Source organism: Paenibacillus pabuli NBRC 13638, from assembly GCF_001514495.1.
Lineage (GTDB): Bacteria > Bacillota > Bacilli > Paenibacillales > Paenibacillaceae > Paenibacillus > Paenibacillus pabuli.
Genome location: NZ_BCNM01000001.1, coordinates 461371 through 576713, shown reverse-complemented (window position 1 = coordinate 576713; position 115343 = coordinate 461371). Strand labels below are relative to the sequence as shown.

At 46.3% G+C, this 115343-nt stretch carries 92 protein-coding genes and 1 riboswitch (2 of these 93 only partly in view); of the genes, 27 read left to right on the top strand and 65 right to left on the bottom strand.

All coding sequences use genetic code 11. The features are described from left to right. The 6 genes from PPA03S_RS02065 to PPA03S_RS02040 all read right to left on the bottom strand — a co-directional run. Positions 1-631, bottom strand: the 5' portion of a protein-coding gene (locus PPA03S_RS02065) for a Yip1 family protein (RefSeq protein ID WP_062319296.1). Its footprint begins 5 nt before the window's first position; only the first 631 of its 636 coding nucleotides appear in the window; the start codon lies at positions 629-631; its stop codon lies off the left edge, out of view. After that, complete coding sequence (locus PPA03S_RS02060) at positions 615-2078, bottom strand: NHL repeat-containing protein (protein ID WP_062319295.1); 1464 nt, start codon at positions 2076-2078, stop codon at positions 615-617. The genes PPA03S_RS02065 and PPA03S_RS02060 overlap by 17 nt, the downstream gene beginning before the upstream one ends. A 15-nt stretch (positions 2079-2093) precedes the next feature. Beyond that, positions 2094-2969 (bottom strand): carbohydrate ABC transporter permease, encoded by an 876-nt coding sequence (locus tag PPA03S_RS02055; protein WP_062319293.1) that lies wholly within the window; start codon positions 2967-2969, stop codon positions 2094-2096. A 2-nt stretch (positions 2970-2971) separates the two neighbouring features. Next, positions 2972-3889, bottom strand: a complete 918-nt coding sequence (locus PPA03S_RS02050) for a carbohydrate ABC transporter permease (RefSeq protein WP_245683499.1) — start codon at positions 3887-3889, stop codon at positions 2972-2974. 58 nt (positions 3890-3947) lie between these two features. Beyond that, positions 3948-6845, bottom strand: coding sequence for an extracellular solute-binding protein (locus PPA03S_RS02045; RefSeq protein WP_062319289.1), 2898 nt, complete (start codon positions 6843-6845; stop codon positions 3948-3950). Between the two features lie 114 nt (positions 6846-6959). After that, a complete protein-coding gene (locus PPA03S_RS02040; protein ID WP_062319287.1) occupies positions 6960-8321 on the bottom strand; it encodes an extracellular solute-binding protein in 1362 nt (453 codons plus the stop codon). Positions 8322-8615: 294 nt separating this feature from the next. Between PPA03S_RS02040 and PPA03S_RS02035 the strand changes: the two genes are divergently transcribed. Beyond that, the gene (locus PPA03S_RS02035; protein ID WP_062319286.1) at positions 8616-9383 is read left to right on the top strand and encodes a response regulator transcription factor; all 768 of its coding nucleotides are present in this window, start codon (positions 8616-8618) and stop codon (positions 9381-9383) included. A 90-nt stretch (positions 9384-9473) separates the two neighbouring features. On the opposite strand, the gene PPA03S_RS02030 is transcribed toward PPA03S_RS02035, so the two are convergent. The 5 genes from PPA03S_RS02030 to PPA03S_RS02010 form a co-directional block, all read right to left on the bottom strand. Beyond that, positions 9474-11102 (bottom strand): helix-turn-helix domain-containing protein, encoded by a 1629-nt coding sequence (locus PPA03S_RS02030; RefSeq protein WP_062319284.1) that lies wholly within the window; start codon positions 11100-11102, stop codon positions 9474-9476. Continuing rightward, positions 11087-12844 carry a sensor histidine kinase gene (locus tag PPA03S_RS02025; protein ID WP_062319282.1) on the bottom strand — a complete coding sequence of 586 codons (1758 nt, stop codon included), beginning with the start codon at positions 12842-12844 and terminating at the stop codon, positions 11087-11089. The genes PPA03S_RS02030 and PPA03S_RS02025 overlap by 16 nt, the downstream gene beginning before the upstream one ends. 57 nt (positions 12845-12901) lie before the next feature. Continuing rightward, the gene (locus PPA03S_RS02020; protein ID WP_082703959.1) at positions 12902-14590 is read right to left on the bottom strand and encodes an extracellular solute-binding protein; all 1689 of its coding nucleotides are present in this window, start codon (positions 14588-14590) and stop codon (positions 12902-12904) included. Between the two features lie 141 nt (positions 14591-14731). Next, the gene (locus PPA03S_RS02015) at positions 14732-16282 is read right to left on the bottom strand and encodes a glycoside hydrolase family 43 protein (protein ID WP_062319280.1); all 1551 of its coding nucleotides are present in this window, start codon (positions 16280-16282) and stop codon (positions 14732-14734) included. 19 nt (positions 16283-16301) lie between these two features. Next, the gene (locus PPA03S_RS02010; RefSeq protein WP_217998908.1) at positions 16302-18131 is read right to left on the bottom strand and encodes a family 43 glycosylhydrolase; all 1830 of its coding nucleotides are present in this window, start codon (positions 18129-18131) and stop codon (positions 16302-16304) included. A gap of 176 nt (positions 18132-18307) precedes the next feature. On the opposite strand from PPA03S_RS02010, the gene PPA03S_RS02005 reads away from it, so the two are divergent. After that, complete coding sequence (locus tag PPA03S_RS02005) at positions 18308-19081, top strand: helix-turn-helix transcriptional regulator (RefSeq protein WP_062319278.1); 774 nt, start codon at positions 18308-18310, stop codon at positions 19079-19081. 83 nt (positions 19082-19164) lie between these two features. Here PPA03S_RS02005 and PPA03S_RS02000 read toward each other — a convergent pair whose 3' ends face one another. Next, the gene (locus tag PPA03S_RS02000; RefSeq protein WP_062319276.1) at positions 19165-20682 is read right to left on the bottom strand and encodes a glycoside hydrolase family 43 protein; all 1518 of its coding nucleotides are present in this window, start codon (positions 20680-20682) and stop codon (positions 19165-19167) included. A 197-nt stretch (positions 20683-20879) separates the two neighbouring features. On the opposite strand from PPA03S_RS02000, the gene PPA03S_RS01995 reads away from it, so the two are divergent. Both PPA03S_RS01995 and PPA03S_RS01990 read left to right on the top strand, forming a co-directional pair. Further along, positions 20880-21824 carry an AraC family transcriptional regulator gene (locus PPA03S_RS01995; RefSeq protein ID WP_082703958.1) on the top strand — a complete coding sequence of 315 codons (945 nt, stop codon included), beginning with the start codon at positions 20880-20882 and terminating at the stop codon, positions 21822-21824. Between the two features lie 215 nt (positions 21825-22039). Next, positions 22040-22519, top strand: a complete 480-nt coding sequence (locus tag PPA03S_RS01990; RefSeq protein ID WP_062319274.1) for an immunoglobulin domain-containing protein — start codon at positions 22040-22042, stop codon at positions 22517-22519. A gap of 195 nt (positions 22520-22714) precedes the next feature. Here PPA03S_RS01990 and cydC read toward each other — a convergent pair whose 3' ends face one another. From cydC to PPA03S_RS32700, 10 genes are all read right to left on the bottom strand, one after another. Then, positions 22715-24472 carry a thiol reductant ABC exporter subunit CydC gene (gene cydC / locus PPA03S_RS01985; protein WP_062319272.1) on the bottom strand — a complete coding sequence of 586 codons (1758 nt, stop codon included), beginning with the start codon at positions 24470-24472 and terminating at the stop codon, positions 22715-22717. Continuing rightward, a complete protein-coding gene (gene cydD, locus PPA03S_RS01980; RefSeq protein ID WP_062319270.1) occupies positions 24469-26307 on the bottom strand; it encodes a thiol reductant ABC exporter subunit CydD in 1839 nt (612 codons plus the stop codon). Before cydD ends, cydC begins: the two co-directional genes overlap by 4 nt. Before the next feature lie 66 nt (positions 26308-26373). Further along, positions 26374-27387 (bottom strand): cytochrome d ubiquinol oxidase subunit II, encoded by a 1014-nt coding sequence (locus PPA03S_RS01975; protein WP_062319268.1) that lies wholly within the window; start codon positions 27385-27387, stop codon positions 26374-26376. Then, the gene (locus tag PPA03S_RS01970) at positions 27384-28748 is read right to left on the bottom strand and encodes a cytochrome ubiquinol oxidase subunit I (RefSeq protein ID WP_062319266.1); all 1365 of its coding nucleotides are present in this window, start codon (positions 28746-28748) and stop codon (positions 27384-27386) included. The genes PPA03S_RS01975 and PPA03S_RS01970 overlap by 4 nt, the downstream gene beginning before the upstream one ends. A gap of 646 nt (positions 28749-29394) precedes the next feature. Continuing rightward, positions 29395-29919 carry a redoxin domain-containing protein gene (locus PPA03S_RS01965; RefSeq protein WP_245683486.1) on the bottom strand — a complete coding sequence of 175 codons (525 nt, stop codon included), beginning with the start codon at positions 29917-29919 and terminating at the stop codon, positions 29395-29397. 32 nt (positions 29920-29951) lie between these two features. Beyond that, positions 29952-30665 carry a heme ABC exporter ATP-binding protein CcmA gene (gene ccmA, locus PPA03S_RS01960; RefSeq protein WP_062319262.1) on the bottom strand — a complete coding sequence of 238 codons (714 nt, stop codon included), beginning with the start codon at positions 30663-30665 and terminating at the stop codon, positions 29952-29954. Then, a complete protein-coding gene (locus tag PPA03S_RS01955; RefSeq protein WP_062319260.1) occupies positions 30658-31479 on the bottom strand; it encodes an ABC transporter permease in 822 nt (273 codons plus the stop codon). The genes ccmA and PPA03S_RS01955 overlap by 8 nt, the downstream gene beginning before the upstream one ends. A gap of 25 nt (positions 31480-31504) precedes the next feature. Then, positions 31505-32080: a nitrous oxide reductase accessory protein NosL gene (locus PPA03S_RS01950; RefSeq protein WP_062319258.1), complete on the bottom strand. Its 576-nt coding sequence runs from the start codon at positions 32078-32080 to the stop codon at positions 31505-31507. Continuing rightward, a complete protein-coding gene (locus PPA03S_RS01945) occupies positions 32077-33393 on the bottom strand; it encodes a right-handed parallel beta-helix repeat-containing protein (RefSeq protein ID WP_062319256.1) in 1317 nt (438 codons plus the stop codon). The genes PPA03S_RS01950 and PPA03S_RS01945 overlap by 4 nt, the downstream gene beginning before the upstream one ends. A gap of 67 nt (positions 33394-33460) precedes the next feature. Next, complete coding sequence (locus PPA03S_RS32700; RefSeq protein ID WP_157283901.1) at positions 33461-33604, bottom strand: hypothetical protein; 144 nt, start codon at positions 33602-33604, stop codon at positions 33461-33463. Positions 33605-33993: 389 nt separating this feature from the next. On the opposite strand from PPA03S_RS32700, the gene nrdI reads away from it, so the two are divergent. The 3 genes from nrdI to nrdF are packed head-to-tail and all read left to right on the top strand — an operon-like array spanning position 33994 to position 37429. Beyond that, positions 33994-34353 (top strand): class Ib ribonucleoside-diphosphate reductase assembly flavoprotein NrdI, encoded by a 360-nt coding sequence (gene nrdI / locus PPA03S_RS01940; protein WP_062319254.1) that lies wholly within the window; start codon positions 33994-33996, stop codon positions 34351-34353. Next, the gene (nrdE, locus tag PPA03S_RS01935; protein WP_062319252.1) at positions 34340-36424 is read left to right on the top strand and encodes a class 1b ribonucleoside-diphosphate reductase subunit alpha; all 2085 of its coding nucleotides are present in this window, start codon (positions 34340-34342) and stop codon (positions 36422-36424) included. The genes nrdI and nrdE overlap by 14 nt, the downstream gene beginning before the upstream one ends. A gap of 42 nt (positions 36425-36466) precedes the next feature. After that, positions 36467-37429 (top strand): class 1b ribonucleoside-diphosphate reductase subunit beta, encoded by a 963-nt coding sequence (gene nrdF / locus PPA03S_RS01930; protein WP_062319250.1) that lies wholly within the window; start codon positions 36467-36469, stop codon positions 37427-37429. A 31-nt stretch (positions 37430-37460) separates the two neighbouring features. Here nrdF and PPA03S_RS01925 read toward each other — a convergent pair whose 3' ends face one another. Continuing rightward, on the bottom strand, positions 37461-38861 hold the full coding sequence (locus PPA03S_RS01925) for a phospholipase D-like domain-containing protein (RefSeq protein ID WP_062319248.1): 1401 nt from the start codon (positions 38859-38861) through the stop codon (positions 37461-37463). A gap of 123 nt (positions 38862-38984) precedes the next feature. On the opposite strand from PPA03S_RS01925, the gene PPA03S_RS01920 reads away from it, so the two are divergent. After that, positions 38985-39869: an aminoglycoside phosphotransferase family protein gene (locus tag PPA03S_RS01920; RefSeq protein WP_062319246.1), complete on the top strand. Its 885-nt coding sequence runs from the start codon at positions 38985-38987 to the stop codon at positions 39867-39869. A 96-nt stretch (positions 39870-39965) separates the two neighbouring features. Here PPA03S_RS01920 and helD read toward each other — a convergent pair whose 3' ends face one another. Continuing rightward, positions 39966-42389, bottom strand: a complete 2424-nt coding sequence (helD, locus tag PPA03S_RS01915; RefSeq protein WP_062319896.1) for an RNA polymerase recycling motor HelD — start codon at positions 42387-42389, stop codon at positions 39966-39968. Positions 42390-42797: 408 nt separating this feature from the next. Here helD and PPA03S_RS01910 point away from each other — a divergent pair, with 408 nt between their 5' ends. Beyond that, the gene (locus tag PPA03S_RS01910) at positions 42798-43643 is read left to right on the top strand and encodes an AraC family transcriptional regulator (protein ID WP_062319244.1); all 846 of its coding nucleotides are present in this window, start codon (positions 42798-42800) and stop codon (positions 43641-43643) included. Between the two features lie 139 nt (positions 43644-43782). Here the strand turns inward: PPA03S_RS01910 and PPA03S_RS01905 are convergent, their stop codons facing one another. Both PPA03S_RS01905 and PPA03S_RS01900 read right to left on the bottom strand, forming a co-directional pair. Continuing rightward, complete coding sequence (locus tag PPA03S_RS01905; protein ID WP_062319242.1) at positions 43783-45117, bottom strand: sensor histidine kinase; 1335 nt, start codon at positions 45115-45117, stop codon at positions 43783-43785. A 1-nt stretch (position 45118) separates the two neighbouring features. Further along, positions 45119-45805, bottom strand: coding sequence for a response regulator transcription factor (locus PPA03S_RS01900; RefSeq protein WP_062319240.1), 687 nt, complete (start codon positions 45803-45805; stop codon positions 45119-45121). A 199-nt stretch (positions 45806-46004) separates the two neighbouring features. On the opposite strand from PPA03S_RS01900, the gene PPA03S_RS01895 reads away from it, so the two are divergent. The 3 genes from PPA03S_RS01895 to PPA03S_RS01885 are packed head-to-tail and all read left to right on the top strand — an operon-like array spanning position 46005 to position 47969. Next, a complete protein-coding gene (locus tag PPA03S_RS01895) occupies positions 46005-46226 on the top strand; it encodes an SHOCT domain-containing protein (protein ID WP_062319238.1) in 222 nt (73 codons plus the stop codon). Between the two features lie 19 nt (positions 46227-46245). Beyond that, positions 46246-47289, top strand: coding sequence for a DJ-1/PfpI family protein (locus PPA03S_RS01890; RefSeq protein WP_062319236.1), 1044 nt, complete (start codon positions 46246-46248; stop codon positions 47287-47289). 50 nt (positions 47290-47339) lie between these two features. Continuing rightward, on the top strand, positions 47340-47969 hold the full coding sequence (locus PPA03S_RS01885; protein ID WP_062319894.1) for a DUF2306 domain-containing protein: 630 nt from the start codon (positions 47340-47342) through the stop codon (positions 47967-47969). A 25-nt stretch (positions 47970-47994) separates the two neighbouring features. On the opposite strand, the gene PPA03S_RS01880 is transcribed toward PPA03S_RS01885, so the two are convergent. The 3 genes from PPA03S_RS01880 to PPA03S_RS01870 all read right to left on the bottom strand — a co-directional run bounded on the left by PPA03S_RS01880 (position 47995) and on the right by PPA03S_RS01870 (position 51372). Beyond that, complete coding sequence (locus tag PPA03S_RS01880) at positions 47995-48987, bottom strand: aldo/keto reductase (RefSeq protein WP_062319234.1); 993 nt, start codon at positions 48985-48987, stop codon at positions 47995-47997. Then, positions 48975-49892 carry an AraC family transcriptional regulator gene (locus PPA03S_RS01875; RefSeq protein ID WP_062319232.1) on the bottom strand — a complete coding sequence of 306 codons (918 nt, stop codon included), beginning with the start codon at positions 49890-49892 and terminating at the stop codon, positions 48975-48977. Before PPA03S_RS01875 ends, PPA03S_RS01880 begins: the two co-directional genes overlap by 13 nt. A 94-nt stretch (positions 49893-49986) precedes the next feature. Continuing rightward, the gene (locus PPA03S_RS01870; protein WP_062319230.1) at positions 49987-51372 is read right to left on the bottom strand and encodes an MFS transporter; all 1386 of its coding nucleotides are present in this window, start codon (positions 51370-51372) and stop codon (positions 49987-49989) included. 108 nt (positions 51373-51480) lie between these two features. On the opposite strand from PPA03S_RS01870, the gene PPA03S_RS01865 reads away from it, so the two are divergent. Further along, positions 51481-52365 (top strand): LysR family transcriptional regulator, encoded by an 885-nt coding sequence (locus PPA03S_RS01865; RefSeq protein WP_062319892.1) that lies wholly within the window; start codon positions 51481-51483, stop codon positions 52363-52365. A 150-nt stretch (positions 52366-52515) separates the two neighbouring features. On the opposite strand, the gene PPA03S_RS01860 is transcribed toward PPA03S_RS01865, so the two are convergent. Further along, complete coding sequence (locus PPA03S_RS01860) at positions 52516-53505, bottom strand: Gfo/Idh/MocA family protein (protein WP_062319228.1); 990 nt, start codon at positions 53503-53505, stop codon at positions 52516-52518. A 288-nt stretch (positions 53506-53793) separates the two neighbouring features. Between PPA03S_RS01860 and PPA03S_RS01855 the strand changes: the two genes are divergently transcribed. Next, positions 53794-54645, top strand: coding sequence for a MurR/RpiR family transcriptional regulator (locus tag PPA03S_RS01855; protein WP_062319226.1), 852 nt, complete (start codon positions 53794-53796; stop codon positions 54643-54645). Between the two features lie 145 nt (positions 54646-54790). On the opposite strand, the gene PPA03S_RS01850 is transcribed toward PPA03S_RS01855, so the two are convergent. The 3 genes from PPA03S_RS01850 to PPA03S_RS01840 form a co-directional block, all read right to left on the bottom strand. After that, positions 54791-55801 carry an ABC transporter substrate-binding protein gene (locus PPA03S_RS01850; RefSeq protein ID WP_062319224.1) on the bottom strand — a complete coding sequence of 337 codons (1011 nt, stop codon included), beginning with the start codon at positions 55799-55801 and terminating at the stop codon, positions 54791-54793. A gap of 217 nt (positions 55802-56018) precedes the next feature. Next, positions 56019-60104, bottom strand: coding sequence for an S-layer homology domain-containing protein (locus PPA03S_RS01845; RefSeq protein WP_062319222.1), 4086 nt, complete (start codon positions 60102-60104; stop codon positions 56019-56021). A 265-nt stretch (positions 60105-60369) separates the two neighbouring features. Continuing rightward, positions 60370-60999, bottom strand: a complete 630-nt coding sequence (locus tag PPA03S_RS01840) for a DUF8426 domain-containing protein (protein ID WP_062319220.1) — start codon at positions 60997-60999, stop codon at positions 60370-60372. 239 nt (positions 61000-61238) lie between these two features. Here PPA03S_RS01840 and PPA03S_RS01835 point away from each other — a divergent pair, with 239 nt between their 5' ends. Together PPA03S_RS01835 and PPA03S_RS01830 are read left to right on the top strand one after the other, a co-directional pair. Then, entirely contained in the window at positions 61239-61613 is a 375-nt protein-coding gene (locus tag PPA03S_RS01835; protein ID WP_062319218.1) for a BlaI/MecI/CopY family transcriptional regulator, read from the top strand. Positions 61614-61622: 9 nt separating this feature from the next. Then, positions 61623-63113 carry a M56 family metallopeptidase gene (locus PPA03S_RS01830; RefSeq protein ID WP_062319216.1) on the top strand — a complete coding sequence of 497 codons (1491 nt, stop codon included), beginning with the start codon at positions 61623-61625 and terminating at the stop codon, positions 63111-63113. A gap of 217 nt (positions 63114-63330) precedes the next feature. Here the strand turns inward: PPA03S_RS01830 and PPA03S_RS01825 are convergent, their stop codons facing one another. From PPA03S_RS01825 to PPA03S_RS01810, 4 genes are all read right to left on the bottom strand, one after another. After that, positions 63331-65379 (bottom strand): glycoside hydrolase family 16 protein, encoded by a 2049-nt coding sequence (locus PPA03S_RS01825; RefSeq protein WP_062319214.1) that lies wholly within the window; start codon positions 65377-65379, stop codon positions 63331-63333. A 207-nt stretch (positions 65380-65586) separates the two neighbouring features. Further along, complete coding sequence (locus PPA03S_RS01820; RefSeq protein ID WP_062319213.1) at positions 65587-67149, bottom strand: response regulator; 1563 nt, start codon at positions 67147-67149, stop codon at positions 65587-65589. A 3-nt stretch (positions 67150-67152) separates the two neighbouring features. After that, a complete protein-coding gene (locus PPA03S_RS01815; protein ID WP_062319211.1) occupies positions 67153-68988 on the bottom strand; it encodes a sensor histidine kinase in 1836 nt (611 codons plus the stop codon). Between the two features lie 74 nt (positions 68989-69062). Then, the gene (locus tag PPA03S_RS01810; RefSeq protein WP_062319209.1) at positions 69063-70724 is read right to left on the bottom strand and encodes an extracellular solute-binding protein; all 1662 of its coding nucleotides are present in this window, start codon (positions 70722-70724) and stop codon (positions 69063-69065) included. A gap of 184 nt (positions 70725-70908) precedes the next feature. Here PPA03S_RS01810 and PPA03S_RS01805 point away from each other — a divergent pair, with 184 nt between their 5' ends. Next, a complete protein-coding gene (locus PPA03S_RS01805; protein ID WP_062319207.1) occupies positions 70909-71277 on the top strand; it encodes a hypothetical protein in 369 nt (122 codons plus the stop codon). Between the two features lie 156 nt (positions 71278-71433). On the opposite strand, the gene PPA03S_RS01800 is transcribed toward PPA03S_RS01805, so the two are convergent. The 9 genes from PPA03S_RS01800 to fba form a co-directional block, all read right to left on the bottom strand. Then, complete coding sequence (locus PPA03S_RS01800; RefSeq protein WP_062319205.1) at positions 71434-72981, bottom strand: right-handed parallel beta-helix repeat-containing protein; 1548 nt, start codon at positions 72979-72981, stop codon at positions 71434-71436. Positions 72982-73037: 56 nt separating this feature from the next. Then, entirely contained in the window at positions 73038-73988 is a 951-nt protein-coding gene (locus PPA03S_RS01795) for a carbohydrate kinase family protein (protein WP_062319203.1), read from the bottom strand. Further along, positions 73985-75286: an alpha-galactosidase gene (melA, locus tag PPA03S_RS01790; RefSeq protein ID WP_062319201.1), complete on the bottom strand. Its 1302-nt coding sequence runs from the start codon at positions 75284-75286 to the stop codon at positions 73985-73987. The genes PPA03S_RS01795 and melA overlap by 4 nt, the downstream gene beginning before the upstream one ends. 18 nt (positions 75287-75304) lie before the next feature. Beyond that, positions 75305-76129 carry a carbohydrate ABC transporter permease gene (locus PPA03S_RS01785; protein ID WP_062319199.1) on the bottom strand — a complete coding sequence of 275 codons (825 nt, stop codon included), beginning with the start codon at positions 76127-76129 and terminating at the stop codon, positions 75305-75307. Between the two features lie 22 nt (positions 76130-76151). Next, positions 76152-77087 carry a carbohydrate ABC transporter permease gene (locus tag PPA03S_RS01780; protein WP_062319197.1) on the bottom strand — a complete coding sequence of 312 codons (936 nt, stop codon included), beginning with the start codon at positions 77085-77087 and terminating at the stop codon, positions 76152-76154. A gap of 15 nt (positions 77088-77102) precedes the next feature. Continuing rightward, a complete protein-coding gene (locus PPA03S_RS01775) occupies positions 77103-78395 on the bottom strand; it encodes an ABC transporter substrate-binding protein (protein ID WP_062319195.1) in 1293 nt (430 codons plus the stop codon). A 70-nt stretch (positions 78396-78465) separates the two neighbouring features. Beyond that, positions 78466-79266, bottom strand: coding sequence for a DeoR/GlpR family DNA-binding transcription regulator (locus PPA03S_RS01770; protein ID WP_062319193.1), 801 nt, complete (start codon positions 79264-79266; stop codon positions 78466-78468). Between the two features lie 184 nt (positions 79267-79450). Further along, entirely contained in the window at positions 79451-80413 is a 963-nt protein-coding gene (pfkB, locus tag PPA03S_RS01765; protein ID WP_062319191.1) for a 1-phosphofructokinase, read from the bottom strand. Beyond that, positions 80377-81243 (bottom strand): class II fructose-1,6-bisphosphate aldolase, encoded by an 867-nt coding sequence (fba, locus tag PPA03S_RS01760; RefSeq protein ID WP_062319189.1) that lies wholly within the window; start codon positions 81241-81243, stop codon positions 80377-80379. Before fba ends, pfkB begins: the two co-directional genes overlap by 37 nt. A gap of 323 nt (positions 81244-81566) precedes the next feature. Here fba and PPA03S_RS01755 point away from each other — a divergent pair, with 323 nt between their 5' ends. After that, positions 81567-82610 carry an SIS domain-containing protein gene (locus PPA03S_RS01755; RefSeq protein WP_062319187.1) on the top strand — a complete coding sequence of 348 codons (1044 nt, stop codon included), beginning with the start codon at positions 81567-81569 and terminating at the stop codon, positions 82608-82610. A 392-nt stretch (positions 82611-83002) separates the two neighbouring features. On the opposite strand, the gene PPA03S_RS01750 is transcribed toward PPA03S_RS01755, so the two are convergent. Further along, positions 83003-83458, bottom strand: coding sequence for a VOC family protein (locus tag PPA03S_RS01750; protein ID WP_062319185.1), 456 nt, complete (start codon positions 83456-83458; stop codon positions 83003-83005). A gap of 58 nt (positions 83459-83516) precedes the next feature. Continuing rightward, entirely contained in the window at positions 83517-84389 is an 873-nt protein-coding gene (locus tag PPA03S_RS01745) for a LysR family transcriptional regulator (RefSeq protein ID WP_062319890.1), read from the bottom strand. 111 nt (positions 84390-84500) lie between these two features. Here PPA03S_RS01745 and dapA point away from each other — a divergent pair, with 111 nt between their 5' ends. Next, on the top strand, positions 84501-85397 hold the full coding sequence (gene dapA / locus PPA03S_RS01740; RefSeq protein ID WP_062319183.1) for a 4-hydroxy-tetrahydrodipicolinate synthase: 897 nt from the start codon (positions 84501-84503) through the stop codon (positions 85395-85397). 157 nt (positions 85398-85554) lie between these two features. Here dapA and PPA03S_RS01735 read toward each other — a convergent pair whose 3' ends face one another. Then, on the bottom strand, positions 85555-86469 hold the full coding sequence (locus PPA03S_RS01735) for an arginase family protein (RefSeq protein ID WP_062319181.1): 915 nt from the start codon (positions 86467-86469) through the stop codon (positions 85555-85557). 104 nt (positions 86470-86573) lie between these two features. Here PPA03S_RS01735 and PPA03S_RS01730 point away from each other — a divergent pair, with 104 nt between their 5' ends. After that, positions 86574-86936, top strand: a complete 363-nt coding sequence (locus PPA03S_RS01730; protein WP_062319179.1) for a winged helix-turn-helix transcriptional regulator — start codon at positions 86574-86576, stop codon at positions 86934-86936. Beyond that, positions 86929-87312, top strand: a complete 384-nt coding sequence (locus tag PPA03S_RS01725) for a winged helix-turn-helix transcriptional regulator (protein WP_062319177.1) — start codon at positions 86929-86931, stop codon at positions 87310-87312. The genes PPA03S_RS01730 and PPA03S_RS01725 overlap by 8 nt, the downstream gene beginning before the upstream one ends. Positions 87313-87391: 79 nt before the next feature. Here the strand turns inward: PPA03S_RS01725 and PPA03S_RS01720 are convergent, their stop codons facing one another. The 4 genes from PPA03S_RS01720 to PPA03S_RS01705 form a co-directional block, all read right to left on the bottom strand. Next, the gene (locus PPA03S_RS01720) at positions 87392-88819 is read right to left on the bottom strand and encodes a hypothetical protein (RefSeq protein WP_062319175.1); all 1428 of its coding nucleotides are present in this window, start codon (positions 88817-88819) and stop codon (positions 87392-87394) included. A gap of 354 nt (positions 88820-89173) precedes the next feature. Continuing rightward, a complete protein-coding gene (locus PPA03S_RS01715) occupies positions 89174-90013 on the bottom strand; it encodes a formylglycine-generating enzyme family protein (protein ID WP_062319173.1) in 840 nt (279 codons plus the stop codon). 167 nt (positions 90014-90180) lie between these two features. Further along, entirely contained in the window at positions 90181-90816 is a 636-nt protein-coding gene (gene xynA / locus PPA03S_RS01710; protein ID WP_062319171.1) for an endo-1,4-beta-xylanase XynA, read from the bottom strand. A 278-nt stretch (positions 90817-91094) separates the two neighbouring features. Further along, entirely contained in the window at positions 91095-92012 is a 918-nt protein-coding gene (locus PPA03S_RS01705; RefSeq protein ID WP_062319169.1) for a hypothetical protein, read from the bottom strand. A gap of 236 nt (positions 92013-92248) precedes the next feature. Here PPA03S_RS01705 and PPA03S_RS01700 point away from each other — a divergent pair, with 236 nt between their 5' ends. The 3 genes from PPA03S_RS01700 (at position 92249) to PPA03S_RS01690 (ending at position 95349) form a co-directional block, all read left to right on the top strand. Continuing rightward, the gene (locus PPA03S_RS01700; RefSeq protein WP_062319167.1) at positions 92249-92911 is read left to right on the top strand and encodes an MBL fold metallo-hydrolase; all 663 of its coding nucleotides are present in this window, start codon (positions 92249-92251) and stop codon (positions 92909-92911) included. 250 nt (positions 92912-93161) lie between these two features. Then, positions 93162-94067, top strand: a complete 906-nt coding sequence (locus PPA03S_RS01695) for an ArsR/SmtB family transcription factor (RefSeq protein WP_062319165.1) — start codon at positions 93162-93164, stop codon at positions 94065-94067. A gap of 40 nt (positions 94068-94107) precedes the next feature. Then, positions 94108-95349: an MFS transporter gene (locus PPA03S_RS01690; RefSeq protein ID WP_062319163.1), complete on the top strand. Its 1242-nt coding sequence runs from the start codon at positions 94108-94110 to the stop codon at positions 95347-95349. A 152-nt stretch (positions 95350-95501) separates the two neighbouring features. Here the strand turns inward: PPA03S_RS01690 and PPA03S_RS01685 are convergent, their stop codons facing one another. The 3 genes from PPA03S_RS01685 to PPA03S_RS01675 are packed head-to-tail and all read right to left on the bottom strand — an operon-like array spanning position 95502 to position 97083. Further along, positions 95502-95987: a nitroreductase family protein gene (locus PPA03S_RS01685; RefSeq protein WP_062319161.1), complete on the bottom strand. Its 486-nt coding sequence runs from the start codon at positions 95985-95987 to the stop codon at positions 95502-95504. A gap of 17 nt (positions 95988-96004) precedes the next feature. Continuing rightward, positions 96005-96589: a nitroreductase family protein gene (locus PPA03S_RS01680; RefSeq protein ID WP_068963910.1), complete on the bottom strand. Its 585-nt coding sequence runs from the start codon at positions 96587-96589 to the stop codon at positions 96005-96007. 11 nt (positions 96590-96600) lie between these two features. Further along, positions 96601-97083: a MarR family transcriptional regulator gene (locus tag PPA03S_RS01675; RefSeq protein ID WP_062319157.1), complete on the bottom strand. Its 483-nt coding sequence runs from the start codon at positions 97081-97083 to the stop codon at positions 96601-96603. 226 nt (positions 97084-97309) lie between these two features. After that, positions 97310-97390: riboswitch (ZMP/ZTP riboswitch) on the top strand. A gap of 51 nt (positions 97391-97441) precedes the next feature. On the opposite strand from PPA03S_RS01675, the gene PPA03S_RS01670 reads away from it, so the two are divergent. The 3 genes from PPA03S_RS01670 to PPA03S_RS01660 all read left to right on the top strand — a co-directional run bounded on the left by PPA03S_RS01670 (position 97442) and on the right by PPA03S_RS01660 (position 100116). After that, a complete protein-coding gene (locus tag PPA03S_RS01670) occupies positions 97442-98293 on the top strand; it encodes a bifunctional 5,10-methylenetetrahydrofolate dehydrogenase/5,10-methenyltetrahydrofolate cyclohydrolase (protein WP_062319156.1) in 852 nt (283 codons plus the stop codon). A gap of 166 nt (positions 98294-98459) precedes the next feature. After that, entirely contained in the window at positions 98460-99224 is a 765-nt protein-coding gene (locus tag PPA03S_RS01665; protein WP_062319154.1) for a DUF817 domain-containing protein, read from the top strand. 79 nt (positions 99225-99303) lie between these two features. Further along, the gene (locus PPA03S_RS01660; protein WP_062319151.1) at positions 99304-100116 is read left to right on the top strand and encodes an undecaprenyl-diphosphate phosphatase; all 813 of its coding nucleotides are present in this window, start codon (positions 99304-99306) and stop codon (positions 100114-100116) included. A 121-nt stretch (positions 100117-100237) separates the two neighbouring features. Here PPA03S_RS01660 and PPA03S_RS01655 read toward each other — a convergent pair whose 3' ends face one another. The 9 genes from PPA03S_RS01655 to PPA03S_RS01615 form a co-directional block, all read right to left on the bottom strand. Then, on the bottom strand, positions 100238-102730 hold the full coding sequence (locus PPA03S_RS01655; protein ID WP_062319149.1) for a glycosyl hydrolase family 95 catalytic domain-containing protein: 2493 nt from the start codon (positions 102728-102730) through the stop codon (positions 100238-100240). 80 nt (positions 102731-102810) lie between these two features. Next, entirely contained in the window at positions 102811-103956 is a 1146-nt protein-coding gene (locus tag PPA03S_RS01650; protein ID WP_062319147.1) for a glycoside hydrolase family 88/105 protein, read from the bottom strand. A 127-nt stretch (positions 103957-104083) separates the two neighbouring features. Next, positions 104084-106141, bottom strand: a complete 2058-nt coding sequence (locus PPA03S_RS01645; protein WP_062319146.1) for a hypothetical protein — start codon at positions 106139-106141, stop codon at positions 104084-104086. 53 nt (positions 106142-106194) lie between these two features. Next, a complete protein-coding gene (locus tag PPA03S_RS01640; RefSeq protein ID WP_062319144.1) occupies positions 106195-108489 on the bottom strand; it encodes a helix-turn-helix domain-containing protein in 2295 nt (764 codons plus the stop codon). A gap of 87 nt (positions 108490-108576) precedes the next feature. Further along, positions 108577-110808, bottom strand: a complete 2232-nt coding sequence (locus PPA03S_RS01635; protein ID WP_062319143.1) for a glycoside hydrolase family 88/105 protein — start codon at positions 110806-110808, stop codon at positions 108577-108579. 1 nt (position 110809) lies between these two features. Next, positions 110810-112138 (bottom strand): Gfo/Idh/MocA family protein, encoded by a 1329-nt coding sequence (locus tag PPA03S_RS01630; RefSeq protein ID WP_062319140.1) that lies wholly within the window; start codon positions 112136-112138, stop codon positions 110810-110812. Next, positions 112135-113673 (bottom strand): extracellular solute-binding protein, encoded by a 1539-nt coding sequence (locus PPA03S_RS01625; RefSeq protein WP_062319139.1) that lies wholly within the window; start codon positions 113671-113673, stop codon positions 112135-112137. Before PPA03S_RS01625 ends, PPA03S_RS01630 begins: the two co-directional genes overlap by 4 nt. 23 nt (positions 113674-113696) lie before the next feature. Next, entirely contained in the window at positions 113697-114566 is an 870-nt protein-coding gene (locus PPA03S_RS01620; protein ID WP_062319888.1) for a carbohydrate ABC transporter permease, read from the bottom strand. A 2-nt stretch (positions 114567-114568) separates the two neighbouring features. Continuing rightward, positions 114569-115343 carry the 3' portion of an ABC transporter permease gene (locus PPA03S_RS01615; RefSeq protein WP_062319886.1) on the bottom strand. It continues 161 nt past the right edge of the window, so only the last 775 of its 936 coding nucleotides appear in the window; its start codon lies beyond the right edge, outside the window — the gene reads right to left on this strand; its stop codon occupies positions 114569-114571.

Below are 115343 nucleotides of genomic sequence, written 5' to 3'. Positions count from 1 at the left end.
CCCGGAGTACAAGTTCCTGATAGATGGTGGCTGCAAAGGACACAATCTGCTGCACCAGACTGAAGAACAGCAGGCAGAGAAAGGCCATGAATGCCATGGCAACCAGCGTCAATAGCATGGTCACCACCGTTTTGGCGGGTGAGTATTGATGCACCGTCATATTGCCGACAAATAACAGGTATACCGTCCAGGCCGTAGCAGCCATGTTAAAGAAATAATAAAAGGCGGTTTCCTGACTGGATATGATCAGACTGAGCCAAATCCATGGAAACTGTATCAAAATCAGCGGAACCAATGCGAAACAGGTGGACATGAAGATTTCAGAAAATTTGCCTTCTCCGTCCATAAGTGTAGTCAACGACCAGTTTGCTGTGCACCAGAACAGCACCGGGACAATGACGTACACCATTTCCATCAGACTGTTCAGTCGTTTCGGATTGTTGAAATTCACCAGGAAACCGCTGTATTGGGACTGGAGAATCGTTGTCACCATGAGTACAGCAAGAATGATCCATGCGATCATCAGCGTTGTTCTCTGATTTCGTTCATATTTCAGCTCCCAATATCCGTCAAATGGATGGAAAATGAGATGGAGCGGATATTGAATCAGCTGTTTACTTGATGCTTGCATGTGTGCTCCCCCTTCTCTGCCTGCGGACTAGGAACGTGATCACTAGCACGATAACGACCAATAACAGTCCGGACATGATCCATGAAAAATGCTCGCGGAGCAGTTCTTTTCGATACAGGAGAAACGCTTTGGAGTACCCTTCTCTTTCCATGCTTCGCTTAAAGTATTGCGTGGATTCCGCATACTCCTTCTGTCGCAACAGCGCTTTTCCGATACCTGCGTAGGCATATTCAAGATTGGCATTCATATCTGCGGCTTTGGCAAAGTTCGCGGCAGAACCCTCTTCGTCTCCATTGAAATAACTGCGTACAGCTTCATGAAGCGTACGTCCGTATTCAGTGGTTTGGAATACGGTGATTTCCCCGAGCGCTTTGTCCAGTACAAGCATACGATCTCCTACACGCTCCAGAGAAACAGGGGTGTTGAATTGTCCCAGCCGATTTCCGATACCTCCGAACATGTGAAGCAAATATCCGTCCCCGTTATAGGTGAAGATCCGTCCCATATTGGCATCCAGCACGGAATACATATCGCTGTCTCCAACGTCGACATCAATGAGCCGTGAAGGCCCCTTTTCATTGCTGTACAGCAAATCACCCTGAGGTGGATAATATCCTTCTCTTCTCAAAATATCCAAGCCCTGTGCATTCAGTTTCTTGATCGGTAATCCGGTCTTGTCTCCACTGGTTGCATAGATGAATCCCTCTCCGTCCATGTCCATATTGGTGAATTCGGTTGGTGTGAACATGACCATCTGGCTGCGCTGCTGACGTGTTGCAAACTGTTTCCACAAGTACTCCACCGGGTCAACCTGGACTCTGTTGGCTCCAATGAAGGAAGCAAAAGTTCCATCGGAATTGAACTCCATAAAGCCATCGAAGACGCCTTCAGCCATGACATAGATTCGTTCGCCTTTATCCATAACCACCCGCAGTGGTTTGAACTGAAAGTCTGGCTTCAGCAGCTCCGATTGTGGCTGTTCCACAATTTTGATCAGTTGACCTTGCTTATCCAGATGCACTACCCGCTGGTTACCCGTATCCGCTATGAGCAGCTGCCCGTTGTCCGATACGTATAATCCCTGTGGAAGTTTGAACTTGTCTTTCGTTCCATCATGATCAAAAGAATCGATAACCCTTGTCATTTTCATCTCTTGATTCAGCTCGACAATACGGCTGTTGCCTGAATCCAGCACATACACCCGCTGATCAGCAGTAACGTGCATATCGTTCGGTTCTTTGAATGGTCCAATGTCCAGTTCCTTGCCCGTAATCATTCCCGTCGCCTCATATGCGGCAGGAGAACGAACCGCATCTCCCCAGTAGGAATAATTGTACGCATTCGTCTGACCGTCGGCGAAAGCCGTTGACGCTGCGCTTCCCAAGCCCAGGAGGCAGGCAAGGCCCAGGGTGAGCCATCCGCATTTTTTCCACACGCTGTTCAATATGTTGCTGCCCCCCTTCTACTCTTTCATACCGGAAGTTGCCATTGTCTGCATGACACTGCTCTGGGAGATGATAAACAGGGTGATCGGTACGATCATGAGCAGCAGTGCTACCGCAGCACCGACACCTGCCCGGGCGATACCACCCTGAGTAATCTGACTGAGCGCATAATGCAGCGTTTTCAGGTTTTCACTGTAAATGAAGCTTCCGCCGTCTGTTCCCCATAATGCTGGAAACTGTAAAATCATAAGCGTGAGCCAAGCGGGCTTCACGTTAGGCATGACGATGCTCCAGAATATACGGTATTCGTTCGCCCCGTCGATTTTGGCTGCCTCCAGCAGCGCATCCGGAATCTGCTCCATGAATTGCTTCATCAGGAACAGACCTAGAGAGAATGCGAGAGAAGGCACAATGATGGACGCATGGGTGTTGATCCATCCAAGCCAGGACATCACCATGTAGTTTGGAATTGCCGTTACATGTGGTGAGAACATCAGCGACAGGATCACGATCGTAAACAGTACATTTGAACCGGGAAATCGGTATTTCGCCAACGGATAAGCCGCTGCGGAAGCGAGAAGGATATGACCTGCCGTTCCCAGCAGCGTAATCAATAGTGTATTGGCAATGTATCTGGATAAAGGAACCCAGGAGTTGCCCATCAGATTGATCAGATCCGCAAAATTTTCCATCGTCGGATTGTTCACCCAGAATCGCGGCGGAAAAATAAACAGCTCATCCAGAGGTTTGAAGGCATTGTTGACCGTATAAATCAGTGGCAATACCATAAATGAGCCGAACAGACCCAGCAGTACAAACAACATCAGACTGACGGTAAATGACCGGTTGAGTCTTCTCGGCATGCCGAAAACGGCACGTACCTTGCTGGTCATTGTCATTCACCTATCTTTCTAAGCATTTTTTGTGTCAGCACGTTCGTTCCCAGCATGAGGGCGAACAAAACGGTCGCTATCGCCGACGCATAGCCCATCTCGAACCGAATGGTTCCAAAGTCCATCAAATGGGTAACGACGGTATGTGCTGCATAGTTAACGCTTGGGAAACCAGCCAATGCGATGGAGATTTCGGCCACGGCAAATGAGGCTGTAATCTGCATGACGGCACCAAACATCAGCTGTGGTCTCATCGAAGGCAGCGTAATATACCAAAGCTCCTGCCACCGATTTTTGATACCGTCCACCGTTCCCGCTTCCACCAGGGACCGATCGATCGTCTGAAGCCCGGCAATAAAGGCAAGGAAGCTCGTGCCGAGACTGAGCCACAGCTGTACAATAATGACAATGGCCAGCACATATTTCTCATTCGACAGCCATTGAACCGGTTCGAGGATAACGCCGAGACGCATCAGGAAACCGTTCATGTATCCGTAGCTGTCTCCCGAGAACACGATTAGCCAGATGAAAAAAACGTTCCCCGAAATGGAAGGGGCATAAAATACAAGTGTCATAATTGCACGGATTTTGGGTGACAGCTCATTGATAATCCAGGCAAACAAAAAACAGGCAATATAGCTAACAGGTCCTGTAATCACGGCAAACAACAGCGTATTTTTAAGCGCAATCAAAAAAACATCATCGTTCAGGAACAGCCGTGAATAATTTTGCCAGCCGACAAATCGGGGCAGCTCCAGCATATTGAAGTGAAAAAAGCTGAGCCCCAGCGAGATGCCCACCGGAATGACAGTAAACATGAAAAAGATCAGCATAAACGGTGCCATCAGCACATAATAGTGCCTGCTTCGGTATAAATCCCTTTTCAAAAGGGACCACCAGCTGCTCTGCCTTGTAGTGATGGCAGGAGCAGTGGATGACTTGGTGGTTTCTGCGTGCAACCGTTACCCTCCCTTCTCTCTACTTCAGATTGAATTCCTTTCGCTTGAGCTCGATTTCATCATCAATGTACAGGACATAATCAGCCAAGGCTTCACGTGGATTCTCATTGGCATTGACTACTTTACGGAATGCGTTGTCCAGATGTCGGCCCGTAAAGTATCCGCCGGGAACCTGAGGAATGCCCTCTACCCACTCCCACTGTTTCTTGAGGTTTTGATAATCCTTAACTGGCCATGGCAGCTGTTCCAGCGCTTCAATATTGGCGGTCGGATAACGCGCCGCTGCTCCCATCAGCCCTTCCATCTCTCTGCCATATTCGATCTGAGTCTGCTTGTCGGTCCACCACTTCATAAACATCCAGGCAGCTTCCCTGTTCTTGGCGTTCTCCAGCATCATGACCGCGCTTGTGGCACTTGCCACCTCATGCCGTATACTCCCGTCCTCCAGCTGCGTGCCAGGAACGATCGTGAAATCCCAAAGGTTGCGAATTTCCGGTGCCATAACCGTCAGCATGTTGTAGGTGGTGTAATCCGCAATGCCAATCGGCATCTCCCCGGTACGGAAACGGTTTGGAAAATCAGCTTTGAGAGGGAACTTATAATTGGTATAAAATTGCGTCCAACGCTTGAATGCGTCCATGGAAATCTCCGAATTCAGCGCACTTTCCTTCTGATTTTCCGAATAAAATTCGCCATCGTTCTGATAGAGCAGCATGGCAAAGGTAGCGTTGGGTACCATGTTGGCATTATTCGTCGTATCCTCAATGGGCAGGTAGAACTCCATGTTGTGCTTTTGCAGCACCGAAATGGCATTATACACATCCTGCCACGTCTTTGGCGGCTCCAGGCCGAGCTCCTTCAGAATATCCTTTCGATAAAACAACATTGGAAAATGCTGCTGCTCAGGAAGTGCATACACCCCGTTGTTGAATTGGTATGGCGTCAGCCCGCTTGCGCGAAATCGGCTCGCAACCTGTTCAAAATCCGGGAATTTACTCAGATCTGCCGCTGCATTCCGCATGGCGTAATTCACCGGAATATCTTCGCCCATTTGCATGGCAACGTCCGGTCCTTCCCCGGCAAGCGTGGCAGGCAGCAAAATATTAGGCGGAACGAGGCGCAATTGAACGGATATATCGGTTTCCGGTGTAAAGGAATCATCAATCAGACCTTTCAGAACCTGTGCCTGATCGCGTCCTGTTGTAATCCATACCGTAATGGAATCCTTATTCTGTTCAACATTTCCGATGCTGTCATAATCCTCCGTATACGAAGCGACGTAAGCGCCCATTTCATGTTTCATCTGCTGCAGCACCGTCGCCTCTGCCTTCGGCATCTCCTGATCCGGTGAGGATACCAGGACGTAATCCAGTGAGATCGGCTGTTCACGGACGGATAGAATCCACGTGCCTAACCCGCCCACATTGATCTTAAAGGTGTCCAGACGCTTGGGCACAGTTTCCGGTCTTGCCGCCATGTCCTCTAACTGAATCACCATGGCATGGAGAATGGCTACCTTGTCGCTCTGTTCACCTGTCGCCTTCTCCAGGTAGTCAGCAACCGATCGAAGAATGTCTGCCTGCCGCGTGAATATCTCAACCATCTCTGGAATGCGTGTTTCCAGCTGATAATCCCTCATGGGGTCCGGTTTGTTGGAGGTAATCATCAGAATTTTGCGATACATCTCGTTCAACTCCAGCACGCTTGATTCCACTGTACGCAGCAGTGGAGCGATATCCCCCAGCGTAACGGTCATACGCAAGCGGTGAGTTCCTTTCTCCAAATGAAAAAGGTAAGGCTCACTCTCACTTGTGCCCAGCACCTGTGTCTGCCAATCCGGGCTGTAGTTGAATCGAATACGCTTCATTTCTTCAAAAGGAATTTTGCCGTCGATCGTCAGACTACGTGTGGCATAGACGCCGCGTAGCTGATCCTGCTTTACTTTGAGCCCAATTTGGTACAGGCCGTCCTCCGGTACATCCACATCCCATTCGATCCATTCACCAGGAAGCTTCCAGTTGATGCCCCCAATGGCGTTAACACGGATTTTGGATACATCATACGGTTCCAGAGACGGGCTTGAGCGATCGGAGATCGGGGCAAGGGTTGGGGAGGATTTACTCACTGCCTGCTCCCCCTGTACCTTGATCATGACAGGATCAGCCGGCTTCAGACCCGCTGCTTCATAAGTAGCCTGAAGCTCAGTGTAGGCTGGAATGCTCTCTTCCTGGTACAGCTCGATATAATCGATCGCCATGCTTTCGCGCAGCGAAGTCAGCGACAGTGTCTGTGTTCCCTTTTCAAAATAAAATTGGTATGGCTCTTCGAAGTAACCCGCACTGTCTTTAAAAGAGGCCAGCTGCCAGGCTGGTTGCTCCACCTGCCGTGGCCGAAGGTCGTTCCCGCGATCATCCCTACGAATACTTTCATCGCGATTCCCCCATACCCTGTCAAATAACAGTACATCGGCTCCTCTGAACGGAACCTCTCCATTCAGCTCCAACTGCCGCTCAATCCCTGAGCTTTTGCCTGCAGCAGGATAATAATGTATGCGCATCTGGTATAACCCGCTGGCTGGAACAGGAACCTCCCAGCTGATGGTCCCGGATTCCGGTGTGATGACGGCTTTCCCGTCCAAAGCGGCATACGCATTGACGATCTCAAACTCCCCGTTCACAGCCTGGGTGAATGACTCTCCCTCAATCCGTATGGTCTGCTCTGGCTTGTCTGCGTCAGCATGAACAGAGAGGTAATGCTCATAGCTGCGAGAGTCTTCTGTACCGGATACCGCTTCGAAATCCTCGCGCGCCTGAACGATGCCGGGACCACGATCCCTTGTAAGGTAAATGCTCCATAATGAGAGGATCATCACCATGGCTAGCAGCAGGATCAGTGCCTTTTTCTTTCGTGACCGCATGTTCGAATACGTCCCCCTTCCTTCTGCCGTGGAGTATGATGGTTATGCACTGAATGGCCTCTCGGGACCTAAGCCTAGGCCCGTTTTCGTCCCGAGAGAACAGACGAAGTACGCTTATTTATAGACCTCATCAATGGAAGCTTGGAAAGGTGCCTTGTATTTTTCAATGACCGTTGATACGGACACCCCTTCAAGCAGTTCACCGTTGAAATCCCAGAATGGCAGAGACGGGAACGTATTGTGATCCAGCACCAGCATACCCTCGGCAACGGTTTTGGCATTTTCGATATCGGCTTCATCCGTCAGATGAGTCTCCAAGGTGGATTGACTTGGGTAGTCGTAGATGGAGTCAATTTCGTTGATTTTTTCCCAGATATACATCAGCTGTTCCGGATGCTCTACTGCCTTCGGAATCGTCAGCGCCTGATAACGCGATTCTCCGGAGTGGTACGCTGTAGCACTTGGTCCTTTTGGAAAAGGAACAAAACCGATGTCGTAGTCCTTCATATCTGTTCGAATACCTTCAATCTCGTACATGGCTCCCGAATACATGAGCGTATTGCCCTGACGGAAGAAGGTTGACGGTTCCGTCCAGTCTCCGCCCTCCGTAGGTCTTCCTATCTTCTCTGTCGCCAATTTGGAAACAAAGCTTAGCGCTTCTTTTGTTTTTGGGTCTTCCAGATTTTGTTTGTCACCCTTGGTCAGAGAGGCCTCGTTGGAGTACAGGACCGGCTCAAGCAGCCCCGTTTGGGCCAAACCCCACGTATCGAGTTTTCCATCGTTGTTGCGGTCCTTGTTCGCCTTTTTGGCGACTTCAGTGAATGTATCCCAGTTCCATTGATCTTCATCCACGTATTCCTGTAACGGCTTCATGCCAAGCTCCTGCATAAGCGTACGATTGTAAAAGATGCCACTTATAAATGAAGATTGGTCTTCGGTGAATCCATAACCTCTTCCTTCATACTGCATGTATTCATTCGTTGTTTTTTGGTTGAATACCTGATCATTCTTGGTGTATTCATCAATGGGCCATAACAGGTCCTGCTTGGTCAGTGCCGGGATGGCATAGTCTTTACCCAAGCGCACAATGTCGCCCAACGGTTCACCTGCCATTAGGGAAGCCACTACCTTCTCCTGGTACTCACCAAAATCAATCGAAATGTATTCGATGTCAAAGTTATGCTTCTTTTTCAGCGCTTCCAGATTCTCGATTCGCTGAATGTTGTCCGGGTTGCTATCTGTCATTTTCATATCCCACCAGGCAACCACCTTGATGGTTCTTCCTCCCATGTCAAAATCCATCTCTGGGGTAGATTTCTCATTCTTTGGTTCGGTTTGTGTTTCGTTCGTAGCTTGCTCCTCCTGTGGTGCCTTTGTTTCTGGTTCTGTCTGGGCGCTGGAGCCGTTACTGCAAGCACTCATCAACAGCATGACTGCTAAAATCAGACTCATCAGCATGAACATGTTTTTTCTCATTGTTGTCCCCCCTGAATGTGGTGTTATCGTTTTCCATCAAAGTGTAGCTTTTAAATGAAAACGCAAACAACATGTGAGATTACAGGTATTTACCCTGTCAAACTATAGGTTTTGGCAATTCGAATACAGATTAGAGCATTTACATATTTAATTGGTAAACAAATGCTCCCTCTGCAAATAAATGCACATTGTATGCGCTTTCTTTTATTCCCATAATGAAATTAAGACATTGGTCATTCAGGTATCAAGGTGATAGGGGTCGGTCTATATCAATTGAAAGCGAGGGATTGCTTCATGCATAACATCCTGCTTGTGGATTTCAGCAGCTCTGTGTTCGGGGAAATGCAACAGCTGCTGCGCCGCAGCAAGTCAGAATATGCCATTGGAAAACGAGTTGCTTCTGCCCAATGTGCGTTAGCGGCATTGTCTGAGCAGCCGTTCACTGTAGTGCTCATAAGTACCGGAGGATGTGCTGCTGCAGGGTTGTGGGTATGTCACCATATTCGAAAGATTAGCCAGATTCCCATCCTGATTATGGGAGGCCATGATCATTTTCAGCTTGTCCGCAAAGCACTAGCCTATCAGGTAAGTGATTATCTACCCGGCCGGTTCAATGCCTCTGCCCTCCTCAATAGTCTCAACAGGCTCCGCTTCAGACTTGAGCCGGAGCAACCCAAGCGCAATCTGTCCTCATTAAGATCACTCATTCAACTGGAGGGTAAACAGGTGCATTCCGCTCAGGTGATCAAGATCATCAAAGCTTACGTCCTCGATCATCTGAGTGGAGATATCACATTGAAGAAGATTTCCGATATGGTTCATTTTAACTGTGCATACCTTGGGCAAAAATTCAAATTGGAAGAGAACATGTCCTTCAATGATTACCTGCTTCAGCAACGAATGGAAAAAGCCAAATTGCTGCTTAAATCCACCGATATGCGGATATATGAAATTGCAGCCGAGGTCGGATATATGGATACAGACTGGTTTTATAAAAAGTTCAGGGCATATGCAGGCGTGAGTCCCAACGCCTATCGTAAACAAAAAGCGTTCACCGCTTAATTTAGAAGATGATCCCCGAGCCGGCCGTTAAACCAAAAGAGAAGTAAGGCCACAGGAGATTCAAGCCCGTGACCTTACTTCTCTTCCTAATTAACGAACCATTAAAGATTCCCTGAATTCCTGGGGAGTCATTCCTGTCACCTTTTTGAAGAAACGGGTGAAGGAATGAGCTGCCTCATAGCCCACCTGAAGCGCAACCTCACGAACCATGAAATCGGCATTTCGAAGCAGATCCTTCGCCTTCCGTATACGCAGCTCGTCAATAAATTCGGAGAGGTTAATTCCCATTTCCTGTTTGAAGAAACGGGAAAGATACGATGGATTAAAATGATAAAGCTCCGCCAGTCTGACAAGGGAAAGGTCTTCTTCCAGATGCTCCGTGATGTAAGTACACAGGGAATGAATTACGGCATTTGCCCGATCCTGTTCATTCGAGCTTTTGAAGCGTACCAGTTGGTCGGCTGCCTGATACAGAACCTGCACGGCATCCTTCATACACGTATACTCGTTAAGATGCAGCAATCTGCGCTGATCGGGTATATCCTGATGCAGACCCCAACGATTGATAGTGGAATACAGATGAAGCGCCAGATTATAGTAGGTTTCCATGGCCCTCTCCAAGGTCACATCCTGCTGCATCAGTTCACTGGCCAATTCTTCAAACACTTCGTAAAATTGCTGGATTCGCCCCGTTTCCAAATACCCTGACATCAGATCGATTCGGTTACTGACCCGTGTAAGCTCCTTTAGGCCCTGATTCGGCAGAACCGTATCATAATCCCGAAGCACCATGGAAATGCCATCACCAATCTTCATCCAATGAAGCTGTCTCAACCTCTCGTATTGTCGGGGAATTCCGGACCAGTAACAACTGTTCCCAGCCAATGCAAATGCCACGGATATGCCAAGTGAAGTCATGCATGCTTCCTGCACCAATTCCAACGTACCCTCAAGATATCGGACAAGGGAACTGCCTGGCTCTGTTTCCATCTGCTTGGGCTGAATAAGCCATACCATATCTCCATAATGGTCCGGCACGCTCACGTGAAGCGTCTGCTCATCCATCAGGGAGGAAACGATCAATTGTGCCGAAGCCTGAATCTTAGCGCGCTCCGTATGGGCATATTTATCCTTGGAATGAATCCGGCCAAGCACAACATATACGGGGGAAGAAGCATGCACTCCAAGCTCCCAGCGTTCCAATTGTTTCTGAATCTCAACAGTAGAGCGCTCATACGCATGACTGCTCTGAAGCAGACTCCGTAGATACTCTTCCTGCTGAAGCAGATCCAGCTGACAAGTGATTTCGTATGACTTCTCCAGCAGCTCATGCATGTGGTGACTTTTCCGAATCTCTTCCATTACTTCCTTCACTACAGATAACACCTTGTCATAACCTTCTGTTTTGAGCAAATAACGGACATTAGGCATCTGAAAAGCCCTGTAAGCATAGTTAAAGTCACTATAACCTGTTAGAAAAATAACGCGGCAGTGCGACCAGTAGGCCTGAACCTTTTCAGTCAGCTCAAGACCGTTCATACCCGGCATGCGAATATCGGTCAAAACGATATCAATTCTGGAGCGTTCCAGCCAGGCTAAGGCCTCACTCGCTGAATAAGCCTTGCACACATCAAGTCGGTCAGGCATATATCTTGCAAAGGTTTCATAGAGAGCATCCGTAATAATGTCCTCATCATCCACAATCAAAAGTCGATACATCCGTCTTCCCTTCCTTCCAAATGAATTCGGATTATGACCTTTAATCCCGACAGCTCACTTCTTGTCAAAACCAGACCGCTTTCTTCCCCGTATGTAAGCACGAGGCGTCGATGAATGTTTATTAAACCGGTCATTTCATCCGAGTCGCTTTTTTCCAGTATACGTCGTTGAAGCGCCTCAATATGGTGATCCTCCAATTCATGTCCATTGTCCTCCACACTAATCTCCGCGATCTGTTCCTTGATGCCAAACCGCACTCGAAGCATGCCCGGATCGGTCATTTTCTCCAGACTGTGCTCATAAGCATTCTCAATAATTGGTTGTAAGATCAATCGAGGAACACGAATACGCTCCATCGTCATTGGCACATCCCCGAAATCTGCCTGTATACGTCTGGAGAAACGCAGCTTCTGGATTTCCGTGTATATCCGTGAATGGGCTGCCTCTTCTTCAAGCCTTACCTGATCCGTCTCATTCCGGGTAATAAACCTGAAATATTCGCCAAGCATGCTGGTGAATTGCTCAATTCGCTCCGTATCCCCAGTTCTTGCAAGTGAGTTGAGAATAAAGAAACTGTTATATAAAAAGTGGGGATTAATCTGGGACTGAAGCTGCTTCAATTCGGCGCGCTGTGTCATCATCGTTTGTTTGAAGTTGCGATCGATCAGCAACTGAAGCTTTTCAAGCATCTGATTAAACCGGGTATACAGGAAGCCAAACTCATCCTTACGCTTATGCACGATAGGAATATCCAGCATCCCTGTCTCCATTTTTTTGAACCTCTTGACAAGCAAAAGCAGAGGAATGTGGATGAGCTTGTAACTGGAATATAGGAAGGCTGAAATAGCAATAAATGATGTAATGGCAAACAACCATGCCCAATGATAGAACTTGCTGAGCGGCCTTTTCACACTTTCTTCCGGCAAATACGTTGCTACAGACAAGCCCAGCGGCTCCATACGGCTCTGACTGACATAATAGCGTATGCCATCCACCATTACCTGAAATGCACCATAGTCCCTCTTAGCTATATGGTCGCGATATTCAGAAAGGATAAAGTCACGTTGCGAAAGGTCTGTAATGATAAGGCCCGTCTTTTCCTCTATCAGGAAAGAACCGCTGTCAGGGTACAGATTAAGCTGGGTCAGTGCATTTTGGAATTGTTCCGTATCCAGCTCGACCTGGACCGCGAACAGCGGAGCCTCTCCCTTTTTCCCGGTTTGCTTTACGGCACTTAGGTTCATGCCACCCTGCTTTATCGTAAAGCGGACTCCTTTTCCCTGCTCGCCTGAGCTGAAGTACTTATAAGAATCGCTGTTGTAATCGTCGATTCCGTGGGTGGCGGAGACGCTTTTGCCAATCGTGCGAATATGCACATGGACATTTTTGATATAGACACTGCTATTTTTAAATGTAGCCAGCCTTTCGGCCAGATAGTTCAGTGTCTCTCGACGATCTACCTGATCCATCATGTTCCATAGAACGGCGAGCCTGTTCAGCTTTCTGTCTTCCACAATGTCAAACTGCTGCAACTCCATCCATTCAATCTCCCGATTCAGTTCTTCCAGATAACGGGCAAGCCGTCTTTCCGTTGATGACGATATTTCCTGGCTGGCATTGTCATAACTCCAGTTGTACAGATACGTCCCCAACAGGATTAGCGGAAGAACAAAGATCAGATAGGTCACAACCAGTCGTGCGAAGATGCTGCTGCGCCATGATTGGGCCGGGAATTTAATCAACTCATCCCCTCCAGAGTGTGATTGCCTTCTTGCAAGAACGCACCCTTGAGGAAGGATTTAACGTTCCAATGCTGTTTTTGTATCTTGGGTATCGAGCCACGCATTAACCTCCGCTGTGATCTGATCTCCGCCCAGTCTTTTCCAATTAATCACAAACTGATCGAACTCTTCTATGGGTCTGCCCAAAATGATATTCAGATAGGCTTCAAGTTGAAGATTATTCAGTATCATCTGTCGGTCAATCATTGTATCTGTAATTCCTCCCGTGAATTGATCGTATAACAGCTGTCCGTTTCTTTCGTAGCCATCCGCTATGCTGAACGCTCCGGAAGCCCCATAGGTTTGATCCCATCCCCAACCACTCTCTACGTCTTCATGGATGTAAGCTTGAATTCTTTTTTGAATAGCCAATGCTTCATCTTGGAGGACCGAAAGATCCCCTGTGCGATTCGCTTCCTTAATTTGGCGATAGGCGTCAAGGTTTTTGGTTCCTGGAAAAGGGGTGACTGGCGAGAGCATCCATACGGCCTTGGAATCGTCATTGTAGTAGGTTTCGTACTCTGCCTCCTCGCCCCAATTGGTCTCCAAATGCAAATTCATGAGCTTCAAAATGACTTCTGGGTGGGCATAGTCTTTTCGGACAGCGAAATACTGCCAGGTATTGGTGCGAAGCGGCACTTTCGCCAAACTTCCGGATTCTGCTGCGATAGGAAAAGCCTGCCACTCGGCCTCTGGATCGACCTCCCGGCTCGACTGGATCATAAAAGGAGTCCACTGTTCACCATACAACATGCCAATTGTTCCGTTCTGGATCAGGCGTGCTTCATTCGTTCCTTTTTTGTAGCTGAAATCGGGGTCCAGCTGGCCATCTAGGTACAGGTTTTGCAGCACTTGCAGCGCCTTTCGGACTTCGGGTTGTATGCCTCCGTGTACGAGTCTCCCATTCCCATCCTTGATCCATATATTCGGATATGCACCATATCCGGCCATCAGGCCGGCAGCCCCCATGACTGGGTCCCACAAGTGATTCGTTAGGGCAAGTCCGTACGTATCCTGTAAACCGTTACCGTCAGGGTCTCTTACTGTAAACGCTTTAGAAATTTCAAGCACATCTTCCATGGTTTCAGGGGGACGAAGCTGCAGACGTTCAAGCCAGTCTGTTCTAATCCACAAGTACTGGGCAGTTTCGATGGAGGATGCGGTTTCAGGTATAGCCATCAACTTGCCATCAATGGTTGCCGCATCAAACGGACCGCTTCCTTCTGCCTCCAATATACTCTTCGCAAGTGGAGAGGCATAAGTTTGATAGACCTCGGACAGATCCTGGATCAGTCCTGCATTGCTCAGTTGTCTCAACTGGTACGGATTGACCCTGACAATGTCAGGAATACGTCCGGCAGCTAGAGAGACCCCCAGCTTCTGACCGTACACGTCTCCTTTGGCGATCCAGTCATATCGGAGCTGTATACCCAGCTCCTCCTCATATAGCCTGGTCCAGCGATTGTCCAGCAAAGTCTCTCCAGGCAGCCGGCTGATCATTTGTTCCAGGTCGTCTCCTGTTTCTCTGACAAAAGATACCTGTACCGGAGAGCTGTATTTTCTGAAATTCGGCTCATGATCCGCAGCCTGCACGTTCATATCTATAAAGTTTTGTTCCGAATATCCACGTGTATGTCCTGTTGGTATGCATGCACTGAGCAGTAGAATCACAGCCAATTTTGTTTTGGTTAATACAGTGATGCGCATATGATGCACCCCTATTCGGCTGATAAATGTTGTTTTCCTGATATTGGGACTTGTTCTCATTGTACATGAAATAGCCTGACTTAAGCAGAAAGAAGCAATATATTGTTAAAAAAGCCGCCAGCTCGGCGACTTCAATTCTATTCATTCCAGCTCATCCGGCAGCCTCACCTGATATTCAAAATTTGAAAAATCAGCCATTCCTCCAGTCATTACTGTGGAATATAAAAATAATCCGATCCGGCATCCCATAAAATGATCCAGCTTATAAATCATCTTGTGAGTGATACCAAGCGGCTTCCACGCCGCTCCATCCAGGTAGAAGAATGTGCATTCGTCCTGATTGTCCACGAAATTCCCAATGGCCTTGAGCTTAACTTCTGTTTCCCCTATGGGGATTCTTGCATATTCGGTGGCTGGCTCCGCATCAACCAGATTACCGAAGATGGTTGAATCTTCACTGCTTCTTGCTTGCATGACCAGATACAGACGACCTTCGCTCCTTGTAAGTGCAATCAAACCATATGTGCCAATCAAAAAACATAGTCCTGCATAATCACCGTCCTTCAGCCCGCTTCCATCCAGTGTGACAACGGCTTCACATACGGGTCCCATTGCGCGCTGCGTCAGCGTATTAACCGCAAAGGTCAGGTTGGGACGAATATGTCCGGATTGAATTCGATAAACGCCCGGTTTGTCGGTAACGGACCAAAGGTCATTGTTTGGGTTATGGTTCCATTGCCAAAAATCGCTCAGTCGTACACGCCCGTCATCGCCGGGTTCATAATAAAAGCTGTCGCTCCCAACCAGTGGTTTATATGTATAATCTGGTCTCGTGCTCGGAATCAGGATTTGTTTCGGAGCTTGTTTGGCGAATACTGGAATACCATTTTCGAAGTGCAGCGGGACCAGCACTGGTATGCGTCCGATGGCACCATGATCTTGAAACAGCATGGCATACCAGTCTCCGACCGGCGTGTCCACGATCCCTCCCTGGGCTACCCCTGAATTGAAATACCCCATATCATCATTGAATACTTCCCCACCGACAAACTCATCTTCCAGTGAATCGGCCATATAACAGGCTTGTGTTCTTCTGCCAGAAGCTTTGGAAATGTGGATCAGAAACACAACATATTTACCGTTGATTTTGTAAAAGTGAGCGCCTTCGTAACCGAGGAAATGAGGCTGTTTGTCTTTTACGATTATGCGGTGTACTCCGCTCTCTTCGGGTCCGGATAGATCGGAGCTTAATTCTGTCAAATAAATTTCGGTATTACCATGAATCAGATAAATTCGATCATCATCGTCGAAAAACAGCGAGCAATCATGATAAAAACCTTCCACATACCGCTTCGTCCATGGGCCCGTTATTTCTTGAGCTGTGTACAAATATGTCCTTTTCGTATCATTGGCTACAAAAATAACGTAGAACGTATCGTTATGGTGCCGAAGCGAGGCAGCCCACATGCCTTTGCCGTAAATTTGCTTGCCATCCTCCAGACACTGGGCGGGTGTGTCGTCAAGTGTATCGTACACATAAGCGGCAGTCTCCCAACGGATTAAGTCATAGGATCGCAGGATGACGCAGCCTGGCATCATATGCATCGTTGTACTAACCATATAATAAGTGTCTTCGACCCGAATGACATCAAGATCCGGATAATCAGCCCATATAATCGGATTTGCAAACATACTTTCTGTTCTCCCCTTTCTAGTCATGTTTCACCACAACTTCAACAGATACTTTAGCGAGTTCTTGTTTCAGATCACGTTCTTCAGTTAAATCCAGAACCGGAAATCCATCGATGTCAAAATGAACACGGCGAATTCCGCAGGCTCGAGGTGCGTCCAAGCCGGATCTGGCATGGTAAACATTCCATGTGATACCTTGATCATCCATTACATAGGAATTGTGACCCGGTCCAAATTCTCCCGCAACACTCCTGGAAGTTAACAGAGGATAATTCCATTTTGTCCATTGCTCCGGGTCCAGCACGTCGTCATGAAGATTCAGGGTTAGAAGTCCTACACAATAGGTCGCATCCACAGCTGCACTCGCAAATGTTAAAAACAGCCTGTCGTTTCGAATGAGCGCAAATGGTCCTTCATCGACATACGTGTGGTTGTTTGCCCAGCCATAATCCGGTTTGGACAGCAAGACAGGTTCACTCTTCAACCTCCATGGCTCTTTGGAGTCAAGTTTGGCAATGTAAAGCCACGCTCCAAGATCTACAGGTACAAACTGGCGCTCAGACCAGCACGCATAATACTCATCGTTCCATTTGAATACTGTCATGTCGAGGGAAATTACTTTTCCGGCTTCACACAAATAGGTTCCATCATTTCGAAGCACGCGCTGAGGTTTGGACCAATCTGCTGCATGAGTTGGGTTACCGTCAGGTCTCAGTTTCATCACATGGCACTCTTCATTCAAAAAATCACCAGAGGTCGCTGCATGAAAAAGGTATAACTCATCTGCAATGATATGCAGCTCAGGCGCCCACAACAGACCTTTAATGTCGTCATACGTGCTGGTGTCCAAAATCAAGGTTTCCTGGGCTTCAACGAGCCCGGCGATCGTATTCGATTCCCGAATATACAGCGTTTGGTTGTGATCTTCATCATTCGTTGCTACAAAATAGTACTTGGATTTCCATTTTGTGATGCAGGGATCTGCACGGTTAGCAGCAATGGGAAATGCATAATGCTCCTGTACAACGGTACCTGTCACAAGATAACTGCCTTCCTCCTCCCATGTTACCAACTCCTCATTCCAATCCACTTTCTTGATGGAAGTGGTACCATCGCTGTATTTTGCGATTGCCTTAAGCGCTTTCAAACCTTCAATCGAGGTTGCATTGATACGGTCCGGGACTTGGATCGCTATATTATCAGGCGGTGTTAGCCGGTGGACTGCGCGCTGTGCAACTTGACGTGGAACCTGAAGCACATTACGCGGAATGATTCCTTCAATATCCGGGGATGCCGATGTCAGTGCAAACGCCTCAGTCCTTATCGGGATGGAAGCACTTGTTAGGGAGAAGAGATTCTGCATCGTGTTTTGAAAAAAGCAGCCATTCCCATCTCTCCATCGGATCACATAAGAATGGGTTAACTCATTATATTCACACATGACGTCATGGACATGCACATCGTCTTTCAGATCAATTAGACCAATTTCTCTATAATGCAGCAGATCAGTTGAATGAAAAAATAACACAGCTCCCTTGCTCTCTTGATCCTGTTGCCCTTCGGCTTCTGTACGTACTGCAATAACGCCATATGTACCGTCTTGAAGCATGAACACGTACGGATTTTGCAAACTTTTGGCATTCAAGGTGCCATTCTCATTTTCCGTTGCCTTTGCAAACAATACACCCGAGTTATGGTTGAGCGCGCGGTAATTTGATCCATCTTCACTGTAGGCAAGGTGCATGCTGTATGCAAGCCTCGGTGCGTAGATCTTTTTTTCTTGAGGAGAGCGGGTATAGGAGAGGATATAGTGATATTCCTTCTCCTTCTCCACTTCTGATATCATCATAATATGTCCCCTTTATTGATCATTTCAAAGACTTATCCGTCGATATATCCATAACGTTCTTCTAAATAATGAATGATTTCTCGATGGTTTTCCCTTAAAATTATAGAATAGAAGTGCCTTTCAAAGAATGATATATGCTAACGCAAAATTGATCTATTCCAAGATTGGAGAATAATATGAATACTATTTTTTATGTCGGTTACGATGCCGCTCATCCTGCTGATTTCATTTATGACATCCCCGAAGGTCATGACTTCTGGCTTCTCATTCTTACACAGACTCCAGCGGAATTCTGGGTAAATGGCGAGATAAAAGCGTATCCCGCCAATTGTGCCGTTCTATACCCGCCTTATCAGAAAATCATGTATCGTGCATGCACGGATCAATATGTGAATGACTGGGTGCGATTTCTTTCGGATGAATCGTATGTACTGGAAACAGCTATTCCGTTAGGTACTCCCATTCTTCTTCCGGATCCCGGTTATTGTCATCAGCTGTTTCAATTGCTGGCTACCGAAAATTTTCTTCAGTGTGATTACCGTGAACTCTCCATTGATTATTTGTTTCGGATTATGTTTAACAAGCTTCTCGAAGCCTCTCAGTCCGTAGAAAACAAGCCTCATTATCAGGATCTTTTGAATTTGCGCAAAGCCATTAACCACAATCCAGGCCAAGATTGGAGTGTTTCTATCATGGCTGATTATGTTCATCTTAGTCCAGGCTATTTGCAATCCTTATATAAAACTACATTTGGCATCTCCTGTATGGAAGATGTTATTCAATCCAGAATTCGTCTGGCCAAAGAAAGACTGATTCATGGCCAGTCCAGAATTTCAGATATCAGTGAACTTTGCGGTTATCGGAATGTGGAGCATTTCTCCAGGCAATTCAGACAAGTAGTTGGCTGTACACCGCGCAGTTATCGCAAATCCATCACTTCTCCATCCTAACCGACGGCAGAAGATACTCCTTCAATGGACATGAAAATTCCGCCGGGAGCTGACTTCCGGCGGAACCATGGTCAAGTTCAATCTTATTTGTGATCAAATCTCCATTGGCTCATGCTAATGACAGGCTTCTCATTCGTTCTTCCACCAACCACAATATATAAATCATGAACGCCCTGTGCGCCTGTAACTGGGGCTGAGTATTCCAACCACGTATTGTTCATGTCTGATGCCTGGATGAGAAGTTGACCGATTAATGGTCCGTCAGGATGATCCAGGCGAAGGGCCATACAACCCTCAGTGCCACTACTGGAGATCGTTGCGCTAAAGCTGCCTGCTCCTTCATGACCAAAATCGACCTTCGACAGAGCGATCCAGCTTCCACTTTCCATATCCGTGACGATAACCTCTGATTCAGAGGAAGATTCAGTATCACATAAGTTGACTCCCATCGTCTTCACTCCTGCACTCCATCCGATGGTCGCAGCAGGTACCCGCTGAAATGGGTTAAACAACTTTACCTGATCTACCCCCTGATAATCTGCATCCATCTCATAGATGTGTGCATCAGATTCACCAAAGTGAATTCGATTCAGATGTGTAGAACGATAGCCGTCAGGGACATCCAGGGCTTGGGATAATGTCTGGGCGTGATAAGCCATGTACCAATGCTCCGCAAATTGAAATATGGCATGATGGTTATTGCCGCCGACGCCAAAAAAGTGCCCCGGATTTTTGAGTATGCTTCCTCTGTATGTCCAAGGCCCCATTGGCTGGTCGCTTGTCATATAGGCAATCTCGCCAGCTGGCGGATTGCCCTCCGGGCGAATACCTTCGTGAAAATTGGAGCAGTACGTGAAGTAGTAGACGTTGTTATATTTGTGTATCCCTGCATCCTCAAACATGTACGGGGCAGGGATAACCTTGGCCCTACCTACTACACTGGTCATATCATCTCCCAATCGCATGACTCTTGCCGTGTCGGGCCTCTCTGCTTGTCCTTCCGGAATACCGCCCCCGAAATAGATATAAGCTCTGTGATCATCATCGACCAGCACGGCCGGATCGAACACCCACGGCACACCTTCAACCCCGGGAGTCTCGCTGGTAATGAGTGCTTTTCCAATTGGATCAGTCCACGGTCCTAGCGGACTTGGAGCAGACAGCACCCCAATACCGCTGCCATTATTGGAGAAATACAGGAAGAACCGATCCTCGCCATCCATGATCTGGTGGGCAGCAGCTGGTGCCCAGGATTGCGTAGCCCAAGTAGCTGCACCTTGGGGTCCGGCAACCTGAATTTCGCCGTGATCGATCCAGTTGAGCAAATCATCTGAGGAAATGATGGTAATGCGATTAATTGATTTGAAGCTGTTATTCTGAGGGAGACCGTTTGCATCCTGCTCCAGTGTATCACTTGTCATATACAAATAGACCCGATTATTAAACACAAGGGCATAAGGATCGGCTCCAAATTTATGGGCAACCAGCGGATTACCGTTTGGAGGCATTTTTCCGATAGGTGACTTCATACTTGACGCATAGGTAGACGCTGCGCTTTTTCCCGTTTGTTCCCCGGCATTGGTTATCGAATTATTATTCATTGAAAGATTCCTCCATTAAACGTTAATATATGACCCATGAATATAGCTGCATGATCCTTGTTTCAGGTGTAAATTATAAAAGAAACCGTTTGCAAGAATGGGTGCATCATGATAGGATGATTACATTTTAAGGTAAACGGAGTGCATTTTCATTGCGTATTCCGCTCTGTTTATTGCGTGAAAGGACGAGGTGCTTTGTGAACGGACCCTATTTGTATGATCCCATCCAACCTGAACTCTTATATCTACACCGCGTGACCACGTACAAGCTGGAATCCTCTTATCATCACCACGATGCCTATGAGATCTACCTTTTCCTTCGTGGCAACGTTAACTTTTATATCGAGAATCACTGTTACCATTTGGAACCGGGCGATTTGCTTGTCATGTCTCCGGAGGAAATGCACCGTACATATATCATGGACGAATCCGAATATGAACGAATTACCATTAATCTTAAGAAATCATACCTGCGTCGGCTCTCCACTAGGGCAACCAATCTTTCCGCATGCTTTGATTATCGTCCCAAGGGGAAAGGAAATATCGTACATTTGCACGATTGCCAAATGAAGCAGCTCCTTCAGCTGGCTGAAGAACTGGAGAATGCCCTTGCATCGGACGCGTATGGAGCGGACATCAAAATCAATGCAGCGATTGCGCAGCTGCTGGTACTGATTAATCAGTCGTTTCAAGATACAACCTTTACTCCTACGGACATCATGCCAGAGATTGTACGTCAAACGATGGATTATGTTGAATCCCATATCACACAGGAGATTACGCTTCCGAAGCTTGCCGAGACATTTTATCTGAACAGCACCTATATTAGCCGCCAGTTCAAAAAGCATACCGGACTGACGCTCCGCTCGTACATCTTGAACCGGCGTATTGAACTCGCCAGATATTACCTGTCGGACGGGATGAGCATTACGGACGCTTGCTTCCAGTCGGGATTCAGCGACTATGCCAACTTTATTCGCAGTTTTACCAAGGTAGCCGGAATCTCTCCAGGCAGATTTGTCAAACAAAAGCGAAGTCCTGCCGAGTCATCCTTTTCTTTTGAAAACGATACACCTTCATTCAGATTAAGTCCTCATCAGAAAAGCGCGCCTAGGGCGATGTCAAAACGAGATAATCGATGATCTCTTTTGTTCCGAAGCTTGAGGATAAAGCTTGATATAACCCAGTCAGTGTTCGATTAGTTCACCGCTATAATCCGTTACTGCCTAATGTCTTCAGCTCTTCCTCAGCCTTAATCTGAATACTTTCAAACGACTTGGAAATTTATACATTTTTGATAAGAAGATATGATATATTTGATAGGTAATTTTAAATATATTCCAGAAAAGAGGATATTATGAAAAAGGTCGTTTTGCTATGTGCTGCAATTTTCATGTTTTTGCTCTCTGCCGCTCCCTCAGCGTCTGCTGCTGGAGACCGCCTCATTTACGACATCATGTATAACAATTCGATTCCCCTCGTATCCAACAACATCAGATTTTCTCTGCAATACAGCGTCTACGGAGACCTACAGCTCTGGGATAACCGAACACGCACGATGTTATGGAACACCAAGACCAGTGACACGAGAATAAATCACTTCAAGATTGATTATTGGAGTGGAAAACTAGTGCTCCAGGATCCCCAAAACACACCTTACTGGACGTCAGACAACAAGGCATGGTCTACATCGTGGTATGGAGCGGACAATGTGCCAGCCAACCTTAGAGGCAACGTGCTCATCGTTCAAAATGACGGCAATCTGGTGTTATATAATACAGAAACTCCGAGTATAGGTTGGTATCCTGTATGGGCATCCAATACAGGAGGCCATTAAGGCTTGTTGCACTGCAGAACCGCTTAATTGAGGCTTCATTTCATTGATGCTTGCCCCTCATTTCTTTTCGGATTTCATACTAAAAATACACTCCACACAGCATTAAACGTGTGCGAGTGTATTTTTTAGTATAGCGGGTATTCAAAACTGTGATGGAGCATACTCTTTCATTTGCATTAGTGCATATCTTGCTCTTTACACTCCATGTTCTCCGATCATTTGCCGCTCAATCTTTTTCATTTCATAAAAATAACCTTTTTGCTCCATTAACTCCGCATAGGAGCCTGCTTCCACTACCCTTCCCTGGTCCATAACGATAATCCGATCCATCTCTTCCAGGCCGGTTAGACGATGACAGATCAGGAGAACGGTATCTTCGGCCGCTTGCGTGTAGAGGTGTTTCAACACACGATCTTCTGTCACATAGTCCAATGAGGATGTAGGCTCGTCCAGGAGCCAGAACCGTCCCTTGCGAAGCATCGCCCGTGCCAGAGCCAGTCTCTGCTTCTCGCCATCGGATAGATTTTCACCTCTTTCATATACCACATCACTCAATGAGGTATTGGGCAGCTGCACTTTAGCCAGCACATCCAGCAATTGTTCGTCCGAATGTTCTTCTTCATTCAGCATGAGGTTATCCCGGATCGTTCCCCGGAAGAAATGACTTTGCTGTAACACCACATTAGCCGATTGCCAAATGCTCTGCTCATCCAGCTCCTTCACCGAAACGCCATTTAATCGGAGTTCGCCTGTCATTGGTGTACGCAACTTAAGCAGCAATTCAATTATCGTGGACTTACCTGACCCGCTCGGTCCGACAATCGCTGTTTTGGAGCCTGGCAATAGATGCAGTGAAACATCCTTCAATGCAGGGTTCCACTCCCCTTCGTATTGAAACGTCACACCGGAAAGCTCAAGCGAAACGCCTTTGTCACCAGAAAGCATTTCACTGGCATCGAAATTTTGCTCCGCAGGAACATGCACATCAAAAGTTTGGATGGTATCGGTCTGAACCGTTTCCGACAGCCTTTTGGCAGCGTGCTCGCTATCCTGTTTATACAAGGGTAATGTCGCCATTGCCGCAGCTTCTTCGAATACGGTAAGTGAAGCCATGACCAGCATCGCAAGAAACACGCCAGCAAGTGCTCCGTCGATAATGAGATAGGATCCTAGTGCCAGCACCCCCCACGAGATGAGGAATGTAACCAGAGCGTGCATGGATTGTCCGCGCAGCAAGTGTCCGGCAGCCCGCTTCTGCTCGTCTGTTAATACAGCGGAAGCCTGCTCTAGCTGCTGTTCGCGCTGTGACAGTTGGCCGTATATTTTCAAATCCCGAAAACCATACAACACTTCGGTAACTTCTGTGGAAAGGAACGCCCGCTGCTGACGAACACGTCCATGTATTTTCTTTTGCCCGATTAGTACGATTCCCGGTACAACCAAGGCCGTTATGAGCATCCCTAGTGCAAACAGAGCCGCAATCCAGAAGGAGAAGGCTGAAGTAAACAACACAGTCGCCAAAAAGACCATGACAACAATGATCGGCGGATAAGCGACGCGCAAAAAATAATGCTGCAAGCTTTCCACATCTCCGACGATCCGCGAAAGCAAATCCCCACTTCGTTTTTTGTTCAATATGCCTGGCGTTAAAGGAATAAGCTTGGCAAAAAAGGATGTACGCAGACGGCTAAGCATGGAGAACGTCGCCCGGTGAGAATACAAGCGCTCTCCATATCGGCTCGCTGCCCGCAGCAGACCAAGCAGCTTGACCAGTGAGGTGAGTACAATTAAGGTATACAGCGGTGGTGCAAATACGGTTTGTGAAATCAGATAGCCGCTTGCCGAGAATAGGGCCACTCCAGCTGTGCCGGCAATAAACCCACCTAGAATCGAGAGGATAATATCCTTTCGTTCCTGAATCATGGCTTTGGACAAAATCGCCAGTTCACTCATGTTAATCCCCCTTTCCGTTGAGCATCGACCATCTCGGCATACTGAGGCAGGCGCACCAGAAGCTCTTCATGCCGTCCTGAATCAACTAACACACCATGGTCCATAAATAATATACGGTCGGCACGTTGAATCGTATATAATCGGTGAGCCACCGTAATCATCGTTGCCGATTTTGCCAATGTGGCAATAGAACGCTGGAGAACACGCTCAGTATGCAGATCCAGTCCCACTGTGGGTTCATCAAATAAAATAACGGCAGGTCGCTTCAAAAATGCACGTGCCAAGGCAAGCCGTTGTTTCTCCCCACCAGACAGACCACGGCCTCCTTCACCAACCAAGGTATCCAAGCCCTGCTCCAACTGAGCGACTAATGCAGTAAGTCCGGCTTCGTCTGCTGCCTGCTCCATCTCAGCTCTGGATACGCTCCGACCCGCATCGATCGCAATATTTTCGGCAAATGTGCCAGCGAAAATATACGGATGCTGTGTAATGTAGCATACACGTTCAAACCAAGCGGTCTCATCGTGTTGCAGTCGTGGGCGATCATTCACCCGAACTTCTCCCGATGTAGGGTTCAGCAAACCTGCAATCAGATGGAGCAGCGTCGTTTTCCCTGAGCCGCTTTTGCCCACAATGGCTATATGTTCTCCCGGGCGCAGCTGGACCCGATCCGTCTCAAGCTTGAATGAATCCGGCGCATACCGAAATTGCAAATGATCCAATGTTATGGATGGCGGTATGGAAACGTCATTAGAAAAAGGAGTTTGCAATGTCCCTTCCTTGACCTTCGTTGAAATCCGATCATCCTTGTGGATCTTGTCAATCCCAACGGGGGTGCCCGCTCCCTCTTTTCTATCTGCCGGCTTGCTCCCCCCAGCCGTTTCCTCAAGCATCTGCTCTACTTTACGAACCGCTCCCATACTTGTCCTTCCGCTGTGAAAGGCTGTTCCCGTATTTTTCAACAGGCTGTAAAACTCGGGAACCAGTAACAAAACAAGAAATGCAGTGTGGAACGACATCGATTTGAATACAAGCAGCTGGATAGCCAATTCGAGAGCAACCACTCCGATGCTTAACATGACAATGGATTCCAACATGAACGTATTCGTAAACGCAATGCGCAAAATACCCATCGTGGCATCCCGGTAACCGAGGCTGCTTCGTTCAATTTCCTGCTGCTGGCGCTGAGCCCGTCCAAATATTTTCAACGTTACCAGCCCTTGAAGAGAGTCTAGGAACGTACCGGAGAACTCGGCCAGCTGTGCATATTTCTCCTCCGATTTGTTTTTCGTTTTTAGTCCCACTAAAATCATAAACAAGGGGATAAACGGGGCCGTAAACAGCATAATGAAGCCTGAATTGGCATGCTGCATAAATGTTACCACCAAAATCAGAATCGGAATGATGGCAGCCTCCATCATACGCGGCATATACAGACTGAAATAACTGTCAGCCTCATCCACAGCATCCAGGGCAACACTGACCTTTCCGCCTGTTTGTCCACGAAGGGTTGATGGCATCGAAGCATGGGTCAAACTTTGCAGTACGGCTGCCCGCATATTCCTCTTGGCACTGGAAGCCATATGCAAACCAACTTTTCCATTCCCATAAGACAAGCCTGTACGTACGACCATGACAGCCAGGAGCAGCCCGAGCAGCATAACGACCGACGAGAAGGAAGCCCTCTCCACGAATATCCGTTGGACTGCCTCAGCGAGCAGTACGGCCTGACTTACAATGGCTGCACCCAGCGCGAGTGAAATGGCCGCAAGGAGCATGAGACGTTTTCTTTGGCCAGACATTTGTTGAGAGATCAGACTTGTTTTCCTCTTCATGTAAGCCCTCCTCCTTTCTATGAATGCCTATGAGATGACTCCTTTACATCGCATACTGAATTCAATTTATTTTTTTCCCTTTACATAATCCGCATCAAACAGAAAGAGTCTGAAGACCAGAATCAAGGAAGGAATCAACATACACATGCCACCGATAAACACAACAACCAGTGCGAAGCCCATTGCTGGTGAGGTGACACTGTTTTGAATGGTAATGTACGGATCAAGGATATAAGGATATTGGCCAATTCCGTAAGCGAAAAAGGCACAGAAAAATTGCAGCATGATACATATAAACGCTAATCCGTAGCGACGTCCGTTATAGATCAGCCACATCGCAATCATGAAGAATGCTACGGAAAGTGCAAGCAGCCACCATAAATCCATCATATTTTGAAAATGTCGCTCATTGTGCTGTCCCAAATAAATAAATGCAGTCAGTGCGATGATAATCGTCGGTGTACTCCAGAACAGGGCATAGGTCCGTACCAGCTTCAATGCAGAATGATCCTCTGCCCGCGACGCATAGAAGGCCAGAAATGAGCTGCTGATGAACAATACGGACACAATTGCCAGTCCAACGATGCTCCATGATAACGGATTGGTAAACAGCGTCCAGTAATCCAGAGAAACCGTCGAACCCTCCTTCACGATAAAACCACCTTCAGACAGCGTTAGCGCAACGGATAGCGAAGCTGGAATAAGCAATCCCGAAGCTCCATACAGAAACAGATACACGATATTATTTTTGGAACCATAGTTCTCAAAGGCATAAAACGACCCACGAATGGCGAGCAAAATGACCGCGATGCTTCCCGGTACGAGCAGTGCTGATCCGTAATAATAAGCTGTGTCCGGAAAGAATCCGACGATGCCAATATAGAAAAAGACAAAAAATACATTCGTAATCTCCCATACCGGTGATAAATAACGGGAGATCAGACGATTAATCAGGTGATCCTGTTTCGTCAAGCGTGCATAAAAGGCAAAGAAGCCCGCTCCGAAATCAATGGAGGCTACGATTAAATAGCCATACAAGAACAGCCAGAGCACCGAGATGCCAATCAGTTCGTAACTCATGCACGCTCACCCTTTTCTGTAGACGGATTGCGCTTCTCCTTCATCCATTTCTCCATCTCGGCTTCTGCCGGATTATTGTTGAACAAACGTCTTAACACCAGAACACACATAACTCCCAGAACGATGTACAGCAGCAGGAAGAAGAAAAATATCATTCTGATGTTGGGTGATGAAGTGGCGGCTTCCTCCACACGCATATATCCCCGGATAATCCACGGTTGTCGTCCCAGCTCAGCATAGAACCATCCCAGCTCAACCCCGAGAAAAGCCATCGGTGCGCCTAGCGCTATGATCCCAAGCAGCCACTTGTTCAGTTCATTACGCTTTTTCCAGAACACAAACAGGAAGTACAGAACCGAGATAGCCAGCAGCGTAAATCCAATTCCGGCCATTAGATCAAACAGGTAGTGAACGAGCAGCGGCGGCCATTCGTCCTTCGGAAACTCCTCCAGTCCGGTAACCTCTGCATTAAAGTCACTGAAGGCCAGGAAGCTGAGCAGTTTCGGCAGGTGAAGAGCTCCTATAATTTCATGCTCCGCATTCAGCCATCCCAATAAAATCAAATCCGCGCCGCTTTCCGTCTCAAAATGCCATTCTGCTGCTGCAAGTTTCTCCGGCTGATGCTCGGCCAAAAACTTGGCGGACACATCTCCCGCTAATGTGTTCAGCAAGCCGAACAGCAGTACCACTGCCATCATGAGATTCAAGGATTTTTTGTGGTATGCAGATGCCCCCTTTCTCAGCAGCGCAAAGGCTGCAATTCCGGCTAACAGGGCAGCTCCTGTCAAATAGGCCGAGCTTAACACATGAAACACCTTGGAAAACGTCGCCGTATTCAGCATCGCCTCCACCGGGTTAACCGCTGTGAATTGGCCTGCTTCCATGACAAAGCCTCCAGGCTGGTTCATGAAGCCGTTCACCGTTGTAATAAATACAGCCGACATGCCTGCCCCGGTGACAATTGGGATCGTCAGCAGCCAGTGAATGTACGGATTTTTGAATCGATCCCACGTGTACAAATAAATGCCCAGGAAGATGGCTTCAAAAAAGAACGCAAACACTTCCATGAATAGCGGGAGTGCAATGACATTCCCTGCCAGTTTCATGAAATTCGGCCACACCAGGGCCAGCTGCAGGGAAATCGCTGTACCGGTCACCACACCAACTGCCACCGAAATGACAAACCCTCTTGACCACCTTTTCGCCATAAGTGTGTAATGGGGGTCCTTCTTGCGAATCCCCATGAACTCTGCAATAGCGATCATTAGAGGGATACCGACGCCAAGCGTTGCAAAAATAGCATGGAACCCCAGTGTCATACCTGTCACCAGTTTGCTCCACATCACCGTATCGATTGCCATTGTTTACTGCCTCCTTTCAAATTCTGTTCGATTTTCGTCATGTTTGAATCTTTTAATAATTAGGTCAGTCAGCCTTTGAACTACGTCCTATATCAGGTTTAGAGGTGCCCCACGAGATTGGATCAGAATTTGTCTATAAAGTGTTCCTCCATCGTTGTATGTATATAGAGAATTTTTTCACAAAGTAAGCGACGAAGGAGGCTTTACCAGACCATCATTGTGTGCTGCTACGCTTCGATACTGACTAAGCATACGTTGACGAGCCTGTTCTAACTGAGATTGGAGGGCCAAAGTACTTAACGGGACCTAATAGTTAAAATTATTATATCTTTGTGAGTTAGCAATTCAATCGCTGACACGTCTTCGTCCCTAAATGTTCAAGAAAGGATCAACTCTTTCTGACAACTCGGTGAAAAGCGTAAAAAGTACCCAAAGGAGCTATTGATTCATTGGGCACAACCGTGGTATTGCATTTTTTCACTATGCGTTCACGATGTTCGGAAAAAATCGTTCGAGCTTGCTCGGATTCGTATAGCAGCCTTCAAACAAAACAAAAAAAGCCGCTTTTAAGGGAGCGACTTCTAAATCTTAAGTCTTTCAAATCGGCAGCTCTGTTGGGCATTGATCCTTTAATTCTTCAATTCCTTTACTGTACGGTCTCCTCCAGCCATTGCTGCAAGGGAATATCCTCAGTCAACTCACCAAGCAGAATGTGGCTGAATATGCCTTCCTGATTCACAATCATGGTTGCTGGCAGCCCGGTGATGCGGTACAGACCGGAGATTTTTCCGGTCACATCAATGATAACAGGGAAATCGAATTGCTGTTTCTCCATAAATTCACGTATCGTTCCCTTCGCTTCCCCCACATTGACAAACAGGGTCTCCACGTCGTTTTGATATGTCTCGGCAATCCGATTAATCATCGGCATTTCCCTCACACAAGGAGTACACCATGAAGCCCAAAAGTTAATCATGACGACCTTGCCCCGATAATCAGAGAGCTTTACCTGTTCTCCGGCGGAATTAACCGCATTGAATTCAGGAGCGATTGCACCGGTTTCAATGGCACCGATTCTTTGGGTCTCGGAAGATGAAGTCCCCTGGTAAATCGTCCAGCCAGCGGCCAGCAAAGCAGCCATTCCAATCAGGATTGTAATCAAACGTCTCATTTTCCAACTCTTTTTTTTCAATAAATTCACCTTCATTTTAAGCCAAGACTATGATGAAAAGCAGCATGAAGCGAACCGAACTGTTGACGAAACTCCTCTGTAGAGCCATCTCCCACATTACGTCCCTGGTTCATAAAAACAACGTGATCTGCAACATCATCTGCGATCTCAAGCTGGTGGGTGGAGAACACGACCATATGCCCCTCCTGTTTGATCTGTTTTATCAGAGTTGCAAACTCCTTCATCCAAAAAGGGTCCAGTCCATTCGTTGGCTCATCCATGATCAGCAGCGGAGGCCTGGCAAGCAGAGCCTGGGCAAATAACACACGCTGCCGCATGCCTTTGGAAAAGGTCGTGACCCGTTTATTTTTTTGTTCGGCCAAGCCGACCAGGGATAGCACTTCCGTTACTCGCTCTTTGGGCACTTTCCTAAGCGCCGCCCAGAACTGGAGCACTTCCTCTGCAGTCAGACCCTGGTTGAACTGATAATCATCCGGCATATATCCGATCTGTTCCGAATAGCGCTTTCGTTCTTTGGACCAGCGCAGCTTGTTTACAATGATCTCACCTGATGTAGGTTGAAGAATACCTGCGATCATTCGCAGGACAGTGCTCTTTCCGGCCCCATTCCCCCCACATAAGGCAAGCACATGACCAGAAGAAATACGAAAGGATATATCTTCAACGACCTGTTGTTTTTTTATGGATTTGCACAGACCAACAATCTCCGCTTCCACGTTACCCATGGGAACGCCCCCTTTCCCAGATCCCGTAAACTGCCATGATCGAACATGCAACCCACAGCAGGCATATCCCCATAAAGATCCAGCTCCCGCTGGATGGCTGCACCCAATCTACCCACTGATAATATTCAGGTCCCAATATGGAGCCCCCGCCAAGTTTGATCACAACAAACAAACGTACCAACTCAGCCGGATTGATGAAAGTTAGCAAGGTAAGTAAAGGTTTTACCCACTGATAAGGCATGAGTCCCAGCACGGAGATGAGAAGTGTAGGCCATCCGATCACAGCGAAAAACCAAACAGATACGGATATCGTTAACGCTTGCCACCGATTTTTGGATAACGAACCGATGAACAGTGCAATAGTGAGAAATAGCAGTACCAGTCCGCAGGAGAATACCAGAAACAAAAGGTACGTCATCACATCTATAGGGCTGTCCACCCACCCACTAAGAAGTCCCATCAGGCCATATCCAAATGAAATGATCGTCACTAATACAACCGACAGACCCAGATATTTGCCAACAATAAAAGACATCGTGCCAATGGGGTATGTGGACATCAGCTGCCAGCCCCCTTCTTCCTTCTCGGAAGTCAACGAGAATGAGCCCAGAAAAAGGGTCATCAGCGGCAAAAGATAAAGAATAAGATTTAACATGGAACCTGTAGTGCCAGAGTATCCTGCTACAAAATTCTGAGCATTAATGATCAGCAAACTCAGGCTAAATATGCAGAAAAGAATCAAAAATGAATATGCCCAGGGGTTGCGAAATCCCATTTTTATTTCTCGTCGGAGGACTTGTAACATATCTCCCATCATGCATCACCAGCTTCATTGGTCATTACTTATGGCCTGCATCTTCCATTGAGTCACTTTCCCCATGTGTTTCATCATGCATGCCTTCACCCATTCCCTCTTCGGAATGCCCGTGCTCACCCATCATATCCATCATCTCCGTGTTTTGTTTCCAGTCGTGGGAGGCGAGGTCTTCAGCGGTCATGATTGTTCCCACACCCTGTTCGGCAACAAAAGCTTCGGCAGATGGTTTATCCTTGAAATTGAGGATGCCGTAAGCCATGGGTGTACGCAGTGAAGCATCATATACATACGTGGCTTTGCTGTACTCAATCCATTCCTTGTCATTATAATCACGAACAAAATCCATCCCGATATTATCTGTTCCGTTTTCTTCTTTCCACTGGTGCATACAACCAATGTCATCAAATTTGTAATTTTTACCGTCTTTCGTAGTAAGCTGTGTGGCATAGGCATCATCCTTCACCTGCATTTTGCAAATGGCGCAAATATCCACGTCTTCATTAATAGGCAATGCCTCGTATTTTTTTCCGCATGCTGTTAATAACAGTACCCCAAAGAGAAGCACCATAACTGTTTTCCAATGTGTTCTCATTTTCATTTTCGTAATCCCCCCATATTGATCATAATAAAAGTAGCCATGCCCAGCAGAATGCACCCGATGATCCAAACCCCGGTTGTCTCTTTGATCGCTTGTGTATCTGTTTTCGACGTCAGTGATTCCGCTTCCATGTTTATTAACGGTGATCTGTCGGTTGTCCACTCTGCCTTGCCTTCCGTAAACAAGTTGCTCATAAAGATCATGCCTGGAGATTGAAAGAAAAGCTGATAGGCCGAATTTCGATTGACCACTTGCTCATAAAATGGATTAATCCCATAGGAGAGTTCACTAATTCCATCATCGTTCAGGTCAAGGCCCTGAAAGGAATCCCAGTAATTTTCCTTCATCTTATTGTTCCGGCTGTCCATCGCTGAAGCTTCTATTACATTCGAAACAAATTGGTTTTTGGTAAACTGGTTATCCTCAGCAAGAACAAGCTGAATGCCGATGAAATTCCGTAGTACCGCATTGCCGCGAATTTCATTTCCTGAGGATTCGGCAATGTTCATTCCCACGCGATTGCCTTCCACAATATTGTTGTAAATCGAGGATTGCTGTACGTCATACAACAGAATCCCCTGTGAGTGCACATTTTCGCTCTGTTTACGAAAGGTATTTCCCGATACAACCGTATTCTTGACGCCCATCACCATGGCCCCGGTACTATTGTTCTCCCCCACATTGTCCACAACAGAAGAACCATCGATGTACATACAATGAATGCCATACCTGGTATGTAACAGTGTGTTAGCCTTAACCGTAAGATTGCGACTGTTCTCCAGATAGATGCCATCGCGCATTCCTTTTATTTTGTTGTCTTCGATGTGATTACGATGGGAATTGTACAGATCAATGCCGTTCCCCTTTTGACCACTGGAGGCAGACTCCGGTCCAGCCCATGAAATGGTATTGCTATGTATGAGCCCATCGACAGAACCCCGCAGCACAATTCCGAAACTTTGACTCTGAATATCCAAATCCGTGATCTCTGCACGATCTCCTTCAACCTGAATCGCTGCAGTGGGTTCGTTCGTTAGATGTTGAATCCGGAAACCCTGCAAAGTCACTCCATCGGAACGAATGGTAATCGTGGATACAGCTTCTGTATTCAATACTGTCACGGACGAGTCCCCTCGAATGGATATATTCTTGTCTATACTTACGGGACCAGAATAAATACCGTGCTCAAGCACAACCACTTCTCCAGGTCTAGAACCATCAATGATGGGCTGGAGGGGTATAGCGACTTGGTTTCCGGGAGCAGCGTTTACAGAGCCAAGCGGGTAAGATAGCAAGATTGCCAATATCCCCATGAGAAGAAACACGCCAAGGGAAAACCAATGTATCAAGTTACGGTGAGCTTGCGGTCTTACCTCATAATTACGCATGTGAAGCTGCAAGCCGACAACCAGGGGATGGATTATACACCAGTGCTTCGGGTCGACGGTTAGCATTAAATTCCCGCAGGTGCATCTCCTGGTTCTGGTTACACCACGTATCGTATAGCGTCTGTTTGTTCAGCATTATAACCTCCTTCATGAATCACACTGCTCATAGTGTACATAAAAACAAATTTCTTCCATATAGCTCAATCTGGCTATAGAGCAGGAAATTTTGTGTCCAATTTGTGAGGTGCTTGTCGGTTATATGCAGAATAAATGACAATTCAGAATCCTCAAAATCTCAATAAAATCACTATTCCCTCATGCACCAAACTGCGCACCTTAGAATATGGATATCTACTAAGCCCCCCATTTTATAAACCTCGCAATATAGCCTATTCATCCGTTTTTTCACAGAATTGTACCCAATGAGCGTTTGACAAATCTATATATTGATATAAAATTAAAAATATAATCTATATATAGTGTTTGTTTTCGATTACCTTTCATTTGTCAAGGAGGTTAATGATCATGCTAATTGTGTATGATTCCATCACTGGGAATGTGAAGAGATTTATTTCCAAGCTTCGACTGCCGGCAGTTCAGATTCAAAATCAAATGACGATTGATGAACCGTACGTACTTGTGACATATACAACAGGTTTTGGGCAGATACCTGATAAGGTGTCTTCTTTTTTGCAAAAAAACTCTGCATACCTGATTGGCGTGGCAGCAAGCGGTAACCGTAACTGGGGTGAGCGTTTTGCCAAAAGTGCAGATTTGATATCTGCATCGTATAACGTCCCGGTTATTAGTAAATTTGAATTATCTGGTTCCAAAAAAGATGTGGAGCATTTTGAACAGGAGGTGAGCCGTCTTGCGTCATATTGAATTAAATAACATGCTGCTAACGCGCGACTCTGATGGCTTTTTCCAGTTACATAAGGACAAAGAGGCTGTAGAGGCGTTTATGAAAGAAGTCGAGGATAAAAGCATGCAGTTTGCCAGCATTGATGATCAGATCCAATTCATGATTGATCAGGATTATTACGAAGATTTCTATGCTTCCTATACAACCGATGAAGTTAGAATGGTATTTGAAATTACACGCAGCTATCAGCATGAATTCCCATCCTACATGGCGGCGTCCAAGTTCTATACCGATTATGCATTGAGAACATATGACCGAAAAACATATCTCGAGCAATATGCTGATCGGGTAGCTGCCGTAGCTCTTCATCTGGCTCAAGGACAGTTTGACACGGCTTGTTTGCTGTCCCGTTCTATGATGGAGCAGCGTCTTCAACCCGCAACCCCTACATTTCTAAATGCGGGAAAACGTCGGCGTGGTGAGCTGGTCTCTTGCTTCCTGCTTGAAATGGATGATTCACTGAATTCGATAAACTATGTACTGAACACTTGTATGCAGTTATCCAAAATCGGCGGAGGAGTGGCGGTCAATCTGTCGAAGCTGCGTGCTCGTGGTGAAGTCATTAAAGGTGTTGAAGGTGCCGCTAAAGGCATCACTCCTGTTCTCAAGCTGCTGGAAGACGGCTTCTCCTACGCCGATCAGATGGGTCAACGCAAAGGTTCTGGAGCAGCTTACTATAATATCTTTGGTTGGGATGTCATGGAATTACTGGATAGCAAAAAAATTAATGCAGACGAGAAAATCCGCCTAAAAACGCTCTCTATCGGGCTTATTGTTCCCAATCGTTTTTATAAGTTGGCACAGGATAATGAGCCTCTATACCTCTTCGCACCTTATAGTGTCTATAAGGCGTATGGAACACACCTGGATGATATGGATCTGGACGTAATGTATGATACCTTGCTGGCTGACGACCGTGTGAAGAAGAAAAAATCGTTGAGCGCACGGGATATGCTAACCAAAATAGCTATGACTCAACTTGAATCAGGCTATCCCTACATCATGAATAAAACCAATGCCAATCAAGCGCACGCCTTGAAAAACGTAGGACAAGTCAAAATGTCAAACCTGTGCACAGAGATCTTCCAACTTCAGGAGACTTCTGAAATCACAGACTACGGTCAACCGGACATTATCCGCAAAGATATCAGCTGCAACCTGGCCTCCCTCAATATTGTTAATGTCATGGAGAGCGGCAAGATCAAAGAGTCCGTTCACGAGGGAATGATCGCACTGACCTCCGTCAGCGATATGACGCATGTCGCCAATGCTCCCGGTGTGGCCAAAGCCAATACCGAAATGCATTCCGTTGGCTTGGGTGCCATGAATCTACACGGTTATTTAGCTAAAAACAAGATTGCTTATGAAAGTTTGGAAGCCAAAGATTTTGTACGGACCTTCTTTATGACCATGAATTATCATTCTTTGGAGAAAAGCATGGAGATTGCAGAACAAACGGGGCAACGGTTCCATGGATTTGATAAGTCTGATTATGCGACTGGCGTATATTTTGATCGTTATCTGACTACCGATTACCGTCCCAACACATCAAGAGTCCAGGAATTGTTCCAAAGAATTGAAATTCCATCTCCCGATGATTGGAGTCAGTTAAAGGATAAAGTGATGGAGAATGGCCTCTATCACGCGTATCGGATGGCTATTGCTCCAACAGCAAGCATCTCTTATATTCAAAACGCGACGTCCAGTGTAATGCCGATTGTAGAACAAATTGAAACACGAACATATGCCAATTCAACCACGTATTATCCCATGCCCTATTTGCAAAAGGATAACGTCTTCTATTACAAATCAGCGTATCAGATGGATCAATTCAAAGTGATTGATCTGATTGCGGAGATTCAGCCGCATGTAGACCAAGGAATCTCGACGATTCTTCATGTAAACAGTGATGTATCCACACGAGACTTGGCCCGCTGCTACCTGTATGCCGCTCATAAAGGGTTGAAATCCTTGTATTACACAAGAACTAACAAACTAACGATGGAAGAGTGCATTGCCTGTTCCATATAAACAAATGACCCGATAGGGTATAACGATTGGAGTTTGATGTACATGCCGGCAATTCAAGCTGTGAATTGGAATCGTGCAGATGATGATTTCACACTGATGTTCTGGAATCAGAACATTATGCAATTTTGGACGGATGACGAGATTCCTTTATCTGATGATAAAATGACCTGGGTAACGCTCAGTGATATCGAAAAAGAAGCATATATGAAAGTGCTTGGAGGGTTAACCCTTCTAGATACCATTCAGGGTGGTGTCGGTATGCCCCAGATCATGGAGCATGTGGATGGATTACAACGCAAAGCCGTGCTTAGTTTCATGGCGATGATGGAACAAATTCATGCGAAATCGTACAGCAGTATTTTTACCACGTTGGCATCCACCGAGGAAATTGACCATGTTTTTAAATGGGTGGAAGAAAATCCATATCTGCAAACCAAAGCGAAGATCATACGTCAGTACTACACGAGCATTGAAACGGCAAAAGATTTGTATATGGCGATGGCTGCTTCCGTACTCCTGGAGAGTTATTTGTTTTACAGCGGATTCTTCTATCCCCTCTATTTGGCTGGACAAGGCAAACTGACTTGTAGTGGAGAAATCATTGATCTGATTCTGCGGGATGAAAGTATTCATGGTGTATATGTGGGTGTGTTGGCGCAAGAAATATACGCAGGCTTTGATGAAGCGGAGCAAAATAAACTGTACCAAAGCTTGGTTGATCTGATCCAGCTTCTTCATCAAAATGAGTTGCAATATACGAAGGAATTATATACGCCTATTGATTTGACCCAGGAGGTGGAGGCCTTCCTTCGTTATAACGCGAACAAAGCGATGATGAACCTCGGCTTTGAGCCGTTATTTGAAGACGAGGAAGTGAACCCGATTGTGTTAAACGGAATCAGTACTCACACCAAACAGCATGACTTTTTTTCTAAAAAAGGCAACGGGTATATTCGCGCTTTGAATGTTGTACCCTTGACGGATGAAGACTTCAACTTTGAGTAATATTCAACCTCACAAGCATGTGGCTTCTTTCCTACAACAAGAATTTCCAGAGAAAAGACAATTTCGATAAGGTGGTGATTGCCACACGTTTGAAAACAAAGCCTTTCGGATTCGTGGATTCTGCAGGATGTTCACCTTTGGCAACACGCGTACTATTTGCGCGTTTGATATCCATGGCCTCAGTTAGTTGGTTGGCGAATGCAGAACCGGAAATGACCACAGCGGATTCTGTATTTAGAAAGGTGGATCTGGCATCCAGATTAAACGAACCGACCATGCTGAGGTAATCATCAATGACAAATGATTTGCCATGTATGGAGTAAGGGCCTTGATATTCATAAATGGATAGACTGGTATCAAGCAACCGTTTCTTGGAGCTTAAGTAACCAGCGAAAGCTAACGGGTTAGGGGTCTGATGGATTGAATTGGTTAGCATGAGCCATTCTGCTTTTGGATTCATCGACAGATGAACTGCTTTCTCCATTTTCTTGGTCGGAATGGCATATGGCGTCTGAATGTACACTCTCGACTTTGCTTGATTGGCGAAATGAACAAATGCTCTCCACATGATCGGGTCTTTATACAGCCTTTTAATTGGATTGTGAATGAAAGCGACGTGGTCGGAGCGAAGGGCTCCTTGAGCCCAATCCTTCGGCAACACTTCAACAAAAGGATCGTTCTGTGCCTGAGCTTCTTTATATAAACGTGCCAATTCAGCCTGCTCTTTTAATCCTTTTGCATGATGTTGGCGTTTAGCATGTTTTTCTGGTTTGGTGAATGGATGGTTCCATAACTGGTCTATATATTCTTTCATTTTAACAACGGTGCTGTTCGTGTCATGGCTTGGATTGTAAACAAGAACGTCCCGATCGAATACATAGTCTTTCGGGGGTTGCAATGCCATGTATTTATCACCGATATTTTGGCCGCCAATGATGCCATATGTGTTGTCGACAAGAAAGATCTTGTCATGCAGACGGTTATGCCATGTCCATGGCATAAATATGTGGAGTGGTTCATAATACCTTAGTTCCACGTTGGGATGAGCTGCAATGGCATCTGGAATATCACGCAATTCTCCGCGCAAGCTGTGAAAAATCCCGTCCAAAATGATTCGGATATGAACGCCTCGATCAGCTGCATCGAATAAAGCAGCAAAAAAGAGTTCAGAAGTTTTCCCTTTTTGGATGGAGTAATAAGCCACGTCGATGTTTGTTTTAGCCTCTCGGATGGTCTGGATTCTCACCTGACCGGATTGAAAGCCGTCCTCCAAGAGCAGCACGCGATCTGTCGTACTTCCTTCAGTTAAAGATTTTTCCACATCCGTATTTTCGATATTCGATGGAGACGGAACCAAAAATATAAGGTACGCTGTCAAAAGAACGTAGACACTATAGAAGAGAATGATTGCAATTGTGGTTTTAAGGATCATTCCGTATGCCCCCATTTTTATGTAAAGTAATATTGGTATAGCAGTACTATCTCCTTCTGCATATAAATTATGCTGTATATAATCAATCAACTACTCTATAGTACGCGAAAAGAGGCGAAAGACTTGATTCATATAACTCCTGAACTGGTCCGTCAATTAATCGATAGCCAATTTCCGAAGTGGAAAGATTTAGCGATAACACCTGTTGAAAAAAGTGGGCACGATAACCGTACCTATCGACTCGGACGGGAAATGACCATTCGTTTACCAAGCCATGAGCGTTACGCCTCAGCGGTTGAGAAAGAACTGACGTGGCTCCCTGTTTTCAGGCCTCTTCTCTCCCTGCCCATCCCGGCTCCTGTGGCACAAGGTGAACCCACAGCAGAATATCCCCTTCCATGGTCTGTTAACCGATGGATTGAAGGCGAGACCGTTACACATGCCAATGTACCGGATCTAAACACATTTGCTGAAGACCTCGCGAGTTTTTTGAAAGAATTAGAAGCGATTGATGCAACACACGGCATTCCGGCAGGCATACAAAACTTTCATCGTGGAGGAAACTTAGCAGTTTACGATCAAGACACCAGATCCGTCATTGAGAGCTTATCCGGGCAAGGTCAATATGATCAAAAGCTGATCACTGAAATATGGGAAACAGCCCTTGCGACAAGATATCAATCAACACCGCTATGGCTTCATGGTGACGTTGCTGTGGGCAATCTGCTCGTGCAAAATGGACGATTGTCCGGTGTCATCGATTTTGGAACTATGGGCGTTGGTGATCCTTCAAGCGACCTGGTGATGGCATGGAACTTTTTTGACGACGCAAGCCGCAAAATATTCCTGAACTGCATGAATGTCGACCAAGATACGGTTAATCGAGCTCGTGGATGGGCTCTGTGGAAAGCACTCATTACTTATGCATGGAATGAGCCCAGCTCGGAAGCCTCAACGTGGGGCAAACATGTAATTGATGTCATTATCGAAGAATACAAATCGCTATAAATGACTGACAGCCTTCCATAATCCCCCTCATATATCCACAAGGAAAAGCCTTGGCTAACTTAATAGCCAAGGCTGACATAGATTTATGCTTTCTTTTCATTTAGCAGTGTAAGGCGAAATTTCATACAAATTCGCAGGTAATGCTTGCACGAATGGAGACCAATCCCCCGTCGTATACAGATGAAGCCGGTGCATCGCCCGTGTACACGCGGTATAAAGAAGCTTGCGTTCATAGTCATGACTGTAAGCTTCTGGTGAAGCATCATACACCAAGACTGCATCGAACTCGACACCTTTGGCGAGATAGACGGGAATGACCATCACTCCTTTTTCAAAGTTCATTGTCTCCTTCGTGATGAGCTGCAGCGTTTCGTTCCCTTGAATTCGTAACGAATCATAAGCCTTGCGGCTTTCAGCTGCGGTCTTCGTAATGATCGCAATGGATTCGAGGCCGTTGGCCCTGAGTGCAGCGATGTCTGCCCAAATTTGGTGATTACGATCTTCACTGTTGTCTAATCTGGTCAGAAGAGGTTTTGGGCCTTCCCGATCAAACGGTACAATGTCCTCACCGTCAGGAAGCATCGATTTTGTAAATTCGACAATCTCTCTAGTCGAACGATAACTGCGTAAAAGGCTGAACTGGCTTGTGTCAGCTTGGCCAAAAAGGCGGACCAGCGGCGAATTAACCCCGGTCAAGCTTGTAGACTGCATGAAGATGGCTTGCCCGAAATCGCCGAGCACTGTCATTTGGGCACGAGGAAACAGTTTTTTCAGGTATTCATACTGAAACGACGAATAATCTTGACCCTCATCAACAAAAACATAGCGAATTTCCGTGTTTGTCCGGACACCCTCAATCAATTCTTTTACATATAAATACGGAGTAGCATCTTCGTGAAATAACTCGTTTCGATCTAACATTTCCTTGGTTTGCCTGCAAATCTGTGGCCATAGGCTGGGAACGGAAGCACCACTCGTTTTCTCCTGATAACCTGCCTCTTCCACAAACAATTGGCTGTATATGCCTTTGATATCTACAAAAGAGAATTTCTTCACACTTTTCTTTAATGGTTTAAAGTGTTCTTTGACGATCCTGCGGCGGAGCAGCTCCTCCTCTCTCTGAGTGAAATCAAAGTCGCCTTCATCCCCACGCCGCTTGTTATTCTTCTTAAGAACAGCGGCATATCGTTCCGCAACATCGAAAACTTCTTTCTCCTTATGCAGCATCTCGAAAGCCTCCACATATTGCTCGGTATCGAGATAATTCATCTCTTCCTGTACCCAAGGCGCATCCCACTCCAATCGCTCCAGTGATGCGAGTTCATTCAATAGCCACTCCTGCAAGAGAACAACACGATTGATTAGCGGAAGAGCATGGTCATACTCGTAAAATTTGGTGTTCATCTGCTCTGCCGTAATGAATTCGCGCTCCTGTATCCGAATTCCATTGAACCGCATGCCTTTCTGTCCCAACCATATTCCATAGTTCTGCAGGGCCTGCAGAAAAACCTCGGACGTTTTATACTGGATTCCCTGAAGACGAGCCTCATATCCTGGTGTCCCCTGTGCAGTCAGGACATATTCAATCTGGTCAAAAGCGTCCTCCGGCCGTAACGAGGAATCCAGCCAATAGTCCAGATATTCCTGAAACGTTGTCTGCTGCATGTTCTCTTCACCGAGCTCCGGAAGGACCGTAGAGATATAGCTGGCAAACATCGAATTGGGTGAAAAAAGAACGATTTGATCCGCCTTAATGGTCTGGCGGTGTTTGTACAGCAAATATGCCACCCGCTGCAAAGCTGCAGATGTTTTACCACTGCCGGCAGCCCCCTGCACGATAAGCATTCGGCTTTTGTCATTGCGGATAATGGCGTTTTGTTCCTTCTGAATCGTTGCCACAATACTTTTCATTTGCGAGTTTGCACCATTGCCAAGCACCTGCTGCAGCAAATCGTCTCCAATCGTTTCACTTGCGTCAAACATGTTGATCATATTTCCGTTTTGAATCTGAAACTGCCGCTTAAGCTCCATCGTCCCTTCGATTTGGCCGGATGGGGTGACGTAAGCAGCCGGTCCGGGGGAGGAATCATAGTACAGGCTAGCTATTGGTGTACGCCAGTCATAGATCAGAAAGCTCAATCCGTCCTGATCGACGAAGGAGGATACGCCAATATAGATTTGTTCGCTAAAATTCAGTCCCTTTTCCTTGAAATCGATCCGTCCGAAATAAGGCGACGGCAGCAGACGGTTCAAGTTTTTCCATTGCTGCGTCAACCGCTTATGACCGCGCTCCCTTTCGGCCAATACTGCTGACTGTTGGTTAATTGTGTAGAACGACTCTTCAAAATCTTCGTTGGTACTTGTGTTCATCGTAACTTCTTCCCAAAATCGCTTACGAATGTCCGCAGCTTGATCATGCAATCCGGCAACTTCCGGTTCCAGTTCAGAGATTCTCACCTGCAATTTGTTTCTGACCGATTCCAGCCTTTCCCCTTCTTGCTGCCAATCCTTTGTTTCCATCATTCCTGAACCACTCCTTTTTCCATTTTTTGAGCTAAAAAAGAGCATTGACAAATCCACGTTCCAGATGTAAACTAAGAATAGGAATAATGATGAATACATAACCGTGTTTCATTTCTCAATGACGCTATCGATTATATCACAGCGTTTTTTCGCGTTCAATTTATTTTTTTGTCTTATCCTTCGGCAATGCTGAATTACGGACGGTTTAAACCAACTACTGCGGAATTGAGCTGTCAGAAGATGACCCTTGTATCATCAGAGGTCATCTTTTTTTATGCCCATTATGCTACACCAGCTAATGATTTCCCCTCCCTCTCATGCTTTAACCGGACAAATCACAGCACATACTGACAGGTTTTTGGATAAGTCTTCGTTTAATATAGAACTCAAGGAGTGATGAACGGTATGAACTGGATGGAATCATTGCAGATCGCTATTCAATATATGGAAGACCATTTACTTGAAAATATGACGATCGAGCAGATTTCGGCTCAAGCCCATATTTCCCCCTTCCATTTTCAACGAACGTTTTCCTTGTTAACTGATGTTACGGTAGCCGAATACATAAGACGGAGACGGTTAACCTTGGCGGCAAATGAGCTTATACAGAGTGATCACAAAATTATCGATCTGGCGCACAAGTACGGTTTCGACACTCCTGAAGCTTTTTCGAAAGCATTTCGCAGACAACATGGGATTGCCCCTACCGAAGCACGCAAGAATAGTACCTCTGCTACATCATACAATCGTCTCGTTATTCAATGGAGTCTAAAAGGAGCAGAACCGATGAATTACAAAATTGTTGAACAAGCTGAGTTTATGTTGGTTGGCATCAAACAAGCTTTTTCCTATGTAGATGGGGAAAATATAAGAGGAATTGCGAAGATGTGGCAAGAGGCGTATACGAGTGGTACAGAAGATCGTTTATTTGAACTGAATAATGGCGAAATTGAAGGACTACTTGGAGTATGTGTGGATCAGAACGAGATTCAGGAGAAGCAAATGGAATACTGGATTGCTACGGCTTACGAAGGTGAAGTACCCAGTGGATTATTATCTTTCACAGTTCCTGCTTCCAAGTGGAGTGTATTTGAAGTCCAGGGCCCGATGCCGGAGAGCATGCAGAGTCTATGGAAACAGATTATTACCGAGTGGTTTCCCTCCAATCCTTATGAACATGCAGGTATCCCCGAGCTGGAAGTGTATCCAGGCCCAAATCAACCACCCCAAATTTGGATACCGATTAAATAGGAAACAGCAGTTTTTGACAAGTTGATCTTATGTTCCACCCTCACTTATTCCACCAGGCCAAGGTTGGGTAGACTAACCCTACTGCCCTGGTGGTCGTTATTTATATAGCTGTGCTGTACAGGTAGAGATTCGGCCATTGCTAAGAATCGCGATCCGTTGCTGGTAACCAACCAGCCAGCAAGGCCCCACCTTCAGTATGATTTCTTACGACAAGCTCGCCTCCGTGTTGTTTCACAATTCGTTCTGAGATTGTTAATCCCAATCCACTGCCCCCAGTTGTACGACTTCGAGATGCTTCCCCACGATAAAGGGGTTCAAACACACGCTCTAGTTCTTCCGATGAGAACCCAGGTCCAGTGTCACGTATCGTAAACATGATCTTATCACCTTCGTTGTAGCATTGGACCGTAATCTCCCCACCTGAAGGCGTGTATCTAACAGCGTTTTCCAACATATTGTTCATGGCTCGCTCCAATAAATGCGAATCTCCGCTAATGAAACAATCATCTGCGGAGTCTATAAAGATAGAGATATGTTTTTGCTCCGCCTGCGGACTCAAACTGTCCATCGACTTTCGGAAAATTGGTGTTAGATTTAGCATTTTGTTGTTAAGTTCACTTTCCAAATACTCCATTTTTGTAAACGTAAAAAGGTCTTCTACCAATCGGTCCAGTTGAGCAGATTTTTCTTTGCAGACCGCTATATATCGGGTTACTTGTTCTGGTGATTGGGCTATACCTTGCTCCAATCCATCTAAATACCCTCGCAAAGCAAACAAAGGCGTACGTAAATCATGCGCTACTGCTGCGATAACGAATCTGCGTTCTTCCTCCAGTTCCACTTGTTTCCGATGGGATTGTTCGAGCCCTTCAACCATCACCTCGAACCCGTCGCGAACTTCAGCGATTTCCGCAATTCTGGACGTAGGCAAATGAACATCCCAGTGTCCTGCCGCAATTTGTCTGGCTGCTCTGCTCATTTTCTCCAGGGGCTTGAGAAGGAATCTTCTCATCTCAACACCAACAATAAAGAAAGCAAACAGCAGTCCAACCAATGCCGAAATCAGTTGTACCCCATTGGACTTAGGCAGATACAGTACAACCCTTCCAATGAATTGTCCGTCTGCAATGACAGAGAACTGTTCAGTCGACGATAACCGACTGTGACGCTTCGGGCTGGAACGATAAATTTCCGAATTCGATGAAGATTCGATGACTACATCCATCTTGGCTTTCCGCAATAATGTTTGCAATTTGTTTTGCCAGCTTGAATCTGTCCATTGATCCGTGTCAACTTCAATCATCTGGATGATCTCGGTCAGATGTGTTTGCAACGTTTCATTTTGCTGTTGGCTATTAGAGATGCTAAACGTCTGATTGTCCATAAAGTGAGCCGTCACATAAAAAATCCAAGGCATCGTAAGCAAGAAAAATAAGCAAAACATAGTAAATGTGCGAATGCGCAGTTTTCTCATCTTATCCTCCTTCGAAGCGATACCCTACTCCCCATACGTTGATCAGGAATTGCGGATGGTTGGGATCGGACTCAATTTTCTCTCGAAGTCGGCTAAGATGGACCCGAATGGTATGCCTGTCTCCCACCCCATCCCAAAATTTCGTGAGCAATTGTTCATAGGAGAACACATGTCTAGGGTGTTCAGCAAATAATCGGAGCAACTCATATTCTTTGGGTGTAAGCTCCACATTTTTACCATTCACTAGAACTTCTCTTGCAGACAGATTTAACTGGATGCGCCCATAATCCAACATCTTCTCATCCATGGTCTGCCGGGAAGCGGAGCGTCGTAAAACGGCTTTAACTCTGGCAACAATCTCTCCAGGCGAAGCCGTTTTGACGATATAATCATCTCCCCCGAGCGTTAGACCTCGAATCTTATCCACATCATCGCTGCGCGCACTCAGGAAAAGGATGGGAACATTACTCTCCCCTCGGATTCTACGGCATAGCTCAAATCCATTTGGACCCGGCATCATGATGTCCAAAACAATGCAATCTATGGAATGTTGCTGAAGTATGGCCCACGCTTGTTCCGTATCACAAGCAGTCATGACGTGGAAGTTGTCATTCTCCAGAAAATCCCTTAATAACTCAACAATACTCTGGTCATCGTCAACGACGAGTATCGTATTCAACATACTCATACTTATCCCACCTCTGCCATCTAGTTTATCATTTTTTCTTTTGGAACCAAGACAAAGTTATATTTTGTGATGATTTGTTTATCATTTTGTGACCTTTTTACGACTTCCTTTGAGATATTCGTTTGTTATGATTTTACCTGTGAGTACGGACGACCTACATTCTAATTCGTCCAACGCAGCAGAAAAAGGAGGTTTTCGTATGGGTTTGGAAAACAACGGATTTTCATTTTTTTACTTTGGAGCTTTGTTTTGTCTCACGCTGTTTTGCTTCGTGGCGCTTCGTATATACATGATTCGTCATCGTTACAACGATCGCAGCGGGGAAGAACGTGCCATCACTTTGATACTGAAGACTCGAATGGCTAAAGGAGAAATTGACGAGAAGGAATATCAAATGCTGAAGGATCTTTTGACCAATTAAAGATAAAGGGGCTAGATGAATGTTTACTGTACAAATCGTGTTATTTGATGGCTTCGACTTACTGGATGCCATTGCACCTTATGAAGTATTTTGCTCCGCTTCCATGCATACCGACAACGCGTTAAGGGTAGAACTGGTTACGGCTGAAGGACCAAGATCTGTGACTAGCGGTGTAAATGGATTGAAAATTGAAGCGAACGGGACACTGGACCCGGCACGTCCGGGTATCATACTTGTGCCTGGCGCAGCCGGTGAGGTTGAAGGCGATGGTCCAGACTCGATTCCAGCTATTCTGGGCAGGGCCATGAATACGGAGTTAACAACCATGATCAGGGCAGCTCTCGAACACAAAAACGTTGTAGTGGCTACGGTCTGCGGCGGTTCCCTCTTGTTAGCCATGGGAGGACTCCTGGAAGGCAGAGCTGCGGTTACCCATCGTTTGGGTATGGAACTGCTTGGGGCAACCGGGGCCATTCCAATCCCGGCTCGCGTAGTGGATGATGGGAATCTGGTTACCGGCGGCGGTGTGACCTCGGGGCTCGATGTTGCGCTGTATCTGGTGGAACGTGAACTGGGACCGCGCATCGCCCACGCAGTAGAGCAGTTGTTCGAGTACGAACGAAGAGGAACGGTTTGGAGGGAGAAAGGTATTGGTATTGAACCAGGCAATCACCATGTGTTGACGGACAACGAACCCAACATTGTAAAGAACCAAGCGGCTGGGATGACTTCTTCCCCAGTCCATAAGCAAAATACAGTGGCTTCTCTATTCGACGGAAATTGGGATACGACTATCGCCACACCTGTCGGTAAGATGGAGGTCAAGCTCTGCATAACGACACATAACGATATTATTGAAGGTACGGCAACACAAGGCGACGAAACGATTGCATTTCTGAACCCTATTTTTTATAATAACAAACTGACTTGGTCTCTGGCGATCACCAAACCTATGCGTTTGAATCTGAAATTTGAAGTTAGCGCAGACGGAGATCAGATGAGCGGAATCGCAAAGGCCGGCCTCCTTCCTGCATCCAAATTAACAGGAAAACGAATAAACTAGCTTGCTTATCTATGAGTAACAAAAAGTAGTCTCGGGGGTTGTGGATGGGTATGAAGAAACGGACAACATTATATGGATGGTTGGCTTGTGTCAGCAGTTTATTTATCCTGTATGCTTTAATTAAGAACTATTGGGTCGACCCAGAAGCTTCGGAATTTTTGAGCCAAAAGACGGGGTTAAAGCGCGAGCTTAATCTTCCGATCTGGCTGAATATCATGTACATTCATGTTGCATTTGCATGTTTGGCTATGGCGTCCGGATTGCTCAACTTCTCTAGTCGGATCTTTGAAAAGAGCCGCAAGTTCCACCGCATAAACGGTTATGTATATATCGTATCCGTCCTGCTTGTTGTACTGACTTCGGGGTATATGGCTCCTTACGCAACTGGCGGAAAGATAAGCAGTATGGGCTTTAATGCGCTAAATATCATATGGCTGTTTATCACAATTACGGCTCTTATTCAGATTAAAAAGAAACGTATGATCCAACACCGGAACTGGATGATCCGAAGTTATGCCTTCTGCTTTACAAACATGTTCATTCATCTCATGACAACCCTTGTTCATCAGGGATTCGGGTTGGCTTATACTATAAGCTACACGATCGGTATTTATGGAACTATTGCATTACTACTAGTGATTTCGGAAATGATCATCAGAATGAAGCCAACCCCCAAATAATGATTCGGGGGCTTGGGGTGTACGATTATTTAAAACCAATGTTTGATCCATATAACGGGTGTGGTACATACGGTTCTTCCAAAGACGCAATTTCGTCAGAAGTTAACGTAATGGAAAGTGCATCTACGGCATTTTGGAGATGAGATATTTTGGTTGCACCGATAATAGGGGCTGTAACCGGATCTTTCTGCAGCAGCCAGGCAAGTGCAATTTGAACCCGAGGTACGCCGTGCTTTTCTGCGATTTCTGCAACCCGCTCTACTACCAATCGATCGGTACTGGCTGTTGCATCGTATTTTGCCTTTTGAACTTGATCAGTTTCCGAACGATAAGTTGTTTCGTCCCAATCACGTGTCAAACGACCAGACGCAAGCGGGCTAAATGGAATTACACCGATTTGTTCAGCCTGGCATAGAGGAAGCATCTCCCTTTCTTCTTCACGATAGATCAGGTTATAGTGATTCTGCATGGATACAAATCGGGTCCATCCATTTTTCTCAGCCACATATAAAGCCTTTTGGAATTGCCATGCAGACATAACAGAAGCACCAATATATCTTGCTTTCCCAGCCTTTACTATATCATGTAGTGCTTCCATGGTCTCTTCAATAGGTGTGTGTGGATCCCAGCGATGAATTTGATATAGATCCACGTAGTCGGTACCCAATCGCTTGAGGCTCTTATCCATCTCGCTCATAATGGCTTTACGAGAAAGGCCGGAGCCATTAGGGCCTTCATGCATACGGGAAAACACTTTTGTTGCAATAACAATTTCATCGCGATTCGCATAGTCTTTAAGAGCCCGGCCGAGAATTTCTTCGCTGGTCCCTCCTGCGTATACATTAGCTGTATCGAAGAAATTGATACCAAGTTCCAAAGCCTTTTGAATAACCGGACGGCTATTCTCTTCACCAAGTACCCATTGGTGAAATCCACGACCTGCTTCTCCAAAGCCCATACAGCCAAGACATAGCCGAGAAACATCTAATCCAGTATTTCCAAGTTTCACATATTCCATTTGATCGATTCCTCTCTTGGATGACTTTGAAGTCGAAACTCTGACGGTGGAAGCCCGAATTGAAGTTTGAACACTTTGGAGAAATGGGCAACGTTCTCAAAACCTGTTGAAAAACAGATCTCGGTAACGGACAGTGTTGTCTCCAACAACAGTTTCTTGGCTTGATCCAATCTCCGATTGCGAATCCACTTCAGGGGTGAAGTGTGGTATATCGCCTGAAAATCTCGTTTGAACGTAGACAGGCTTCTGCCCGACAAATAAGCCAGGTCGCTAATGGACACGGGATTCGTAATATTATCCTCCATAATCTTGCTAATGCTACTGTTTTTATCTCGACCTGGTTGCAGAAGCTCAAGTAAGAAATGATTATTGGAGTCCGCCAAGTGATACAAGAGCTCCATAAACTTCAGCCGTACCAGTCCGTCTTTTACCTCATCAGGACTTTCCAAATAGGGTTTTAAAGATTCGATATAAGCTCGAGTGAATTCATCGACTGTAATGATGGACACCGAAACAGGTTCATTCACCCGATAAATCGGCTTATACCCAGAGAATTGGACAAATTCCTCAAGCATATTCTCATTAAGGAAAAACATTATATAATCCAACTTGAACTCTGAACCGGGTTCACCCGATTTTTCGTAGTCAATCCGAATCGATTTGTGAAGAAACACCATTTCATTACTGCGCACGGTGTACTTGTGGTCCCCAAAACGAACAGTATATATGCCCGACTTCACAAATAACAACATGTGATCTTTTAGAAAATATGATCCTGTTGTGCCATGTGTGTGCAAGCAAAATTTAATAATGGATAGCCCGTTCTGCTTCAAGCTTCCTTGTTTATCTGGTGCACTTTCGAGTTTTTGTGGTGCTTTCGCTATTTTTTCGGTTCTCATGGACATGAACAGTCCCGCCTTTTTAATCTTTTAGTAATAGAATAACAGGAATCGGGAACAGATGATTTGCTACGAAGCTCAAATGGCTTGTTTAATTAGCTCAAACAGCTTGCATTTCCGATGATCTTTGATGACGTAAACTCATGATGATCAAAAATACTGCTAATAACGTAAGGATGACGCCAAGCATTTGAAATCCTTTAACACTAAATGTATCTCCCATGACGATACCAATCAATAATGAGGATACAATGGTACCCAGATATCGAGATGTGTTAAAAATCCCCGATGCGACACCGATCATTTCTTTGGGTGTGCTCTTGAACAGAGCAGCCTGCAGAGCAACTGCGTTTAAGCCATTACTAATACCAAATACAGCTAATGCCATAATGACAATGATGATCGGGGAAGCTTCATGCAATAGTATGACCAGTATTGAACCAAATGTCATTAACACAGCCGAAACGATTAAGGCAGGTCGTGCCCCCGATTTGTCAATCCACCGCCCTGCAATAGGTGAAATGATGAGGGAACATAAACCGAGGGCTAACATGGTCATTCCTGCATGAACTTCGTTAAGATGACGTACTTGCTGCAAATAGCTGGGTATTCCGAAGAAAAGAGCGTAAAACAGAATGTTAACCAGCATGTACTGTACATTTACCAAAGTCATTTCGGGATATGTAGCGAATGCTTGCAGAGGAATAAAAGGGGAAGCTGTTTTTAGTTCATGACGTATAAACATAATCAGTGCGATCAAACCGATTGCCAACTGTATAATACTCCATATTAAAATATCTCCCGTTGATTTGATTGAGAGAAGACCCATTAGCAGAGTCACCAAAGCTACGGTAAACAGCAGGATGCCTGGCGCATCTATCAACTTCAGCCATCTTCGAATGCTCATGTGGCCGGAAATGGAGTTGGATTGCTCATCCTTGGGGATTGTTTTCCAGGCGAACCAAAAGCTTGCCATTACAAACGGAATGTTAACGATGAATATGCTATGCCAGTCCCACCAATGAATCAATATTCCACCTATAAAGGGGCCGATCGCAGCCGCTCCTGACAGAAATATGGCCAGAACAGACAAGGCGGAAGCTTGTTTTTCAGTTACGTGAATTCGCACGATCGCCATTCCTACGGCGACCATCATGCTTGTGCCAACGGATTGAATGATCCGAAACACGATGAGCCAACCGAAACTTGGGGATAACGGAGCCAACATGGATGAAACGAAGACAACTACAAGACCAATTAGGAATATTTTTCTGCGGCCAAACAGATCGCTACACTTGCCCATGATTGGTTGAGCGACAGCACTCGCAATGTAGAACGAAAAAATAATCCACGAAACAGCTGTAAAATCGAGTTGATACACTTGCTGCAGTCTGGCGATGGCTACAGAAATCATGGAAGAGTTTAACGGATTCAGCAGGATTCCTAATCCAACAGATAACATCAACCCTCTATTTCGAACGTTCATTTGTGCAACCTCCTTCTTCTGCTGTCATCTTACTTGAAATCACTTATTTATTCCAACGCATTATATGTTATGATTTGATGTACTAAAAGGAATGAAGGAATGATGCAGATGGAGCTTCTTCAACTAAAATATTTTTTGACGGTGGCAAGATGCGAGCATGTTACGGAAGCTGCGGGAAAGCTGCATGTCACTCAATCCTCACTAAGCAAAACAATACAACGGTTAGAGGAGGACCTGGGAGCTCCTTTATTTGATCGAATTGGGAGAAAGCTGCGGCTTAATGAATTCGGAAGAACATTTCTTCACCGAACTGAAAAAGCGTTGTTCGAATTGGAGCAGGGAGAGCGGGAAATTGCTGATCTGTCCAAGCCGGATGAGGGTACGCTACAATTAGCGGTCACTACGGCAAGCACGTTACCCGGTATACTGCGGGAATTTCGAAAGAACAAGCCGAATGTTCAGTTTCATGTACAAATGGTTTCCTTAGAACACATGTCCAAGCTTCTACATCGGGGTGAGGTCGATTTTTGCCTATCTTCTCCTCCAATTCAAGGTGATGATATCGAATGTCAGATCCTGTTCGCAGACCCCATTGTAATAGCCGTTCCCATGGGCCATCGGTATGCGGATCGGAGTAAGATAAGCATAGCTGAGCTGAAAGATGAGTGGTTTGTTGGTGTGAAGAAAGGATATGGTGTTCGTGATTTGGTGGACTCCATGTGTCAGTCCGCCGGTTTTGTGCCGAAGTATGTATATGAAGGAGATGAGCCTGCAAGATTAACTGCACTTGTGGAAGCGGGGATCGGCCTTGCATTTATACCAAGTACAGCAAAATCTCCGCATGAACGTATTGCATATCTTCAGGTGGAGGAACAGAGACTCGTTCGGGAAATTGCCTTATTGTCACACAAAAACAGGTACATTTCAAAGGCTGCTTTAGAATTTCGCAGTGTTGTTACAGCCTATTTTGATGCAATGTCCAAAGAGATTTGACTTACATTATGTAGCATCTCCGCACAGAGTCTCGTTCAACACACTGAATGTACAATAGGTACAAATACAATCCTCAAAAACACTGATCTGAAAACCTTGTGTGTCAGATCAGTGCTCCAATAATAGAGGCTATACTTGAGATCCTTGAGATTATTTTTGATCAGGGCCAAATACAAGACTAGCGGACTGTTTGGCTTGCTCAATAACCGTCATCACCCTCTCACTATGCTCCAGCATTTCGGCTGTTTTATTCAGATCCAGTTCCCTGATGATCCGATCAAACTCAATAAACTCGTCATACATGCGATGTGGATGATCTTTATGATCTATCCGAATAGGTGTTTCTTTGTGAAGTGTGAGCTCAAAAGATTCGCATGTATTCGCTGAACTCGCCATGTGTATATGTCCTTTATTGCCCTGAATGTTCACTGCATTAGGTGCTGTACTGTCTTTGGAACCTATGCATACACATTTGAAATTCCCGTAATCCAACAGCAGCATCCCTGATGTGTCAATTCCGCGTTCCAAGTTGGCCCAATACTCCACCTTCTCGGGGCTTCCGAAGAAACCGACTACGAGATGAATATTATACAAATTAATGTCCATCAAGGCTCCACCAGACATTTCGGGATTAAACGCGGGCAGCACTTTACCGGCTTGGAAAGCTGCATAGCGCGACGAATACTGAGAATAGTTGCACTCCACGATTTTGATATCCCCAAGCCTGGGTAAATACTCTTTCATGGAAAATACATTTTTCAAATACTGATTCGAAATGGCTTCAATCAATACCCGTTTTTTTTGCTGAGCAATCTCTTTGAGTTCTAAAAATTCTTGGAGGTTGGACGTAAACGGCTTCTCACAAATTACATGTTTGCCAGCAAATAAAGCTTCTTTGGCATATGAATAATGCAGGTGATTGGGCAGTCCGATGTATATCGTATCTACATCCTCATTTGCAAGCATTTCACTATAATCCGTGTAAATCTGCTCAAACCGATACTGGTTCTGCAGAGAAAGCAATTTATCATGATGGCTGGGTCTGGAGCAGATGGCCTGTAAAATAACCGTAGGTATGTCTTGGATAAAGCTCAATAAATCTCCTACAATCATTCCGGCTCCGACGATTCCGAGTTTCATATTAGTTTCACTCCTTTATGCCATTTTCAGAGATACTTTTACTTCAAAATCATCATCCAGATATGTCAGGATGCCATAATGATCGGTAGATCTATACCAAAGTTAGCATATTCATTCCCCCCCAGCTCTTTTTCATTTATTATAGTAGAGGAACGAGCAATGTAGGGGATTTGCGACAATAACGGTACATATGACCAAGGATTCGTATGTAGAAAGGATTATTTTTAAACAAAATGTTTATTTTACGTTCTCGATCAGCGTTATATCAATTAATCTGGGGTGAATTTGTTGAAAATATTGACACAATTATCAGACATGCACAACTTTACACCTAATGAAAAAAGCATTGCTTCATATATTTTGACTCATAGGGAGCATATCCTTCACTTGAACATTCAAGAGCTTGCAAAAGTTACATATACTTCGCATTCCGCGATAAATCGTTTGACCCACAAGCTTGGACTATCCGGCTTCAAGGAGTTCATTATCAGCCTTGCTCGCGAATTCCAACAGAGCACTCAGCAGATTTCCAATGTGGACCCCAATTACCCATTCAGTATGAATGAATCGTCCCTTCAGGTTGCAAAAGAAATTGCGGAATTAATGAAGGAAACGATTCAAAAAAACTTTGCGTTTATGGATGATGATGTATTGTCTCAAACGGCGCAGCTGCTGAATCAAGCGGAACGAATTTTTATCTATGCACAAGGTGATTCAGAAATCCGAGCAAAGAGTTTTCAAAACAAACTGTTCAAAATCAATAAATATGTCGTGATTGCCACTGAGCTATCCGAATGGGCGCACCATACTGTCAATCTCACACCACGTGATTGCGCCATTTTCTTAACCTATCATGGAAAGTCGACGGATTACATACGAGCCGCACAATATTTTAAAAGCGAAAACATCCCTTTTATAACCATCACGGCAACCAGTCAAAGTGAATTGGCTAGTATCAGCACAATCTGTATACAGGTTCCTAACGATGAAGTGAAATATGCCAAGATTGGTACGTTCTCCTCACAAATCGCCTTTGAATACGTATTAAACGTAATTTACTCCTGTATCTATAAGATCGACTACTTTAAAAACAAGCAAACCTTAACCAAATCCTACATGAAATTCTATGTCGACGAATGATGAATCTATTACGTCCCACCCAAGCCACCAGTTATACGCATCTGTTTACAGGTTGTATTACATCCTAAGTCGCTCGCAGCAAGCCTGCACAATATATTAGAAAATAAAAAAAGAGAGCATCCCTGTTATAGGGTACTCTCGACTATTACTTAACGGAAAGCAGACTATCTGTTATAAACTTGAGTTGACCTTCCAGTGATATTGGGTCGTTATACGTGTCGGAAGTCGGATCAAGCTGGAACACGTGACCTGCCTTGACTGCTGGGAGATTTGTCCAGAGCACATTATCATAGACTATACTAGGATCGCTTTTATCTCCCGACCATGGACTGGTGAAGATGATATCACCTGCATATTCTGGCAGCACTTCCATGGAGATGGAGGCCCAGCCTGTACCACTGTCGATCGCCTCTGTCTGAGCCTTGGTTGGAGCCTTGAGACCGAATTCGCCATAAATGATTTCACCACCACGGCCGAAATTATGACCGAATACAAACAGCCCTTTTGAATATGGATTCAGGATGGAGACTGTACGGTTTCCGACAACCGCTTCCACCTTAGGCTTTAGATCATTAATCTGTGTCTCCCATTTCGTAATCCAGGCTTTCGCTGCTTCTTCTCTATTGGTCAGCTTGCCCAATTCCAGCATGAGGTCCTTGTAATTCCGCTCACCATATTTGATTTGCACCACAGGGGCAATCTGGGATAAATTATCGATTCCCTCAGTACCCGTATACGCAATGATCAGATCAGGCTTTAAGCTTACGATCTTCTCCGCTGTTGGCTTCTCACCCAAATCTGTTGTGCCCTCACTTATGAGCTGGTCTTTGATGTACTTGTTGTTCATTGCACCTGACAAAGCACCTACGACCGGAGCATCCAGTGCAACAAAATATCCAGTCGAAAATGCAGTCAAATCGACGATACGCTGCGGATTCTTAGGAACTTGTACCTCGCCTGCATCCGATTGAAACGTCATTGTCTCTCCTTCATCTGTTGTCCCTGAAGCGGAGCCGCTTGTTGTTTCACTACCCACAGCTGTGTTATTACTGGCTCCAGTGGTGCTGCTTGTTGTTGCAGACTGACCACATGCACTCAGGATCAGTACCACACCCATTGCCAGGAGTAATCCTATCCAATTTCGTTGCTTGAACAAAATAAACCCACCTTTTAAATGATATTGATAATCGTTATCAATAATATCATGTAACTTTCCATTTGACAAGATGATTTCGGAGGCTTTGAAAACCGTCAGATTAATATTAGGCTATCCATTTATTCTGACAACCATATAACGAAGAAACCTAAGAAACCAATGTAGGAAAACCCCACATTGGTTTCGTTTCGTTTCGTTTTGTATTCTCATTCCCTAGTTATTCTGCTTTTTCAAGTAGAGCAATAATAAGTGTGACTGCTTCTGCTCTAGTAGCTGTCTGATTTGGGGCAAAACGATTGCCGCCAACACCGCCTACTAGACCAGCCTTCACAGCGGAAGCTACATATGGGGCAGCCCATGCCGGAACGTCCTTCGCATCTTTGAAGTCGAGCTTCGCGTTAGAATCCGCAAGGATTCCGCCAGCCCGTGCAATCATAGTTACCATCTCGGAGCGGCTCAGCGTCTTGCTTGGATTGAACGAGCCATTTTCGTAACCATTGATAATGCCAGCGGATGCAGCTGCTGTAATATAAGGCTTCGCCCATAAAGGAATCTGGTTATCATCCGTATAGTGAATACTCGGGCTTACAGTATTTAGATTCAAGGCACGGCCCAGCATCGTAGTGAATTCGGCACGTGTAACTTTTTGATTCGGACGGAAGGTCTGATCGCCGTAACCATTCACAAATCCAGCCGTTAGGGCTTTATCAATCACAGATTTTGCCCAGTGCCCGGCTGTATCTTTCAATATCGGTGCATTTCCACCATTCCCGCTATGGTTTGATCCAGTACCCGTCTCATTCCCGGAATTGCTTCCGTTTCCGGCTCCGTTGTTCGAACCGTTCCCGGTTGCTGTATCACCGCCGGTTCCTGAGGAACCATTACCGTTGCTGGACCCGTTACCGGAGCCGGAGCCAGAACCCGAGCCGGGATTCGATGTTCCTGGATTCGATGTTCCTGGATTCGATGTTCCCGGATCAGGAGTAGGTGTAGGCGTCTTCTTCACGATTCCAAACTGATCAATAATGAACGGGGCTGCTCCATTCAGATTTTGGTCAATTTCATACGTTATCGCAGTCAGTTTACTCCCATCAATCGTAATACCCACAAAATTTTGTACCTGACTTCGTTTTGGGCGGCGGTTATCACTCGGATCAGGGCCATATTTGGCTGCATGGTTCTCCTCTGCCAATTCAAAAAGACTATAGTAGGCATCTCCGAGACTCTCGCTTTTATTTTTGTAATACACTTTTGGACCAGCTGTTGCCGGAATCAGATAGATCGTGCCATCCGGATTCACAGAGTACTCGATTTTCTGTCCATTTTGCATCTCCGTAATCTTTTCTGGCTGACGTGCTTTCCCTTTCTGATCGATCGGTTTGGTGCGCGCATAGATGTGATCATGTCCCTGGAGTACAAAATCAATCCCAAGCTCCGCCATGATTGGTGCAATCTTGGAACGTACCCCGTTTGCCCCCATAATGTCGGAATCCGTTGCGTGGTTTGAGGTTGTATACGGGCCTTTATGAATGTTAACGATAATCCACTGTGCGCCGTTCTTCTTGGCAGCCTGAACATCTTTCTTCAACCACTCGACCTGCTCTAATGAGAAGTTGTCAAATTCGTCCGAATCCTCATTGGAATTCAACACAACAAAATGTGCATTACTGTAATCATAAGAATAGTAAGCTCCCGTCTCCGTCGCCGAATTCGCTGGAGCCTGAACGTTAAAATGATCGATGAACGCATTGTTTTCGTCCTCATGATTTCCTGCGGATGGAACGATGGTTGTGTTTAACAGGCTTTCCTGCGAATACCCGAGCAGCCAGTTCCACTGTTCCTCTTTGACACCCTTATCCACGATATCCCCGTTGTGAACGACAAATTGTGCATCTGGCACTGTTGCCAGTGCTTTAGCCAATGTCTCGGAGGACAGAATAGCCTCATCCTCTTCCTTTGCCTGTGTGTCCGCCAGATCAATAAAAGTGAACTTCCCTTTTTCCGGTGCTGTACGGAAGGTGCCTGTCTCGCTCCATACTTGCTGGGAAGCATCCCCTACACGGAAATAATAGGTCGTATTGGCTTTCAGATCGGTCACTTCTGCTTTGTGCATCCGTTCTGCAGGAGCATTCGCAGGCTGTGCTGAGCGCCCTTGAACAGATTTGGCTTGCGTAAAATCAGGTGTTGCCGCTGTTTTCTCAACAACCTGAAGATCGCTATTCGTTACTTGATCGGAAGTGTACCATGTGAATCCCTTGCTCTTGGTAGGATCGCCATGGAACGTTACCGTAATCTTGTTTACCTGTTCTGGAACAGGAACTGTATCCGATTCCTTGATGATTCCGAAAGTATCCACGATAAATGGCTCTGCATTATTTTTATTTTTGTCAATCTCATATGTTACGGCGGACAGCTTGTCTCTATTAATCGTCAATGAAACAAAGTTTTGGACCTGGCCTCTGGCCGCACTTGTCGTATCGCCATACGATCTTGCATGGTTCTCTTCAGCACGCTCGAACAGATCAAAATACGCATCTCCAAGTTCTGACTTTTGATTCTTGAAATATACTTTGGCCCCGGCAGTAGCGGGAATCATATAAATGGTTCCATCCGGTTTGACCGAGTACTCGATACTCTGTCCATTGAAGGTTTCCGTTATTTTGGACACATCTTCAGCGGTACCATCGCTCTTGATTGGCTTCGTCCGTGCATAGATATGGTCATGTCCCTGAAGGACCAGATCGATCCCCAGTTCGTTCATGAGCGGGGCGATTTTTTGGCGTACACCGTTTGTGCCAATAATATCGCTGTCGGTGGCGTGGTTGGATGTCGTGTATGGACCTTTATGGATGTTAACGATAATCCACTTGGCTCCTGCGGCTTTCGCCTCCGCTACATCCTGCTTCATCCATGCGACTTGCTCATTTGAGAAATTGGCGTACTCTTCTGAATTCTCGTTGGAATTCAATACGATAAAATGGGCTTTGCTGTAATTATAAGAATAATATGCGCCTGTTACCGTTGCAGCACCGTCTGGCTGTTTCAGATTGAAATGCTCATAGAATGCATAATTTTTATTCTCATGATTGCCAGCAGTTGGTGCAATGGTGGTGTTCATGAGACTGGCTTGCGAGTGACCAAGCAGCCAGTTCCATTCTTGCTCTGACGTGCCATTCTCTACAACGTCTCCGTTGTGGACAACAAACTCAGCATCCGGAACAGTAGCGAGTGCCTTGGAGAGTGTAGAACCAGACAGAATCGCCTCATCTTCTTCCTTTGCTTGTGTATCTGTCAGGTCAATGAAGGTAAACGCTCCGTCAACCGGAGCTGTTTTGAACGTCCCCACCTCACTCCATATGCCCAGATCCTGATCACCAACGCGGAAATAGTAGGAGGAATCTGGCATAAGACCCGTCGCTTCCGCCTTATGTACCATTTCTCCCGGGGAGTTGGAAGCCACGGATTCTCGCCCGTTGAAGCTTTGGGCCTGACTGAAGTCGGCAACGCCTCCCTGGTTAGGTACCACTTGAACAGTACTCTGTGCAGATGCAAGAGGAGTATACCAAGTGAAGCCTTTGGCACTTGTTGCATCACCGTAGAAGGTAACCGTTACTTTGCTGATATCCAGCGATGGCGCATCAGCCAAGGCCTTAAGCTCCATGTCAAAATACAGATCCGAGCTGCTGTCGCTCTGTTGATGTACTTCGACCGCAATTTCGTTTGAGCCATCATGCAAATTGGCTTTCATTGGCTCAGTCAGGTCGATATCCTCATACATTACCGGCAAGTCCTGACTTGAGGTTGCTTTGGTTGAGTACTCAATTTCACCGTCCGGCATGCCAAAGCGACGGACTTCCACACCATTTACATAAATCACTGCACCGTCGTCAATACCGAAAGTGCCAAGAATTTGTCCATAACTGTCAATTTGGTCCTTATTGACGGTTAGGTTTGTCCGGAAATAGGTTGTGCGAGGTTTTAATTGTTTCTCCAGACCGTAGCTAATTTCCGTTTGGAGAAGCCCAAAATAAGAAGTGCTTACGCCGCTACCGTTATCTTTGTAACCAAACGGAGCAGGTCCGAAATTCCAGGATGAATCATCATATAAAGCACGCCATTCCGACAGTAAATCTTGTCCTTTATCGAAGTATTTCCAAGTGGCGTTGCGTTCTAAAAGAATAGCTGGCTCGGACAACGATGCGGCCTGGGCTGAATTGGTTCCCCCAAATCCCGCGAACCATCCAAATACTAAAGAAAGCGTTAACAGGATGGATAACATCTTTTTGTAGAGGTGACTGATCATAATTCTCTCCTTTTTCTGTGTGATAGGTTGTCTTATGTAAACCCAAACAGAGCTAGCATAACAAGAGAAGATCAGGGACGCGTTTTCCAGGAGTAAAACCTATGTAAAGAGTTACATTTTTGTTTTTTGTTTTTTTCACTTATTCAGGTAAAGACTGAAGAGGCTATCTCTGATTGAGAGTATACCGATCTGACCCCTTTTCAAAATGTTGTACAAACAATTGCTTGAATTGAAAAACGGACAGTTATTGTCTGTCCGTTTCTCTCTAGGGTTTTGCATATTGTAAAATAGCTGCCGCTGCACGGACGCGTAGGTCAGCATCTTCGCTGTGCAATGCTTCTTTCAACACCTCGAGCGCTTCTTTCATTGTGCCTTCGTCGACTCTGACCGCAGAATGACTACCTTCTTCATCGGTCTTCATCCTAGTGACCGAGAGCCAAGGATCTAGCTGTGCCTGCGAAATGGGATGTTCAAATTTCGCAATGATTGAATGGTGACTACGTAATGCCCGTACTTTGTCATTCAATTCCATTAGGGGAATGCGTCCAAGCCAGGTAACTCCTCTTCGGTGACATATGGTCTCTTCTCTTGTGCCGTTCGAATCATCGTAAAAATAATCTCCAAGATCACCAACATAAGTCCATTCATCATCGTCTACCAGAACATAATCTCCATCCTGCATGATATACACAAAAGTATGGAGAGTCTCCAGTACTTGTGTCAGTTCTGCCTCTCCTATCCCATAACGTTGGATCAGTTGGTGCTTCCACTCTTCAGGTGGCTCGTGCTCCAAATCCCCGATCCCAGGCCAGGCAATGCCAATAAAGTTATTTTCCAGGAATGATGTGGTCCAATTAATCCCTTGCAGTGTAGATTGTATATGAAACAAATTCATGGTGCCCTCCTCTGGGTACTTCAGGATTTACGCCTAAGTATATACCCTGAACCCTCTTTTTTGCATTAAATCACCCATTATATTCCAAAGTTTCTTCTCAGGTTTTAAAAACCGTTACTTCACAGTAAACTTATCAACTCGACTTGACTATATACTACACCATGTAGTAAATTAATCGTACTACGTAGTGTAGTAATAACCTTTGTTATGGACGCATAACGAAGTAAGGAGTGTTCACCGTGAACCAAATTCAAAAATTATCAGATACTGAAATGGAGCTGATGGAAGTGATCTGGGAGTGTGAGCCACCTGTCACATCCACCGAACTCCTGCACATGTTTTCCCAAAGAGGTAAAGCGTGGAAAGCACAAACGATCTCCACCTTTCTCTCCCGATTGGTAGATAAGGGGGCTCTTATTGCTACAAGGCATGGACGTACTAATAAATATGTGCCTTGTATCTCACCCAAAGATTACAAGCTATTGGAAGCACAACAAGTCCTAGATGACTTATATCAAGGCTCGGTTAAAAATTTGATTTCAGCTTTGTATGACGGCGACAAGCTCTCCGATCAAGACATTGCAGAGCTGAGACAATGGTTTTCGGAAAAGTAGGTGCAGCCCATGAATACTATTCTTGTATTGTTGTCTACCCTAACCGTTGCGGGAAGTGTTGTCGTCGCTTTCATCTTGTTACTGCGCCTCTTTTCATTTCAATCCATTCCAGCAAAATGGCGTTTTGGCATTGGTAAAATGGCTTTAGCTTTGTATCTATTGCCCATCTTTCTTGCTTTTCAATGGGTGTTCACAAGGTTCATATCCAATATAACCGTAACCAAGTTACCCTTAACTTCTGAACCAGGGTTGCCTGCGCCATTCCAACTGGTTCAATCCAGCCCGGTACAGTCCATTTCAGTAAACCTAGCACTCTCTTTTATATGCTTATGGGCAACTGGAGCCATAATTTTTGCAGCATGGCAAACCTATGCTTACTATCGGTTTCTTAAGAAACTAGAACTTACACGAACCATTGTTCCGATGAACAGCGAAGCCTCCAAACTGCTCCTTACCGTCAAGAGGAATTTGGGTCTGAAAAGCGAGGTTCGGATTGCTTACAGCTCCATGATTCGCAGTCCTTTTCTGATTGGGCTGTGGAAACCTACGATTTATCTGCCTTTGGAGAATGCCGCAAATACGGATATAGCCATGGTGTTTCACCATGAACTTGTTCACCTGAAAAGGAAAGATTTATGGGTCAAGATGCTTCTGTTAATAGCTCGAGCAGTGCATTGGTTCAATCCATTGGTTCATATGCTTTCCAGGGATATTCACACATGGAGCGAACTGTCCTGCGATGAAGAAGTCGTAAAGGGAATGTCCTATGCAGATCGCAAACGCTATGGGGAAACGATCCTGAACGTAGTAGCCAGATCAAGAAATTTACCCACACCATTGTGCTCCTCTTTGTCCGGAGATGGTAAACAATTAAAAAGGAGATTAACCATGATGCTTAATGTAAATAAAGTGAAGAAGAAAACGTTTGTTATAGCGATATCTGCGCTCTTTCTAGTTGCTGCAATTAGTACGGTGACAACGGCTTGGGCTTCCAACAATACCCCGATGGTAGTTGCGAGTGAGGAAGCTTCCCCGGTAACGAATCAATCGCAACAAGCGGGTGTCCGGGAAGAAGCTCCTGTGGTAGCAAGCCCATCTCCTCAAGGGGCAGCAAGGGAAGAAGCTCCTGTGGTAGCAAGCCCATCTGCTCAAATGCAAGCACGAGAAGAAGCTCTTGTGGTAGCACGCCCATCTGCTCAAATGCAAGCACGAGAAGAAGCTCCTGTGGTAGCAAGCCCATCTCCTCAAAGGGCAGCAAGGGAAGAAGCTTCTGTGGTAGCAAGCCCATCTCCTCAAGCGGAAGCTCGGGAAGAAGCTTCTGTGGCAGCAAGCCCATCTCCTCAAGCGGGTGCAAGGGAAGAAGCTCCTGTGGTAGCAAGCCCATCTCCTCAAGCGGGTGCAAGGGAAGAAGCTCCTGTGGTAGCAAGTCCATCTGCTCAGGCGAAAGCACGGGAAGAAGCTTCTGTGGTATCGAATTTAGCACCTTCCTCCCGTCAGTAAAAGTATTTTCAAGGAATCATAGAATAAATAGCCCTATTAATACGCTAAGCAGCCTTCATTCAAGAATTGAACGAAGGCTGCTTGTTTTGTGGGTAAGAAGATCGGCCCTTGAGATGCTCGGTTCATCTTCCAAAATGGTAAGACCAACAACAAAAACGTTGTTGGTCTCCAGCTGTGCATTTTTTGTGTTCACTTGATCATGGAAACTGCGGTCTTGTTACTGTTTTTTATAGACACGTACATAATCCACCTGCATTGTAGCAGGAATGTCAGACGCGTTCGGTGTACGCCCACCGTCAAAGTTTCCGCCGATCGCCAAGTTCATAATGAGGTAGAACGGCTCATCGAAAGGAGCGTTCGGATTATTCGGTGCAGCTGCGGAATACCATTGCTGGTTGGTAACTTTATAGAAAAACTTGCCGTCGACATACCATTTAATGTTGTCCTCTTCCCAGACTACCGAGTATACATGATAATCATTGGCAAAAGTTTGCCCTTCCGGGAAGTGATAATCACCGCCGGAAGACTGGTTCACAGGCCATTGTCCGCCAAAATGTACGGTACCGCTTACAGATCCAGGCAGGCGTCCTCTCGCTTCCATGACATCGATTTCACCTGATGCAGCCCATGTGCCATATACAGAGTCTTTTGGAAGCATCCACAGTGCCGGCCAAACGCCATCCCCTGTAGGAAGCTTGGCACGAAAATCTACTCGGCCATACTTCAAGGAGAGTTTATCCTTGGTGTTGATCTTACCGGAGGAATATTGTGCATACCGATTCGGATCCTGCGGGAAAGATTTGCTGTCGTTCATGGCCTTGATATTCAGCTTCCCGTCCTGTACATATACATTTTGGGTGCTGTTCGTATAGTGCTGCAGCTCTGCATTTCCCCATCCCCATGTAGCGGGATCGTTGTTAAGATAATAGCCTGTTTCATAGTTCCATTTACTCGTATCAAGCGTCGTTCCGTTAAATTCATCCTGCCAGATGAGATTCATGCCTGAGATTGCCGGGTTGGTTGGTGTTCCGATTGAGATATCCTCTTGATCAGATACATCCGGGCGTGGAGCATTTGGATTTCCGATAAAAGTATAATTGACAAAGTTATTCCCAATATTTCCACCCGCCTGTCCGTTCAGCGGATACCCAATACGGATTTGCATATTTTCCTGGATGGGCTGGAACCAAAGGCCATAGATGTAATCGGACCAATATCCCCACTGATTGGCATCGGACATATTGTTGTAACCATTACCGGAGTAAGCAAACTTGCTCTGGCTGGAGTTACTTAAATCGACCCATTGCCCATTGATGTTAATTTGGTATACAAAATTGCCCAGCTCCTTGGCGATTGGCGCCCCCCCATCAATTTTGGGAAGCGGAAGTCCAATGGAACCATTCGCATCTGCTGTGAAGGTTGTTCCTTCGTATGGCGTAATGACATAAGAATTTCTTGTGGGTTCATTAAAGGTAATTGTATAAACAAGGTTAGCCGAAGAAGTCTTTGATTCCAATTTGACGTTGATCGATTCCGTTACGTTAAACCAGTAACCTCCTCCACCGTCGGTGAATTGGCCGAAGTTATGATCATAAATCCAGCCGCTGGCTGCATTATTGTCAATATCAATCCATGTGCTGCTGTTTACAGGTTTTACATACACTTTCAGATCATCAGCTACGGCTTCATAGGTTACCGCAGAATCATTGTTGAACGTTGGATATGTAAAGCCTGCACCGCCTGTGAAACTTGCTGTAATTTGCGGTCCCTGTGTCGGATTCATCGCTGTGATGGTTGTTTTGTTGATGTTTTGGAATACAAGTTGATATTCAAGCTTAACACCATTCGCTTTGGAGTACAGCTGAATTTCGGTTGTTGCGGAAAGGGTGAACCAATAGCCATTAAAACCGCCATCGCTCCAGTGCCCCCAGTTTTGGTTATAGATATAACCTCCGGCTTGATCAATATCAACCCAGCTGTTGCCCACTTTCACATTCACACCCACGTCACTGTAAACATCGTTCCACGTAGCGGAGCCTCCATTGAACTTGGGCATGACAAATCCGTAGCTGGCTTTGCCAACGCCAGATTTTGAAATAACAGGTCCGTCTGCTGGTGAGAAGTACTCCATTGAGGTAACAGTTGTTCCAGCTGCTTGAACTTTCGAAGTCGGCAATATGCCAATACTAGCCAGCATCACAACCACTAAGAAAAAACCAACTACCTTTTTCATAAACCGTTTCTCCATAATGTGAGATGGTTTCATAATTGCCCTCCTTTGATAAAATAATAGCTTCTCCCAGTCTAAGCGTTTGAAGGAAATCGCTTACATTGTGGAATATCTTTATTCTATCGAAAAGGATAATCAGCTGAAAAGGTACAATTATTTTTGTTATATCCCATTTTTTTGGCTTTTGATTTAATTCGCATATTTAACTATAGGATTGTCTTTTTTATAATGCTGTATATGTTGTTAGGTATGGTATGGAGCTTCGTGTTCTGCCTTCTGCCGCATCATCTGTCGGTATTCTGTAGGTTGGATCTGCATCACAAGGCGGAACGCCCGTGTAAAGCTTTTGTAACTTTCATACCCTACCATCGCAGCCACCTCAACAACTTTATGATCGGTATCGGCTAGGAGCCGCCGCGCTTTATCCAGACGTACATCTCGCAGGTATTCGGCAAAGCCTTTGCCAATATTCTTCTTGAACAGATTTGAGAAATAGGCGTAATTAAGCGAGACATGATTGGATACCATCGCGAGGTCCAGCGGCTTGTGATAGCTCTCGTGTATAAAACGGATGGCTTCATTTAAGTCATGCGAATGGCGATAGCTGCACTTATATTCAAAATACAACTGATTCAGCCGAAGCACCTGCTGTTGCAGCGCTTGCATATAATCACGCATCCCCGGATAATCAAATAGATTACGCAAAGATTCAAGATCCAGCCCTTCTTCCCCCATGTAGGGGCGAATTACTCGTTCGTATTCCTCCATCATCTGCACTGTGGCGGCGCAGAGCTGTTGGGTATAGCGAATGTGATACCGTTGCAGCACATTTTTGTGAAATATTGCCGAAATGCCTTGAGCGATTTTACCACTGTTGTCGGTCCCAACAGACTGGAACAGCTCATATAACTCTTCATAGGGAAGTTGCCACTGCTGCTCCATATGCTCAATATGCGCTGGAAGGATAATACATTGATCTGGAAACAGGTAACTATGGCGGTATAGCTCAAGTACTTGTGTATAACTGCTGGGCAACATCTTTAACCCTTGCTGCGAGTCGGTCATCATGGTTATGGCATCGATCATTCGTTCTTTGAGCGCCGCTGGAATAGCATCCGGATCTATAGCTGCATTCACCGCAAGGATCAGGTACGGGCTGTGCTGCAGGCAAATGCAACCTTGTCTACCGAACACATCATAGGCAATAGCTTCTATACTATGGACGCTGCTTGCACCCGGCTGGTTAATCCAACACTTTTCCCGCAGCAGGCATAAGCGATAATTGTGCCATAACGCAGGATTTTGTTCCTGGATTTGGAGAATCCAGGCCTCATCGTTTAACGCGCCCTGCATAAACATTCGTAATTCTTTACGATCTGTCTCTCTGGCGAGACGGGTGACATGCTGCATGTTGTGCGTAAGCGCCTGCCTTGTAAGGATTTCTTGCCATACATGTTCCAGTGAAGTTTGCAGATCCTCTCGCTTCAGAGGTTTTAACAAGTATCCCTTTGCCCCAAGTTCGATGGCTCTTTGAGCATATGTAAAATCACTATAGCCGCTAATAATGAGGTATTCCACTTCAATGCGCTCATCTTTGGTTTGTGCCATCAGCGCCAGGCCGTCCATGTCCGGCATCATAATATCAGTAATAACGATATGTATGTTATGCTGGCGCAAAAGGATTAGCGACTCAGTCCCGCTTGCGGTACAGTAAATGTGGTCCAGTTCCAGAGGAAATTGATGCAGCATCGCCTGCAGACCGTCACGGATGTGCTTTTGATCGTCCACAACCAGAATATTGATCACGTTCTACCACCCTCCAAGATTTACATTTTCCCAAGGCAAACGTATCGTTACACAGGTATAAGCACCCTGAACACTATCAATCCAAAGACCGCAATCCTCGCCATAATGAAGCTGCAGCCGCTTATTCACATTTTCCAAACCAAGTCCGTTCTTGCTGGTAACCATCGGCAAATCCGACTCTCCCCGCAGTGCCGCTTGCAATCGAATTAACATCTCCGGGTCTAGCCCCTCTCCATCATCTTGTATCTTAATGAGCAGGCGGTTATTCTCCACTGAAACGGTGATCTCAATACGCACACTACCACCTGAAGGTGCAGCGTGATGAACTGCATTTTCTACGATAGGCTGCATGCACATTTTAGGAATCGCATAGCGAAGCACCTCCTGCGGCAGATCAGCCGTCAATATAATGCTACCGCCTTCCATTAGATTGATAAATTGAATGTAGCTTTGAATATTGGCAAGTTCCTCACTTAGCGCAACCGTATCGCTTCGCCACTGCATACTGTAGCGAAGTTGCGAACCTAACGATACCAATGAATTCGCAATAGCGGGTTGCCGTTGGACCTCCGCGAGCATTCGAATAGATTCCAATGCGTTATACAAAAAATGAGAATTGATCTGCGAATGCAGTGAATGCAGCTGTGCGTTTTTGGCGATCAATTGTTTATCCACGACCTGTGTCATCAAACGTTTGACCTCATGTAACATTTTGTTGTAGCTCACAGCCACCTCATCGATCTCATCCCCTCTTTCGTTCTCATCAAGGCCGGTATCAATCATTGCATCCAGCTGCCCTTTCCGTACCTGACGCATTGAAGCCAGTACGCTGTCCAGCCGTCGAAAAATGCGCCGAGTTGTATGAGATACGAGCAGCATGATGAGCAGCAGTATACATAATGTAATCGTTACCACAAATGCATACCAACTGCGTGGCCCCTTCATCAATGCCTGATGGGAAGCGATATCAACCACATAAGTGTTCAGCGGAGCGATGTAACGGTACAGTGCGTAGTAGCTCTGATCTCCTACCTTAATCTTAACTGGACTTTCCTGTGGAAGTACATCCAACTGGCGATGAATACCGTCAAGGATTTCGTCCAGTCCTTCTCCGGATTTTCGAGAAAACTCATGCTGAGGATTATAAACATATTGGGGAGGATCGGTTTCGTTCATTAAAACAGAAAAAAAGTCTCCTTTGCTCTCTTGGAGCAGGTCGCTGAAAAACATACTGTGCGGGACGCGAATTTCCATAATGCTAGGCCGTTTTTGCTCCTGACCCTGAAGGCGAACCAGCCGGTAGTAGGATAGCGTATGTTCACCATCCTTAAAAGAAAATAAGCGGTAAGCCGCACCACCTTCATCACGAAGCTTTGCCCAGTAATCCTGCGGCCAAAATTTCTGATAATGATATATTTCAGGCCAGATTTCATATAAGTTCGGATTATCCACGTAAAAGCTGAGCTCACTGATCATCGCATTGCTTTGAATGATATTTTGCATTTGCTCAAATTGGTTTTGTTTAAATTTCACCAGTCGCAGTCCATCCACAAGCATATTGGAATGAATAAAATCCACAAATGCCTTTTGGGTGAGCGCAGTGTTGGAAGCGTTCTCAATGATGTCCATTCTGCTGCGCAATTGTTCGTTTAACCATGAAACGTGGCTGTTGCCTGCTGCCATAGCGTCCTTGTATAATTGGGTTTCCTGCATGCGAATATATAGAAAGGATACCAAAATAACAGGTATGGCAATCATCAGGCTAAACGCCAGAAACAGCTTCTGGGATATACGGGCATTGCGGTAAAGTTTCCTCAATCTAGTCAGTAGGTGTTTCATGCTGTTGTCTCACCACCTTTGTTATACCATATATGACAAGTTAGCTGATAGATAGCGAGGATGTTAGGGAATGGTTATTCAGCCATCTTGGCTTTTCTCACCTCCAGCTCGGCCTGACGGTATTCCATCACCTGGTTAAAACCATAATTCACACGGCGGGCCAGGTAATTTTCGAAAATTTTATCAAAAGCAGCTTCATCTTTGGCAGTAATCAGTTCAGGCAGAACTTCTTCCCAATTCTGAGAAATACGCGACCAGGATAAGGCTATATCGGAATCTCCTATAGGATCTATTCCCTTATAGATGCCGCTGTCCATATCCGCTTGTTTGTTCGCGAACGCCTCCATTTGCTTAACGGATGGCGCCTTTTCTGGTCTCCACTGGTTAACGAAGGCAGGGTTGCGCAGCATCCAGTAGGTGTCCATGATACCGTATTCCATTTCCAGCCGCTCCCTATCCGTGTCAAGCAATTGGATCATTTCCGCTGTCAACTGCGGTTTGCCATTCCTCATCGCCCATGTTTCGCCTTCTTTGCCCAGAAATACATCCCTTTGGCCTTCTTCGCTCGCTAAATAGGTCAAAAATCGAATGGCTCGTTCAGGGTTCTTGGTGGATTTGCTAATCATCGTAACCATCCAGCCGTCCATGTTGCCAGGGAACAGTCTGGCGGAATCACCGTGACTATTTTGCGGGCCATCCACAGCGATGTAGTACGAATTGGGATATGCGCCTGCGGCCAATACCGGATTGATCGCCGCCATGCTCGTCCACTCGCGAATCATCATAAAATAACGGGCATTACTGGTTTTTTCCTCTACCTGAGCATTCGAGTCTACCAGAAAATCCACATTAATCAGACCTCGCTCATAAGCTGTGCGAAATGTTTTCAACCAGGTGATATAGTCCGGGTCGGTCATACGGTCGTTAAATTTGCCTCCCTTTTCATGCGGAATAGCCAGCAGGTTTTGCAGGTACTCCGTCATCCCGTAAGAGACATTCCCCTGCGCAAAGAAGGGACTAATGAGCTGACCTTTGTACACAGAATACTGATCTTTTAAGAGTTGCAATGCGTTCAGAAAGCCATCCGGAGTACTCAAATCCGGTCTGCCCATAGCCTCATACAGATCTTTTCGGACCAAAAAGGTTTGGTTCGCAGCCGTCAAACCGGTGGCCTGCATCAGGCTGGGGCTGTATGAATCATTTGGAATGCCATATGTATTACCGTCCTCCTGACGATACCACTTCAATGTACCGTCCCCCGCGACCTTGAAAAAGTAAGGATCATATTGCTCCGCCAGTTCATTTAAGGCATATACCTGATCACCTTCCCACAACTTATGAATAGCACTTTCCCACGAGCCTATTGTTATCAAATCCGGCAGCTTGCCGGAGGTCATCATGAGCGCAATTTGTTCACTGGCTTCACCGGATGGCACTTCAAATGTGATGTTGACACCTGTTTTCTCTGTTACATATTTGGAGGTCAAGCTCTTACCCCACGTATGGCCATACCAGTTCGCACCTACAAACCAGTTCAAATCCACAGGCGTGGTATCAAACTTCCATGCGGGTTCATCCGGGTTCAGGTTGTATCCAACTGGCTGCTCCGTAAAATGAACAGACTGTGGAAGTGACCGTTGTTCACTTGACTCTGACCGCGTGCACGCAGCCAAGTCCAGTATCAGGATGATGGTCCAACAGATGACGATCCAGCGCTTGATGTGTCTGGGTTTCATTTTTCGTCTCCTTTCTTTATTACATTTGTGAATTAACCTCAGCATTAATCAACCCATAACCAATTTTACTATCCTTGGATCGAAATGGAAATGTCCTCCTACCTAAATAGAAGATAACTTTTTCAGGCGTCCTTGGACGTAAGCGGTTTGCACTACAAAATGGGATGAAATTTCGTTTGAAGAGGTGGAAGCTAAGATCCCGTTTGAAATCAAACAACCGTCTGTTCCTTTCCAAGTTACTCAAAAATCGGCAAGGATATTAGATACCAATGGTAAATTTGATGCAGTAGAAGTCACGTATGCAAATACCGATGAAGGACTGAACTTGATCATTATGATTACAAACTCAAAGGTTGATATGCCTCCAAACGGGAAGAAAGGTCTAAAATTAACTAACGGTTCGCAAACATGGAACCAAGGAGACGAACATGTAAGTGCCATCTATTGGAGAAACGAGGGCTTAACTTACTCTCTTATTTCAGGAAAAAACAACAATCTTGAACCGTTATACGATTACCAAACATTAATTGAAATAGCAAATACAATAAAATGATTTGAGAAGCTAAATGGTTACGGTAACGGGATACGATAGTTTAATTAATAGCTTTTTGACATAACCTTATATTTAAATAAAATAAGGGCAGCTGAGTAATCAGCTGCCCTTGTCGGATTGTCTTAGGAAGAATCTTTCCATTAGGTTATATAAGTCTCACTCGTAGGCGCCGATATTTACAGCAGCACCCTGTACTCTCGGATTACCCTCAATGTCCAGTGTTCCGATGATTGCATTGTCCGTGTTGCCTGCATCAATCGCTGGAGATGAAGATTGGAGATGGAAATCGTATCCTGAGGCATTCACAAACTTGGGATCAATGAACAAGGAATGTGCGTCATTGCCGGTTCCCGCTTTATAAGCGGAGAATCCTGTATAATCTTTATTTTTCCATGTCCAGTTAGCTCCATTACTTCCGGCAGGGGCAAAATAGAGATTATAATCCACAACGTTGCCGGAATTCTTGGTGTATTCATTGTAAATCAATACATCTGTGGAGCTGGCTACGAAAATGTTGTTCTTAATTACGTTATTTTGCGTGTCATACTGGAAGTAAAGTTGGCCGCTGCCATCTCCAAGCGTATCATTTTTGTATACGGTATTGTTAACGATCTTACAGTTTACTGTGGACCCGCGTTTGGTATCGTAGCCGCCCATCGCAATGCCGGTGAGTCGGTTGTTGTAGACTGCATTGCTTCGAACTGTAATATTGCTGGTAGATTTACCGGCATGTTCGGACGCAATCTCGATACCGATATCGTTGTTATAGCTGTAGTTCTGCTCAATAATACTGTCCTTGCCACCATCGACATAAATGCCGTCAGCTGCATTACTGTTATTCGGAAGTGACTTCCCATAAGAAGGGTTATTATTGGAAGAGATATTGTAGACCTTGTTCCCCTTCACGAGTCCGTTCCGTACCTGATCGTAAGCCGTATTCGGAGCTTTACCTTCAAAACCGATGAGATCGATGCCGATGTTGTCGTTATCGTGAATAACATTATTGGTCACCGAGAAGGTGTCCACGTTACCGTTGAGCACCAGCGATTCGCTGGAGCCGAGCACAAGATTGTACAGTTCATTACCATTAATCGTAATATCGTGAATGGATTCAGGCGCTTTTGTGCCATATACGGCGATCCCATGTGCGTCACGGCCAAGCAGATCACTGCCGGTTGGGGTGGCGGTATTTTTGATATCATGGACTTTGTTACCGGAAAGATTGATGAAGCTGCCTGATCCGTGGACATAAATACCTACGGGCATCACGTCCTTGGTAGCTGTTGTATAATTACGAATTTCAAATCCCTGAAGGGTAACGTAATTTACATCGGCCAGGTCAATCAGCCCTTCAATCCCGTTAACCGAAAGTCCAGTGCCGTCAATAATCGGAGTCTCCGTGCCATCGTTAGTGAATACAATCGGTCCCTGTGAAGCCGAGCCTGAGCGAGTGATCTTCAGCTTCTGGTTGTACACACCGCCACGAACATGCACTGTACTGCCTGCAGGAACAGCATCTGCTGCGTGCTGAAGTGTCTTCCACGGCGCGCTGCTTGTTCCCGCATTGGAGTCATTTCCGTTTGTCGCCACGTAGTAATCCGTCCCTGCTGCGGCAGCAGATGAGGACCATTCAACCCCTGAAACCAAGCCTATCCCTATCGCCATACTTAATCCCACCAGCAATGTTTTACCGAACTTCAACATTCCCTCAGCTCCCTTTGTTCCATTTGGTTGTGCACAGTATAATCAGGATTCACTGTTCATGCCCTGCTTTGCAAAAGAAGCACAGCCTCCATCGTGGGCAGGCTTCCTGTTCCGCCAATGCCAAGTGTGGATAATGCCCCGCAAGCATTGGCAAATCGCAGCAGTTCGTCGCTCCGCATCCCGAGCAAGTATCCATATATGATTCCTGCGTTGAAACAATCACCTGCTCCTGTCGTATCGACAGGGGTTAACGTGTAAGGCCCAGCCGATATTGTATGTTTGTCCAGCTCGCGCAGTGTAGCACCCTTTGACCCCTGTTTGACCGCTACAATCCCTGCCACCGCAGGAAGCATGGAGTCAAGCACATGAGCTACCCCATCATCAGGGAAAATATGCAGCAGTTCATCCTCGCTGGGAATAAACAAATCCGTCACCGTCAGCAGTGCACTTATGCCCTCGCGGTCCCATTGATTGGATACATCCCAACCGGTATCAAAAGACGTGCTGATCCCATTTGCCCGCAATCTTGTAAAGAGCTCTGGCCAATGAGGTCTCATTCCATCCTGCAAATAATAGGAACCAAAATGAAGATGTGTGGCCTGCTGCAAAAGCGACTCTGGAATATAATCCGGTTTCAACAACGGGATGCTGCCAGCGTATGTTAACAACCCTCGGTCGTCAGGTGTGGAGAGCGAGAGGGTTACCCCTGTCTTGATGCCAGACAATCGCGTTACATGCTCTGTATTCACACCCATACGCTGCAGCTCAACTATACAGAATTTGCCGAAATCGTCATCCCCCACTACGCTGACGAATCTCACATCCGCTCCCAGGCTTGCCAGCGCACAGGCCGTAATTGCTGAAGAGGAACCAAGTACGATCTCGAAGCCATCGACCATTTTCTCCCGATTCCATTCCGGCATCACATCTATTCCGGATACAATGACGTCTACATTTAGCTCGCCAGCGATAACAACAACGGGACTTGTTTGCTGTCTTTGCATCATTTCAACACCGGAACAAATCCCTGTTCCGCCTCATACAGTTCATCGAACATGCTTCCGATCTCCTCCAGGGAGCATACGGCAGCAGTTAGCGGGTCCAGCATCAGTGCACGGCGTGCCATTTCCCAGTCACTCCTCCGTACTGCTTCCACAGCCAGGTCAAAAAAAGCCATGTTCGAGCGGCATAATGCGGCCAAATGCTCGGGGAGTCTTCCAAAGCGGCAAGGCTGAACGCCTTTCCCATCAACGAGGCAGGCCACTTCCACCACACCGTCAGCCTGCAGATTTTCAATCAAGCCCCGATTAGGAACGTTACCATAAATGACTTTCGGCTCATTCTTCGTTACTGCTTCGATAATAATGGCTGCATATTCATTGCTTGATTTGAGTTCAATCGGTTCCTTTCCCTCAAGCTGTGAAACGATCTGCTCATCATTCTCTCTCCGCCAGATCGGCCAGTTGTCAGCATAGAATCCCGTGGCTCCGTTATAACCTGTGCTGCAGTGCTGGTCGATAAGCGATTGGCGTTTGCGGTAATACGGGATATATTCCGAGAAATGGCCGCTCGATTCCGAGACGAAGGCACCGAGGTACTTCATGGCATCAAAGCGGACGGGGTCCTGCCGAAGCAGTTCGGGATTTTGGATTTTCTCCAATAGAACAGGATACAGATCCCTCCCCGAGTGCGACAGCTCCACGAACCAGGACATGTGGTTAATACCTCCGGCCTTCCATGACATTTCTTCATATGGAACTCCGGCATATTCGGCCAGTTGTGCCGACGTGTTCTGGATGGAGTGGCATAGTCCCACCACCGGAATATCCGTAATGCGGGAAGTCAGGAGTGTAACCGCCGACATCGGATTGGTATAGTTCAGAATGATGCAGTCTGGGCAGAGCGCTTCAATGTCCCGCACGATCTCCATCCAGCTGGGAAGGGTGCGGAGTGTCTTGAACAGTCCTCCGGGTCCCAGCGTATCGCCAATGCACTGCTTTACCCCGTATTTTAGCGGAATTTCATATTCATAACGAACCGTCTCCAGCCCGCCTACTTCAATTTGGTTAATCACGAATTGTGAACCGCCGATGACCTCTCTACGATCAGTAGAGGCAATCACTTCCCAGGTCTTCCTTGTCCGTTCCACGATCTGAAGTACCAGCCTGCGTGCCAACTCAAGCCGCCGCTCGTCAATATCAACCAGGGCAATCGTGCCACCCTCCAAGCCTTCAATCAGCAGGATATCCATAGCAATCTCGCGCGTAAATGCACTGCCTGCTCCGATAATTGAGATTTTAGTCATAACTCTTCTCCTCACCCGTTATTTCATGCCCGTCATAGCTAGGCCTTTAATAAATTGCTTCTGGAAGATCAGGAACATTATAATAACCGGTATTGTAATCAGTACCGCAGCGGACATGACGACGTTGTAATTGACCTGGTGCGTTCCGTTAAAGTAGACCAATGCCAGCGGAACAGTCATTTTGCTCTCATCATTTAATACAATCAGTGGCCACAGGTAGTTATTCCATGAGTTCATAAACGTGAATATCCCCAAAGCTGACAGCATCGGCATAATAAGCGGCATTACGATGCGAAGCATCAGCCTGAATTCACCAGAACCGTCCATCCTTGCTGCCTCCAGCAGCTCCTGTGGAATCTCTTCTATGAATTGTTTCGCCAGAAATACACCGTAGGAGCTGACCAGATTGGGCAAAATGATCGCCAGCAAATGGTTGACCAGTCCAAGCTCAGCGGTGATCAGATACGTTGGAATCATAATAACCTGAAAGGGAATCATCATGGTTGCCAGGATCAGAATGAACAGCAGTTTCTTGCCTTTGAACTGATGCTTGGCAAATACATATCCGGCCAGAGCACTGGTAAACAAGGTAATCACCGTTATAATGACGGAAGTCACCAGGCTGTTCAGCAGCCACGTGACAAAAGGCGCCTCGCTAAAAACCGTTCGGTATCCGTCCAGGCTCGGCTTACTTGGAAAAAAACCGCCGGAACCCGAGACGATATCCATGTTACTTTTCAGCGATGACAGCACCATCCAGACATAAGGCAAAAGCATAACACAAGCTATAACGGCAAGAACTGCGATAGTAAACCCTTCCCACAGGCCGAATTTACGCGGCATGAGCTTCTTCTCCCCTCTACTCTCAATATTCCCATTGCGTGCGCCCCCCTCGGAGTTGCAGCAGCGTCACAAGCAGGATGATCATTAGAAACACGGTTGCCATAGCAGATGCGTACCCCATGTTGGAGCTGGAGAATGCCTGTTCATAAATTTGCAATGACAACACTCTTGTTTCGTTGAAGGGTCCGCCCTTGGTCATAATCTGGAATTGCGGGAAGGCTTGAAAATAGGAAACGACTGTCGTGATGGAAACAAAAAGCAGCGTTCTGCGCAGCAAAGGCAGTGTGATGTGAAGAAAGACATGCCAGCGGCCAGCCCCTTCCAATATCGCTGCTTCATAGTACATATCCGGGATGGAGTCCAGTCCGGCAATAAAAAGAACGATATTATAACCAATATCAGCCCACAATGTCATCATAATGACGGAATAAAGCGCATAATGCGGATCACTTAGCCACTGGATTGGAGCCATATTCAGCTTGGCGAGCACCATGTTGAACAGGCCGTCATTGTAATTGAACATCGTATTCCATACGATAGCCGTACCCGCCAGCGGAGCGATCGTGGGAAGAAAGAATACGGTCCGAAAACCATTTTTAAGCCACGGAATACGTACTCGCTGAATCGCTGAAGCAATCAACAGCGTAATGACAATGTTGATCAATACAGCAATAAATACAAATTTGAAGGTTACCCACAGTGACTTCAGAAAGATGGAGTCCTGGAACATACGAATGTAGTTCTCCGCTCCCACGAATATGGCGTTTGAGCTGAGCGGATCATACTTGAATGCGGATAAGCCCAGGCTCCATGCGATGGGAAGGAAAGCAAACACCCCGAACAGAAGCAAGATCGGTACGAGTGAGATGATGATGAACCTTCGTTTTGCCCTGTAAGCTGTTGACTTTACCGCTGGGTTAACCTTGTCCGCCTTGTTGGTAGATATAGCAGTACTCATACCCCAGCACCCCTATCACTTATGTTGATCCTGATTATCATTGATTGTCTGTTCGGTGTTCGCTAACCCGTCCTGGACATTCTGCTGCCCACTGGCCATCAGTTGGAAATTGTCGTTAACCTGCTTGAAAAAGAAATCCCGGTCTGCTATAGGGCCGATCCATTGACCTAACCCCAATATGTCCAGCGAGGGCTTTAGATGAGGATTGTTCTTCAGAAATTCCGGGTTTTCGGCAATTTCTTTTTTGGCTGGAACGGTAGAGGTATCCGTATTCCATGTCGAGAGGTTGTCCTTCTCCGAGATGAATTGGATGAAATCAAGCGCAGCCTCCTGCTGTTTGCTTTTCTTGGACACCGCAAGCCCCCAACCGGATTCGGCAGCAAAAACGGGTGGATTTTCCGTAAAGGAAGGCACGGAAACGTATTCAAAATCATCAACCTTATAGTTGTTCTGTCCCGCAGCAATCGTCCAAGGACCGCGATAGGTCATTGCAGATTTCCCCTGAAAAAAATAGTCAGAGGTATCCAGCTCACTGCCAAACGTGGTTAAATCCGCAACTTTGTCATCGGCTACGAGCGAGACCAAAGTGGACATCGCTTTCTTAGCCTCAGGCGAGTGAAAATTAACATGTCCGTCTTCTCCCATAAAACTTGCGCCTTGCTGTAAAATAAGGGACAAGAAAGTAAACGTAATATTGTCTGCCGATACAAAATCGAAGCCTTTGACTTTGATGACATTGTTCTCGCGAACAGTCATTTTTTTGGCGTAATCCACAAGCTCTGACCAGTTGGACGGTGCGTGATCAAGGCCTTGGTCTTTGAGCATTTGCGGGTGAATCAGCATGCCGCCGTTCTCAATGTTGTATTCAAGTGGCAGACCGTATAGCTTGTTATCTCGCAAATATCCCCCCAAAGGGGCATCATAGTACGCTTTTTTTACATTTTCACTATCAGGGATTTCGACAAGCAGATCGTTCTTGGAATATTCGGGCACCCAGGTGCCGAAAAATTCGGCAATATCGGGCGGTTTCTTCGCGGAGAATGAGGCTTTCAGCTTCTGGCTGTATACATCATATGGAAAGGTCTGATACTCGATCGTTATATCGGGGTGTAAGGTCTGGTATTTGGATATTAACTTCTTGTATGCGCCCACAATGGCGTCTTCCTGGTGACTCCAAAAAACCAGTCTCACTTTGCCTTGCGGATCTGCGGATGGTTCCCCGCCGGAAGAGGGTAAGCTGGAACAGCCCGCTTCAGCGAATACAACACAAACCATCGCAAGGATCAGCATAAACTTGGAAAAATGCATCCGCATATCCTCCCTTGTCCTGCAAATTAGCCAGCATATGAAGGGAAGGGCGTTTGAGCATTAAACATATTTATATAGAAGCAATATAGTCTGTAGTTGTATGTATCGCAATCTGATGCTCCCGGCACGCCTGCTCAAACCATCCCTCCGGCTGTTTATTCGTAATCACTCCTGTCACCTGAGTTAAGGGAGCAATCGTAAACAAAGCACTTTTCTCAATCTTGCTTTGATCGAATACAGCATAAACCTCGCTGGAACGTTCCATTGTTAATTGGGCAATACGAGCTTCAAGCTCGGAATGCATCGTAAAGCCGAAATTCTGCGTTACTCCGTCCACCCCGAGAAACATTTTAGTAATGTTAATTTTGTCGATTACGCTTTCCGCCAGCGGACCGCACAACTCGTAGCTTTTAGACCGCATAACGCCGCCAATCACGACGACCTGAATATCTTCGGCATCAGCCAATTCATAAGCAATATTGACCGCGTTGGTGACAATCGTAATATTACGGTGCTTTTTGAGTGCTTTGGCAATAAAGAACGTCGTTGTACCTCCCGTCAGACAGATAATGTCTCCCTCTTTAACAAGGGCTGCCGCCGTGGCCGCAATCCGTTCCTTATCCATCCGTCGGAAATCGCGTTTTGCTGCAAAAGGCAGCTCCGATACCGCCGACGTCAGGCCTCCTTCATATATGGCTCCCCCATTTGTTCGAATAATCTCGCCCGCTTTTTCAAGTGCGTCCAAATCCCGTCTTGCGGTTGCTTCCGAGCAGCCAACCGTCTGGACAATCTCTTGCAGCGATATTTTTCCATGCGATTTAATCAGTTCCAATGTTTGTGCTCTGCGCAGTTCACCCTTTGAATATTGCATAAGTCTCTCCTTTAATATGTCTGGGCCTGCATGATATCCGTTAACTTCAGCCCGTGCTAGCTCTATTGTGTAGGATGAAAGGATGGATTGCAATATGCCGACGTGAACTGCAGCCCATTAGAAAAGCATCTTCCTGGCGGTTATTCATGAGGGATATGATGCTGATTTTCTTAACCTGCTGCCTTCATAAAGGTATAATCTGCACCTGATGTTCGTACTGTTCAAAAAGAACGTAGTCGATGTTCCCTGCTTTAGAAGACATTGCATTCGCAGCAGCTGCCGCGACAGCCGTACGCAGTCTGGACTCGGTCGAATCGCCGCGCTCTCCCGCATATGCCATGCCGGCAACAAAGGCATCCCCGCAACCTACCGTGTTTACGGGCTGGATCGATGGCGGCTTCACCATATATGCTGCTCCGTTCAGAACAGCCAGAACCCCGTTACTGCCGAGTGTTATGCACACCTCATCAATTCCTTGATCCAACAGCATGTACGCTGCACGGCTCCATTCGCTTACATCTCTCGGCTTCTTCCCCAACCATTCGGCCAGCTCCTGTTCATTCGGCTTCACGAAATGGGGCGATGCACTCAGCCCAACGCTGAAAGCAGTTCCGCCTGTATCGAGAAAGGCTCGCGCACCTGCTGAACGGACCAAGCGAATCAGTTCTGCGTACATGGTGCTTGGTGCACCTGGGGGTAAACTTCCAGACATAACAACTGCACTGGACTGGGTGGCAAGCTCCTGTACTTGTTTCTTGATGGCTTCAACTTCGGCTTCTGACATGGTTGGACCCTGCCCAAGCAGCTCGGTAGAGCTGCCACTGGAATCGTCCACAATGTTAAGGCAGACTCGCGAGTCTCCCGGTGATTGGATAAACGAAGTGCGTATCCCCCGTTCCGTCAGACTGCGCTCAATAAATACGCCGTTATCACCGGCAATAATGCCTGTGGCCGTGACTTGACCACCGAGCTGCCGGATCACCTTGGCTACATTATTGCCTTTGCCGCCCGGCTCGTTAACCTGCCTTGTCACCCGATGCACTTGGCCTACGCCAAACTTGTCAACGTACAACGTCCGGTCAATTGCCGCATGCAGCGTGACTGTGGTAATCATCGCATGACGCCAGCTTTGCCAGTGCTTCCGCATAACCGTATTTTCTCCATGGCAAGACGTTTAACTGCTTCCTTTGCAGGAGCCATGTATTTGCGTGGGTCATTCTCTTCCGGATGAATTAAAAACACATCCTTGATGGCTTCGGAAAAAGCAATACGCAGCTCTGTGGCTATGTTTACCTTGGACATCCCCAGTGCAACCGCCCGATGAATCTGTTCAGCTGGAATGCCCGAACCACCGTGCAGCACCAAAGGAACCGATACTCGATTCGCAATGGTTTCAATTCGTTCAAAATCTATGTTCGGCTGTCCCTTATAAATACCGTGTGCGGTACCGATTGCTGGAGCGAGGGTAGTTACGCGTGTACGTTCAACAAACTGCACGCAATCTTCTGGATCTGCTAGGGAAGCATGCTGTTCCTCGACGACAATATCGTCCTCAACGCCGCCGACCTTGCCAAGCTCCGCCTCCACGTTCACGCCAGATGCCTGGGCAACCTCCATTACTTTACGGGTTAGGTCCACGTTTTCTTCAAAAGGGTACATCGAAGCATCGATCATAACGGAGGTATAACCTGCTCGTATGCATCGGATAATTGTCGGAAAATCAGTGCAGTGATCCAAATGAAGTGCGATGGGGATATCCGTCAAGTCCGCTGCGGTTTTAGCCGCATGGGCAATGTAATCCGGACCCAGGTGGTTGACTGTGCCCACCGTGGTTTGAACAATCAGCGGTGATTCGGTTTCTACAGCCGCTTCAACGACAGCCTGAAGCATCTCCAGGGTATGAACGTTAAATGCAGCGATGGCGTATTGGTCCCTGCGAGCTGTTTGCAGCATTTCAGTGGACGAGATCAATGGCATATCCATTCCCCCTTACAAAGGTTTCGTCGCTCCCTGTTTCTAAGATTCAACTGGCATCCCTATCAGGTTATATCGCGACGATTTGAACGATGCTGCACCTCCCTTCACGGGTCAGATGAAATTGGAAAACATTTAATAATTTCTAGCTTGTGATCATAATAATCTTTTTATTTGATTAAATCAATCATTATTTTGGAAAACTATTGCAATTTATACGGATATAACGGCATAATTATGATTATCATAATCATTTTACTATATATTTGATCGAAAAGATCACAAACTGAAGTTATCCATCAATATCATTCCCGGGAGGTAATTTAATGAGTTTGACGTATCGTGAAGTAAAAGAACAATATAAGGCCTTGCAGCAGACTTACAACTATTTACTGGCCAAGCGCACGGAATTTACAGCCTTTGTCCAGGCTCAAGCAATAACCTCTGTAACCTTTGTTGGGGCCGGGTCCAGTTACTGCTTAAGCGAAGCGGCCGCTTTTTCTTTCCGTTTGCGTGCTGGCCTGCCTGCGATGTCACTTGCCGCTGGTGATCTCATGCTCCATGCAGAGCGCTATCGTCCCATGCTGGAAGGCAGCTTGATCATAGCGCCGTCACGATCGGGCAGCACCAGTGAGGTCGTTGAAGCAATGCGTTTACTCCAGTCCGATCAACCTATTCCTTTATTAACGATTTCTTGTGTAATGGACTCGCCGTTATCCAAAAGCGCCGATTTCCCGCTGGAACTGCCCTGGGCTTTTGACCATAGCGTTTGCCAGACCCGCACAGTAACCAATCTCTATGCAGCCAATCTCCTTCTTGCCGCTTTTCTGGCTGGTGATGAGGAACTGATTATCGATATGCAGGAAGCGATTCATCAAGGTGAAGCCTACATGACACGTGTAGAGGACAGCATTCGCCGCGTCTCCGACTTCAATTGGACGAACGCAGTCCTGCTTGCAGACGGTGAACTGCAAGGGATGGCAGCCGAGGGCGCCATCGCTCTGACCGAAATTGCCAAGACGCAAGCCCACGCATACCACCTTCTTGACGTGCGGCACGGGCCGATGGTCACCGTGGGTTCGGATACGTTAGTGATCGCCGCCTTATCGGACAGCGGTATGGAGCATCAGCGCAATCTGTTGAGGGATATCAAGGAGCGTGGAGCGACCATTATTACGTTTGCCGATCGGGCGACGGGCACTCCGCATGAATTCATCGACCTTGAGATCATAACAAGTCATCCACTTCATACAGCAGTGCGGGGCATCCCTTTCATTTTCATCTCGCAAATCGCCGCTTTGGCCAGTGCCGAACGACAAGGTATTAATCCGGATCAACCCGATGGGCTGGTAGCCTGGGTCAAGCTGTAAGCAAAATCGGTCAGGTTCTTTCTGGTACGGTGAACGGTTCAAAGCGGGAGAATTTTTACTTCTGAGGAAAATTCAGGACTTCTATTCGAACAGAATGGAAGTCTTTTCGATTGATTCTATACACGACAGAATTTGATCAAACATTGTGTACCTAAAAATGATTTTGTTATATCAGTGTCAGGAACGTTGAATGAAGCATTTAAACTTGAGCATTACAAACAAAAAGCTTAGGTTTCTGGAGCAGAAGCCTAAGCTTTTCGTGATACCTACTTATTTTTTTCGCAGCTTGTTATAGTGCCTTATGGTTAAACCCAAATAAAAGATCCCCCTTGTTTCCGGGACCGAGGGTCGCCTCTAGCAATGTATATTTCAGCTAACTCTTCTTTTAAACGTCACTTATTTTTACTGAGTTGTTCCGCCAAACCGATTAGATGTCCTTCATTTCCACGAATGTAGCAGAGCCGATACGAGTTCTCGTACTGAACCACTTCGCCAACGAGCTGAGCGCCATGCTTCGCGAGTCTGGATACCAATTCGTCAATGTCTTCAACGGTGAACATGACGCGTAGATAACCGAGGGCATTGACAGGAGCGGTTCGATGATCAGATATAGTAGATGGGGTGAGAAATCGTGAAAGTTCAAGTCGGCTGTGGCCATCGGGGGTAACCATCATAGCAATCTCTACACACTGTGAACCCAGCCCGGTTACGCGACCAGCCCATTCACCCTCGACAGTAGCTCGCCCTTCGAGCTTCAAGCCAATCTCCTCGAAGAAAGAGATCGAGTCATCAAGGGATTCTACAACGATGCCAATATTGTCCATTCTTAATAATTTGTTTTCTGCCATAGTTTTATCTCCTTATGTGTACAAATTTATTACCTAATCATCTAACACCTTCGGTGCTTTAGTTTTTCAAACTTTCCATAAAATACTGGAGTGCGTTGGACACCCACTTCTTTGGGTGTAGAACGAGTTGAATTTCGAGTTGCAGGTCTTCATGTTCAAGAGGCAAGGCCCTTAATTCCCCTCGCTCAATTTCCTCCATTACAGCCATTTGCGGCAGAATAGAAATGCCTTCTCCTGCCTTAATACTTCTTTTGATCGCTTCCGGATTACCAAGTTCCAACCCGATTCGATAGGGGATTGAATTTGCCCGAAGCACTCTTTCCAGCAGCTGTCTGTAATTGCAAGTATCTTCAGGCATGATCCACTCCATATCCATTAGATCATTCAACTCAACCTGCTCTTTGTCGATAAGCGGATGTTGCGGATGGACAATCAGCAATAGCGGTTCCTTGCGAATGGTGATCCATTGCAAAGCTGGATCGCTCGAATCGTCTGCGAGAATAAGCCCAATGTCGGCTTCGCCCTCCCTAACCTGGTGCAAAATTAACCCCTCACGATTCGTATGCAGTCGTATGTTGAGATCCGGGTATTCCTTACGTGTGTCTTGCATATATGGAGGTAAAAAGTAAGAAGCGATAGAATCCATCGTACCAATCGTCAAGGAGCCTCCACCCTGCTTCGCCATTTTTTCCTTGGATTGTTCGTACAGTTCCAACATCTGTCCGGCGAGCTTGAACAGCTCTTCCCCGGCCGAAGTCAGACGAATTTTGTTATTGCTATAGCGTTCAAACAGTTTGACTTCATATGCTTTTTCCAGCTTCTGAATTTGCGTAGTAACGCTGGATTGTGCATAACCCAGCACCTCTGCTGCTCTGGTGAAGCTTTCGCGAATTGCGACTTCTCTGAACGTTTGAAGATAGATTAGATCCAGCTTGCTCACCTCATCGAAAATATTGATGACAACTATCATTTGTTATAGATAACTGTGATGTTGGTTCCTATGATACATTAGTTTCAATATAACGTGAAGGGGTAGCAGATAATGATGAACGAACAACAAATTCATGGGATTTATATACCTGTAATTGCACCTTTTACAAATGACAACAAGCTGGATATTGATTCGTATCGAAAGTATATTACCCACCTTGCCAACCATGACATTCAGGGATTGGTCGTGAACGGCACGACAGGAGAATCTCCTACCGTCTCATGGGATGAAGTCAAGCAAATGGTTCAGGCAACGAAGGAGATTCTGACCAGCTTGAACAAAACGGTTCCCGTCGTCGTGGGGACAGGAACAAATGATACCTATTCCACCATTCAACGGACCGAAATGGCTGCGGAATTAGGGGCTGATGCGGCTCTGGTGGTCACTCCCTATTACAACAGACCAACGCAAGAAGGAATTCTAGCGCATTTTTCCAGTGTTTCCCGCACAGGATTGCCGATCCTGGTGTATGAGATCCCGGCTCGAACCGGCAGTCGGATGACATTGGATACGGTACGAAAAGTTATGGATCTGGATGGGGTTATTGGGCTAAAGGATAGTTCTGGCGGTTTGGATCTGTTGTTGGCTCTATCTCAATATGAGATGAAACCTGTGCTTTGCGGCGAGGATGCTTATTTCCATGCCATGCTCTGCCAAGGTGCTGCAGGAGGCATGATGGCTTCTGCGAGTATACACACCCAACGGTTCGTTGAGGTATATCAACGCTTTGCTTCGGGTGATATCCTTGGGTCAAGAGACAGCTTTAAGCAATTGGAACCGCTAATCGATCACGTTTTTACAGAACCTGCTCCAGCTTTGATCAAATGGTGGCTCGCTCAGCAACAACTTATTTCAACTGCTCAACTGCGACTGCCGCTAACTGCTGCAACGGAAAATGGAAAACAAAAGTTGACAGATACACTTATGAATATGGTTGTACATTCTTAAACAAACATATATTGACTAGAGCCGTATTGAAAAATACGGCTCTTTGGGTTTGATTCATTTATTTGATTCATTTGTTTGATTCATTTATTTGATTCATTTGTTTTTTTATTTGAATCATTACATGGTTCTAGGAATTTGGTAGCTGATGATTATTATTTTATTGGTTCAAAATAGGTATTTCTTCAAGTAGATTCTTTAAGTTTATTGCGTCCCATGGCATATGCTCGGTTATACCCAGCCCAACGACATCTGCTTGCTCGGACAACTCTTTTATCAAATGAAGAAGCTGCGGAAAACGCATGGTACCAGCAGGAGAAAAAATGTAAGGCTCCTCAGGATTGGCGAATAATAATGAACGAAATGCTCTGGGATCAAGCACGTCCAGATCAAGGTGGATCGCCAGTTGTTTAATGCCGCTTTCCTTAATCCACTCTTGTATAGACTCAGTGCTGTACGCAAGTTCTTCGGTTCCTGCTGTTCTGATGCCCAACCTTTGAATCATTTCTGTATCCGATTCTGCCGTAGTGATCCCTAATCTTTGAAATGCTTCTGAAATTACTTTGCTTTCTTGTTCCGTAGGCGTTGCTAACCCCGCGATAAATACATTTTCAGGTTTTAGAGGAATTTTTACATGTTTTGCAAACTCCTCATCTCCTTCTCCCAATAGATTACCAAGGGGTAATGAATGGGCGTTATCATAACCCGCGTAACCAACCAGATCACTGTGCGCATCAATCCAAATCAAGCCTAATTCTCCATTATACCGTTCGTTCAAATAGGCAAATGGGGCTTGTTCGACCAAGCAGTCTCCACCAAACATGACGATACGGTCAGGCTTGTGTGCTTGAATGATCTGCTGGGCTGCTTCCAATTGCTCCATTAACTGTTTTCTACCATTTACACCATTTTCGTTCTCCAGTGGAGTTCCCTCATATGCTTGTACAGGAACTTGAATCAACGGTTGATCATTATCCGGAGCAAGCCAGGCAAGCAGTTCCGCTCCAAAAGAGTAGTTGGGATTATTTCCTCCTTGCCATTGCGGCATTAACAGGCGTATTGTTTTTTGATTCATGTTCTCTCTCCTTTACTTCAAAGTAAGGTTAGTATAAACTGAACGCAAATCAAAAAGTAGTACGCACTATTATGATAGGTACTACCTGAAAGGATAGCACTAATATGAGTATGGCTGAATTTCAAGGTAAGGTAAAACATATTCAAGACACCCCTTTTGGCTACACACTGTCTGTTATTGGCGGCAAATGGAAGATGGTCATTATTTATCTTTTGGCTGAAAACCAACCGGTACGCTTTAATGAACTGAAAAGACAGATTGGAGCGATTACGTTCAAAACATTGAGTTCACAACTAAAAGAATTGGAAGCAGATGGTATGGTCGAACGGAAAGAGTATCCTCAAGTCCCTCCTAAAGTGGAATACAGTCTGACACTTAAGGCGGAAACGTTATTGCCCGTTCTGGAAGACTTATGTGAGTGGGGAGTAAAAAATCAAAGTGAAAGAGATGTGTTGGAGGATGATTAACTTTAGAAATAAGACCTATCGCTGCACCTCGGAAATTGTTATGGGCTTACTTAGCGGAAAATGGAAAATTTCTATACTCAATCACTTAACCAAAGGTCCCCTTCGGTTTAATGAGCTGCAGCGACTTCTTCCTGACGCTACCCAACGCATGATCACGATGCAGCTCAGAATGCTTGAAACCGATGGTTTGATTATTCGCAAGGTCTACCCGGTTGCACCACCAAAAGTAGAATATTATTTGTCCGATCTGGGCGAGGAACTGGCCCCCATGCTTCAGATGTTGTGCAAGTTTGGCACAACCTATATCGAGAAATTTCCCGACGAAGTATTCTGCGACAATGATGACTCTCCCCGTGAGATCGTTAACGCAAATTAAAATTGTCGTGATTGGACGGCAGCAGCTCTATTTGAATACGCTGCCGCCGTCCGATCATCTATCATAAGTGTTTAAAGAATTACAACACCATGAATTGTGTTCCATATCCTTTCCCGGAAACAAAAGCTGCTTCCAGCTCCTCTTCATCACCTTTTTCCAACAACACCACATTTTCAGGATACAACTTGCCTAACAAAGCCCATTGCACAAGTTCATTTCTGCCCGTCGGAATGAAATGGATTCCCTCATCCGTATTTGTCACCAATCCAGAATGCGACAGTATGTCCTCTACCCGATGAAAACTGGTTGATGTTCGCTTCATCATAGCACTCATGGAATTAATGTTCCCATCTGGCCGATATGAAAATCGATGGCCTCTAAAGAGTTGGCCGAGATCTACTGTAAATAAGCAACCTCCCCTCTCCAGACTGAAACGAATGGTTGTTCGGTCTGAATCTGTATTCGGCAGCAACCGTGCGATGGATGGAAGATCACTGTGCTCTTCAGAAATGTGAAGTAGGTCCTTGCTACCCGGAATACCCGTTCCTGCTTCGTTGCGGGGTGCCGCATAATAATCGTCATACTCGTATTCGAATGAGATGGACACTATATCTTGTGTATCTTCTGCCTGAATGGTTTGTACCGGATGCCACTTCAGAAGATAACGCGCAGCCTTACCAGCCGACTCCCCCAAGCCAGCTGGAAATACGGTCCCCAAAGGATATTGAAAGCCATAACCAGCAGAGGTCAAACCCGAGCTAAGCACACTCTGTGCATACTGAATAATCGCCTTGTGAGTTAATTCCTTCCCGAGCAATTGAGTTAAAAAGACCTTACGGGCAGGCTCCACAAAACGTAGTCCTTTATATTGCGTATGTTCCTTGACTTCAAACGGTACTTGTTCCCAATTGGCAAAGGGAAGTAATGCATCCCGCAGCAGTACAAATTGGTGCAGGTATTCATTATATAGCTGCATAACTCTTGGTCCCCCAATGGGTCCCCAAACCTGAGCAATAGCTTCCGGGATCAGGGTATGACCATAGCAATGACTTCTAAACTCCAGCTCTCCCAGGACTTCCCGTCCATATTGTGCGAGAGCTCTTTTTTCGGAATTAATCTCTCGTGCCCACAGAACCAATTGTTCACCAATGCGTGCCGCTTGTGCCGTAATTTCAACACCCGGCTTATCCTTTAAAGCCAAAGGCCCAAGTGGTAGCGATGACCCATCACCGGAGATCGCCAAATTAGCCTCAAGGCTATCCAACAACACCGAAGGATCGCCGTTTATCGGTTCGCCAAGCTGAACAAGTATGGCCTCAAGCAGTTTATCCAGCTCTATGACGACCTCTTTTGCTCTATATATGCCTTCTGGCAATTTCCAATCCAGTGCTGAATTTTCGCCTGGTCTAATCGAGTCTTGTGGATGCGTGCCAATGAGAGACTCTACATCTATTGTGTTTCCCCATGCGATACGTTTTTCTTTCAAATGAAATTGATATTCTGGCATTTTCTTCACCCCATCAGTGATTATATATTGAACGACAGTTCAGCTTGCCGTTTGATTGTTAGATTATCAGGTTCTCTGATCGTTGAGTAGTACGCACTTTTTTGTATGATCCGATCATTTTTGTATCGTAGGATACTTTTTGATCCTGCATAATAGAGGTTCGGATTGTACGACAATGCATATTAGTAAAGCCGGTGATTCATGATCAACCACTGCTTTAAAAAGAATTACAAGTATCTCAAAAAGAGATGCCCCGGCTAATCTAGATTAGCGTGGTGCATCTCTTTATGTTCAACGAATTACTTTGCAGCATATGGGCCTGCTTAAATGGTTCGGGCACTTACGACGTTTCGGCTATTCTCCGCGAACAACACGAAAACCCTGATCGGGACCATAACCATTTGCATCGAATTTTCCTCGAAAAGCGATTTCGTTATTGTTAACACCGCCGATCCAGCCCCCGCCCTTCACCACCCGAAAGGAAGCAGTTTGGTTCTCAGAGTCGCTGTACCAGTCCCAGCACCATTCTCTTACATTGCCAGACATATCATAGATTCCAAGCTCGTTGGGTTTCTGGGTACCTATCGTTTTTGTTTTATTTTTGTTGCTCTCTATGGCAGGCCAGTTCCAATCTCCGCTTAAGATTTTGTCTCCGGCGTTCTTCCAATACCATGCGACTTCGTCGGCATTATTACTCCCACTGTATGTGTAATTCTTGCTCTCCTGACCTCCGCTTGCGGCATATTCCCATTCCGCTTCTGTAGGCAGTCGGTAACCGTTAGTTCCCTCATTAATCGTTACTGTCCATTTCAAATTATCGTTATCATTCTTATTATTCAGGTCCTTGGTATTTTTATCTATATTGTAATGCGGCTTCAAGCCTTCTTGAATACTTCTTTGATTGCAGTACTCTACCACGTCATACCAACTCACCATCTCCACTGGCAGCTGGTCTCCTTGGAATCCGGAGGGGTTGTTCCCCATGACATCTTCCCATTCTTTTTGAGTTACCTCATATTTACCAATATAAAAATTCGACAGGGTCACACCTCTCCCGGCGAAATTGGATTTGCTGTTCTTAAACGTCCCGCCTTCCACGAATACAAGGTTATCCTTTGGTTCGGGTTTATCCTGCGAGCACGCGCTGATCACTATCATTGTTGCTATTAAAAATAACATTAATAGCTTTCTCATTGAACGATCTCCTTTAAGCTAATGGGAAAATAATATGAATGATTTTTTCCATTCGCATCCGGCAACGTCGAAAGCCGTTTATCTGACGAGAAACGGCCTTAACGCATCCGGATTGATGATGTATTACATCCTGTTTGACATCATAAAAAGTGCTTAACTTGGATGGATTACCACACCGTCACGTTTGAACTTCCGCTGCTTTGATATCCTTCTGTCGCTAATACCTGATAAGACCAGCTGCTGCCCAGATTCATTCCTTTGCTTGCCCAGGCGTTCACATGGTTGCTGAATGTGATTGCAGAGTTGACACCTGTCGGTCTCTTCGACTGCCTTACACTCCAGTACTGGGCAAAGGTTTGTGTGCCATCAATGGAAGGTGCATTGTACCGCATCGTCGTATAAATATCATACGTGCCACCATCACTGTTCACAGTACCTTTATAACTTCCCGTTGGTCGATACGTACCCCAGCTGTCCACAACGTAATATTCGATAAGTGAATTTCTCGTCCATCCGTAGAGGGTCAAATACCCATTGCCAGATGGTGCAAACACGCCTGCATTATAGTTAACTGTCCGGTTTGGAGATCCGACATTCCACCCTTTACCCACCACAAAATTCCCTGTATTTTGCCATGTCACACTGTAATTACCGCCTGATCCATTAACAGCATTAACTGTACCGCCGCCATCGGTCCAATTTTGCCAATAATCTGTCGCCGCACTTGAAGTTGCCGCAAATACCCCAAAACTCATGGAAGCTGCCAGAACGACCGTCAACATTTTTTTACCAAATTTGAACATACTCTACCTCCTGATATGATTGTATTTTCACTAAAAAACTACGATTAGTTTGATTCTCTGTGATGTGTATCAGTTTGCCATTTGATCTTTTTTACTTTTACCTCCTTTCTGACTAAATTATAGAATGATAGCGGTTACATAAAAACCTGGCAAACTAAAGATTAATCTCTAATATGTTTAGATTATGTCTGCTCCCCTTCTAAAAATCGACTTGTACCTACAAGAAAAAAATATGCAAAAAGCCGCCCAGAAGGGCGGCTTAGAAATAAATGCTATGCTTAGAAATTTCTAATCCTCTCAACTTCTACTGCGTCATCTGTACCCTCAACCCACATATAATAGCGTGTTTTATCTTTATATATACGTACTTTCGGATACAATGATTGTAGGCTAAAAAAATTCGGCTCTACTTGCATCCATATTTCACCATTTAAGAGTTGATAACTATTCCTTATACTGTATCCATCAAAGTATTCCATCTCAGTATCAACAAAATCAGTCACATTGTTTTGGAGATAATCTAAATAAGTGCTAAGAGGATCCAATCTATTTATTTCTTCATTTAACTGTGAGAATGGAACCTTTATGTCTATAAATCCCTCTGACAATTCTGCAACTTGAGAGGGATAAAATCGAATAACTATACCATTATCGTAGTAATAAAATGGTGTGGAAGAGCTTATGGGAATATCATATATGCTCTTTTCATAAATTTTAATTCCCTTATTATACTTGAGCTGAAGGTTATGAGATAAAATAGACACAAGATTGGCCTTTTTTTGATCAGAATCTACTACATCGTATAATGTAATTCGGTCACCTGTTGCAAGATCAAAATTATAAATAATGGATACATATGTTCCTATATTGTCATCGCTGTAATTGAGTCCATCTGTGTAAGCTACAGATAATATTTTATTATTATTGTAAGTTGTTTTCACGCTCGTTTTGTTCCAAGCTGCGCTATTATTCTGTTGGAGAGCCTTGTTGTCATTCGCTACTTTTACTGTATGTTCCTTTAAAGTATCATTTATTTTTTTTATAACTGTTGCATTTCCACCACTAATTTGTACATACGGTTGACCTTTATAGGTATGTACAGCTGTTTTAACTGTTGTTGAAGCTTCCGTTGAATTTGATGAGAATAATACGTAACTCGTTAAGAATAATAGTGTTGCCAAGCTTAATTTCTTCATTATAGATCCTGCACCTCCAACATTTCTGTACCAGCTGTGTAAGCTAAATGATATTCCCTCCTTTTTTATATTACCATTAATATTATTTTTGAAGAAACTGTCTATATCTCAAAATATCATTTTAAAACTTTTTTTAGAAGTTATATCCTCCCTTCCCCTTTTTCTATTCCGTATCTTTTTACGAAGTTGATTCGTTTACAAAGAGATACTATTTCTTTCTACGGAGGACTAATATTATGGAAATTTCAAAGGGAGTCGAAATGCTCCATCTGGACTATCATGGGAATGTGATCCACCCCATTCTTTTAAAGGACCAAGAAATGAATATTCTAATAGACACTGGTTTTCCAGGTCAATTCGAGGAATTACGTGCGGCAATGGGAAAAGCTGGCGTCCCGTTAGACAAATTAACTGCGGTGATATTGACCCATCAGGATGTCGATCATATAGGGAATCTTCCTGAAATTTTGCAGGCGTGTGGCAGCGAACTTACAGTATATGCACACGAATTGGATAAACCGTATATTCAGGGGGAGCTGCCTCTCTTGAAAGATGGTCATTTGGACAATCCTCCAAAGGGCACAGTGCACGATACCCTAATAGATGGTCAGGAACTGTCGTTTTGCGGCGGAATTCGGATCATCCATACCCCTGGACATACACCAGGTCATATCAGTCTTTACTTGAAGGAAAGCAAAACTCTTATTGCGGGGGATTCGATGTACAGTGTAAACGGAAAACTAGGGGGGATTCATGCCCCGACCACACCAGATATGAATGCAGCACAGCTATCATTGAGAAAGTATGCAGATCTTGACCTTACAACCGTGGTTTGTTATCACGGGGGAATGAGTGATGTACATGTGAAAGATCAGATAGCTGGAATCATACAAGGTTAACGTTACAATATACTCTTTTGGAGAGTATTAATCGGTTATTTTAAAACAGGTCTGCTCATTTTACTCTCAGAATAAATCCTAAAGACGTTTCTTCAGGTGCTCCCATCCTTGGAACGTCTTTTTTCGTTGAAGAGAATCAGTAAAAATCATTGGACATTTTTGTTGCAAACCCATAATTGTTCGTATACAATAAAACAAATTAGTTGTTCTATAAATATAGAACAATAAAGACGAGGAGAAATTTCGAGCTATGAACTACAAAGTGAAAGTTGATTTCGCACCCATTTATGAATGTGTAAGTAGCCTGACGGTTTTCATGAGCAAACAGAATCATAATGCTCTGGATGCTGGAAAACTGTGGGTTCGAGAAGTGCAGGATCGATTCGCACCTGCCAAACTCCAACAAATGCGGGAGACGATAAAGCTTGTAGGCGATTTCAGCCTTGCGCCTTATATTTGGAGTTGTCCTGGAGAACGCTCAGTGAGTGGTTTTTTGGAGTGGCTTGAAGATCTGTCTACAGGCCAGCTGTATGACATCGCTGCTAACGTGAAGTTGTCCGTTCCCTCCAATCTCCCGGAACTGCGCAGTCGGACATCCGAAGCGCTGCGTGAATGGGATGCCCACTATTTCAGTCAAATCGATTCGGCGATTGTTGAAGGTCTTGCCTTAGAAGCTGAAACCAGACGGTCCACTCTAAACGGAACCAATGACCTAGAGGTCTATGAGGAGGCTACGGAGGGTATGCGTCTTTATCCCACCCCTCTGCTCAAACAAGTGATTCTAATCCCTCAATATCATGCCCGTCCCTTTGTCACCTCAGCAATCTTTGATGAAGTGATTTTCACCAGTTACTCTGCCGATATTCTCCCTCCAGCAGCGGGTCGGCCTGAACATAAGCTGTTGCGTCTAACACGAGCATTGTCCGACGAAACCAGATTATACATCCTTCGTCTGTTGGCCGGAAGACAATTAACCTTCACCGAGATCGTTAGCGAGGTTAAACTTTCTAAAAGTACGGTGCACTACCATCTGATTTCCTTGAGGGCAGCGGGGCTTGTCATCGTACATTACAACCAAAAAACGACCTCTTACAGCCTGCGTCTGGAAGCCCTCAACAAACTTTCGGAACAGATTTCAGCTTATATCGAAGAATGATCATCAGGTCCCTTTAACCCACGCATACGGAGGAGCTCTCATGCTTAAGCGCAGTTATTATGGTTTATTAGCTACTGTTACTCTTAGTTCTTTTGGTGACGTATTTGGTCTTCTGGCTATGGAATGGCTTGTCTATGAAATAACTGCATCTAAAATGGCCATGGGTGCGATGGCACTAAGCTTTACGATTCTAGAAGTAGCCTTTCGGTTGATCGGCTCGCCTTTGTCCGATCGGTTACACCGTGGCCGGTTCATGGCAGTGCTCGCTGCTGTTAGATTACTTGCTCTCTTATTACCGCTGAGTCTGGGACTCGCGGGCCACTTGCAATTATGGCATCTTTTTCTGGCCGCAGGGCTGAGCGGGGCGTGTTCTGCCCTATTCATGCCCACAGCGATGGCTATTGTTCCGGGAGTATCAGGTGAACGCAAACTGGTGCGTTCATTCGCGGTAATCGACGGCTGCCGTAATGCAGCTGCCTTGTTGGGGCCGGCCCTGGCCGGAGCGCTTACTGCCGCCGCCGGAGCGTTGCCGACGCTTGGCATCAACGCCGTATGTTACACCGCCGCCATCGCCACACTGCTCTGTCTTCCCGCAATGCAGAAGCCAGCGGCAGCAAAGGACTCCTTTTCCATTAAAGCTTATATCAGAGATATTCATGAAGGGTTCTCCTTTTATCGTAGTTTCCCCGCCATGCTCTCGATTATGGGAATGGTTGCGATCAGTAACATGTCTTCTGTGGCCATCTGGACGATGATGATTCCTTTTGTACGTGAAGTGTTACATCGGGATGCCGCTGCTATGGGCACACTGACCACTGCTTCCGCATGTGGCACATTAGTAGGATTAGTAGTCATCTCGTGGTTGGGTGAAATCAAAAGACGACGGACAGTGATGCTGGGCAGTCTTTCAATCATCGGGCTTTTTAACGCCTTACTGGGCCTATTCCCGAGTTACCCGTTTGCACTCGTTGCCTTATGTATCGCTGGTGCTGCAGGACCTTTCTTTGGTTCTCTCAGTTCTTCTTTGCATGGCACGCTTGTTCCTGGACCTCTGCAAGGTAGAGTCAACTCTATACGTTTCCTAATTGGTGGAGGACTGCAGCCTGTAGGTGCTTTGGCAGGTGCAGCGGTGGCAGAACGCTACGGTCTGCCTATCCTATTCTTGTCTTTGGGTCTTCTTCCCTTGCTTTGTTCGGGCGCCGCAGCATTCCTTCCGAATCTGAAAAATTTAGATGGTGATTTATCCAGGTTACAAATTAATAGACAAAATAAGTTCATATAACATGGGATTTAACACACTATGGAATATAACTTTTTGAAAGAAGTGAATCTTTGGATTAGTCGTATGTACCCGCTTAAAAAAAGAACGACAAGTCCCAGTCAAGGCACTGTCGTTCCTCATTGATTTGAATTCACTTCCCTGTATCTCCACCTCTACAGCAGTTCGAACTGAAGCTGAGGTTCAAGTACCTCAGCTTTCCCCTCCGGCTGTTCAACGCCGTATCCCAATTCCAGGACCATAGCAATACGTTCATTGCCCAATACGCCAAACGTTTCAGCACGGCTCCGGTCGTACATCCAGTCATGCAACGTGCTGCGCACACCCAGGCCCTGTTCATGGGCAAGTAAGCGAAAATTTTGAATCAGACAGCAGACGGCTGCAAAGTCCTCTTCCCTCTTATGGTAATCCGCCTCTTCCTTCATCACGACCAGAAGATACGCTGAAGCGTACTCCTGTAAGCCCTGCATGATGTCCCCATTGTGGTTATCGGCAAAGATAAACCGCCACGGCTCACGGAGTCCATCATTTGGCGCCCATACGGCATGATTGAGCAATTCAAGGATTAGCTCCTGTGATACCGGTCGATCCAAAAACTCACTCGGACTCTCCATGTCTCCTTCCAGATCTGACAATTTCATATTTTTATCCTCCTCTTTTATGTAGCCTGCCCTCGCAATACGGTCCACTTCTCCTCAGCTGGTGTTCTCTTCCGACTTCTTGGCACTTTGTCGTAGTATCCTATATGAAGAATACCAACAAATCTCTCATGCTCACGTAAGCCAATTCCTTTGAAGAACCCTTCATGCTGAATCATGGACTCTGTATCCCACAGCATTCCTAACCCTCGTTCCCAGCCCAGCAGCTGAAAGCTCTGCATCATCTCGCATGCAGCTGCATAATTGCGGTCATTGGTCAGACGATCCGGTCCTACACTCGACATAACAATGACGTGGGCGGGAATATCGGTAAATCTCTTTTTAAAAACATCCAGCAGTTTTCCCGGAATCAGCTTGCCGAGCTTGCTCTGCGACATCTGTTCCAGCATGCAGTCCACCAACCGTTTGCGTGCTTCGGGAGTTCCGGCATATACAACACGCCATGAGCCAGCTTCAACAAATGGTTGAAGCCGTGTGGCCTTACGCAGCAATTCAACAACCAACTCCTGTTCCACCGGCGTAGAATTACATTTGCGAATACTTCTGCGTTCCCTGATCAATTCCGCCAGACTCAAGTGCTTCACTCTCCTTCGATTTATCTGGATTCAATATCCATACTGCTGTCTTGAAGAAATTGATGTATTATTTTCAGCTCCGGTTCCGAATATTTGTCCAATGAACGATAGAATCGTTCAGCTTCAAGTACATGCAGACGTTCATGCAGTTCAAAGATCTTTTTGCCTTGCGGCGACAATCTGAAATAGCTCTCCTTCTTGTTGTCATTCATTTTTGTACGTTTGACGAATCCTTCCTCCAGCAGTTTGCTGCCGATCTTGGTAATACTTGCTTTAGACAAATTCATCGCCTCGGCAATACCCGTGCTGTTAATCGGTTCATGTTTGCCAATGCAATCTATCATATGAACCGCGGTCAAATGCTGAGGGATTTTCTCGATGCTTTCCCGCTGGGCGATACTTAGAAAATGTTCAATTTCCGTATCCTTATGATTCTCGTATACATGTAATAACCGGATAAATTGGTCATACAGTAACTGTTTTGTTCGATCTTTTGAATCCATTCTTTTATCGCTCCTTATTTAGTAGTAAACAAAAAATACCCTTTTAATAAAAGATTATATACAAAAATCTAAAACTAAATTGTTTACCTGTGAACAATATACCATGAGTGATAATGGTTATCAACCAAGAATTACTGAATCCGTAAAAGCATATCTCTTATAAAGTGAAAGTCATCATAAAGTATTGAACATTTCTTTCTTTTCAAGTACGATCAATCTAAACTAAACGATCATATGTAACTGGCGAACACGGTGAACCGTGAGGGAGCATATGGTTTGCAATAAGCCGTACGCCTGGGCGAGGTAAGGAATATTTATTTCCTTGCCTCTTTTTTATGTTGAAAGGGCGATGTGAGAAATGAGTACAGACAAACTGATTTTGAATGGACAAAAGGTAGCAGATTTTATGAAGGAAGACATGGCCTCCAAGGTTGCAATTCTTAAGAAAAAAGGCATCCAACCTTGTCTCGCCACGATTTTGGTCGGAGATGACCCTTCATCAGCAACATATGTGCGCATGAAAGGAAATGCATGTGCTCGTTTAGGCGTACATTCGATCAAGGTCGTCCTTTCTGCACAAACGACAACGGAGGAATTGATAGAAGAGATTAACAAACTAAATGATAATCCTTCCGTCCATGGTATTTTACTTCAGCACCCGGTCCCGAATCATATCGATGAAAGAGCAGCTTTTGACACCATCAGCATCGAGAAGGATGTTGATGGAGTAACCACCCTTGGTTATGCACTTAATGCTTTTGGAAAAGCGGATTTCCCTTCATGCACACCACAGGCAATCATGCGTATTTTGGATTTCTACAATATTCAAATCGAGGGTAAACATGCGGTCGTTATCGGAAGAAGTCCAATTCTGGGCAAGCCTGTGTCAGCGATGCTGTTAAATCGGAATGCTACGGTGACCACCTGCCATTCCAAAACAGCAAATTTGGAAAATATCGTGAAGCTGGGAGATATCGTAGTTGCAGCTGTGGGCAAACCGCTCTTTGTTAAAGGAGACTGGATTAAATCCGGTGCTGTCGTTATCGATGCAGGTTATAACAAAGGCAACGTCGGTGATGTGGACTACGAAGCTTGTTTTATTCCTTCTTCATCAATTACACCTGTACCGGGCGGCGTTGGTCCTGTAACGATTGCGACGCTCATCGAACATACGATTAAATCTGCCTACAAGGTATCTGAAAATGCATAAATGAATTAGCCCAAAAACAAGGTCCCTCTGGTTGACGAGGGGCCTTGTTTGTTTTTGAATAAGCTGAATGGAAAATAAGAAAATATATATAGCTTTTTTTCTCTTTTTACAAATGGATCATATTTATATTATTATGAACAAGGCTTAGGAAGGAGATAAACATAAATTGAAACCTGTAATACAGCTCCTGCATTTTGGCTATCATCAGGCGATGAGTTGCATTTTTCCTGTGGCGATCTTTGGAACCTTAGCCCTGTCTAGCGTAATAAAGTTTCCCTTCCTTCATCGCTATGATGCCATTCTGCTTGTATTATTAATAGTTCAATACCTCATGTACCGCAGCGGGCTGGAAACACGTGATGAAATCAAAGTCATATGTATATTTCACTTGATTGGTTTGGTGCTGGAGATATATAAAGTTTGGATGGGATCATGGTCATATCCTGAGCCTGGTTATACAAAGCTTTTTGGCGTCCCCCTTTATAGTGGATTTATGTATGCTAGTGTAGCCAGCTTTATGTGTCAAATCTGGCGCAGATTGCGTATGGACATGATTGGCTGGCCCGGGTACACCTCTTCGGTACTGTTAGGTGGAGCCATCTACATTAATTTTTTCACACATCATTTTATTCCCGATTTTCGTTGGTGGCTGACGGCGCTTGTATTTATTGTATTCAGGAAAACATGGATTATCTACCGGGTACGATTAAGCACATATCGGATGCCTTTGACGCTCGCTTTTATCATCGTAGGTTTTTTCATCTGGACGGCTGAAAATATAGCTACTTTCTTTAATGGCTGGAAATACCCTGACCAATATGACTCTTGGCAGCTGGTTAGTTTTAGCAAAATCAGCTCGTGGTTCCTCCTGGTAATCATTAGTGTGATCATTGTTGCGCAACTGAAATACGTCAAAGCCAATCGAAAATAGTACCTATATGTTTACAAGTTTAGAAAGGTAACCGTTATGATTGGTGGATAAATAATCAAGATACTAGTAGGAGGAAACAATGGAAGATATTATTTTGTGGTTAAAATATGTATTATTAGGTATCGTACAAGGCGCTACAGAGCCTATTCCGGTTTCTTCAAGCGGACATCTGATTATCGTTCAACGATTGCTCGGCATGGAGCAGAATGGATTATCTTTTGAAATATTGACGAACACGGCCTCTCTGATTGCCATTATGTTTATCTTTCGAGAAGATATCAAAAAACTCATTGTAGGAGGCTGGCGGTTCCTAACTTCACGCAATGCAGAATACAGAGCAGACTTCATGTTTTGTTTATACATAATTATTGGTACCCTTCCTGCTGCGATCGGGGCTGTGTTATTTAAGGATAAAATTGAAGAGATATTCACTTCGGTCTATACCGTTGCGATTAGTTTACTGATTACAGGGGCTGCTCTATGGCTCATTCGAAACCTTCGGGGGCGGAAAAGAGATGGAGATTTGTCTGCGAAAGACGCAGTACTGGTAGGTCTCGCTCAAGCAGTGGCCCTTATTCCGGGAATAAGCCGCTCTGGTGCAACAGTCATTGCATCTATCGCCGTCGGGATGAAACAAGAAACGGCGTTGAAATTTTCCTTTATGCTCTACATTCCGATTAGCATCGGCGGAGTAATATTAGGTGCATCTGACATCGTATCCGATCCGAACCGGACGCAACTGGCTATACCTTACATTCTTGCGTTCATTACTACACTTATCGTAACCTACTTTTCAATGAAATGGTTTATGGGGATTATGGCTAAAGGGAACTTGATTTACTTTTCGTACTATTGCTTCGCTGTCGGAATTCTTTTACTTATTTTTTTGTAAACTAGGAAATCGATGTAGCATAAAGGGAACAATCAATAAGCTTTTGGTTGTTCCCTTTTTCATTGCAGCATATAGTTTAATATTAAAAAGCCGCCAATTTGGCGACTACTTAAGCTTTCGATCATCCAAATGCTGACTGTTCCAGAACCAGTTCGGCCCCTGCTTCAAGATCAAGCTCATAGGTGCCATTCTCATCAGACTTTAAAATGCCGACGTTTTTGCTGAGCAGCTTACATGCATTAACCCATTTCGGCAGTTGAAGCTTCGTCTTGATCCGACGGCTGGTGGTGAGTTCTGCCCGGAATAATCCTGATGTCCGATTCCATGTAAAAGACAGGCTGCCTCCGGGTATACCCCAGTTGTGGATAGAACCCCGGGCCCACCGCGCGGGCAGTGCAGGCAGCAGTTTGATCCATTGTACGGATACATAAAGCAACATCTCCTGTACTGCATTAACCCAGCCCATATTGGCATCGAGTTGAACAGGGGCTGCGGGCATGGACATACATACACCCATATTGCGCCAGTCGTTATGCAAAGTATAACCGTTATTGAGCAGACAGGAGCGCGCAAGCATATCGAGGCATTCAAGCGACCGTTCGCCATTGCCAAGCCGTGCATATATGGATGCCATGTGCGCAAGGGACCAGCCGCTCTGTGCTCCAAGCCGTCGCTGATTGACAGCCTGCTCAAAGGCATGAAACAGCTCCGGCTGCTCCTCCCGGTTAACCTCCTGTCCTGGGAAAACAGGGTACAGATGCGAAAGGTGACGATGATCTCGTCGGTCTTCAAAAGCAGGATGTATCCATTCTTTCACCGCCCCCTCCGCGTTAAGGACATAGTTGGGCAAACGCTCCAGCATGGCTTCCCAGCGCGGAATTTCGGCAGAGTACATCCCGGCAATTCGACTGCCTTCAATAACATGTTGAATCAGTTCCTTCATGATTGCAATGTCCATTGTGGCATTGACTGCTGTAGGCATCGGGTGGGCCAGCTGCTGTCCGTCCTTTGGCATAAAGTTGTCCGGTGTATTCTCAGGCGAGACGGAAGGGTATATCGTATATTTGTCGTCTGCACCCAGCACCAGAAAATCTTCATAGAACTGAATCGCCTCCCTCATAAAGGGCAAAGCCTCTTCCAGCAGAAACCGCATGTCCCCTGTAAACTGGTAATGCGTATAGTAATGTCTGGCCAACCACCCGGCAGCACCTGTCCAGTTCATGATCACCGGAACAATCTGGTTCGGGAGTCCCATGCCCGGTGTTGTTCCAGCCGGGATGTAGATCCCACCGCAGCCATAGAGCTTGCGAGCATTGTCCCTGAAGTCCTCCATCAAACCGTTGTAATAACGGAACATGGATCGATTCAGATGGGACAAGCCACCTACAGCGGTGTGCCAATACATCATCTGCACGTTCTCATTGGCCATATTGTGGCCCCAGATTAGTCGGTAATCTCCACCCCATAATCCGTATAATCCAAATGGCAAATGGCTATCCTCAGCTGTTCCGCTAATGAAGAGGTACCGGCCATAGGCCCACATCTTGCGAACCAGTCCGGTGGGAGCTGCGCCTTCATAGGCTTCCAGAAGCAAGTCTTCATTGCTGCGCCCATCATCAGCCTCATCATCCAGATCAAGCTCAGCCGACCGAAATAGCGGTTGATGCAGCTTGCAATGTCGGGCCAGCAGTGTAACATAGTCACTCTCAAGCATCGAAAGTTCATCCTTTAACCGCTCCCATTCCTGCTCTCGCCTGCCCGTGTCAAACATTTTGACAAGAACAAGCACCTTACCAGTTGTTTGGAAATGGAGCTTCCCGCTGAGCAAACTCTCTGTGTGTTCACTTTGCTTTTGTTGAGCCTTACCTGGAATGGGAACGTTGCCCATAGACTGGCTTACTCTGTCTGCTGAAATTTCTTTCCGAACAGAAGCATTTTCTTCCTGTATCAGTCGCAGTACCGCACCGTAGTCCTGTCCATCGTCATTTTGGCCGCCATAAAACAAGTAATTTCCACTCTCATCTTCATCTGCTCTCAAGGTTACTGACGACTTTAATTTGTTGAACTCATCGTCTTCTCTCACTCGATCGCCCGGTGGAAATTGAAGGCCCACTGTCCCTGACAGCCATGGGCTGTCTGTTGTCCGCGTTGCCTGAACGCTAGGTTCCTCTTCCAGTCCGCAGGCTTGGATTTCATAGACAATACAATCATCCGCACGGGAAACGAACAGGCTTCTCGAATAATTCCGTCTTCCGTCCAACCACCGGATGTGTACCTCCCCTGTGTCCATATTCAGTTCCCGCCCATATTTGCGAAAAGCATGCTCGCATGCCATGGACACTGTCATGGCAGCAAGCGGAAATCGGGAGAATAACCTGGAAGCATAGCCTTCGGCTTGCAAGGCATGCGTCAGATGCCAGCTCGCCTCCAGATACCGTCCCCCATCCATCAGCTGACGGGTTTCCGGCAAGGTATGACTGACATCGGGCAGCTTATCTTTCCGACCCCAGTGCCATAATTCACTATGTTGCAATAGAACCATTTCATCCTGAATACCGCCCTGGACTGACGCACCAAGCTTACCATTTCCGGAAGGAAGCGCTTCTCTCCACATCCCTTGCCACCAGGAAGCAGGATACCTTAGCAACAACTTGTTCCTGTTTAACCTTGTGTCTGTGTGTTCTCTGCGATGGTTCACGCTTCATCCGCTCCAAGTCTCTCCATTTCAATACTGGCTAGCAGGAACGGGGCTACACCCATCTGCACATCACTGACGACCTGTTCACTGATGTAATATTCATAAGAACCGTCCCGATATTTCTTCCCACCCAGTCCGGCACCGTGGCAGATCTGGTGCAGATGCACTCCCTTTTCATCCTCGGTGACCAACCGCTTCAAGATGCCCGCATACGCATACTCGACGACTTTACGATCCAGTTCAGCAAGATAATGCAGCCGCAGGCCTTTCGCAAGTGCATAGGTCAGCATACAGGAAGCAGAGGCCTCCAGGTAATTACCTTTTATTCCATTTTGATCCATAACCTGATACCAGATTCCGCTGTCCTGGTCCTGGGCATGCGCGATCGCATAAGCCATACGCTCAAATATGCCCATGATCTGTCCTCGCTGCGGATGATCCACCGGAAAATGCTCCAGGGCATCCACCACGGCCATCGCATACCAGCCCATGGCCCGGCCCCAGACATGGAAGGATTGGCCGGTATTCTGGTTACACCAGCGTTGCTCCCTGCTCTCATCCCATGCGTGATGCAGCAAGCCAGTCCGCGGATTGCGTGTCTTTCGCTCAATCAGCAGAATCTGGCGCGCCACTTCATCAAAGCTATCCGGATGATCGAAAGTGCTCGCATACTCAGCCAGAAAGGGAGAAGACATATAGATGCCATCTAGCCACATCTGGAATGGATATATTTTCTTGTGCCAAAATCCGCCTTCACTCGTTCTTGGCTGTCCTCTAAGCTGCGCAACGAGGTGCAGAATCGCCTGATAATATTTGTCATCCCCAGAGCGTCTCCACTGGCTGAACAGATTTTTGCCTTCATTGATCATATCCAGATTGTAATCCTCCAGTCGGTAGGTCCGAATGGTGCCATCGTTCTCGATAAGGGCATCCATGTGATGGTGAACAAGATCGGCGTATTTAGGCTCTCTATTCCATGCAGCGGCGCGTTCAAGAGCCATCAGCGTCATCCCTCCGACATACCCCCATTTGCCCGCAATCTTGGGGTGGTTACCATCCTGACATTCGGAGAGCAGCGTGTCTGCTATCTTGACAGACATTCTGCGTTCTGTTGTAACTGTCCTTGCCGAATTTTCGACCATAACGAAATCCTCCTTCTGATGGGCTATGCCATCTGTACAGTTATTTCGGTATTGAAGTTCAGACAATGCGGTTATCCTCTGCTGGAGAACAAAACAATACACTAGACATTGGAATACCGTTCGGTTATCACATCAAGGGGTTAAGCCCTTCCCACTTCACGGACCAGCTCCCATCCCGCGGGAAACCTGGATTTTCTCCTTCACCTGCCCCTTTCCAGCCCGCAGCCATCATGGCGATAGCGGTCAGCAGTCCGCCATTGCCAGGTAAATAAGCCCACAGCCCCGGTCTCTGATAGTTGTGTCCATTGGGTAAGTACGTGTTCTTTGTGGCATCCATCAGCAAAAAATCAATAGCCAGCTCCGGTTCACCCAATCGGGCTGCTGTCATGGCACACATGGGAAAATCCCATCCCCATGCGGATTCCCAATCCCAGCATTCTTTGACCTTGAGCAATGTATTTCTCATGATCTCCGGGTTGATAAGCGACCCGGGCAGCAATCCGAGGGCTCCAAGCATTGAGGGATGATCATGGTTCTTGTCGGTATATGTGTCCGGGCAATTCTCGTGCGCAAGATAGACCCCATTCTCGTGACGGGGCTTCGCCATTTGCGCAGCCACCTTCGCCCAGTCCGGATTGGCTGGCTGATGAAGCCGCTCTGCCCACAGCATGGCAATCTCCAGGCCATATTTCCAGTACTCCAGTTCATAGGGCGGATTTAGACTGTTGTTCATGGCATGATTCTCCTGCGCCGGGATAAGCGGAGGGCCAAGCACATAGTTTTCTCTTTCCCCATCCCAATGCGCGTAGGACACCATAAAGTCAGCTGCTTCAAATACGATGTTCTTGTAATGTTCCAACAGGGCAGGCTCAGGCTGCGTTCTATAACACATCTCAGCCAGTGCCATTGGATGTGGCTGCTGCCAGATCAGGCCTGGAGCTACTGGTGACGGGGTCTGCCGCCCGTTATAACCGACCATTTTGGGCCAGCGTGCACCAAAATAACCTTGAGAACGGGCCAGCTCTCGGGCTTCAGGCAATATGGTCAGGTACCAGTCCATACTGCTGCGCAGCAAGTTGGCACGGTTCCAGAGCGGGAAATGCGCCGCATGCCACCAATGCATCTCCAGATGCATTTTGCCAAACCAGCTGTTATACATATAGCCGGTCTCCTGCGGAGGCATGGACCCTCCGCTGTGCACGGCACATAGGAACTGGGACAGAACTACCCTGCGCTCCAGCTCGGCAGCACGAGGATCTGCACTGCCTTCAAAATCGATCACTCCCCCGCTGTTCCAAAATTCTTTCCAGTAGAGCGAACTTGATTGCAGCACAGCTTCTGTGGGCAACGTCTCAGGCTCCCTGGCGGCAAAGGCTATACTGCATGACCAGATGTCGGAGTTTTGGACGGCCTCGGGAAACAGTGTAAATTCATGAGTTCCGGTCTGTTCCAGGTGACCTGCGTCCCAAACCCATTTCACACCATAATCATCTTCATCCAGTACACGTTTCAGTGAAGCGGACGTTCCGTCGACTGTTGTCAGCTCGGTAGAATGCCTCTCTTGATGGTTCCAGTCGGGAAATACCGATTTGGACCAGCTCCGATGTGTCATATCAGGTGATGGAAAAACAATAAATAATTGCAGACGCCCCGCACGGATTAATCCCGAGTGTATACGAATGGCCAGACAATCCAGCTTCGGGTCACAGACTGTCTCCACACGTACTTCTGACCCTTGCACAGTGAACTCACTCTGCAGGACCCCTGTCCACAGATTCAACTCTTGGCGTACCGGAACTACATCGGTGGCATCTGTTTCCTGCCCATCCTCTCCCAGCAGACGAAATGAAATGCGTCCAAGGTGAAGACGATGCGGGTTCTGCCTGAGCCAGTGGTAAGCCTCTTCCTTGTTTTCAGGCTTCATGGGATACAGCACCTTGCGTCCGTATGTCTCAAATGCCTGATAGGCGATATCGTGATCTCCGAATACTTGATGACCGCCCGTGTAATGCCAACCCCAATTGGACTGTGTACCGAGTGGTATTTCGTAGAGATCAGGGAAGCTCTGAAGTCCGGTAAAATCAGCACTGAACGCAAATTCTCCATTGCCTACAGACAAAGGTGATCTGGGCTCAAGCTGGGTCAATACCGGATGGTTTCTGGTGACAACCGATTGACGATCCATGATTGGCTGTGCCTCCTTGTTATTTAGCGTGTTCAGTGCAGCTGCTCAGGGATTTAGGATTCCAGCAGTGCATCCCTTCGGTTTCGCATCATCTCCCTGTATTTCCCCGGTGTAATGTCCTTGTATTTTCGGTAAACCCGAATAAAGCTGTTCTCATGCTGATAACCCACCATGGAAGCGATCTCCGAAATCCTGTAATCCGTATCCAGCAAGAGTTCACAGGCACGTTCCATCCGGAGCTTGGTAAAATATCCGTGGATCGTGTCGCTCATCTCCTGCTTGAACAACTGACTGGCCAGACTGCTTCCAATGCCGGCATGCTCGGCAATCTCCTGAATGCTTACAGGATCCTCCAAGTGGTTGTTCATAAATGTAATCATCTGTTGGCATAGGATGAAATCCTTGCTAAGCATCAGACTGCCGAACCATTCGGCCAATGTTCCTATCTGCTGCCTAAGCAAGTCACAGACAGCCTCCAGATGCATGGTCCGCAAGCCGGACACTTCAAGTCCGCAGCCTTCCGTCTCGCGGTTCACTCGAATGCGTTCAAGTGTAGCTGCGACAGCTTCCAGAAAGGCCATTGCGGATGAAGGATGCCATTGCTCGTACCTCATCCGGCTGATCATTTTGTCCAGTGCCTTCATTGCCTCTTCTCCCCTGCCGGCTTCGACAGTTTCCGTTAGCTGGGTCATGAACTCATGTTTTTCAGATGTGTTCTCCGGCAGTTGCTTGCCAGATATCTCTTCAAACAAAATGACACGTTCATATCCCCGATACAATCTGTAGTCGAGAGCACTCTCCGCTTCATGCATCGCCCGTTGAAGCTGCATGAGCCCTTCGTGATAATCACTAACTCCGCTCGACACCTTGAACTTGAGCAGTTGAGGAATCATGCTAATCGCCTCACCAATTGCTGTCCCTGCCCTAGAGTTCCTCCACGGCTGAAGCGGCTGGAGCATAACCAGCATCCGATCGCTGCCCATATCAGCAGTTAGGACTCGCCACTGTCCAGACAGCAGCTCGGCAATAATATTGGCTATCGCAAATTTCAGCAGAGAATGATCTGACTTCTTGAAGCGCTCACACCAGGCATGATAATCATCAATGGACAACATGGCGATAGCCAATGGCTCATCACTCCATTCCTTAAAGTAGCGCCTCCATTTCTCGCCCATTTCGCGGTTTCCTGTCATGTTCCCGTTATAAATGTCCATCAGAAATTTGGAGGAAGCTTCCGGAAGGGTTTGCCTGAGATTAATGGCCTGCTGGGCATGATCCGTTAGCAGTTGCCCCATTATTTTCTCCAGATCAATCTGTTCCGGACTGATCCGCTCCTGGTCGTATCCGCTGAGCAGCTGCCTCATCCGTCGTACCGGTCTAAAAGCAGCTGCATTGTAGAACGTAATTGTGGCGGCTCCTGCCACAAGTGCCAGCAGAGATACTATAAAGACAATATTGCGGATCTTCTGGGCATTAGCCAGCAGACTTTCTTGCGATATCACTGACAGGTAACGCCATCCGGTATACGGTGAAATGGTCTGAGAAGCCAACAGAATCTTACCTTCGTGCTTAAATTCACCAAGTTTCTCACCGTCCAGTTGTGTCAGCACCTGACTGACTGCTCCCTCTCCAACGGCGTAATTGCCGAGATCATATAGCGGCTGGTTGTCGATATCCAGGATGAATCGATGGCTGTCGAGATCAGAGACGGAAGAGAGCAGCATGTGCTCAAACATTTGCTCCGTCTTGAAATTCACGGCGATAATGCCCTTTAACTCGCCAGTTATCATTATTTTTCGGAAAAGTGTAATTTGCGGCATCGATTGACCTGAACCTGTGGAGATCTTGCGTTGTTTGACCAGAATAGGGCGCTCTTCAAGTTCATCGGCTACGCCTACCCAATCCGAATCCGGGAAATTGGCTATGCTGGAGCTATAGCCTTGTGGAAAAGCAACCATGCTCTCCCGGGCCATATCGTAAATGTAAGCGCTCTTAATAAAGGGCGTACTGCTGATTAATGTTTCCAAAAACTGTACCAGCTCCGTAATGTTGCGGTAAGATCCCTGTACTTCATTCGTGAGAAATTTATACACGTTTCCGTTCAGTGCTATTTTTACTGCGATCTGGTCGCTTTCGCGAATCACCTCATCAATATCATTCATGCTGATGCGCAGCATCTGGTGCTGCGGTTCACTTAATTCCTGTTGCAATACCGACTTGGAGGAATAATATGTAGTCATCCCCACCGCAATAATAATCATGAAGACAACAACGGTCAGAATAAGCAGCAGCCGGGTCTGGGGATTGGTAAAATTAAATTTTAGCCACTTCAGAAAGGAAAGGGTCACAATTATCCCACCTTATATGCAATATACCGATATTATACCGTTCCCCTTTGCCCAATACGACCCGGCCCAACATCCTATTTTCTCCCCTTAAACTGATCCATTCCCCATTTTTCCCGGTGTTCCGATCATTTCCGCTGCGTGAGTCGATGTGCTCGCCTGCCATTCATGCATGGAAAGAGTCTCAAGTCCGGCAAGAAGCACAATGCCGATCCCATGTGTATCATTCAGATTCCAGCCCAGTTCATGCTTGTAATATTGGTTGGAGAAGGAGTAGCTGGAGCCGCGACACACTCCGTATACATTGCCTTGTTTGTCGATTGCATGCCGTGTAAGCCCCTTCCACCCCTGCCGCACAGCCTGTATATAAGGTTCGGGGTTCATGAACCAACCCAGACGTGCCCCGCGGGCATACGAATAGATAAACATGGAGGTGCAGGACGTTTCTTCATACGACTGCGGGTCAGTCAATACTTGATGCCACAATCCGTTTCTACCCTGTAGTTCCAAATATCCTGCACACAGTTCCCTGTAGAACTGAAGGATATCCGTGAAGGAAGGGTGCTCTTGAGACAACACCGTCAGCAGCTCGGACAAGGAGAACAGCACCCAGCCGTTTCCTCGCCCCCATGGGGTTTGTGTCGGCGCACCGCGTTCCACATCGAATACATGCGACATGATTTGCCGCTCAGGGATATAGAGGTATTTTTTATACAAAAGGACCTGTCTTGCCGCTTCGTCCAGCACCTTGTCATCACCCGACCATTCAGCGTACCTGCACAGGAACGGAATGCTCATATACAGATCATCACACCACATGGTGTTATCCATCGTTCTTGAGACACCAACCTTGCGGTATAAGGTGCCATCTTCCAGACGGTCCTGCTTATGCAGAATATAGTCTGCGATATGAGCTGCCGTCTGCGTGACACCTTCCAGCTTTCGCTCCTGATCAGCCAGCAGCATGGTGGCGCCGAAAGATCCGCAGTCATCCAGACTGTCGATATGTGAGAGCTGATTATTCAGGCCTGCAGCACCATATCTTGCCCTATCCCACAAGGAATAGCTGAAACGTGAAGTGGCAAACTCAATATGATTCAGTACATAATCGCGAATATCCGGGCGCTGTCCCGCTTTGCCAAGCTGAAGCAGGCCATATAGAGTCACGCCAAGCGGATAGTTCCATCTGCCGAACCATTCATTCTCCAGGAACGGACGGACCTCTCCTCCTGGCAACCCGGTCCGCCAATACACTTCTTCACCCGTACCGCTGCGAGTTGTCTGCCTCATCGTCTGACAGGCAGCCAGATTGATCTCCTGCCCTCTTTGAAAAGGACCCAGGTACAGCCATTTGCCACTGTAACCTTTGATTTCCTGCGCGGGAGTGAGCAGCTTATACGCAATCGGGTCCAGTTGAAACCCCCAATCCTGCTCTCCACACATACAATTTGCGGTCAGGTTATGACTGACCGCAGACAATTGCAGCTCGAAGCGGAAAGTTCCTGCCTGCTCTTGTCTGAAGACCAGCTTCCCGTTCACCGAAAATTCCACCGGGCTGAAGGCTTCGCCGGAAAATACTACAGGCTCTCTGCCGCAATGCGAGCCGTTTATTTTCGCCCACGCATAAGCAGACATTCCACTGCACAAACCATACATCCGTGCCAGCTGTCCGAAAGGTGCTACCGCTGCGGGTTTTTCCTCTCGTGGCAACCAGCTCACTCCGGTAGCCTTCTCCCCAAGTGGACCAGAAGGGATCTCCTGCAGGGGAGCGTCCAGTGGCTCCGTGTAGAGCCAGCCTTCCTGTCCCTCTCGCTCCAGAGAAGGGACAATGAAGTGAAGTGGTTTGTTCTTCCTGGAACCTGTTCCGAACTGGCCACCGAGCCCCTTTTCACCTAAGCTAAACTCAAGAACGAAATGATTCCAGCCCTTAACCAGCCCGCATTTCAGTTTCAATAGGGGCATCGCAGGATATTCTTCATCGGGAGCGGAGCCGAAGACCCCAATACCATTATGGTATAGCCTGAGTGGACCGTAGCATGTCACATGAAAGGTAAATTCCTGGTCACTGTCACTCCACAGTTTTGCCCAAGCGTAGACCTGTTGCCCTTTCCCCATATCGGGGAACAATACGCCCAGTGGAAAGCTGTATCGATGATCATCACACTTGCGCACTGGTCCTGACCTGCTCACTCTATAGACCGGAGGATGTGGGGGATTGGCTCCAATGTACCTTCCCGCAATGCTCGTCAAGGTGTGCATGATGTCCTCACCGCTCTGGTAGGCCATGCTCTCCTCCGACTCGAAATAAGCGCGTCTGCTCATGTCACTTCTCCCTCCCTTTGTTCGTGGGTACTCGGCTGTTCCAACCACCCAGCACTTCGTCTACGGTAATCGGCCGATGCTCTTCCACGGATCGCCATACTGCTTCTCCAGCGGCAACGGAATAAGCGCCGTCTTCAGCGCCCGACAGAATTCGGTAAGGGCGTCTCTTATCTTCGCCGAGGAAAATATCCTCCAGCAGCAGTGGATCTCCTCCTCCATGCCCGCCTTCTCGATGGACAACATGGATCGTTTCTTTTGAACCAAAGAGCGGAAAGTAATCGATCGTCTGAACGGGTGTGGGAAAAGGTGTCCGGGCCGGCATATGATACTCCAATGTTTCTAGCCGGCCCTTCGTGCCATTTACCGCCAAACGGTACCCTTCGTATGGAAGTGAGAAATTGACCGAATAACTCATCAGCGCACCGCCGCTATATTTCACGGTTGCGGCATACGTGTCTTCAATCTCAATAGTGGAATCGAAGATACACTGGTCGGGACGGTATGAAGTGTACGGAAACTCCTGCTGGCCTGCTGTACCGAGTTGGTTCAGATGGTCATCCGGTACCCGAATCTGACGACTACGGGACGTCCAGCGGGAATAATAGGCGCAATCTTCTGAGACATGGCATGTACGGCAATGTCTTCCGTCCTCCTGTGCCGGATTCCATTCGCCTTCAGCCCCGTAATAGTTCAGTGCTCCATAGGCAAAAACTTCAACTGGCTTTTGATTGATCCACCACTGGACCAGATCAAAGTGATGTGTACTTTTGTGGACCGACAGACCGCCCGAAAATGCCCGTTCACGGTTCCAGCGTTTAAAATAACTGGAGCCGTGATGGGTATCGATATACCAGTTAAGGTCTATGGAAGTGACGCGACCGAGTTTCCCCTCCTGAATTAATTCCTTGATGTGCATGTGGATCGGCATATACCGATAATTGAAAGTTACGATGACGTTGCCTTTACTTCTTGCTTCTGCTTCAAGAATGTGTCTGGCATCAGCGCCTGTAGTCGTCATCGGCTTTTCGGTGATAACATCGAGATCCCGCTCCAAAGCGGCAACAATATAGTGGGCATGGGTATCGTCCCTGCCAGCCACGATGATACAGTCAGGCCGAGTCTCATCGACCATGACCCCAAAATCCGAAGGGCCATATACTGCTACTTCTGTGTGCTGTGGGAACCGGGAACGATAGACCTCAAACCGGGCAGGATCGGTATCCAGCAGGGCGACTACCTCTGAGTTATGGGAAAACAGTTCATGAATTGGTTTCGCGAATTGTCCCAGTGCTCTGCCACTGACCCCACATAGGGCATATCTTTTTTTCATTTCCTCACCTTCTCATACCATTCCTGCACACGCTGGGTGACCACTTCGCCTCCAGAAGCATTCCATTTCTTCACATATTCATCATAAGCCTCGATCGGCAGCTCGCCGATGACGATCTTGGTCAATACCTCTTGAAACAGCTTGTGAGACTGGATATCAGGAAAACCTTCATACACAGAGGCTGGCAGACCGTCACCTGCAATTTGCCGCGCATCAGCAGTACTGACTTCGAACATGTCTTTGACCATTTGCTGCTGATCTTCCGGATATGTCTCTTCAATCCGCTTATTCATGTCTTCTGCTGTGGTGAGATTTTTCATGCCCAAGGCAAGCGGTTTGTTGTCAGCAGGTGGAAGAATGACTTTGCGTCCATCCTTGACTTCATGCTGCTCACCTTCAAGACCGAAGCGACCAAACTCATCATTTTCAGGATTATAGAAGAAGTCCAGCAACTTCAGCGCATTTGGCGCATTATCCTGTTTGGTGGCTGGGATCATCCATTCCGGTTCACCCATGCTCTTCTGGGTGACAAAAGCTTCAAATCCTTCAGCTTTGGGCAGTGGCATTGCCGCAATGTAAGCATCTGGAGCCTGGGTTAACATCGCATTATACCGATCACGTACATTTGCAGGCAAATGGTACCAACTGCCCACGAGATTATTGTTGATTTTGGCTTGCCACACTTCCCCTTTGTTCAGGAAGGTTTCGTTATCGAGCAGCTTTTCTACATATAACATACGGATGAACTTGATTGCTTCCCGCATATTATTCGTGGTCCCGGCGTACTGGATCTTGCCATCGTATTCATCCCATTCGGGATATCCTTCCCACATGGCTACTCCGTACATCGCGAACAGATGGTCCATCCATCTGCCGAATTCCCTACCACTTGTCGGCAGTTCATCCGCTTTGCCGTTGCCGTTCGGGTCTTTGTCGCGAAAGGCTTTAAGCACCTCAACATATTCATCCGTAGTCTTTGGCATATCCAAGCCGAGCTTATCCAGCCAATCTTTACGGATCAAAGGTGCACGTTCAGGCACGAGGAACACTTTCGGCACATAATAGATTTTGCCGTCAGGCGAAGCGGAGCGTACGATATCCCAGGCTTCCTGAGGGATATTTCCCCAGACATGCGGGGCATATTCGGGCAGCAATTCATCCAGTGGCAGCGCCCCACCCTGCTGAATCAGTGTTTGTTCGACCCCCCCGATCGGACGTAGAATATCCGGCAGCTCATCTGATGCGATCATCAGATTCAAATATTCAGATGGCTCCGAGCCAGGAGGTGTTGTAATCAGCTCATACTGAACTCCTGTCCGTTCAGCAATGTATTTCACATGCGGATTATCAGCGGTGGGCAAGCTGCCAACACCCATATGGCTCTTGAATACTTTGACTTTGATAGCCCCGGAGTTCCCTTCGCCATTCCCCCCGTCATTGCCTGGATTCGCAGCATCGGAACCACAACCGGCTACCAACAACATGGCTATGCTGAGCACTAACGGAACAATCTTACGGGTCAGTTGTCTTCTCATGGAATCATCCCCTTGATCATGATTTATTCTTTTAGTGATCCTAGCAGTGAACCTTTCACAAAATATTTCTGTAAATAAGGATACACCAAAATGATGGGAACGCTTGCAAAAAGAATCGTCGCAGCCTTTAACGTCGTTGTATTGAAGTTGTAATCGCCCAGAAACATGTTAACCTGAGCTAATTCCTCGGGGCTGGTTAAGTAGGCTCTTAGCTTCATCTGTAGCGGCCACAGCCCTGGATCACGAAGGAAAAGTACTGCACGCTGAAACGTGTTCCAGTATCCCACCGCATAGAACAGGCTGACCGTGGCCAGTACCGGCTTGGAAAGCGGCAGATAAATCTGAAACAGGATTCGAAAATCATGACATCCGTCAATCCGGGCGGTGTCATCCAGCTCTTTTGGCAAGCTCATAAAAAAAGTACGAAGAATAACCATGTTAAATGTGCCAATGACACCCGGTATGATCAGGGACCATATCGAATTCATCATACCCAGCTCCCTTACTGTCAGGAAGAACGGGATCAGCGGCGCATTAAAGATCATCGTAATGACGATGCCCAGCATCACTTGTTTTCGAATCAAGAATTCTCTGCGCGAGAGCGGAAAAGCGGTCAGCACTGAAAACAGCATACTAAGAGCGGTACCCGCTACCGTGATGAATACGGTTACACCAAACGATTGCCATAAGCCCGAGCTTTGCAAAATATGCTTCCAGGAAGCGAAGGTAAAGCCGATCGGCCACAGGAACACTTCCTTGGAGTCTGCCGCAACCGGCGAACTTAGGGAAACCGCCAGCAGATGAAGCAGCGGAAGGAGCATCGTAAAGGCCGCAACCGTCAGGAAGAGATAGTTGGCTACTTGAAATGACTTTTCTCCAATGGTCTGCTTCATCATTACCACAACCCCTCTCCGGTTTTTCTTGCCAGCCTATTGAAGACCCATAGTAGAATAAAGCCGATAACAGATTGAAACAGACCAATGGCTGTCGTCACGCTATATTGTCCTTGCAGTACACCCGATCGGTATACATACGTTTCGATGATATCCCCTACTGAATAGGTCATCGGTGTTAGCAGGTTATAGATCTGATCGAAGCCCAGTTCCAGAAAGTTGCCAATATTCAGCAGAAACAGGGTTAAGATGGTCGGGAACAACGCAGGCAACGTAATGTAGATCGTCTGTTTCCACCGATTGGCTCCGTCCATCACGGCCGCTTCATATTGAGTGGGATCAATGCCGCTGACTGCAGCGAGGTATATGATCGTTCCCCAGCCCACCTCTTTCCATATGGAGGACAGGACGACGATAGGGCGGAAATACTGCTCCTGTTGCATATACAGAATTGGCTCATATCCGAACCATCCACGCACAGCGTTTACAAATCCACCTGACGCCAGCACCTCAAACACGATCCCCCCGACGACGACCCAGGAAAGAAAATGCGGTAGATAGAACAGACTCTGCAAAAAGCGCTTGGCGAGCATTTTTCTCACTTCGTTAAATAACAGCGCCAGTAGAATGGGAGCAGGGAATCCGATCACCAGTTTATATAAAGCAATCAGAGCCGTGTTCCGAAGGACATGATAGAAATCCTGATACGTAAAAATAAACTTGAAATTATCCAGACCCACCCAAGGGCTGTTCCAAATGCCTTTCATAATCTGAAAG

Coding starts and splice junctions, on each gene's coding strand:
- PPA03S_RS01965 (WP_245683486.1), bottom strand. CDS start 29,919: ATGAGACGTTTGATTACAATCCTGATTGGAATGGCTGCTTTGCTGGCC.
- PPA03S_RS02000 (WP_062319276.1), bottom strand. CDS start 20,682: ATGAATAATAATTCGATAACCAATGCCGGGGAACAAACGGGAAAAAGC.
- PPA03S_RS01720 (WP_062319175.1), bottom strand. CDS start 88,819: ATGCCAGAATATCAATTTCATTTGAAAGAAAAACGTATCGCATGGGGA.
- PPA03S_RS01635 (WP_062319143.1), bottom strand. CDS start 110,808: ATGAGCAGACGCGCTTATTTCGAGTCGGAGGAGAGCATGGCCTACCAG.
- PPA03S_RS01925 (WP_062319248.1), bottom strand. CDS start 38,861: ATGATCCTTAAAACCACAATTGCAATCATTCTCTTCTATAGTGTCTAC.
- PPA03S_RS01845 (WP_062319222.1), bottom strand. CDS start 60,104: ATGATCAGTCACCTCTACAAAAAGATGTTATCCATCCTGTTAACGCTT.
- PPA03S_RS02020 (WP_082703959.1), bottom strand. CDS start 14,590: ATGCGCATCACTGTATTAACCAAAACAAAATTGGCTGTGATTCTACTG.
- PPA03S_RS01910 (WP_062319244.1), top strand. CDS start 42,798: ATGAACTGGATGGAATCATTGCAGATCGCTATTCAATATATGGAAGAC.
- PPA03S_RS01890 (WP_062319236.1), top strand. CDS start 46,246: ATGTTTACTGTACAAATCGTGTTATTTGATGGCTTCGACTTACTGGAT.
- melA (WP_062319201.1), bottom strand. CDS start 75,286: ATGACTAAAATCTCAATTATCGGAGCAGGCAGTGCATTTACGCGCGAG.
- PPA03S_RS01660 (WP_062319151.1), top strand. CDS start 99,304: ATGGAAGATATTATTTTGTGGTTAAAATATGTATTATTAGGTATCGTA.
- PPA03S_RS01705 (WP_062319169.1), bottom strand. CDS start 92,012: ATGAAGAAATTAAGCTTGGCAACACTATTATTCTTAACGAGTTACGTA.
- ccmA (WP_062319262.1), bottom strand. CDS start 30,665: ATGGGTAACGTGGAAGCGGAGATTGTTGGTCTGTGCAAATCCATAAAA.
- PPA03S_RS01895 (WP_062319238.1), top strand. CDS start 46,005: ATGGGTTTGGAAAACAACGGATTTTCATTTTTTTACTTTGGAGCTTTG.
- PPA03S_RS01945 (WP_062319256.1), bottom strand. CDS start 33,393: ATGGGGATATTGGCAATCTTGCTATCTTACCCGCTTGGCTCTGTAAAC.
- PPA03S_RS01900 (WP_062319240.1), bottom strand. CDS start 45,805: ATGAGTATGTTGAATACGATACTCGTCGTTGACGATGACCAGAGTATT.
- PPA03S_RS01955 (WP_062319260.1), bottom strand. CDS start 31,479: ATGGGAGATATGTTACAAGTCCTCCGACGAGAAATAAAAATGGGATTT.
- PPA03S_RS02040 (WP_062319287.1), bottom strand. CDS start 8,321: ATGAGAAAAAACATGTTCATGCTGATGAGTCTGATTTTAGCAGTCATG.
- PPA03S_RS01675 (WP_062319157.1), bottom strand. CDS start 97,083: ATGGATTCAAAAGATCGAACAAAACAGTTACTGTATGACCAATTTATC.
- PPA03S_RS01840 (WP_062319220.1), bottom strand. CDS start 60,999: ATGAATTTGTTTCATATACAATCTACACTGCAAGGGATTAATTGGACC.
- PPA03S_RS01880 (WP_062319234.1), bottom strand. CDS start 48,987: ATGGAATATGTGAAACTTGGAAATACTGGATTAGATGTTTCTCGGCTA.
- PPA03S_RS01830 (WP_062319216.1), top strand. CDS start 61,623: ATGAATACTATTCTTGTATTGTTGTCTACCCTAACCGTTGCGGGAAGT.
- PPA03S_RS01630 (WP_062319140.1), bottom strand. CDS start 112,138: ATGAAAAAAAGATATGCCCTATGTGGGGTCAGTGGCAGAGCACTGGGA.
- PPA03S_RS01905 (WP_062319242.1), bottom strand. CDS start 45,117: ATGAGAAAACTGCGCATTCGCACATTTACTATGTTTTGCTTATTTTTC.
- PPA03S_RS01695 (WP_062319165.1), top strand. CDS start 93,162: ATGAACTACAAAGTGAAAGTTGATTTCGCACCCATTTATGAATGTGTA.
- PPA03S_RS01950 (WP_062319258.1), bottom strand. CDS start 32,080: ATGAAAATGAGAACACATTGGAAAACAGTTATGGTGCTTCTCTTTGGG.
- PPA03S_RS01870 (WP_062319230.1), bottom strand. CDS start 51,372: ATGAACGTTCGAAATAGAGGGTTGATGTTATCTGTTGGATTAGGAATC.
- xynA (WP_062319171.1), bottom strand. CDS start 90,816: ATGTTCAAATTTGGTAAAAAAATGTTGACGGTCGTTCTGGCAGCTTCC.
- PPA03S_RS01860 (WP_062319228.1), bottom strand. CDS start 53,505: ATGAAACTCGGAATCGTCGGAGCCGGAATGATTGTAGGAGATTTATTG.
- PPA03S_RS01800 (WP_062319205.1), bottom strand. CDS start 72,981: ATGTTGAAGTTCGGTAAAACATTGCTGGTGGGATTAAGTATGGCGATA.
- fba (WP_062319189.1), bottom strand. CDS start 81,243: ATGCCATTGATCTCGTCCACTGAAATGCTGCAAACAGCTCGCAGGGAC.
- nrdF (WP_062319250.1), top strand. CDS start 36,467: ATGCCGGCAATTCAAGCTGTGAATTGGAATCGTGCAGATGATGATTTC.
- cydC (WP_062319272.1), bottom strand. CDS start 24,472: ATGAGTGAACTGGCGATTTTGTCCAAAGCCATGATTCAGGAACGAAAG.
- PPA03S_RS01690 (WP_062319163.1), top strand. CDS start 94,108: ATGCTTAAGCGCAGTTATTATGGTTTATTAGCTACTGTTACTCTTAGT.
- PPA03S_RS01650 (WP_062319147.1), bottom strand. CDS start 103,956: ATGGTCGAAAATTCGGCAAGGACAGTTACAACAGAACGCAGAATGTCT.
- PPA03S_RS01795 (WP_062319203.1), bottom strand. CDS start 73,988: ATGATGCAAAGACAGCAAACAAGTCCCGTTGTTGTTATCGCTGGCGAG.
- PPA03S_RS01865 (WP_062319892.1), top strand. CDS start 51,481: ATGGAGCTTCTTCAACTAAAATATTTTTTGACGGTGGCAAGATGCGAG.
- PPA03S_RS02010 (WP_217998908.1), bottom strand. CDS start 18,131: ATGATGATATCAGAAGTGGAGAAGGAGAAGGAATATCACTATATCCTC.
- dapA (WP_062319183.1), top strand. CDS start 84,501: ATGATGAACGAACAACAAATTCATGGGATTTATATACCTGTAATTGCA.
- PPA03S_RS01725 (WP_062319177.1), top strand. CDS start 86,929: ATGATTAACTTTAGAAATAAGACCTATCGCTGCACCTCGGAAATTGTT.
- PPA03S_RS01685 (WP_062319161.1), bottom strand. CDS start 95,987: ATGAAATTGTCAGATCTGGAAGGAGACATGGAGAGTCCGAGTGAGTTT.
- PPA03S_RS32700 (WP_157283901.1), bottom strand. CDS start 33,604: ATGCTGAACAAACAGACGCTATACGATACGTGGTGTAACCAGAACCAG.
- PPA03S_RS01825 (WP_062319214.1), bottom strand. CDS start 65,379: ATGAAACCATCTCACATTATGGAGAAACGGTTTATGAAAAAGGTAGTT.
- cydD (WP_062319270.1), bottom strand. CDS start 26,307: ATGAAGAGGAAAACAAGTCTGATCTCTCAACAAATGTCTGGCCAAAGA.
- PPA03S_RS01970 (WP_062319266.1), bottom strand. CDS start 28,748: ATGGCAATCGATACGGTGATGTGGAGCAAACTGGTGACAGGTATGACA.
- PPA03S_RS01975 (WP_062319268.1), bottom strand. CDS start 27,387: ATGAGTTACGAACTGATTGGCATCTCGGTGCTCTGGCTGTTCTTGTAT.
- PPA03S_RS01810 (WP_062319209.1), bottom strand. CDS start 70,724: ATGAAACCCAGACACATCAAGCGCTGGATCGTCATCTGTTGGACCATC.
- PPA03S_RS01625 (WP_062319139.1), bottom strand. CDS start 113,673: ATGAGAAGACAACTGACCCGTAAGATTGTTCCGTTAGTGCTCAGCATA.
- PPA03S_RS01755 (WP_062319187.1), top strand. CDS start 81,567: ATGAGTTTGACGTATCGTGAAGTAAAAGAACAATATAAGGCCTTGCAG.
- PPA03S_RS02035 (WP_062319286.1), top strand. CDS start 8,616: ATGCATAACATCCTGCTTGTGGATTTCAGCAGCTCTGTGTTCGGGGAA.
- PPA03S_RS01735 (WP_062319181.1), bottom strand. CDS start 86,469: ATGAATCAAAAAACAATACGCCTGTTAATGCCGCAATGGCAAGGAGGA.
- PPA03S_RS01885 (WP_062319894.1), top strand. CDS start 47,340: ATGAAGAAACGGACAACATTATATGGATGGTTGGCTTGTGTCAGCAGT.
- PPA03S_RS01775 (WP_062319195.1), bottom strand. CDS start 78,395: ATGCATTTTTCCAAGTTTATGCTGATCCTTGCGATGGTTTGTGTTGTA.
- PPA03S_RS01785 (WP_062319199.1), bottom strand. CDS start 76,129: ATGCCGCGTAAATTCGGCCTGTGGGAAGGGTTTACTATCGCAGTTCTT.
- PPA03S_RS01815 (WP_062319211.1), bottom strand. CDS start 68,988: ATGAAACACCTACTGACTAGATTGAGGAAACTTTACCGCAATGCCCGT.
- PPA03S_RS01750 (WP_062319185.1), bottom strand. CDS start 83,458: ATGGCAGAAAACAAATTATTAAGAATGGACAATATTGGCATCGTTGTA.
- PPA03S_RS01645 (WP_062319146.1), bottom strand. CDS start 106,141: ATGGATCGTCAATCGGTTGTCACCAGAAACCATCCGGTATTGACCCAG.
- PPA03S_RS01875 (WP_062319232.1), bottom strand. CDS start 49,892: ATGTCCATGAGAACCGAAAAAATAGCGAAAGCACCACAAAAACTCGAA.
- PPA03S_RS01730 (WP_062319179.1), top strand. CDS start 86,574: ATGAGTATGGCTGAATTTCAAGGTAAGGTAAAACATATTCAAGACACC.
- PPA03S_RS01670 (WP_062319156.1), top strand. CDS start 97,442: ATGAGTACAGACAAACTGATTTTGAATGGACAAAAGGTAGCAGATTTT.
- PPA03S_RS02005 (WP_062319278.1), top strand. CDS start 18,308: ATGAATACTATTTTTTATGTCGGTTACGATGCCGCTCATCCTGCTGAT.
- pfkB (WP_062319191.1), bottom strand. CDS start 80,413: ATGCGGAAGCACTGGCAAAGCTGGCGTCATGCGATGATTACCACAGTC.
- PPA03S_RS02015 (WP_062319280.1), bottom strand. CDS start 16,282: ATGTTTGCAAATCCGATTATATGGGCTGATTATCCGGATCTTGATGTC.
- PPA03S_RS02030 (WP_062319284.1), bottom strand. CDS start 11,102: ATGTATCGACTTTTGATTGTGGATGATGAGGACATTATTACGGATGCT.
- PPA03S_RS01620 (WP_062319888.1), bottom strand. CDS start 114,566: ATGAAGCAGACCATTGGAGAAAAGTCATTTCAAGTAGCCAACTATCTC.
- PPA03S_RS01990 (WP_062319274.1), top strand. CDS start 22,040: ATGAAAAAGGTCGTTTTGCTATGTGCTGCAATTTTCATGTTTTTGCTC.
- PPA03S_RS02045 (WP_062319289.1), bottom strand. CDS start 6,845: ATGCGGTCACGAAAGAAAAAGGCACTGATCCTGCTGCTAGCCATGGTG.
- PPA03S_RS01700 (WP_062319167.1), top strand. CDS start 92,249: ATGGAAATTTCAAAGGGAGTCGAAATGCTCCATCTGGACTATCATGGG.
- PPA03S_RS01715 (WP_062319173.1), bottom strand. CDS start 90,013: ATGAGAAAGCTATTAATGTTATTTTTAATAGCAACAATGATAGTGATC.
- PPA03S_RS01770 (WP_062319193.1), bottom strand. CDS start 79,266: ATGCAATATTCAAAGGGTGAACTGCGCAGAGCACAAACATTGGAACTG.
- helD (WP_062319896.1), bottom strand. CDS start 42,389: ATGGAAACAAAGGATTGGCAGCAAGAAGGGGAAAGGCTGGAATCGGTC.
- PPA03S_RS01780 (WP_062319197.1), bottom strand. CDS start 77,087: ATGAGTACTGCTATATCTACCAACAAGGCGGACAAGGTTAACCCAGCG.
- nrdI (WP_062319254.1), top strand. CDS start 33,994: ATGCTAATTGTGTATGATTCCATCACTGGGAATGTGAAGAGATTTATT.
- PPA03S_RS01655 (WP_062319149.1), bottom strand. CDS start 102,730: ATGTGGAGAGAAGCGCTTCCTTCCGGAAATGGTAAGCTTGGTGCGTCA.
- PPA03S_RS02055 (WP_062319293.1), bottom strand. CDS start 2,969: ATGACCAGCAAGGTACGTGCCGTTTTCGGCATGCCGAGAAGACTCAAC.